Genomic DNA, 113,385 nt, shown 5'->3' on the forward strand with positions numbered 1-113,385 from the left:
TCGACGAACGTCACATCCCGGCCGACGGCCTGGCCGATCATCCGTACGGCGTCGACGCGCCTGACCGGTTCCGGGCCGGTGGGCAGGTAGGTCCTGCCCGGGCAGTCCGGCGGCGGCAGCGCTGACGTGGGCTTTCCCCCTCGGACCCCGGCGGGCGGGGAAGATTTTCCTCGCGTGCCGCCTCGCGGGGCGGCCCGCCGCGTCCCGGGCGGAGCGGGGGGCGGGAAAACCGGGTGCGCGGGGAGGGGGCGCCAGGCAGAGTGGACGAAATGATGTCCAGTTTCGTGCCTGGTTTGGAGCTGTCGCGTGACTTCTACGCCGAGGTCGTGCGACCCGTGGTCACCGACGTACCGCACAGTGCCGCACTGATCGGCGCGGGGTCGGAGGTTCTGGCGTTCGACACCGAGCGCTCCACCGACCATGACTGGGGACCCCGGGTGGTGCTGTTCGTCGCCGGATCGGCCGAGGAGGTACGGCGGGCGGTCACCGCGGGCCTTCCCTCGTCCTTCGGCGGCTATCCGACCGTCTTCGGCGGCCGGAACGGGGTGGAGATCGTCGAGCCGGCGCGGTGGTTCACCGAGCGGCTCGGCTTCGATCCGTGCCGCGAGCCGCGAGAGCTCACCGCCCTGGACTGGTTGTCGGTCCCCTGGCAGCGGCTGGCCGAGGTCACCAGCGGGGAGGTCTTCCACGACGGACTGGGTGTGCTGGAGCGGGCGCGCGCCACGCTGCGCTGGTACCCCGGCGACCTGTGGCGCCACGTGCTGGCCGCGCAGTGGCGGCGCCTGGCGCAGGAGGAGGCGTTCCCGGGGCGGTGCGGAGAGGTCGGCGACGGCCTGGGGTCGGCGGTGGTGACCGCCCGGCTGGCGCGTGAGGTGATGCGGCTGGTGCTGTTGATGCGCCGCCGCTACCCGCCCTACGCGAAATGGCTCGGCAGCGCCTTCGCCCGCCTGTCCGGCTCGGCGGAGCTCGGCGATTCGTTGTCGGCGGCGACGGCCGCCACGGACTGGCGGGAACGGGAACGGCACCTGGGCCGCGCGTACGAGCGGCTGGCGGCCCTGCACAACCGGCTGGGACTGACCGGGCCGCTGGAGACCTCCGTGCGCTCCTACCACGCCCGGCCCTTCCAGGTCATCGGCGCCCAGCGGTTCGCCGACGCGCTGACGGCCTCGATCGCCGACCCGGCCGTGGCGGCGCTGCCGCCGGTCGGCGCGGTCGACCAGTTCGCCGACTCCACCGACCTGCTCACCCATCCGGGCCGGTGCCGCGCCGTGACGCGCGCCCTCCTGGACCTGTGATCCGTTCCGGCCGGTGTTTACCGCCGGGCGCCCCGGATAGGTGATCGGCCCGGCGAAGGGCGCCGGCGTGAGGAAAGGGGGCGATCATGGGGACCGACGACAAGATCGCGAACAAGGCCGAAGAGCTCAAGGGCCGGGCCAAGGAGAACGTCGGGGATCTCACCGACGACGAGGACCTCCGGGCCGAGGGCCGGGCCGACCAGGCCGAGGGCAACCTCAAGCAGGCGGGCGAGAAGGTGAAGGACGCCGGAAAGAAGGTCAAGGACGCTTTCAGCTGATCCTTGCGATCCCGCCGGCGGGAGAATCCCGCGGCGCCCGCGGGCCCGGACTCAGAGTGCGGCCCGCGGGCGCGGCCGGGCCGGCGACGCGTCGCGGCTACACGGCGACGGACTCGCGGTAGCGGGCGATCGCGCGCCGCTCGAACCACAACGAGGTGAACGGGGGAACCGCGCACGCCAGGCCGAGCACGACGGTGCCCAGGCCCCAGCGGGCCACGCGGGCCGCGGCGAGCACCCCGGCGACGTAGAGAACGAACAGCGCGCCGTGGATCGGGCCGAAGATCTTCACTCCCAGATCGCCGGTGGCGGCGACGTACTTGAAGTACATGCCGACGAGCAACCCCGCCCACGAGCACGCCTCGGCGATCGCCACGTAACGGAACAGACGTAGTACGGTGGGCACGGGGAGCCACCCTTTCCTTCGATGACCTCGGAGAACGGCTCTCCAGCCTAAGGGCCGCCCGCCGTGCTCCCGGCCGGGAGGCCGGGCGGCCGCGGCGGGAGGTGGATCCTTGACGGAGCGCAAACCGCTCGGCATGGGCTTCGAGACGTGGATCGACCGGCAGATCCGCGAGGCCGCCGAGCGCGGGGAGTTCGACGACCTCCCCGGGGCCGGCAAGCCCATCCCCGGCGAGGGCAAGCCGGACGACGAGATGTGGTGGATCAAGCAGAAGCTGCAGGCGGAGAACCTGTCGTTCCCGCTGCCGGGAACGCTCGCGCTGCGCAAGGAGGCGGAGGATGCCCGGGCCGCGGCGGTGGCCGCGCGGACGGAGGCCGGGGCCCGCGAGATCATCGAGAGGATCAACGCCAAGATCCGCGAGAGCTACGGGAAGACGCTGTCCGGCCCGCCGATCGTCCAGCCGCTCTTCGACGCCGAAGAGGTCGTCGGGGACTGGCGGGCCCGCCACGCCGCCCAGGATCCGCCCGTCCCCGGCGGGAACACCGGCTCCGCGGCGCCCGCCAGGAGGCGCTCCTTCCTGCGGTGGCTTCACCGGCGGCTGATCCGCCGGTGAAGCCCGTGACGGAGGTCCGTGACGGAAGGCGGTCACCGGAGGCGGTCATGGGGCAGCCCCTCACCAACTGCCGGGAGAGGCCGTCCGCGACCCGTGAAAGGCGACGTCGCCTCCCCGTCACGCCCCGGCGCGGCCGGCGTTGGCGTGGATCGCGTCGCGGATGTACCGGGCCAGGCCGGGCGCGAGCGGCTCGTAGTTGGCCGCGAAGCGCGGGTCCGCCACGTACGTGTCGCCCAGCCCGCGGTGGATCTCATAGGAGCAGTCGTAGCACCAGCGGGTGATGTGCGCCCGGTGCTCCTCGGCCAGGTCCATGGCGACCTCGTCGTCGGCGGGCACCCCCTCGGTGAACGCCTTGGCGAAAGCCTCGGCCGTCTGGGCGGCCTCGGCCTTGAACCGCGTCCAGTCGTCCTTGGTCATCTTCGCCATGCGCCGCCGTGACTGCTCGAACGCCTCGGTGCCGCCCCAGCGTTCTCGCGCCTCCTCCTCGTACTCCTCCGGGCGGAAGTCGCCGAAGACCTCGAAACGCTCCTCCGGCGTCAGCGGAATTCCCATCGTGCTCGCCTCCATCGCGCGTTCAACCGCCGAGGCCATCTCCCGCAACCGGTCGATGCGCCGGCTGAGCAGCTCGTGCTGACGCCTGAGGTGCGTCAGCGCGTCGACGCCCGGGTCGTCGAGGATGACCGCGATCTCTTCGAGGGGGAAGCCGAGCTCCCGGTAGAACAGCACGTGCTGCAGCCGCTCCAGGTCGGAGTCGGTGTAGCGGCGGTAGCCCGACGCCGTCCGCTGCCCGGGCGAGAGCAGGCCGAGCTCGTCGTAGTGGTGCAGCGTGCGCACCGTCACCCCGGCGAGCCGGGCCACCTGCCCGACCGAATGACCCATGGCCGTTCCCCCTTTCCTCACGCGCTCCAGGATGCGGCCTCCCGTTACGTGAGGGTCAAGCCGATCGTGCGGGCGTCGCCGTCGCGGGTGGGGGCGGTGCGGAGAGCGGCGCGTCAGGCCGGCTGCATCGTGGGCGTGGTCACGGCCGGCAGCGCCGTGCGCGGCGTGCGCTCGCGCACGTCCTCGGCGCGGATCGCCAGGACCGCCGGCGGGCTGCCCAGATCACCGTAGGCGGCGGCGACCGCGGCGGCGACCGCCGCCCGGGCGGCGGTGAGCACCTGCCTGGCCACCGGCTCCGGCGCGTCCACCGCCAGCATTCCCAGCACGGCCGCGAAGCGCAGCTCCTCGGCCGTCGACGCCGATGACCCGGGCTCGGCCGGGGCGACCAGCGGGGCCTCCAGCCAGAACACCCTGCCGTCCAGCCGTCCGGCGAACGACGCGCCGCCGGGGGCGGGCAGCACCGCGACCGCGTCGGCGATCTGCCGCCCGAACGCCGCGAGGTCCGCATCCGGCGGCAGATCGGTCGTGACCAGCACCGGGATGATCATCGTGGGGGTCACGGCGGCCTCCTTCTCATCAGCGCCGATGCTACCGGGCGCGGACTCGGGCGCGCGGGCGTATGTAACCTCGGAGACGTGCCGGACTGGACCTATCACCCTTTGCGACCTCTCGCGGCGGCTGTGCTGGGCCGGCGGCGGTCGCAGCGGGCGGCGTTGCGGGCCCTGGCCACGCTGACCTCCCTGCCCGGCGGGGCCGGATTCGTCGCGGGGATGTTCGACCACTCCCGCCCGCCGGCGGATCTGGCGGCGCGGCTCGGCGCGGTCGTCCCGGTGGCGTTCGCCCGCGACGCGATCCGGGCGCTGCCGGTTCAGGGCGCCGGTGTCATCGAGATCGGGCCGGTCGCCCCGGCCGACGTGCCGCTGGTACGGCGGGCCGTCGCCGGCCGCCGATGCCTGGTGATCGTGCGAGCGTCCACACCGGAGGTGGCGGCGCGGCTCGCTCCGCACGCCGACCGGGTGGTCGTCGGAGACGCCCCGGATCTCGTCCACCTCGCCGATCCCGCCGTCGCGCGCGCCGTGGAGGCGCTGGCCGACCCGGACGTGACGGTGCTGGCCACACCCGCGGCGCTGGTGGCCGCCGGGCCCGGCTGGTTCCAGCGGGTCATCGAGGCGGTGACCCCGACCGAACCGCCGGCCGGGCTGCGGGAGATCGCTCCGGATCCGCGGCGCTGGCCGGGGTGGTGGTGGGGCCTGCTCGTCGGGCTCGGCATGATCGTCGCCGGACTGGGCGCCGCCCTGATCACGATCGGGCCGCTGCTGCTCTGGTACGACGAGGCCTATCTCGGCATGGACCGCCACCGTCTCGATGTCGTCAACCACCGCCTGGCGCCGTTCCTCCAGCACGACAGGATAACGATGGCCGGCACCATGGTGGCGATCGGCGTGCTGTACGCCGGGCTGGCGTGGGGCGGCCTCCGGCAGGGGTGGGGATGGTCCCGCAGGGCGTATCTCGCCTCCGGGCTGGTCGCCTTCTCCACTCTGTTCTCCTTCCTGGGCACCGGCTTCGTGGAGCCCCTGCACACCGCGGTCACGGTCGTGCTGTTCCCGATGTTCCTGCTGGCCGCCCTGCGGTCTCCGGAACGCCCCCGGTGGACGGCGCGGCCGGAGGGACCGGAGCGGCTGCGGCGGCGCGCCCTCACCGGCCAGCTGCTGATGATCATGGTTGGTCTCGGGCTGTTCGCCGGGGGAGCCGTCATCTCCGTCGTGGGCCTCACCGAGGTCTTCGTCTCCACCGACCTGGCGTTCCTGGGCACCGACCCCGGCCGTCTGGACGCGGCCAGCCCCCGGCTGGTGCCGTTCATCGCCCACGATCGAGCCGGCTTCGGCGGCGCTCTCATGGCCGCCGCACTGGCGGTCATCCTGATCAGCATGTGGGGCTGGCGGCGCGGCGAGTCGTGGGTCTGGTGGTCCTCGGCCCTGGCGGCGGCCGCCGGCTTCCTGCCCGCCGTCGTCGTACACATGATCATCGGCTACACGAGCTTCGTCCACCTGGCCCCCGTGTACGCCGGCATCGGCCTCACCGCTCTCGCCCTGTCCCTGGCCCGGCCGTACCTGTGCGCCGGCCGAGGCCGTGTGCGAGGCGATCGCCGAACCGGCCCGGTCGAACGTGAACACGCGTGAGCCCGGTGGAAGCGGACGCGCCCGCCGGCGGGGAGTCTGGAGTGGCGGCGTGGCGGATCAGGTTCAGGAGGTCGCGGGGCTGGTCCGCGAGGTGCTGGGCCCCGAGGTCGTGGGGGCCTATCTCCACGGATCCTCCGTACTCGGCGGCCTCAGGCCCGCCAGCGACCTGGACGTCCTCGTCGTCTCCCGGCGGCGCATGGACGATCGGGAGCGGCGGGCGCTTCTCGCGGGACTGCTCGGGATCTCCGGTTCCGCGGCCGGGGCCCGCCCGGTCGAGCTCGTCGTCGTCGTCCAGTCCGAGGTCCGCCCGTGGCGGTTCCCGCCGATCGGTGACTTCCTGTACGGCGAGTGGCTGCGCGAGGCGTTCGAAGCCGGTGAGGTCCCGCAACCGGAGCCGATGCCGGACCTGGCCCTGCTGATCACGATGGTGCGGGCCGGCGACCGTCCCCTCGCCGGTCCGCCGCCGGCGCGGGTCCTGGACCCCGTCCCGCGCGCGGACGCGGTCCGGGCGAGTGCGGCGGGCATCCCCGCCCTGCTCGGCGACCTGGACGGAGACACCCGCAACGTCGTGCTGACCCTCGCTCGCGTCTGGACCACGCTCGCCACCGGTGAGATCAGGTCGAAGGACGCCGCCGCCGACTGGGCCCTCGCCCGGCTCCCGGCGGAACACCGCCCCGTGCTGGAGCATGCCAGGGAGCTGTATCTCAGCCGCCGCTACTCGGAGGAGAGCTGGAGCGACGAGCTGAGGGCGCGGGTGGGACCGCACGTGGAGGCGGTGCTCGCCGAGATCGACCGGCTGGCGCGCCCCGCACCCGATTGATCCGTCGCCCGTCAGCCGGGAGGGGCGAAAGTTTCAGGCGATCGAGGTTCCGCCGCCTCTCTGTTTCCAGCTCAGGAGGGTCCCGCAGGGAAGGCCGGATGTCCGATCTTGCCTCTCGAAAATTTCGCTGATAGTCCGAATATTTCAGAAGCCGAAGGCGTCGCGTCGCAGGGCGCGGCCGGAGAGCCGGGAAGCGGGCAGCGGATGGGAATCAGAAGCAGAGTCATGGCCGCCGTGGCCACCGTCGCGGGGCTGGTGACGGCGGGGCTGATCGCGGCCTCCCCGGCGTCGTCGGCGACCCTCACCGAGGTGACCGGTTTCGGCGCCAACCCCACCAACCTGAGGATGCACCTGTACGTGCCCGACCGCGTCGCGGCCAGGCCCGCGGTCCTGGTGGCCGTGCACTACTGCACCGGGTCCGGCCCGGCCTTCCACTCCGGTACGGAGTTCGCCTCCCTGGCGGACCGGTACGGGTTCATCGTCGTCTACCCGTCCGCCACGCGGAGCGGCTCCTGCTTCGACGTCTCCTCCCCGCAGGCGCTCAGGCGCGACGGCGGCAGCGACCCGGTGGGGATCATGTCCATGGTCAGGTACGTCCAGCAGCGGTACAACCCCGATCCCGGCCGGATCTACGTCACCGGCGCCTCCTCCGGCGCCATGATGACCAACGTCCTGCTGGGGGACTATCCCGACGTCTTCGCGGCGGGAGCGGCGTTCATGGGCGTGCCGTTCGGCTGCTTCGCCACCGCCGACGGCTCGTCCTGGAACAGCGCCTGCGCCAACGGGCAGGTCGTCAAGACGCCGCGGCAGTGGGGCGACCTGGTGCGGGGGGCCCATCCCGGCCACAGCGGCCCGCGCCCCCGGATGCAGGTGTGGCACGGCACCGAGGACACCATCCTGCGCCACCCGAACCTGCAGGAGGAGGTCAAGCAGTGGACCGACGTCCACGGGCTCGGCCAGACCCCCTCGCTCACCGACCGGCCGCGCCCGAACTGGATCCGGACCCGCTACGGGAGCACCGGCGAGAACGCCCCCGTGGAGGCGATCAGCGTCCAGGGAGGCGGGCACGACCTGCCCATGAGCGGGATGGCGGAGGCGGCGCTGCGCTTCTTCGGCCTCACCGGCGGGCCCACGCCCACCCTCACACCGACTCCGACCCCGACCGGGGGTGCCGGAGCCTGCCGCGTCTCCTACGCCATGAACGCCTGGAACACCGGGTTCACCGGTGCGGTCAAGGTCACCAACACCGGGACCGCCACGCTCGACGGCTGGTCCCTGACGTTCACCCTCCCGGCCGGCCAGACGGTCACCTCGGCCTGGAACGCCGTCGTCTCGCCGCCCGCCGGCCGGGTGACCGCCGGGAACGTCTCCTACAACAGGATCCTCGCGCCGGGCGCGTCGGCCGACTTCGGGTTCCAGGCCACGCACACCGGTGACACGGCCAGGCCCCCGGCCTTCGCCCTCAACGGCGTCGCCTGCGCCGCCGGCTGATTCCGGCGGCCCCGGCCCGCGAGACGGGGCCGGGGCCGCCGGATGGACTCCCCCTCCGGGGGAGGCCCCATGCTGGGGGTGTGAACGAGGATCTGGAACGGGGGCCCGGCGGGGACCTGATGGCGATCGGGCGCTTCGCGCGGCTGTGCCGGCTCAGCGTCAAGCAGCTGCGCAACTACGCCGACCTGGGGCTGCTGGCGCCGGCGTGGGTGGATCCGGACACCGGCTACCGCTACTACCGGGCCGGCCAGGCGCGCGAGGCGCTCTCGATCGGGCTGCTGCGCTCCCTGGACGTGCCGCTGGCCGTGATCGGCGAGGTGCTGTCCGGCGCGGCCGCCGCCCAGGCGCTCGGCCGGGTCCGCGACGACCTGGAGGCCGAGCTGGCGCGACGGCGCCGTACCCTCGCGACCCTGGAACGGGTCCTGGACGGAGGAATCCCCGGCGCCCCGGTCGACGTCGTCAGCGAACCGGCCCGCCGGGTGGTCCTGGCCCGGGACGTGGCGATCGGCGCGAAGGACATCGGCCGGGCCGTGTCCGCCTGCGTGGCGCGGCTGACGGCGGCCCTCCACGACGGCGGCGGCGACCCCGGCACCGCGGCGCCGATCGGTCCCGGGGCCGGGAGTGCCTCATCCGCCGCCGTGGGGTCGGCCGGTCCCGGGGCCGGGAGCGCTCCGGGGGGACCGTCCGGCCCGGCCCGGTTGATCGGCCTGTTCCCCGCCGAGCCGGACGAGCCCCTGCCCGTCACGGTCGCCCTGGACCTGGGCGCCGCCGGTGACGCGCCCGGACCGCCGGCGGCGCCGTGGCTGCGCCCGCCGCCCGGGACCTCGGCCGACCTGCTGCCCGGCGGGGACTTCGCCCGCGTCACGCACGTCGGGCCGTACGACCAGATCACCCTGGCCTATCACGCGATCTTCACCTGGTGCGCCGAGCGCGGGCATCCCGTGCGCGGACCCGTCCGCGAGGTCTACCTGTCCGACCCGGCGACCACGCCGCCCGAGCGGCTGGTCACCGACCTGATGATCCGGCTGGAGGAGCATCCGTGACCCGGCGGTCGCGCCGCCGACTTCGCCCGCGGGAACCACGAGTCACTCGCGGTTGAATAAATATATAGATCGGTCTATTTTTATCGCCATGGGACGCAAGGGCGCCGAGACGCGGGATCGACTGCTGGACGCGACGCAGGAGCTGGTGGAGGCGGGGGGATACTTCGGCGCCGGGCTCAACCAGGTGATCGCGGTCAGCGGCGCGCCCCGCGGCTCGCTCTATTTCCACTTCCCCGAGGGCAAGGACCAGCTGGTCGGCGAGTCCGTACGGCGCGCCGGGCACGCCGTCGGCGCCGCCATGGAAGACCTGGCCGCCTCCGGCGCCTCCGCGGCGGAGTTCGCCGAAGGGGTGCTGCGGCGGCTGGGCGACCGGCTGGAGGAGTCCGGCTGGCGCAAGGGGTGCCCGGTGGCCACCGTGGCGCTCGAGATGGCCGCCACCAGCGACGCGCTGCAGCGCGCCTGCCATGAGGTCTACACCTCGTGGCAGGCGGCCCTGCGGGCGCGGCTGGACGACCGCGAGGACGCCGACGATCTCGCGGTCACGGTCCTGGCCATGATCGAGGGGGCGCTCCTGCTGGCCAAGGCGCACCGCAGCAGGGAGCCGCTGGACCGCGTCGCCCGCCAGATCGCCACTCTTCTCCGCTGACACGGGCCCGCTCCGGGGCGGGCTCTTTCGTGGCCAAAAAATATGTAGACCGATCTATTTAGGAGTCTCATGGACGCGATCGTCTTCGGCGCGGCCGGATTCATCGGCCGCTCCCTCGTCGCCGAACTGCTCGGCCGGGGACAGCGGGTGGCGGCGGCCGTACGGAACGACACCCTCACCCCCTGGCTGACCTCCCAGGGCGTCGACACCAGCGGGCTGAGCGTCGTCACCGCCGACATCACCCGGCCGCCGGCCGGGCTGCCCCCGGCGCGCGACGTCTACAACACCGCCGCGCGCTTCGCGTTCGGCCTCGGCGTGGAGGAGGCGCGGGCGGTCAACGTGACCGGGGCGCTCAACGTGCTCGAATGGGCCGCCACGCTGCCGGGACTGCGGCGGTTCGTGCACGTCAGCGGGTACCGGGTGAGCGGCGCCCAGCCCGACTACGCCAGGCTGGGCCCGTACGAGGCCTCGAAGGCGGAGGCCGACCTCGCGGTGCGCGCCAGGGCCCGCGAGCTGGAGGTCCCGCTGACCATCGTCAACCCCAGTTCGGTGATCGGCCCCGGCCAGTACATCGGCCTGGCCTCTCTCGTCGGGGACCTGTGGAACGGGCGGCTGCCCGCGCTCCCCGGCGGCCCCGGCGTCTTCCTGCCGATCGTCACGATCGACTACTTCGCGCGCTTCCTGGCCGAGGTCCCCGCATCGCCCGCGGGGGAGGCCCACTGGGTGCTCGACGACACGACGCCGCTCCTGCCCGAGCTGGTCGGCACGATCGCCGGTCACATGGGGGTGCGGGCGCCGCGCCGTACCGTTCCGGTGGGCCTCGTGCGCCGCCTGCCGCGCAGGATCACCGGGGCCGACCCCGAGACGCTGTCGTTCATCTCGGCCGACCGCTACCCGACGGCCTCCGCCCGCGCCTTCGCCGCGGCGGTCGGCCTGGAGATGCCCCCGGCCGCCGACGCCCTGCGCGCGTGGGCCGACGACCTGGTGGCCGCCCGCTTCGGCGCCGCCGTTCCGTGGCTGAGGCCGTACGGCTTCCGCGACCGTACCTGGGTGATGGGAGAGCGGCACCGCCCCGCCCACGTCCTGCTGCACGGGCTGCCGATGAACGCCGACCTGTGGGCACCGCTCGCCGCCCGCCTGCCCGGCCCGATCCTGGCCCCCGACCTGCCCGGCCTGGGACGCTCGGCCCCCGCCGACCGGCCGATGGAGGCCTGGCTCGCCGATCTGATGGGCCCGGTGCGGACCCGCCCCGTGCTGGTCGCGCACTCGCTGGCCTGCGACCCGGCCCTCCGGTTCGCCGCCGAGCATCCCGGACGCGTCAGCGGGCTCGTCCTGATCTCCCCCGCGTTCCTGCAGGCCCCCGGCGCGCGGCTCACCCGTTCAGCCCTGGCCGTGCCGCTGCTGCGCCGTATGTCCGCCGCCCGCCTGGCCCGCACGCTCGGCCTCCCCGAGGGGCCGGAGGTGGCGAGCGCCGCGGCGGACCTGCGCCGTCCGGGGGTCGCGCGCCGCGTGATCGCGGCGATGCGCACGGCCTCCGCCGCGAGAGAGGCGTCGCGCTCACTGCTGGAGCGGGTGAAGGTGCCGGTCGAGATCATCGTGGGTTCGGCCGACCCGCTGGTCGTGGACGCCGGCCACCCGGTGACCGAGATCGCGGGGGCCGGGCACTATCCGCAGCTCACCCATCCGGTCCAGGTCGCCCGCCACCTCGGCGCGGGTTCCGGCGCCGTCCGCGGCTGACTCATGCCGGCGAAGGCGCTTTCGCGCAAGGCCGAGGCGGAGTTCACGCGGTGGGCGCAGGTGCGAGCGGCGCTCGGGGCGCGTGCCGCTCAGTTGCGGCGGCGCTGGGTGATCTCCCAGGCCAGCAGGTAACGGCGGATCATCTGCGCGACCGGCTCGCTGGGAGTGGAGAAGCTCACCACCACATGGCGGCCGGGCCCGTCGGGATCGTCACGCACGGTGGTGACCGTGCCGGTCTGATCCAGCCGTCCGGGCCCGAGCGTTCCTTCGATCCGCAGCTCGGCCCCCGGCTCCAGTTCGCACTCGCGCACCGCGCAGCGCAGTGCGCGTTCGCTGATGTCGACCAGCGTGCTGGCGATCCGCATCGTCGTGCCGGTGCTCACGAGTGACAGACGCAGATGTTCGCCGCCGCCGCCGCGGAAGAACTGCCGGCGGGTGAGACGCCGGGGTGCGCCGGTCGCCCGGACCTGCCAGCGGGCCGGGGCTTGGCGGACGATGTCGATCAGCTGCACCGGCAGCACGCCGCGGGTGCGTCCGCCGGTCCAGAACAGGATGAACTGCGCTCCGATCGAGGGCGGTTCGGTGTCCCCGGCGCCGATCGGGGCGGCGATGGTCAGCACCCGATCCTCGACGGCCTCCACCCGGGAGCGGTAGCTGCGCTGTTCGTCCAGGCCGATGTACAGCAGGCTGTTGACCGCCGGAAACGCCGTCATGAGGACGTCGCCTGGCCGGGCGCGGCCACCAGGGCACCCATCCTGGTGCTTTGGAGGCCGCGGGGCGCCGGCTGCCGGCGGCGGCTCTCCCCGGCGAACGGGTAGCGGCGGATGAGCTGCACCGTCGGCGCGGCCGGCGGATGGAAAGTCACCGCGATGTGCGGGCCGGTGTCGTCATCGACGCAGACATGCAGGGCGCTTCTCAGCGGGGGCGGCTGGCTCATGGGACCACATCCTTGTGATCATGAAGGATCCGGGGAAGAGCATCACCACCTGCGGGTGGCATGGTGGCGGCGTTGTCGGCGCGTCTGCTATCGCGCTCTGGCCGGGCTCATCTGCTGATGCACCCCTGCAGAGTAGGCGAGCGCAACGCGTGCTCTGTCCATCACTTCCCGTAGCTGTCGGCGAGGTTCTCCTCCCGGCGCCCGTGCCGCCCGCCCCGGGCGCGCCCGCCACCGGCTCGCCCCGGAAACGATCTCGTGTTCGACGACCTGCCGGCGCTTTCGTGCCTTGGTCAGGAATGAATGCGATTTGTCTCAAGCGCGGCGCGTCCACGTCGTCCACGCATGATCGTTAATGAGGATCGGTGACAGGGCCTCGCGGGTGAGCGCTCCCTGCCGCCGCCTGGTCGCGAGACCGCACGATCAAGCGCTCACCGGCCGGGAGGCTCACCTGTGCCCGGGGCGGGATGGAGCGGAGGAGCGGCGCGGTGACAACGCAGAAGGCCGAGGCTGCGGACGAATCCGCAGACGACGACGCGCGCGCCGGAGTGGTGCGGTCGGAGGAGGCGCTGCCGGACGGGGAGCTGTTGCGGGCGGTGTTCGCCGATCTGGGCGCGGGCCTGTATCTGACCGACCACACCGGACGCATCAGCGCGGTCAACCCGTGCGCCGCGCTGCTGCTGGAGCGCCCGGCGGCCGCGCTGGTGGGCGCCGACGCCCACGATCTGCTGCACCGCGACGCGCACGGCGCGCCGCGCCCGCGCTCGGCGTGTGAGCCGCTGGCGGTGCTGCAGCACGGTCGCGCCGTCCGCGGGGACGACGAATGCGGCACCTTCCTGCGCGGCAGCGGCCGGCTGCTGCCGATCGCCTGGACGGCCTCACCGATCCGGCGGAACGGGCGGCTGTGCGGTACGGCGGTGCTGTTCGTCGACGCCGGCGAGCGCCGGGCGGCCGCCCGGCGTCAGACCGACCACCTGGCCGCGCTGGAGCACCTCGCCGGACGGCTGGCGACCGTCACCGAGATCAGCACCATGCTGAGCCGGACCCTGGAGATCGACGAGGCGCTGACCCGGCTGGGGTGCCTGCTCGTGCCCCGCCTGGCCGACTGGGCCGCCGTCGAACTGCGCACCGGACCCGAGGAGGTTCGCCGGGTGGCGGTCATCCCCCCGGGCGGTCCGCCGGCAGGCCGTACCGCGGCGGAGGGCCGCGCCGGGGCGGAGGATCACACCGCGGCAGCGGGTCACACCGGGGCGGAGGACCGCGCCGGAGCAAAGGATCACACCGCGGCGGAGGGCCATGCCGACGCCTCCGACGATCAAGGCCAGACGGTCTGGCAGGGCCCGCTGCCGCCGCTCACCGACTCCTCCCGGGCGCCGCTGGCCCGGGTGCTGCGCGGCAGCGACGCCTTGCTGCTGGGCCCGGACGACATCACCGCGGCGGCCGACGCGCCGCTGGCCGCGGCCCACGGGGAGCTGTTCTCCGCCTACGGCGCCGCCTCGGCGATCGTCGCGCCGCTGCGCACCGCCCGCCAGGTTCTGGGCGCCCTGACGGTGACGCGCCTCGATCCGGCTCGTCCCTTCGACGCCGCCGACCTGGCGCTGATCGCCGACATCGGACGGCGGGCCGCCCTGGCGGTGGACAACGCCCACCTGTCCGCCCGGCAGCGCGACACGGCCGAGACCATGCAGCGCCACCTGCTGGACCCCCTGCCCCGGGTGGGCCGCCTGCGCCTGGCCGCCCGCTACCGCCCGGCCCCGCAGGGCTCCCCGATCGGCGGCGACTGGTATGACGCCCTGGTGCTGCCCGACGGCGTCACCGCGGCCATCATCGGGGACGTGGCCGGGCGCGACATGACCGTCGCCGCGCACATGGCCCAGCTGCGCCACATGCTGCGCTCGCTGTGCTGGGACCGCCAGGAGCCGCCCAGCCTCATCATCGACCGCCTGGACGACGCGGTGATCAACATCACCGACATCGCCACCGCCACCGTGATCATGGCGCGCTTCGAGGGGCCCGACGCGGGGCCCTGGCAGCTGCACTGGGTCAGCGCCGGCCACCCGCCGCCGCTGCTGGTCACCGACGACGGCTACAGCCGCTACCTGGACAGCGGGCAGAATCTGCTGCTCGGCCTCGGCCTGGCCCGGGACGAGTCACGCTACGACGCCATCGAACCGCTGCCGGCGGGCAGCACGGTGCTGCTGTACACCGACGGGCTCGTCAAAGCGCCCGACGGCGACCTGGACGGCGGCATGGACCGGCTGCGCCGTCACGCTGCCGCGCTGGCCCGCCGGCCGATCGACGATTTCTGCGACCAGCTGCTGGAACGCATGGCCGGCCCCGGCACCGACGACATCGCCGTGCTGGCGGCGCGCGTCCCCGACGCCGGCGAGAGGGGCGGGAACGCCGCGCCCGGCCGGACCGGCGCTCCCGTCCGCGCCGCGGAAGGCCGGGCGTAGTGACCGCGTCCCCGATGCCGGGCGACGAGAACGAACGGCTACGCGAGCTGGCGGAGCTGGAGGCCACCGAGGAACTGCCCGAACCGCGTTTCTCGGCCGTCGCCGCCGCGGCCGCCCGCATCTGCGCCACCCCGATCGCCCTGGTCAACCTGGTCGGCGCCGAGAGCCAGTACTTCAAAGGCCGCACCGGCGTCACCGCCACCGGCATGGCCCGCGCCGCCTCGTCGTTCTGCTCCCACACCATCGCCACCCGCGAGCTGCTGGAGGTTCCCGACGCGTCCGCCGATCCGCGTTTCCACGCCGACCCCATCGTGGTCGGCGAGCAGCGGGTGCGCTTCTACGCCGGCGCACCGATGATCAGCAGCCGCGGTCACGCCCTGGGCACGGTGTGCGTGATGGACCGCCGGCCGCGCCGCCTCTCGGCCGAACAACACCAGATGCTGGCCGTACTGGCCGAGAACGCCACCTTGCTGCTGGAGTCCCGCCACGCCGATCAGATCATCCACGGCCTGCAGGACGTGCAGGAGCTCAAGGACCAGTTCCTGCGCAACATCAACCACGAGCTGCGCACCCCGCTGACCTCGATCCGGTCCTACCTGGAACTCATCCAGGACGGTGATCTCGACCCCGCCACCGAACAGCGGTTCCTCGAGGTCATCGAGCACAACAGCGACCGCCTGCTGGAGCTGATCGACGAGTTGCTGCTGATGGCCAGCCTCAACGCCGAGACTCTCGTCTTCCAGCCCGAGCGGGTCGACCTGATCGTGCTGGTCCACCGCGCCCTGGAGGTCGTCACCGAGCGCATCCAGTGCAAAGGCCACACTCTGGCCCTGCACGCCCCCGCCCGGGTCACGGCGTGGGCCGACGCCCGCAGGTTCCAGCACGTGCTGGTGCACCTGCTGGACAACGCGATCAAGTTCACCCCGGACGGCGGCACGATCGAGGTGCGGCTGAGCGCCGACCCCGCGCCCCGGCTGGCCGTCTGCGACACCGGCATCGGCATCGGCGCCGAGCATCTCGACCGGGTCTTCGACGACTTCTACCGAGCGCCCGATGCCGAGGACCAGGCGATCGCCGGTACCGGGATGGGCCTGGCCATCGTCGACAAGATCGTCCGTTTGCACGGGGGCAGCATCCGAATCGACAGCACCCCGGGCAAGGGCACCTGCGTGCGCGTCACCCTGCCGGTGCCGCCCGCGCCGCCGCCGTCCCTGCCGCCCGCCCCCTGACGCGCTCAGGCGGCCGCCGGAGCGCGGCGCCCGGCCGCCCGGGCCGCCTCCGGCTCACCCGGTCCCGGTCCGGTGCGTCCGCCGCGACCCGAAGTCGTAGCGGCGCGGCTTGACCCGCGCCGGCGCGGGCGGTTGCGGTTGCGGCTGAGGCTCCTCCTTGACCTCGGGGATCGCCGGCGCGGTGATGACCTCCGTGCGCGGCTGCCCGACGGGCCGGCGCGTGGCCAGGTCGATGACCACGCCGTGCCGGCCGGTCGCGGCGTGCGAGGCCGCGAACAGGATGAACACGTTGAGCAGCTTCAGGAACAGCAGCATGCCGACCGCGCCCGCCACGACGTGGTACGCCGGGTTGGCCGAGCTGACGTTGAGGTAGACCTGCCCGATCGTCTTCAGCAGCTCCAGCCCGATCGTGATGATCAACGCTGGTCCGGCGACCCGCCGCAGCGGCAGGCGCAGACGGGGGGTCAGCGTCAGCAACGCCGTCGCCAGCAGGAGGTTCACGCAGAGGCCGAGCCCGAAGGCGGCCGCCGACAGCGTCCACTGCGCGGGCACCGCCTCGGTCCCGACCGTCTGCCGGATCAGCCAGGCCAGCGCGGTCTGGGTGCCGAAGGACAGCGTCAGCGAGACCGAGAGCAGCAGCCCCAGGGCGGCCAGCACGCCCAGATCGATCAGCCATCGCAGGAAGAAGTTGCCGGGATACTGCTCCAGCCCCCAGACCGCCCGGATGGAGGAGCGCATGGAGTCGATCCAGAACAGGCCGGTCAGCGGGAGGCCGACGGAGGCGATGACTCCCGCGGTGTCCCGGGCGTCCCGCAGCGCCTGCACGTCCAGGCGCGGGAAGGTGTCGCTGAGGTAGCGCTCCACCTGCCCGAGCGCGGCGGGCGTGTCGAGCACGTGACCTATGATCACGAATCCCAGCAGGGCCAGGGCGAAGGTGGCGTAGAAGGCGTAGTAGGTCATCCCCGCGGAGAGGCGACCGGCGTCGACGCGGTCGTAGTGGATGCCGGCCCGGACGAGGTGATCGAGCCGGCCGTACCGGCGCCGCGCGTCGGCCCATCTCCTGGCGAGCCCGCCGGTCGGTCGGCTCTGGTTTTCGGCGGACGTCATGCTGGCGCACTCTACCCACGGAAACGCGTTTCAGCTGTGACGGGCCGATGACGTCACGACAGACCGACGACGGCGTGCCGCCCCTCAGCGGTGGGTGAGCACCCGCGGGCCGTCCTCGGTGATCGCGACCGTGTGCTCGACGTGGACGGCGCGGCTGCCGTCGGCGCTGGACATGGTCCAGCCGTCGTCGGCGATCACGTAGTCGTCGCCGCCCCCGGCGGTGAACATCGGCTCGATCGCCAGCACCAGGCCCGGCCGGAGCGTCATCCCCCGTCCCGGGCGGCCGCGGTTGGGCACGCTCGGGTCCTCGTGCATGGCCCGGCCGATGCCGTGCCCGCCGAAGTCCTCCGGGATGCCGTATCCGGCGGCCCGGCCGATCCGGGTGATGGCGTGGCCGATGTCGCCCAGCCGTCCGCCCGGCACGCAGGCGGCGATCGCCGCCTCCAGCGCGGCCTCGGCGGTCCGGATGAGCTCCGTGTCCTCCTCTCGGGGCGTGCCGACGACGAGGCTGGTCGCCGCGTCGGCGGCCCAGCCGTCCAGGTAGACGCCGAAGTCGACGCTCAGCAGGTCCCCGTCGCGCAGCCGGTAGCCGCTCGGGACGCCGTGCACGATCACCTCGTTGACCGACGCGCAGAGCACCGCCGGGAACGGGGTGGGGGCGAAGGAGGGGTGGTAGCCCAGGAAGGCCGAGCGGGCGCCGGACTCGTCCATCACCGTCCGGGCGACCTGGTCCAGCTCCAGCAGGCTCACCCCGGCACGGGCGTGCGCGGCGACCGCGGTCAGCGCCGCCGCCACGACCTTCCCGGCCTCGGCCATGGCCTCCGTCTCCGCCGCTGTCTTGATCTCCACCATGCTTCACGCTCCCTGTGAACCAATACCTATACCGGTATTACTATCACGGTTCCGGTATTGTTATCACGGTTGCTATGATCCGATGCATGGTCCGACCGCCGCTGACTGAACTCGACCGCGAACGCGGGCACCGCCTGGGCGCCGTCCTGCGCCAGGCGCGCGGCGCCCGGAGCATGGCCGAGGTGGCCGCCGCCGCCGGGCTGTCCGCCGAGACCCTCCGCAAGATCGAGACCGGTAGGGTCCCCACCCCCGCGTTCTTCACCATCGCGGCCCTCGCCCAGGCGCTGGGCGTCTCCCTGGACGTCCTGGCCGAGATCAGCGCCGCCGACCGCGCCGCCTGAGCCCGGTCACGCCGCCTGAGCCCGACCGCGCCGCGTGCGCTCCGTGCCGGGCGGTCAGGTCCTGCCGTTGCGGCGGAGCACGTCGAGCGCCCGGACGGTGGCGTGACCGCGCCAGTCCAGCGAGCCCGCCGGGGAGATCCTGGCGTAGTCGACCACCCAGCCGCCGTCGTCCTGCTGCAGGGCGGCCAGGCGGTCGAGGTCGGCGGAGACCGCCTCCGGGGCGAACAGCGCCCGCGCCGGCCGGCCGGGCTCGGGGGCGAAGTCGAGCGGGCGCAGCATCTCCTCCTCGGTGCCGCCCTCGACCCGCACCAGGCCGTCGGCGGGCAGGTGCTCGCCGAGGCGTCGCAGGAGCTCGGCGGCCTCGGGACGGCTGTCGTGCACGGCGTCCAGGAAGCGCACGCAGAAGGCCAGCACGTAGGCGTGGGGCGCCCGGTCGAGCGCGTCGATCGCGCGCAGGCAGTAGGAGGTGGCCCGCTCCAGCCAGGGATGCGCGGCCACCGCCGGGTCGTGGACCGCGACGCGCCGGGCGGCCGCCGCCGTCACGGCGGTGATCTGCAGCGACGACTCCGCCGGATCGGCGCCCCGCCACCATGGGGCCGTGCCCGCGGAAACGGTCAGGGGCAGGGCGAACGGCAGGCCGCCGTCGGGCAGGGACGCCGACTCCAGCCAGTCGCACAGCGCCGCGGCCTGCGGAGCGGTGGCCGGGGCGATGTCCTCGAACACCTCGAAAGCGTGCAGCGCGGCTCCGGGCTGGCTCTCCGGGGAGCGCAGATCGGGCTCCAGGCCCCAGCCGTAGCCGCCGTCGGGGTTGCGGTAGCCGTCCAGGGCGGCCAGCGCGGCGGTGGGATCGGGAGATCCCGTCAGCAACTCGAAGCGGCGGCGGTCCAGCACGCGCGCGTGCGCGGCCAGGAAAGCGGCCGCCGCGGAAACGTCGATGTTCACATGCCCATCCTGCGCCGGTCGGGGGCCGCCGTCTTGCAGGAACCGGTCATCACCCGGAACGGTCGCCGCCCAGCCGGGGCCGCCGTCGCCCGCCTGTCCTGACCGCCGTCCGCCGGGACGTCATCCGCCGGCTCGCCTCCCGGCGGCGTGGCCCGCTCGTTCAGGCCGCCGGACCGCCGTCCGCCGGGTCGTCGTCCGCCGGCGCGGCGCGCCCGCGCAGCAGCGGGTGGGCGCGCATCGCGACCTCGAGCTCTCCGGGGAGCTCGTCGCGGTAGCGGCCCAGGGTCGCCAGATCGCTGTGGCCCAGCACCCGCCGTACGGCGTCCATGTCCACCGCGTCGGCCAGCAGGTGGGTCGCCGTCGTGTGCCGCAGCCCGTGCGGGGTCACCGAGCGCCGCCGCTCCGGATCGACCTGCCGCTGCACCCGGTCGATGACCGCCTGCACGTCGCCCCGGGCCAGCCGCCGGCCCCGCCACGACAGCAGCAGCGCCTTGTCCGCGGACTCCTGCCGTCCCCTGGTCAGGTAGACCTCCAGCATCCGGGCGACGTCACCGGGGAGCGGGACGTCGCGCGTCCTGCCGCCCTTGCCGAAGATCCGCCAGTAACGCACCCCGTCGTTGGTGAAGAAGTCCTCCACGTTGGCCCGGACCAGCTCCGAGACCCGCGGCCCGACCGTCGACAGCAGCAGCACGATCAGCGCGTCCCGCAGCTCGGTGCGCTGGTCGCGGCGCTTGCGCCCCCGCTCGCCGGGGGCCGGCGGCGGCGCGCCGCCGGCCTCGCCCAGGGCCCGCGCGGCGCCGATCAGCCCCTGGGCCTGCTCGCGTGTGAGCGCGCGCCGCTCCGGGCGCAGCCCGCCGCGCTCCCTGGCCGTCACCGTCGCCGCCGTCATCGGGTTGAGCTGCACCCAGCCCGCCAGCGCCGCGTGTTTGAACAGCGCCGACACCGACCGCCGGAACCGCGCCTGGGAGGACGGCGACTGCCCCGGCTGCGCCGCCGGGGCCGGGGGCCGGGCCGGGCCGCCGGGCTCCGGCCTGGCGCGCCGCCCGTCGGGTTTGCGCGCGAACGCCAGCAGGATCGCGTCCACATCCTCGCCGGACAGGTCGTCCAGCACCCGGCCGGGCCCGGCCAGCTCCGCGAACGTCGCCACGTCCCTGGCGTAGAGCTCGGCGGTGGCCGGTGACAGCGCGCCCGTCGAGGTCCTGGCCCGGACCAGCTCCACGTAGCGGTCGGCCGACTCCTGGACGGTCAGGCGATTCAGATCCGCAGGCCGCATGATTCGGGGGCATCCTTTCTCGGTGCCGAACGACCGTACCGCGCGGCACCGACAGCACCGTCGGCAACGGCGGTGTCAGCCGCCGTGCCCGCTGTGTCCGTCGCGCCCGCCGTGTCCGTCGTTCCCGTGTCCGCCGTGCCCGTGCCCCCCGCCGCCGAGTGCCGCGAGGGCGCGGGCCAGCCCGGTCAGGCCGAGGACCAGCCCCTCGCGTTCGGCCGGGGTGAGCGCGCCGAGCAGGGCGGCGTGCGTGGCGCGGAACTCCCGGCCGATCCGTTCGACGGCGGCCCGCCCCTCGGGCGTCAGGCTCAGGCGGTAGAAGCGCCGGTTGGCCGGGTCGCGCTCGCGCGCCAGCCAGCCCCGGCGCTCCAGGCCCCCGGCGAGCCTGCTGACCGTGCTCTTCTCCAGGCCCAGCCGGGCGGCCAGTTCCTGCTGCGACAACGTGCCGGAGTCTCCCAGCTCGCCGAGCGCGAACACCTCCGACAGGGAGATTCGCAGGCCGCCGTGCTCCTGCGGCTCCAGCAGCCCGCCCGCGCGGACGATGAGCCGCATCAGGCGCCGCAGATCGTCGTCGGGGAATCCGGTCTCGTGAGTTGTGTCGTACAACTATTCGTCCTAAGCTCGGCGAGAAGAGAGTTGTGTCACGCAACTATAGGGGAGGCGGCCATGAGCGCCCACGCCACCATGTTCGGATTCTTCAACCACGCCGGGCTCTACGATCGGATGACTCGGGTGTTCGGGTTCCGGTTCGTCTACACGCGCGCCATCACCGACGTCGCGCGGGCGGGCCTGCCCGCCGGCTCCCGCGTGCTGGACGCGGGGACCGGCCCGGGCCGGGTTCCGATCGCCATCGCGCGCGCCTGCCCCGAGCTCCACGTCGAGGGCCTCGACCTGTCCGCCGACATGATCGCCCACGCGCGGCGCGCCGCGGCCGGGAACGACCGGGTGAGCTTCACCGTCGGCGACGTCGCCGACCTGCCCCACCCCGACGGCACGTTCGACCTCGCCGTGTCCACCATGAGCCAGCACCACTGGGACGACCCCGGGACGGGCGTGCGCGAGCTGCGTCGCGTGCTGCGCCCCGGCGGCCAGCTGTGGATCTACGATTTCCGGCCCGCGCTGCGCCGGGCCGAGATCGCCGCGCGCGCCGCCTTCCCCGGGTACACCGTACGGCGGGAGCGCGTCAACGCCCTGGTCGGCCGGCTCGTGGTGCGGCCCGCGTGAAGCCCCCGTCCCCGGCGGACGCGGTGCGGCCGGGGCGCCGGGCGGTCAGGCGCGCGGGCGTGCCGCGGTGAGCAGCGTCTCACCCGCCTCGCTCCGGGCGTACAGGACATACCTGCCGCTCCGGTGCGCGCTGACCAGGCCGGCGTCGCGCAGCGCCGTCAGATGTTGCGACACCCCGCCCATCGACATCCCGGTACGGCCGCTCAACTGGGTGGTGGAGGCGGGGACCTCCAGCTCGGCCAGGAGCAGGGCGCGCGAGCGGCCGAGCACGGCGGCCAGCGGCTCGGGCACCTCGGTGGCGCGCCTCTCCCACAGGGTGGCGATGCCGCGCGGCGAGTAGCGCAGCGTGGGCTGCCACGGGGGCGTGGTCACCGAGAACAGGCGCGGCCAGACGAACGCCGACGGCACCAGCAGCAGGCCGCGCCCGCCCAGTTCGCGGATCGCCGACACGTACAGGTGCGCCACGAACAGGGTGTCGTCCTCCCACCGGACGGCCGGGTCCAGGTCGTTGAGCAGCCTGTCCGCGCCGCCCTCGGCGAGCTGGCGGGCGCGGTGCAGCACGTCGCCCTCCAGTAGGGCGCGGATCCGGGGCCAGTACGGCGCCAGCGTGATCGCCCAGTATCCCCGGATGACGTCGGCCAGCCGTTCCAGCCCCGCCTCGGGGTTCTCACGCAGCACGGCCAGGCGCGGGCTGTCGCCGCGGACCTCCACGTCGCCCGGCGGGGTCGAGCGCATCGTGGCGAGCTCCACCTCCAGATCGGGGGAGGTGGTGACGGGCGGCGGGCAGACGAACGCCGGGATGGCCCGGGTCGGCACCGGCACCAGGTCGGCCAGCATGCCCCAGTCCAGGCCGGAGGCGTCCAGGCGGGGCCGTACCTCGGCCACCCAGGGGCGGTGCAGGGGATGCTCGCCCGGGCTCTTGAGCACCCGGACGCTGGCGATCACCTCCCACAGGGGGGAGAACGCGAATCTGGTGCACGCCAGATCCGCCAGTCCGAATCCGAGCTTCAGCACGGCGCTCTCATCTCCCGCCCGCCCTCCTCTTACATCTCCCCGTCCGCCGCCGGCAGTCCGTGCCGCCGCCGGCGCTTCGTCTCCCGCGTCGGCGCTTCATCCCCGGTGCCGGTGCTCCATCTCCGGCGCAGGCGGCCCGTTCCTCGCGGAGGTCGCCGTTGGATTCGCTCCTGCCTAAATTAATGGAGGCCCCCCGGGCAAGGGCGACAGGGTCGCCCCATGAGAACGACACCGCAGACACCGCCGTCCGGGAAGGCGGCGCCCGGTCGGTCGGTTTTCGCCGACCCCGACTTCCGCAGGCTGTTCGCCGCGGCCACCGCGAGCAGGCTGGGCACCTCGATCGGGCACCTGGCCGTCCCGCTGGTCGCCGTGACCGCGCTGGCGGCCACCCCCGGCGAGCTGGGCGTGCTGGCCATGCTGAGCACGCTGGCGTTCCTGCTGATCGGCCTGCCCGCGGGGGCGTGGGTCGACCGGATGCGGCGGCGGCCGGTGATGGTCGTCGCGGACCTGGTGCGGGCCGCGCTCCTGGTGTCGGTGCCGCTGGCCTGGTGGCTGGAGGCGCTGACCTTCGCCCACCTGTGCGCGGTGGTGCTGGCCTGCGGGTTCGCCACCGTGTTCTTCGAGATCGCCGACCAGAGCTACCTGCCGCATCTGATCGGCCCGGACCGGCTCACGGCCGCCAACACCGCGCTGGTCAGCATGGACGCCGCCAACCAGCTGGCCGGGCGGGGGATCGGCGGCCTGCTGATCCAGCTGCTGTCGGCGCCGGTGGCGATCCTGGTGGACGCGCTGAGTTTCCTGTGGTCGGCGCTGTGCCTGCGCGGGATCACCCGGCCGGAGTCCCCGGTCGCCCGCGGGGAGCGCACGAGCCTGTGGCGCGAGGTCGGACAGGGGCTGGGCATGGTGGCGGGACACCCGATCCTGCGGGCCATCGCCCTGGAAGGGGCGCTGACGAACCTGGCGATCCAGATCATCCAGACGATGCTGCCCCTGCTGTTCGTGCGGGAGCTCGGCCTGTCGCCGCTGTGGTTCGGGGTGTTCCTGTCCATCGGAGGGGCCGGGTTCTTCCTCGGCTCGGCCAGCGCCTCCCGGCTCGGGCGGCGCCTCGGGGAGAGCCGCGCGATCTGGCTGACGAGTGTGGGGATCGTGCCGTTCACCCTGCTGATCCCCCTGCTCGACGCCGGGGCGGGGCTGTGGCTGGCCGGAGCCGGATGGATGACGGTCACCTACAAGGTCGGCGTCGCCAACGTGATCAAGGTGAGCTTCCGGCAGCGGGTCACCCCCGCTCACCTGCTGGGCCGGGTCACCGCGACGCTGCGGTTCATGTTCACCGGGGCGCTGGCGATCGGGGCCGGGCTGGCCGGGTTGATCGGCGAGTTGGCCGGCACGCGGGCCGCGTTGTGGGCGGGCGCGGCGGTGCTCGCGGCGAGCTTCCTTCCGATCATGTTCTCGCCCCTGCGGACGTTGCGCGACCTTCCGGAGGACGCGGACGGCGCACCGGAGGGAGACGTGCCGGAGGGGAACGCGCCGGGGACGCGGGCGGGTTGAGGTCGCCGCCGGTGGGGGCGATCCGGCGCCGGCCCGCGCTTCCCGAGCCTCCCGCGCCCCCTTGTGCTTCTATTTCCGAAGCGTTATGGTCTGATTCGGAAATAGAAGCAGCCGGAGGCGGAGGAGGAGCCGGGATGCGTATCGCGCCGCTGAGGGAACCGCTGGACGAGGAGGTGGCGCCGGTGCTGCGGTCGATGATGCCCGCCGGGGCGCCGCCGATCGCGCTGTTCCGCACGTTCGGCAAGAATCCGGAGATGACCGCCGCCATGCGGGACTGGGGCGGATACTGTCTGAGCCGCAGGCTCTCGATCGACATGCGGACCCGTGAGATCGTCATCGACAGGGTCACCGCCCGCTGCGGCTGCGAGTACGAATTCGGCGTCCACCTGGCCTTCTTCGCCGACCGGGTCGGCCTCTCCGCCGACCAGCGGCGTTCCCTGGCCTTCGGCGGCGCGGACGACCCGTGCTGGACCGAGCCGCGGGAGCGGCTGGCCATCCGCATGGTGGACGAACTGCACGACACGGCGACCGTGGCACAGCCGCTGTGGGAGGAGCTGTCGGCGCTGTTCACCGAGCCGCAGCTGCTGGACCTGCTCATGCTCACCGGCTGGTACCACGCGATCAGCTTCGTCGCCCGGGCGGCCCAGGTCCCGCTGGAAGAAGGGTCGCCGACGTTCGCGTCGCTGCGGTGACGCGCCGGGGACGCCGTATCGTGTCGGTACCCGAAGCACCGGCGGACGAAGCGGGGGAGTCGACGATGGCCGCGCCGAAGCCAGGACACCCGGTGCGCGGCTCCACCACCGGACGGCCGCTCATGGCCGCGCTCGACCTGTTCGGCCGGCGCTGGAGCCTGCGCGTCGTCTGGGAGCTGCGCGAGCAGCCGCTCGGCTTCCGCGCCCTCCAGCAACGTTGTGAGAACATGTCCTCCAGCGTGCTGCGGCAACGCCTGAACGAGCTGACCGAGGCCCGCATCGTCGAGCAGCGGCCCGACGCCGGCTACGCCCTGACCGCGCTGGGCCGGGACGCCTGCGCCGCGCTGCTCCCCCTGGCCCGGTGGGCCGACAGGTGGGCCGAGGGCGGCTGAACCCCTTTCGCATGGGTCGTGACCCGATCCGCTCAGGACAATATGGTCAAACCATGCCGAACATCGGACCAGTGGAGCTGTTCATCATCGGAGTGGCCATCCTGGTCACGCTCCTGGTGGTGACCGTGGCGGTCCTCGGGGTACGGGGCGCCATGAACCTTCCCGGGCGCCCGTCGGGACGCCCCGTGAGCCCCGCCGACCTGGACGCCCGGGCACGGATGCTGATCGCGCGGGGCAGGCCGGTCCACGCGATCAGGCTCGTCCGCCGGCAGACCGGCCTCAGCGTCACCGAGTCCAAGCGGTACGTCGACGACCTCATCGCGGGCGGCGTCCCCCCGTGGCCCGGAAACCTCCCGCTGCCCGGGAACGCGGCCCCGCCCCGCGGCGACCTGGCCGGGCGGGTCCGCGAGCTCAAGGCGGCCGGCCGGGCCGAGCAGGCCGTCCTGCTGGTCCGCGGGGAGACCGGGATGGACGAGGACGAGGCCCGGCGCTTCGTCGAGGCGATCGGCTGATCAGAGCGCCGGGACGCGCGAGGCGTGGGCGACGGCGGCCGAGGCGAACGCGGTGATGATCGGGTGCGGGCGGGTGCCGTCCCCGGCGAGCTCCGGCTGGAAGAGCGTGGCCAGGAAGAACGGGTGGTCCGGCAGCTCCAGCACCCGTACGGCCCCCGCCTCGTCACGGCCGCTGAAGCGCAGCCCGCCCGCCTCCAGCAGCGGCAGGTAGGCGGCGTTGATCCCGAAGTTGCAGGAGTAGCGCTCCAGGGTCCGCTCGGCCCCGATGATCCGCTCGGCCAGGGAGCCGGGCGCCAGCCGCACCTCGTCCTCGTGCCCGGCCAGCGAGCACTCCAGCGGCAACAGCAGGAACTCCTCGGCGTCCGGGTCGTTCTCGGCGTGCGCCACGGCCAGGCCGAGGACGTTGCGGGCGTACTCCAGGACGGCGTGCTGGAATCCGCCGCAGGTGCCCAGGAACGGGATGCCGTGCTCGCGGGCGGTGCGGGCGGCGTTCACGGCCCCCGCCTCGCTGCGGTACGGGCTGCCGGGCAGCATCCAGATCGCGTCGAACCCGGCGAGGTCGTCGGCCTCGGCGGTGGGGATCCAGTAGGCGTCCAGGGCCAGCCCGTCACGCTCCTGCAGCGCCGACAGCAGGGCGGGGACGCGGGTGTGGGCCTGGACGCTGGGAGAGCGGTCGCCGACCAGGGCGACGGTAGCGGTGGTCATGTCCCTCATCCTGGCGGCCGCTCCCAGGTAAGCGCCAACGATGATTATTGCTGGTTCGATAAGAGATACTGATGCACCGTGGACCCGCATCTGCTGCGCACGTTCGTCACCGTCACCCGCCTCGGTTCGTTCTCCGCGGCGGCCGACGAGCTCGGCTACACCCAGTCGGCGGTGTCGCAGCAGGTCGCGGCGTTGGAAACAGACCTGGGAACGCCGCTGCTGAACCGCCGCCCGGTGATGCCCACCCCGGCCGGGCAGCGCCTGCTGGAGCACGCCGAACCGCTGCTGCTGCGCCACCGCGCCGCCCGCGCCGACGTGCTGCGCGCCGCGGCGGGACCGCCGCGCCGGGTGGTCGTGGCCGCCTCCCCGCTGGCCTGCCCTCCCTGGCTCGCCCGCCGCCTGCGCGGGCCGCGCCTGGAGACGACGCTGCGCACCGTCAGCCGCCGGGACGTCGCCGAGCAGGTCGCCTCCGGCGCGGCCGAGGTCGGGCTGCTCGACGGGATCGCCGCGCCCAGCGACCCGCTGCGCCTGCCCGACGTCGGCCCGCTGACCGCGGTCGGCATGGCCGAGGAACGCCTGATGGTGGTCCTGCCCGCCGGACACCCGCTGGCGCGCAGGCGGGGCCTGGCCCTGGCCGACCTGGCCGGCGCGCTGTGGTTGCAGGCCCCGGCCGCGGCGGCGGTGGAGCGGCTGCGCGCGGTGGCGGGCCTGCCCGCCGGACAGGAGGGCTTCCGGATCGGCTTCCGCTACGAGGGCCACGACCTGCGCACGGTGGTGTCCCTGGTCGCCGCGGGACACGGCCTGACCCTGCTGCCCGCCTCCGCGCTGGAGGCGGGGCAGACGGCGGGGCAGATGTCGGGACAGATGTCGGGACAGGTGATGGGGCAGGCGACGGCCGGGCCCGGCGCCGTCGGCGTCCCGCTGACCGAGCCGCGCGTGGTGCACCGCGTGGAGGTGCTGCACGGCCCCCTGCGAGGCCCGCTGGCCGCCCTGGTGAGCGAACTGACCGCCTCCCCGGCCGCCGCGGACCCGCCCACCTGACCACGCCCGGATCTTCCGGGCGGGTTCCCGGCGGGGCGCCGGAGGGCGACCGGACCCGCCGCTCAGCTCCGCCAGCCGTCCGGGTCGACGCCCCCGGGCACCTCGGCCGCCGGATCATAGGGGGTGCGGGTGAAGACGAACGTGTTGAGGTCCAGGTGGCTGAGCGTGCCGTCGGGGCGGCGCACCGGGCGCAGCGTCTCCCCGGCGTAGTAGCCGTCCATCCCCAGCCAGGCGCCGTCGGCCCGGGCGGTGAACCGGGAGGCGCGGCCCACGGCGTTCAGCGGGGTCAGCGACAGGTTCCGGCCGCCGGTCAGCCGCAGCGCGTAGGGGGCCGGCCCCCAGTACCAGGGCCCGGCCAGCTCCAGCAGCTCCGGGTCGACCTCGGCGGGCGCCCACTCGGCCGGCAGCCGCGGCTCGTGCTCGTCCAGCACGGCCAGCAGGTCGGTCAGCAGCGTCCGGCTCACCCCGGCGGTGGAGTTGGCCAGGAACAGCACGCCCGTCCGGTCGGCCGGGTCGGCCCAGACCGTGGCCAGGAAACCCGGCATGGACCCGGTGTGCCCGGCCAGGCGGCGGCCGCCCACGCGGGCCAGCTGCAGGCCCAGGCCGTACCCGCCGGTCCAGGCGTCGCCGTCGTCGACCGCCGCGGGCTCGCGCATCTCCGCCAGCGTCGCCTCCGCCAGCACGTCACCGGTGTCGCCCGCCACGAACGCCGCCCACCGGGCCAGGTCGGCCGGGGTGGACCAGATCTGCCCGGCCGGGGCCATGGCGGCGGCGTCGTGCTCGGGCTCGGGCAGCAGCACGTCCGCCCAGGGGTGCACGGCGTAACCGGTGGCGTGCGGGGCGCGCGGCCGGGTGGTGGTGTCGCGCATGCCCAGCGGCTGGAGGATCTCCTGCCGTACGGCCCGCGCCCAGTCGGCCCCCCGGTGCCGGGCCACCAGCTCGCCCAGCAGGCCGAAGCCGAGGTTGGAGTAGTGGTAGCGGCGGCCGGGCCGGTGCCGGGCGATCTCCGGGCCCAGCAGCGCCAGCAGCTCCTCGAACGGCATGCCCGGCGTGCGCTCCCACCACTGGCCCGGCGGCTCGGCGGTCAGCCCGGAGGTGTGCGACAGCAGCTGGGCGATCGTCACCTCGCCCACGGGCGTGCCGGGGATGTGCTTGCCGACCGGGTCGAGCAGGTCCAGGCGGCCCTCGTCGCGCAGCCGCATGACCACGACGGCGACCATGCTCTTGGTGATCGACCCGATCCGGTACTGGGTGGCCTCGGTGGGCTCGGCGTCCCCGGCCCGGCCGCGCGCGCCGAACCAGGCGATCCGCCCGTCCCGCACCACGGCCGCGGCCAGCGACGGCAGCCGCGAGCCGGCCTGCTCCACCGCGATCCTGCGCAGCAGCGCGCGGGCCGTACTCTCCAGAACCGGCGACATCGACGAGATCCCTCCCAAGGACGACTGGATCGCCCCAGGTTAGAGCATGCCCCCCGGCCCGCCGCGCCGTCCGGGGCCGCCTGTGGAAAACCGTGCTAGCGGTACTCCAGCCGGGACAACATCTCCGGCAGAGGACCTTCGTGCGCCACGGTCAGCCGCCGGGTGGCGCGGGTGACGGCGACGTAGAGATCGTGACCGCCCATGGGCTCCCGGCCGAGGATCTCGGCGGGCTCGACGACCACGACCGCGTCGAACTCCAGCCCCTTGGCGCCGGTGGGCGTCAGCACGGCGACCGGGCGGTCGAGCACGTCCTCGGCGTCGTAGGGGAACATCGCGGCCACCTCGGCGTACCGGGCATCGGGGACGATCACCGCCAGCCGTCCCTCGACTGATCCGGCCGAGCCCGGTCCGGCGGGGTCCGCTCCGGCCGGGTCCGGTTCGCTGGGGGCCGGTCCGGTGGCCGCAGCCTCTGCTCCGGCGGGGTCCGGTCCCGCCGGGTCTGCTCCGGCCGGGCCCGGTCCGGCGGCCGCGGCCTCCGGGACGGCGGAGGCGTCGCCCGCCGCCGGGTCCCGCGGCTCCGCCGGTCCCTCCCTGACCGCCGCCAGCTCCGCCGCCACCAGGGCGGGCAGGCCCGCGATCCCGCCCGCGGCCTCCAGCCGCACCGCCCGCGGCGGCTCCCCGTCCTCACGGACCGGTTCGGGCGCCTCCTGGCCGGGATCGATCGCGGCCAGCACGTCGGCGGCGACCGCCATGATCCGTGCCGGAGTGCGGTAGTTGACCGTCAGCCGCTCCTCGCGCCAGCGGCCCTCGAGGTAGGGGTCGAGCATCTCGCCCCACGAGCGGGCCCCGGCCGCCGAGCCGGTCTGCGACAGGTCGCCGACGACCGTCAGCGAGCGGGCCGGGACCCGTCGCATCACCGTCCGCCAGGCCATCGCCGACAGCTCCTGCGCCTCGTCCACGATGACGTGCCCGTAGGCCCAGGTGCGGTCGGCCGCGGCCCGCTGGGCAGTGGTCCCCGCCAGGCCGGGATCCTCGTGGCGCTCGGCCAGCGTCCCGGCCTCCACCAGCCCGGTCTCCACCAGGCCGGTGAGCTCCAGCACGCCCAGGGCGTAGGCCTCCTCCTGCCTGCGCCGCTCCGCCTCGGCCTCGCGCCCGGCCCGCCGCTCGACCTCGTCGACGCCGAGCAGCTCGGCCGCCTCGTCCAGCAGCGGGACGTCGCCGGGCGTCCACGGCGCGCCGTACGGCCGCAGCAGGGCCTCGCGCTCGGCGGGAGACAGGTGCGGCGCGGCGGAGGCGATCGCGGCCGGGTCGGCCAGGAACTCACCGATCAGGCGCTCCGGGGTGAGGTACGGCCACAGCGCCTCCACCGCCTCGCGCACCGCCGGATACGTCCACAGCACCTTGCGCGCGTAACGCAGGTCCTCTTCCTCCTCGGCGGTGCGGGCGTCCCGTCCGGTCTCCTCGCCGGCGGCCTTTCCCACGCCGGTGACGGGCATGTACGGCTCGCCGCCGTCCTCGTCGGAGACGAGTCCGGCGGCCTCCTCGGGGCCGAGCGCGGCGAGGGCGTCCAGACGCGCGGCCTCCCGGGCCTCGGCGTCGGCGAGGAGGGCGTCCAGTTCGGCGGTCTCCTCGGGGCTGAGCGTGCCGACGGCGTCCAGCCGCGCGGCCTGGTCGAGGGCGAGCGCGGTGAGCACGTCCAGCACGAACAGCCTCCGCGCCGTGTTGTGCGGCAGGCCCGAGTTCCCGGCCCGGTCCCGGGCGGCGGCGCAGGCGGCGTGCGACGCGCTGATCGTCATCTCCTCCACCACGACCTCCACCCCGTCGCGGAGCGAGGTCCGCACCGGGATCGCCACCTCCAGGTCGCCGCGGGGCAGGCGCCGGCGGTCGCGCATCGCGGCGGCGACGACACCGGCCATCCGGGCGTCTCCCTTGACGAGCGCGGCGGCGGGGGAGTCGGCGGCGGTGGCGCGCACCCCCGGGTACAGCTCGCCGAGCGTGGCCACCACCACGTCGGTCTCGCCCAGGGAGGGCAGCACCTGGCCGATGTAGCGGGAGAACAGGGTGTTGGGCCCGATGATGAGCACCCCGCGCCGCTCCAGCACGTCGCGGTGGGCGTACAGCAGGTAGGCGGCCCGGTGCAGCGCCGCGACGGTCTTGCCGGTTCCGGGACCGCCGTGCACGACCAGCGCCCCCGCCAGACCGGAGCGGATCACCCGGTCCTGCTCGGTCTGGATGGTGGCGACCACCTGGTCCATCCGGCCGGTGCGGCCCCGCCGCAACGTCGCCAGCAGCGCGGCCTCGCCGACCAGCGTGCGCCGGTCGCCCTCGCCCAGGCGGTCCAGGTCGAACACCTCGTCGTCGATGCCGACCACGGTCCGATCGCGGGTGTGCAGGTGCCGGCGGCGCACCAGCGGACCGGGATCGCCCGGCGTGGCGGTGTAGAAGGGACGGGCGGCCGGGGCGCGCCAGTCGGTGAGGGTGATCTCGCCGCCGGCGTCCCGCAGCCCGATCCGGCCGATGTAACGGGTCTCGCCGCCGGTCTCGTCGATCCTGCCGAAGCACAGCCCGCGCTCGACGCCGGTCAGCTGGATCAGGCGGCGGGACCGCTCGGCGGCGGAGATCTCCCGCTCGACCCTGGCCTGGCGTGAGCCGCCCGCCTCGCCCCGCGCCAGCGTGGCGGTGAACGCGGTCCTGGCCCGCTCACGGGCCGCGTCGAGGCACTCGTAGAGGTGGGTGAGGCGGCTCTGCTCGGCGCGGAGCGCCGCGGTGAGGGCGGTCTCGGGACGGCCGGTTTGACGGTGCGACATTTCTTTGGTACTCTCCTGCATAGTGGGTTATTTGTGCTCGGAGAACCTCGAAAAGTTGAGCATAGCCCTCCCCGCGTTTCATGTCACGCGCCCTGCCGTCACGCGCTCTCCGCCGCGTTTCGCCACCTTCGCGCCCGTGTCCCCCGCCGCTCCCGCACCCATCTCCTCCGTGCCCCTCCCCTCCGCGTCCGGCGCGGAACGCGCCGGGGCGACCCCGGGCGACCCGAGGTCCGGCGTCGAACGAGTCGCCGGGCCATGATCGTGGGCGCTCGTGATCACAGGTGCTCGGGATCGCGGATGCTCATGGCTACGGATTACGTGCCCATCCTGGACTTCTGCTGCGAAATCACTTGCGCGAAGCCTGGACCACTGTCGAACTGATTGCCTACACTCCTCCAACTATGGATGCCGTGTTGACGGGCGCCCGGCCGCGCCTGAGCGCCGAGGACGCGGTCGCGATCGCCGTGACGTCGTTCGGAGTGAGCGCCCACACGGCGCGTGACCTGGGCAGCGAGCGCGACCGGACGTTCCTGCTGAGCGACCGCGGCGGGGACCCGGTGGCGGTGCTGAAGGTCTCGAACTCGGCCGAGGACCCGGCGGTGCTGGACATGGAGGCCGCGGCGGCACTGCACATCGCCGCCACCGATCCGCGGTTGCGGGTCGCGCTGCCGTGGCGCCCGGCGCCCGCCGCCATGGCGGCGCGCCCCGGCGACGACCCGGCACGGCTGCGCGCGCGCTGGAGGGACGGCCGGGTCGCGCACTGGGTGCGGCTGTACGACGTCCTGCCCGGCCGCAGCCGTGTCTCCGCGGCCGATCTGCCGGACGCCGCGCTGGTCGCGTGGGGTGAGACGACGGCCCGCCTGGCGCTGGCGCTGCGCGGATTCGCCCACCCCGCCGCGCACCGGGCGATGCCGTGGGACGTGCAGAACGCTTCGGCGGCCCGGACGATGCTCGGCGACGTACGCGACCCCCGCGCCCGCGTCGCCGTCGCCCGGGTGCTGGAGGTGTTCGAGGAACGCGTCACGCCGGTGTGGGGGCGGCTGCGCGCGCAGGTCGCGCACACCGATCTGACCGTCGACAACGCCCTGACCGACGAGGCCGGCCTCGTCACCGGGATCATCGACTTCGGCGACATGAGCCACACGGCGCTCGTCGCCGACCTGGCGTCGGTGCTCGACTCCCTGTGCGGCGGGCGGGAGGGCGCCGAGATGTTCCGCGCGGCGCGGCTGGTCCTGGACGGCTACCAGCGCCACATCGAGCTGGAGGACCTGGAGCTGGAGGCGCTGGGACCGGCGTGGGCGGCCCGCAGCGCGCTGACGGTCGCCATCAGCTCCTGGCGCGTGGCGCGGGGACTGGAGGAGCGGGAGTTCGCCGAGCGCTACAACGCGGCGTGCCTGCGGATGCTGGAGACGATGGAGGCCGCCGGATGGGACGGGGTGGCCCGGCAGCTGGGCGCCGCGGCCGCCCCGCGACCGGACGCGTCGCTGGCGGCCCGGCGGGCGACGGCCTTCGGCCCGATCGCCGACCCGCTGTTCTACGACGAGCCCGTCGAGGTGGCCGAGGCCCGGGGCGTGTGGATCACGGACCCCGCCGGGCGCGCCTACCTGGACGCCTACAACAACGTGCCGTGCGTCGGGCACGCCCATCCCCGCGTCAACGCCGCGATCGCCCGGCAGAGCCGGCGGATCAACACCCACACCCGGTACCTGCACCCCGCGGCCATCGAGCTGGCCGAGCGCCTGACGGCCACGTGCCCGCCGGAGCTGGACACCGTGCTGCTGGTCAACTCCGGCTCGGAGGCCAACGACCTGGCCTGGCGCATGGCGACCGCGGTCACCGGCCGCCGGGGCGGGCTGTGCACGGCGTTCGCCTACCACGGCATCACCGAGGCCACGGCCGCGCTCTCCCCGGAGGGCTGGCTCGACGGGCGCGGGCCCGGGCACGTCGAGACCTGGGAGGCGCCCGACGCCTACCGCGGACGGCATCTGGACGCCACGGCGTTCGCCGCGGCGCTGGCGCGGTTGCGCGAGCGCGGGCTGGAGCCCGCCGCGGCGATCCTCGACGGCGTCGTCACCAGCGACGGGATCGCCGACCTCGACCCCGGCTACGTGCGGGAACTCGTCCGCCTGACGCGCCGGGCGGGCGGGCTGTGGATCGCCGACGAGGTGCAGTCCGGCCACGCCCGCACCGGGGAGACCCTGTGGGCGTTCGACCGCTTCGGGATCGTCCCGGACTTCGTCACGCTCGGCAAGCCGATGGGCAACGGCCATCCGGTCGCCGCCGTGATCACCCGGCGGGACATCGTCGCCGAGCTGAAGGGCCGCACGACGCTGTTCAGCACCTTCGGCGGCAATCCCGTCAGCGCCGCCGCCGCGCTCGCCGTCCTGGACGTCATCGCCGACGAGCGCGTGCTCGACCGCGTACGGCGCACGGGCCGGGCGCTGCGGGCGGCCCTCACCGAGGTGGCGGCGGCCCATCCGGAGATCGGGCACGTGCGGGGCATCGGGCTGGCCTGCGGCGTGGAGCTCGTCGCCGATCCGGTCACGCGCGAGCCGGACGGCCCGCGCGCCGGGCGGGTCCGCGACCGGATGCGCCATCTCGGCGTCCTGATCGGGACGACCGGCCGGCACGGCAACGTCCTGAAGATCCGCCCGCCGCTGGCGCTGGACGACAGCCACGTGCCGATCCTGGCCGGCGCGCTCGACGCCGCGCTGAGCCAGACGCGCTGAGTTCCGCACTGCGCCCTTCGGAGGTCATGCCACGGTCAAACTTGCCGGGGAATGTGTACATCCGTACACATAATATGTACGGTTGTACATATGCCCTCTGATCCGAACGATCGCTCCATGCCGGGGTGGACGCCGCCCGGTCATCCGTACACCGCCGGTGGCCCGGACCCGGCCGGGCGCGACCCGCGGCCCGCGGCGTGAGCGGCCCCGCCGCCCCGCGACGGCCCCGCCGCCACGATCCCGGACGGCGGGACCGGCTGATCGACGCCGCGCTCACCGTCATCGCCGAGCGCGGCGTGGCCGGCACCACGCACCGGGAGATCGCCCGGGTCGCCGATGTGCCGCTGGGCTCGGTGACCTACCACTTCGCCTCCCTGGAGGAGGTCCTCCGCGAGGCGTTCACCCGGCACGCCGAGGCGGCCGCCCAGGTCTTCGACCGGCGGCTGAGCGCCGTCCGCGACCGCGACGCCGCCGTCGAAGCGGTGATCTCGCTGGTGGCGGAGGATCTGCTCGGCTCGCAAGACGACCTGGTCCTGGCCGTGGAACTGTATGTGGCCGCCGCCCGCAACCCGGTCCTGCGGGCTGTCACCCAGGCCTGGATGCAGCGCAGCCGCCGGGCGCTGGAACGCCACTTCGACCCCACGACCGCCCGCCAGCTCGACGCGCTCATCGAAGGCCTGGTGCTGCACAGCGCCCTGTCGACCGACCCGATGACACCGGGGCAGATCCGCCAGGCCATCGAGCGCTACCTGCGCTGACCCGGCCGATCCATCGGCGCCTGCGCTCCTTGCGCCCGGTCTCCCCTCCCCGTCCCGTCTCTCCTTCCGTCCTTCCTTCCCGCCCGCACGCGCCCGGAGATCTCCTTGCCCGCCTCCACCGTCACCGCCGTCCCCACCCGGCAGGCCCGCCGGGCCCGCGCCGCCGTCGCCGCGCTGTTCCTCACCAACGGGGCCGTGTTCTTCAATCTCGTCCCGCGCTATCCGCAGATCAAGGCCGATCTCGAGATCAGCAACGTCGTCTTGGGAACGGCGCTGGCCGGTTACCCGATCGGCGCGTTGCTGGCCGGGCTGCTGGCCGGCGCCGCCGTCCGCCGCTTCGGCTCCGCGCGCGTGGCGGCGTTCGGGATCCTCCTGACCACGATCGCGATACTGGCCGTCCCCGTGGCGCCGAACTGGATCGCGCTGGGCGGCGCGCTGTGCGTGGCGGGCGCTCTGGACGCGGTGGTCGACGTCGCGCAGAACGCCCACGGCCTGCGGGTCCAGCGTCTCTACCGGCGCTCCATCGTCAACTCGCTGCACGGCTTGTGGAGCGTCGGCGCGGTCCTGGGCGGCCTGATGGGCTCGGCCGCCGCCGGCCTGGACGTTCCCCTGGCGGTCCACCTGAGCGTCTCCGCGGTGCTGTTCAGCGCCGTCGCCCTGCTCGCCCGCCGGTTCCTGCTGCCCGGCCCCGAAGACGCCGAGCGCGTCGCCGACGCCCGGGATCTGGCCGCCGCCGACGGCCACCCGGCCGCCCCGCCGGCCCACCACGACGCTCCCGGAGGCAGGCGCCCCCTCGCCGGCTCCGCCGTGCGGATGCTGGCCGTGCTCGGCGTGCTGGCCGCCTGCGGCGCGCTCGTCGAGGACGCCGGCGCCTCCTGGGGCGCGCTCTACCTCAGCGGTGACCTGCACACCAGCGCCGCCACCGCCGGTCTGGCCGTCGTGGCGCTCCAGGCCGCCATGACCGTCGGACGGCTGACCGGTGATCGCGTCGTGGACCGTTTCGGCCAGCGCACCGTCGTGCGCGCCGGCGCGGCCCTGACCGCCGTCGGCATGGGCGCGGCCCTGGCCGTGCCGTCCACGCCGGCCGCGCTGGCCGGGTTCGCCCTGGCCGGACTGGGCGCGGCCACTCTCGTGCCCGCCGCCATGCACACCGCCGACGAACTGCCCGGGCTGCCTCCCGGCACCGGGCTGACCGTCGTCAGCTGGCTGCTGCGCGGCGGGTTCCTGCTGTCGCCCCCGGTGGTCGGCCTCATCGCCGACCTCGCCGGTCTGCGCGTCGGCCTGCTCTCCGTCGTCGTGGCGGGGGCCGTCACCTTCGTCCTGGCCCGCGTCCTGGTCGATCAGCCGGGGCGCTCCGGACCGTCAAACGATCACACGGAGTGATATCGGACGTGAGCTGGGGGAATGCTGGGGAACATGGGGGAGTACCGGGAGGACGCGTGCCGCGGTCGTGCCCGGGCGGACGCCGGCGCCAGACGACGGCGCCGGGGGACGGGCAGCGGCGTGAACAGTGTGTTACGGCCCGTCCCCACCCCTACCGCCCGGCGGCGCCGGGCGCGAAGCTGGCCTTGTCGCAACCACCAGGGAGGACCACCGTCCATGCTCAGGCGCACTCCGCTGTTCGGCGGTAAGACCCGAGTCACCTTCACCCTGCCCGCCGACGAGCCCGCCGGTCCCGTCAGCGTGGTGGGGGACTTCAACGGCTGGGAACCCGGCACGCACGAGCTGCTCCGCCGCCGCGGCGGTGTCCGGACCGTCTCCGTGGTCCTGCCGCCGGGCGCCCACCGCTTCCGCTACCTGGCCACCGGCGGCCGGTGGTTCGACGACGAGACCGCCGACGACGTCGACGACCGCGGCAGCGTCGTGCGTCTGTGACGGTCCCGCCCGCCGGGCGCCGTCAGCTGGAGGAGGAAGGACGGCGCGCCGGAGACCCGGACCCGCTGCAGGTGCGCGGGCTCGAGGCCCGAGCCGGGCCCGGCGGGCAGGTGACCGGGATCGGGCAGCAGGACCACGGCCGTCCCTCCGGGGGCCAGAACCCGGCCCAGCTCCGCCCACCAGCGCGCGAAGGAGGCGGCGAGCAGGCCGCGGGCGGACACCTGGCCGCCCCAGGGCGGATTGCTCAGCACCCGGTCGACGCCGCCGTCGGGCAGCGGCAGGCGTCCGGCGTCGGCCCGGGCCAGGGCGACGGGCAGACCGGCCGCGTTCTCCGCGGCCGCGTGCACGGCCCGCGGGTCCAGGTCGAAGCCGTGCAGGCGGGCCTGCGGCTGCTGCGCCCCCGCCTCGATCAGCAGCGTCCCGGCCCCGCAGCAGGGGTCCAGAACCGTGTGCCCGGGACGGATGCCGGCCATCTGCGCCATGGCGGCGGCCAGCGGAGGATGCAGGGTCCCCGGGACGGACCGCCGTTTGTAGTCACGCCGGTGCAGGGGCCGCTCGGCGATCCGCAGCAGGAGCGTGGCGTGCTCGCCGTCGAGGGTCACCCGCCACCCGCTGTGGCCGGGCGGGGGCGCGGTCCCCGTCCTGCGGGAGTGGTAGCCGGTCCCCAGCCGTCGTGCCAGGGCGTGCCCGACGGCGTCCTCGACGTCGTAGCGGGTGAAGTTCCGCCTGCCCAGGAACGACGCCGACACCTCCACCCCGGTGAGCGCGCCGGGGCCGCCGTGGTCGCGGCGGAGCCGTGCCAGCGGACCCGGATCGGCCAGGTCGGCCAGGAGCGCGAGGGCGGCGGCGTCCCTCCTGGCCGTGCCGGTCTCGGCGCACCGCGCGGCCAGGAGGAAGACGTCGTCGGCGGTGCGCAGGGTGACGGCGGCCCCCACGCCGGAGCGTGGGGCGCGGAAGTGGACCTCGCGATGCCCGAGACGGGTGACCACGCCGAGGCCGCGCTGGAGTATCTCGGCGGCGACCGTCGGCTCCAGCCCGTGAACGCACCGCGCCACCAGGCTCGCCGCGGTCATGGCGCGGCGAGGACGCTGGGACGCGGAGGGGCGAGAAAAATCGCGCGAGCGCGCATGATGATCGTTCTTCTCCCACGTCGGCCCGGGACGGCACGGCGCCGCCCCGCCTCGTCGGCGACGGGTCGTTCCTCGTTCCGCCGACGGAACTCAGCTGAGGTGGAAGAACACGGTCATAGTCGGGGAGCTTAGAGTCCGCCGGGCCGCGCGCTCAACCGGATAATCCCGGTCCGAGGTCCGGGGGGTCGCGGCCGGCCCGGCGGGTGCTCTCAGCGAGCCGGGATCAGCGGACCGGGATCAGCGGACCGGGATCAGGTCGGGACCGACGACGTGGCCCTGGTGGGGGTGGGGGGCGTTCTGGTCGTGCCGGAAGTGCCCGGCGTACCAGACGACGACGTTGGTGCTGCTGACGCTCTCGCCGTTGACGAACCGGTCGAGCGCCGCCCGGTTGTCGCCGCCGGGGTTGCCGCCGTCGTACAGCTCGCTCGCCCGGCGGCGCAGGAACCACAGGTCGGCGATGCCGTAGGGGTCGGCGGTGTTGTCGTGCGGGCCGGGCACGATCCGGTAGCCGCGGCCGCTGGACTTGTCGGTGACCTGCCAGAACCGGGCCGGCGGGCGGCGCTTGCGGGTGGTCTCGCGCACGATCTGGGTGGCGACTGGGGCCTCGGCGGTGCCGTCGAACTGCTCGATCACGTCGTTGTCGGAGCCCTCGACGTCGAAGTCGAAGCGCCAGTAGACGTGGTGCCGGTGGCGCATGCAGGTGCGCGGGTTGCGCACCCCGGCGAAGCCGAAGCGCGGGCGGATCACGCCGTCGTCGGCCAGGCGCCACTCCGACACGTACCGGTACCAGCCCGCGGCGATCTCGCTGATGATCCGCACCTCGCCGCCGGCGTCGTGGAAGGCCACGCCCTGGAAATTGCCGGCGTCGTTGTCGGGCCGCTCCAGGATGGTCTTCGGCGCGCGCTCGCAGATCCGCCAGCCCCAGCCGACGGGGTCGGCGCCGGTGGCCGAGAAGCGGGTCTCCTCGTTCTGCCAGTCGCGGTAGGTGACGCCGTCCTCCTCGTACTGGACGTTGAGGATCGGCACGTGCGCCTGGCGGAAGACCAGTCTGCCCCGGTAGCGGACCTCGCGCAGCTCCACTCCGGAGCCGTCGCCGGGGTTCTGCGGCGCCGAGGCGCGGGGCCGTACCACGATCAGGTTCCACAGCTCGGCGCCGCCGTCGAGCACGCGCAGGCGCACCGCGTCCGGCCCGCCCCGGTCGCGCAGGCTGCCCACCGGCGTGGGCAGGCGCGACTCGCAGTCGTCGGGGTGGTCGGGGTGCATGGCGACGCTGACCCCGGCCGGGGACCAGTCGACGGTGCGCGCGCCCACGTCCACCGCGACGATGCGGTGCTTGACGGGCCCGCCGGGGGTGTAGAGGCCCAGGGTGGGGCGGCGCGTGGTGGTGCCGTCGGGGTTCTCCAGGTCGGCCAGGGGCGGCATGGGCCGGTAGACGATGACGTCCTCACCGGCGGGGAAGCGCTCGTCGGCGCGCAGGATCTCCGCGGCGGCCTGCAGTTCCCCGGGGCCCGGGGTGGGCCGGTAGGCGCTGGGCACGACCTCGGCGTGCTCGGGGCGGCCGACGGCGCCGCGCAGTTCCACCGCCCGGTTGGAGACCGGGTCGAAGACGCTCGCCCGGAACGGCGCCCGCCCGTCCGGCTCGCGGCCCACGGTGACGGCCTCGCCCAGGATGAGGCGGTCGGCGTCGGCGGTCTCCAGATGCGCCAGTACGGCGGGGTGCGCCGCCGCCACCTGCCGTACCTGCTCGGCGGTCAGTCCCTGTTGCTCGACCGCCTCGATGATCACCTGTCTGGTCATGTCAGAACTCCCCGTTGTGCGTGTCGACGGCGCGCCGCTGCGGGATCTCCGGCGCATCCCGTTCCTATCCCGCCGTGATGATGTTGGGAAGATACGGAAATAACCGACTTTTCCGGCCTGAGGTGCTCGCGGGTTGCCCGCCGGGTGTGATCAGTGGGACGCAAGACGGTTCCAAGCGATCTCCTCTATCACTGGTGGCGAGACCAGCCGAGAGGGGATTTCGAATGCGTACGGTTACCCGCAGGCCGCTGCCGGCCGGGATGCTCGTGACGGCCCTGGCCGCCCTGCTCGTCGCGTTGTCCGCCGCGCCGGCCGTCGCCGGCCCGCTGACCGGCGCCGCGGCGGGGACGGCGCAGGACGGGCGGGCCGAGCGGGACAAGGAGTACGACTGGGGGACGATCAGGTCCGCCCGCGACCACTCCGGCCACGCCAAGGCCAGGGTGTGGGTGACCGGCTTCGGCGAGAGGCGTTTCCAGGTCTACGGCAGGCTCTACGACCTCGACCGCCACCCGGACCACTGCGCCTCCATCCGGGCCAGGTTCCACTACGTCAAGGGCGGGACCGGCTGGTCCCCGTACCGCCGGTACTGCGCCTCCTCCCGCTCGGACTACGCCGGCTACCTTCTGGAGTCCAGGGGCCTGATCACGCGGGTCGATCTCAGGATCTGCCTGTCCGACGGACTCAAGGGCCGGACGTCGTACTGTCGCACCGAGACCGTCCGGAACGAGGACTTCGCCTGGTGACAGGGTTTTCGGAGCGGCAGGACCTCGGAGCGGTGGGGCCCCGGGGTGACGGGCCGCCGGGGGCCGGGCTCGCGCGGCCCCCGGGTTCACGCGGCTGGCAGGAACTCCAGGTCGCGGACGCCGGCGAAGTCCATCAGGCGGCCCGCCTCCTCGGTCAGCTCGGTCCTGGCCCGTGCGGTGAGGGGGAGGAACGGCTGGACGGTCAGGCGGCCGGCGGCGAGCTTCCAGGTGCCGTGGACGGCGCCGTCGACGAGGATGGTCGCGGCGACCATCGCGCCGACGCACACGCGTCCGCGGTGCTCGTCGGTCATGATCCTGGTGCGGTCGGCGTAGGCGACCATCAGGTTGTCGAACTCGGGCAGGAAGCGCGCGGGGGCCGGTTCCCGCGGATCGGGTGGGGGCGGGGCGTCGGGCAGGTCGAACAGCTCCCGGCCGTGTTCGTCGCGGAAGGTCCGCAGGTCCATGCGGGCCACCACCTCGCGCAGCCGGGTCAGCCCCGACCAGGCCTGCACGTCCATGACTCCGGCGGGGCCGAAGGCCGCCAGGTAGCGGCGGATCATCCGCTCCAGCGCGGGTTGGTCCCCCGGTTCGCCCGGGCGCGGGGCGTCGTGCGGGGCGCCCTGAGCAGCGACGGCCGGGGACGCGGCCGCGGCGGGCCGGGCGTCGCCGGGGGAGGGGGCCTCCAGCGGCGCCCGCAGCCACTCTTCGGCCAGGGCGAAGGGGGTGGCGCCGCCCCTGCCCCAGGTTCCCTGCGGCGGGACGTGCACCAGCGGCAGCAGTGCCTGCGCCGACCAGCCCAGCGCCTCGGGGGGAACGCCGGGCCAGCGCTCGGCCAGCATCCGGCCCAGCTGCGGGCGGGTCAGGGTGCGCCCGGCCAGCAGCCCGCGGGCGGTGTCGGCGAGTTCGGCCAGGTCCACCCCGGCGGTGACCCGGCCGAAGGCGGCCTGCCGTCCGCGGTTCAGGACGGGCTGCATCAGGGGGCGCAGCCACCGGTAGTCGGCCGCGGTGACCAGGTGCAGGGTTCCGCGCAGCACCGAGGCGCGTACGGCCTGCCTGCCGTACAGCAGGCCGGTCAGGTCGTCCTGGGTGAAGCGGGAGAGCCGGGCCGCGAGCCCGAGGTAGGGGGCGTTCGCCGCCTGGGCCTGCAGGGCGGTCAGGTGCTCGACGGCGGCCAGGGGGGAGAGGTCGCTGCGGCGCAGCAGCAGCTGGCGCTGGAGGGTGATCCGGTTGAGGGCCGCGGGGGAGAGCGTGGGCGAGGTGGGCATGCCTTCACGGTGTCACCCAATGCGGAAGATTCTCTTCCGCATTCGCGGGCTTTCCTGGGGAGCTATTAATCTACAATGTAAAGGCGGCGGTTCTGTACAAAATCCATCCAGCACAGCAGAAAAAGCACCGAGGTGGGAAGGCGGCCTCCCGCAGGGTGCGGCGGTCGGAGCGCGGGCGGGGAGGTTGTCGGGGATCTGCGGCACAATACCCGCCATGACGACTCCGGAGGCGCAGCGTCCCCCTGGCACCGTGCTGGAAGCGGTGCTCGAACGCATCACCTACGCCAATGAGGAGACCGGTTACACCATCGCCCGGGTCGCCACGGAGCGGTCGGGGAGTGATTTGCTGACGGTGGTGGGGCCGCTGCTGGGGGCGCAGGTCGGTGAGTCGTTGCGGCTGACGGGGCGGTGGGGTTCGCATCCGCGGTACGGCAGGCAGTTCGAGGTGTGGTCGTACACCACCGTGCTGCCGGCGACGGTTCAGGGCATCCAGCGGTATCTGGGTTCGGGGTTGATCAAGGGGATCGGGCCGAAGATGGCCGAGCGGATCGTGGATCATTTCGGGACCGACACGTTGGAGATCATCGAGACCGCTCCGGAGCGGTTGGTGGAGGTGCCGGGGCTGGGGCCGAAGCGGACGAAGATGATCGGGGTGGCGTGGGAGGAACAGAAGATCATCAAGGAGGTGATGATCTTTTTGCAGGGGGTGGGGGTGTCCACCTCGATCGCGGTGCGGATTTTCAAGCAGTACGGCGACGCCTCGATCTCGGTGGTGAAGAACGAGCCGTACCGGCTGGCCGACGACGTGTGGGGCATCGGGTTCAAGACCGCCGACACCATCGCGCAGGCGGTGGGCATTCCGCATGACAGTCCGGAGCGGGTCAAGGCGGGGTTGCGCTACACGTTGTCGCAGGGCGCCGACGACGGTCACTGCTATCTGCCGGCGCCGAATCTGATCGCCGACGCGGTGAAGATCCTGCAGGTCCCGGCGGAGCTGGTGGCTTCGTGCCTGGAGGAGCTGGTGGCCGAGGAGGGGGTGGTGCGGGAGGATCTCCCGGCGGGTGACAACACCATTCCGGCGATCTATCTGGTGCCGTTCCACCGGGCCGAGTTGTCGCTGGCGGGTTCGCTGCGTTCGCTGCTGAGGTCCTCTCATGACCGGATGGGCGTTTTCCAGTCGGTGGACTGGGATGTGGCGCTGGAGTGGTTGCGTGGCCGTACGGGCGCCGATCTGGCGCAGGAGCAGTCGCAGGCCGTACGGCTGGCGTTGACGGAGAAGGTCGCGGTGCTGACCGGTGGGCCGGGGTGCGGCAAGAGTTTCACGGTGCGTTCGATCGTGACGCTGGCCCGTGCGAAGAAGGCGAAGGTGATTCTGGCGGCGCCGACGGGGCGGGCGGCGAAGCGGCTGGCGGAGCTGACCGGTCATGAGGCGACGACGGTGCACCGGTTGCTGCAGTTGCGTCCGGGGGGTGACGCCACCTTCGATCGGGACAATCCGCTGGAGGCGGATCTGGTGGTGGTGGACGAGGCGTCGATGCTGGATCTGTTGCTGGCCAACAAGCTGGTCAAGGCGGTCGCGCCGGGGGCGCACCTGTTGTTCGTGGGGGATGTCGACCAGTTGCCGTCGGTGGGGGCGGGGGAGGTGTTGCGGGATCTGCTGGCGGCGGAGGAGGAGATTCCGCGGGTGCGGCTGACGCACATCTTCCGGCAGGCGCAGGAGTCGGGGGTGGTCACCAACGCGCACCGGGTGAACACGGGTCTGCCGCCGGCGCTGGAGGGGATGAAGGACTTCTTCCTGTTCCCGTGCGAGGAGCCGGAGGAGATCGCGGCGCTGACGGTGGACGTGGTGGCCAACCGCATTCCCCGTAAGTTCGGTCTGGACGCCCGGCGTGATGTGCAGGTGCTGGCGCCGATGCATCGGGGCGCGGCGGGGGCGGGCAATCTGAATCTCCTGTTGCAGGAGGCGTTGACGCCTTCCCGGGAGGGGTTGCCGGAGCGGCGTTACGGCGGGCGGGTCTTCCGGATCGGTGACAAGGTGACTCAGTTGCGCAACAACTATGACAAGGGTGCGGCGGGGGTGTTCAACGGGACGGTGGGCGTGGTGGTCGACGTCCGGCCTGATGATCACAAGTTGGTGGTGCGCACCGATGAGGACGAGGACGTCGACTACTCCTTCGACGAGTTGGATGAGCTGGCGCACGCGTACGCGGTGTCGATTCACCGTTCCCAGGGCAGTGAGTATCCGGCGGTGGTGATCCCGCTGGCGACCAGCGCGTGGATGATGCTTCAGCGCAATCTGCTGTATACGGCCATCACGCGGGCGAAGAAGCTCGTGGTGATCGTGGGTTCGCGCCGGGCGCTGGGGCAGGCGGTGCGCACGCGGGGTGCGGGGCGCCGGCACACGAGTCTGACTCATCGGCTGCGGCAGGGCTGAGGCGGGGCGTCGGCCGCCTCAGTTGAGGATGTAGGTCTTCTTGCTGGAGATCTTCGGGCCGGGGGTGAGGTTCAGCTGCCCTACCGGTCCGTTCTCGGCGGGGTGGATGGTGATCCCTGGGCGCTGCACGTAGGCGTGGAACGCCTCAGCGGCGAACTCCGTTGATCCCCATGTGCCCGAGTGTCTCCTCGCGGCCCTCATCGAGGAAGGCTGTCGTCGGGTGGGTGGGGACGGTCGGCCTGCGGGGCGGTCCTGCGGGGTTTCGGTCGCTGCGGGAGGGTGTCCGCAACCCGGGGGGCTTTCGTCGCCGGGGCGGGTCGCGGCGGCCGGGTGGAGGTCTGTGCGGTACGGCGGGAGCCGTTCGGGGGCGTCATTGACACGCCACTACCAGGTTCACTCATTGTCGGCACGCGGCTGACCGGGAGGAGTTATGTAAATGTGACATAACTTGGTTGAACCCGGGGCATGGCACACGCATCTCCTATTAGTGTTTTTGGACGAGTTTGCACAGTGGGGGAGAGGTTTGTGCTGAACGTTGAGAGCCGACGACTGAGGATGCCTTTGGCCGGTCTGGCCGTGGTGACCGTCGCCATGTTGACCGCCTCTTGCTCCGACGAACCGGCAGGGACGCCCTCCGCCGCCACCGGGGACACGGCGAAGGAGGCCCAGGCGACTCCCGCCGCGCCGGTCATAAAGATCAGCCCTGCGGAGGGCAGCTCCACCGTGCGCCCCGACAAGAAGGTCGTGGTCACCGCGGCGGGCGGACCGCTGGAGCAGGTCACCGTGGAGAGTGACGGCGAGCAGGTGGAGGGGGAGTTCGACGCGGGCCGTACCAAGTGGGTCTCCAAGGCCCCGCTCAAGCCCGCCAGTGACTACACCGTCTCGGCGCGCGCTGCCGGCGGCACCACCGCCAGCAGCTCCTTCACCACGCTCAAGCCGGAGGTGGAGCTGGCCGTGGCCGACGTGACCCCGGCCCTGAAGGGGGAGAAGGTCGGCGTCGGATCGCCGATCATCGTGATCTTCAACAACCCGATCCCCTCCAAGGCGGGCAAGGCCAACGTCGAGCGGGCCCTGGAGGTCACCGCCGAGAAGCCCGCCGAGGGCGCGTGGCGGTGGATCGACGACAAGACCGTCATCTACCGGACCGCCAAGTACTGGAAGGCCCACCAGAAGGTCACCTTCACCGCCCACCTCGAAGGGGTGCAGGGCGGCAAGAACATGTACGGGGTCAAGGACTTCACCAAGACCATCAGGATCGGCGCGTCCCAGATCTCCTACATCGACACCCGCAAGCACAACATGATCGTCAAGCGCGACGGGAAGGTGGTCAAGAAGATGCTCATCAGCGCGGGCATGGCCACCACCCGCGCCTACACCACCACCAGCGGCGTCCACCTGGCGATGGGCAAGTCCAACCCCGAGCGGATGATCTCTCCGGGCTTCCCGAAGGGCCACCCGGAGTACTACGACGTCATGATCAACCACGCCGTGCGGTTCTCCAACAGCGGCGAGTACGTCCACGCCAAGAACAACGTCTGGGCCCAGGGGCGCCGCAACGTCAGCCACGGCTGCATCAACGCCCGTCCCGACCAGGCCAAGTGGTTCTACGACACCGTCCAGCGCGGCGACGTGATCATCATCAAGGGGACCGACCGCGAGGTGGAGTGGAACAACGGCTGGAGCTACTGGCAGCTGTCGTTCAACGAGTGGAAGAAGGGCAGCGCCCTGGACACGTGACCCGGCCGATCACGGGTCCGCCCCGGGGTGCGTGACCCGGTCGGAGGGGGATGGGCGTGAGGGCGCGCGACGGGAGGCGATCTCCCGCCACGCGTCCCGGCGCCCTCGCGCGGCGGACCGCCGGAGCCCAGAGCTCCACGGGCCACGGGGCGCCGGTCACGGGCTCGGCGGGTTCCGGGGCGCCGTGGGCTCCACGGGTCGCAGGGGTTCCCGCGCCGGGTTTCGCGGCGTGACCCCGGTCACACCCTCTGGATGCCCGGCCGGCCACCCGTCAGTATGTGCTGGTGAAGATCCACCATCTCAACTGCGGGACGATGCGGCCTCCGGCCGCGCCCCGCATGGTCGCCCACTGCCTGCTCCTGGAGACCGGCCGCGACCTCGTGCTGGTCGACACCGGCTTCGCCGTCGGCGAGGACAACCTGGACGCGAACTTCACGCGGCTGGTCCGCCCCGTCCTGGACCCGGCCGAGCCCGCCCTGCGCCAGATCCGGCGGCTCGGCCTCGACCCCGCCGACGTGCGCCACATCGTGCTGACGCATCTCGACCCCGACCACGCCGGCGGGCTGCGCGACTTCCCGCACGCCCGCGTCCACCTGCACGCCGCCGAACTGGCCGCCGCCACCGACCCGGCCGGCGCCGGCGAGCGCCGCCGCTACCGGCCCGCCCAGTGGGCCCACCGGCCCGACTGGGCCGCCTACGACGACGCCGGCGAGGATCTGCTCGGCCTGCGCGCCCGCCCTCTGGACGGGCTCGACGGCGTCGCGCTCGTCCCGCTGGCCGGCCACAGTCGCGGCCACTCCGGCGTCGCGGTGCAGACCGGAGAGGGCTGGCTGCTGCACGCCGGGGACGCCTACTACTTCCACGGTGAGCTCGCCACCCCGCCGTACTGCCCCATGCTGCTGCGCGCCGCCCAGCGCGCCGTCGCCGTCGACCACGCCCGGCGCCTGGCCAATCTGGCCCGGCTGCGGGAGCTGGCCGGCCAGATCGAGATCTTCAGCGCGCACGACGCCCTGGAACTGTCCCGCTACGAGCCCTCGACCGCCTGACGGCCGCGCCCGGCCGCTCCGCCGGTCCTCAGCCCGCCCGGCCGCTCGCCCGCAGGCCGAGCCGTACGGCCCGCTCCACCGGCGAGTAGTCGCCGTCGGGGCGGTCGAGCGCCAGCGGCTCCTTCAGCGGCAGCGCGGGCTGCGACATGAACCGCGGCCGCGTGCCGGTGTGCTCCCGGGCGGCGTGCACCAGGAACGGGTGGCACAGGAACACCTCGCCCGCCCGTCCCGTCGCGTGCGCCACCGGGCGGTGCGCGCTGGCGGCGTCCACCAGTGGGCCCAGTGTGAAGAACTCCGCGCCCTCCTCGCCGAACGGCTCCAGCACCCCGGGCACGTCCAGGTGCGAGCCGACCCGGATGCGGGTCGGCGCGTCGTCCGGCCCGACGTCGGAGAACAGGAACAGCATCAGCAGCGCCCGTCCCTGCGAGCGCAGATTGACGGCGTAGGTGCCGTCACCGCGGTCGATGCTGCCGTCGATGTGCCAGCCCCGGTCGTCGTCCGGCGGGTCGACGGGGAAGCGGATGGGGAACATGCCCACCTCGCGGCGGGGCGCCCACCGCCCGGGTCCCACCAGCGCGTCGAACGCCTCGTGCAGCCGGGGGGTGTTGGCCGCCCGGTCGAAGACCGGGTCGAAGCTCTCGTCGTAGGCCCACACCACCTGCTTGGTCCATCCCGACGGGTCGTCGGGGCTCAGCCCGATCTGCCGCCACAGGATCTCCCGGCCCCGCTCGGCCAGCTCGGACGGGAACGCGCCCTCGATCTTGACGAAGCCGTCGGAGACGAACCGTTCGACCATCTCGTGGTTGCCGACCTGATTCATAGGCCGCACGCTAGGCGGCAGTCGATCATCCTGTCGACCGGTTTTCTCCCGGACCGGCGGGGGCCGGGCGCCGATGCGGCGGAGAACGCTGAAAGAAGGACCCCGGGGCCCTACCGCGGCGCTCTCACAGCAGGGACAGCTGCCGGGAGGCCGCCGTGGCGGGGGCGGCGGAGGGCGGGCCGCAGTGCAGGCCATACCGGGCGGCCAGGGCCCGCACCTGCTCGGTGACGCGGGTCACGTAGCCGGGGTCGGCGTCGGGGCCCTTGCCGTACAGCTCTCCGTAGCGCGTGACCAGGCCGGGGTGGCGCTCGGCGAGCCAGGACATGTACCACTCCCGCGCGCCGGGCGGCAGGCGCAGCACCCGCGGGAGGAGGCCGGTCGCGCCCGCCCCGGCGATGCGGCGCACGGTGGCGGTCAGCTGGTCGGGGGAGTCGGTGAGCAGCGGCAGGATCGGCGCCATCGCCACCCCGCACGCCACCCCGCGTTCGGCCAGCGCGGCCACCAGCTCCAGGCGTTTCTGCGCGCTCGGCGCCCCCGGCTCGACCATGCGGCGGACCTGGTCGTCGACGAACGCCACCGACACCATCACGCTCGCCCCGCCCGTGGCGGCCAGCAGTTCGGCGTCGCGCAGCACCAGGGGGCTCTTGGTGTGCACGGTGAAGGCCGCCCCGGCCTCGCCCAGCGCGGTCACCAGGGGCGGCATCAGCCGGTAGATCTCCTCGGCGTGCTGGTAGCAGTCACCGGTCAGGCCCACCGCCACCGGCCCGCCGTCCCACTTGCGGCCCAGCTCGGCGCGGAGCCGCCGGACGATGTCGGTGCGGACGACGATCCGCGAGTCGAAGTCGGACCCGGAGTCCAGGCCCAGGTAGCGATGACCGCGCCGGGCGGTGCAGTAGCGGCACGCGTGGGCGCAGCCGCGGTACGGGCTCACCGCCCAGCCGCCGGGCACCGCCTCCAGTGCCGTGCGGGCCCGCACTTCGTAGCAGGTCAGCGCGCCGTGCACCCGGGTCACCGCGGTGCGCTCGATCCGCGGCCGGGCGTCGGGGACCTCGGGCAGCAACGCGGGGGAGTGCCATCCCATGCCGATCAGTGGAACACGCTTTCGACTCCGCCCGCAAGGGCTTCCCTGTTTTCCGGGCCGTCCCGGTCGTGCCGGGTGCCGGACCGCCACCCGTCAGGGTACCGACCCCCGCGGGTTCCCGGGCGCCGATCGCGCCGTCCGGGGGCGTGTCCGGGCCGGGGACCGCGCCTGCGTCGTGGAATGTCCGGCCTTCTACACTGGGAGCCGATACGAGAACTTTCGGGGGAGAACTCCATATATGGCCTGGTTGATGTTGGCAGGTGCGATCGTCGCGGAGATCATGGCCACCACCGCGCTCAAACTCAGCGACGGGTTCTCCCACAAGGGCTGGTCGCTGCTCGTGCTGGCGGGCTACGGCACCGCGTTCTTCCTGCTCGCCCAAGCCCTGAAACTCCACATGGAGGTCGGCACCGCCTACGCCGTCTGGTCCGGCGTGGGAACCGCCGCCATCGCCGCGATCGGCGTGCTGTTCCTCGGCGAGAGCGTCACCCCCGCCAAGATCGCCGGTATCGCCCTCATCATCGGCGGCGTGCTCGTGCTCAACCTCGCCGGAGGGGCCCACTGACCCGGCCGACGCCCGCCCGCCGCACCGTCCGCCGGCCACCGGCCGGTCCCGGCTCCGCCGCCCGGCCCGGGTTTATTCGATCGCCCGCCGCCTGCACGCTGTCCTAGGCTGGCCGGGTGCTGAAACCCTCCTACCCGATCCGGACCGAACGGCTCATCCTGCGGCCCTTCACCCCCGGTGACCTGGACGCCCTGCACGCCGTGCAATCCCTGCCCGAGGTCGCCCGCTACCTGTACTGGGAACCCCGCGACCGCGAGCAGGCCCGCGAGGCCCTGGAGACCAAGATCGCTCAGACCGCGCTGCTGGACGAGGGACAGACCCTGTCCCTGGCGGTGGAGGTCGCAGCCACCGGCGAGGTCATCGGCGACGGCCTGCTGTTCTGGCACAGCCGCACCCACCGCGCCGGGGAGATCGGCTACGTCCTGCACCCCGCCCACCACGGCAGGGGCTACGCCACCGAGACCGGCCGCGCCCTGCTCGAACTCGGCTTCGGCGGCCTGGACCTGCACCGCATCACCGGCCGCCTCGACGCCCGCAACACCGCCTCGGCCCGGGTGCTGGAACGCCTGGGCATGCGGCGCGAGGCCCACCTGGTGGAGAACGAGTGGGTCAAGGGCGAGTGGGCCGACGAAGTGGTCTACGCGATCCTGCAGCGCGAGTGGCGCAACCGCCGCTGATCCCCGCCGGGCGGCCCCGGGCGGCGCAGCCGTACAAAACGGGCACACTGGAGCGCATGACCATCCTGCACCTGGCCCTGACCGCCGACTGGGAGGCCGCCCGCGCGGCGGGGGAGTACCGCGTCTCCACACGGGGCCGCACCCTGGAGGAAGAGGGCTTCATCCACACCTGCGCCGACCGCGCCCAGCTCGACGGAGTCGTGCGCCGCTACTACCGCGGCGTCGCCGACCCGCTCACCCTGCTGACCGTCGACCCCGCCGGCCTGGACGTCCGCTTCGAGGCGCCCGCCGCGCCCTCCGCGTCCGCGGCCTCCGGCGGAGCCCCGGACGGCCAGGCGGGCCGGGAGACCTTCCCGCACGTGTACGGGCCCATCCCCGTCTCCGCCGTGATCTCCGCGGTCCCGTTCACCCTGCCGTGAACGCCCCCGACGCCCCGCCACGGACACCGCCCGGCGGCGTCCTGCTCTTCACCGGCTCTCTTCCCGGGCCCTTCACCGTATGATCCCGCACGACCCCGTGTGAGGCCGTCCCGGCCGGTCAGCCGGTGACCTCCTCGGCGGGCGGCGCGGTGATCGTGTGCGCGCCGCCCCACTCCCGGAAGCGGATGTCGAGCTCCATGACCAGGGCGTCCCCTCCCTCCGGCACGGCGATGACCATCGGGCCCGACGCCCGCACGCGGCGCGGCAGCCCGTCAGCCCCCATCCACAACGACCACGCGGTTTTTCCGTCGTAGGTCAGAGTGGCCGGGGCGACGTGCATGGGCAGGATGACGGGCATCCCGCACCGTCGAGCGCCGCGCGAACTCGCGCTGAAGCGCCGCGGCAGGACCGGAGGGAGTCGCGTCCGGCGCGTCGCCGCCCCGCACGGCGACGCGATCCGGGCCCCGCCTCAGACGCACAGCGTGCGCTGGATCCGCCGGGCCGCGAACGCCAGCCCCGCCACGGCCATCACCACCAGATACGCCGCGTGCCCCAGCAGCCCCCAGGACAGCTCGCCGATGGCCAGCCCCCGCACCAGCTCCACCGCGTGGAACAACGGCGTCACCGCGACCGCCACCTCGAACGCGGCCGGGTAGTCCTGCACCGGCGAGAACGTCCCGGAGAACAGGAACAGCGCGAACTGCCCGGTGGTGAGCATGTCGAAGTCCTGCCAGCCGCGCATCAGCGTGCTGATCGCCATGCCCACCGCGCCGAACGCCAGCCCCACCAGCAGCGTCGCCGGCAGAGCCGCCAGCGCCCACCCCGGAGAGGTCAGCCCCATCACCACCATCACCACCAGGAACGCCCCGGTGTAGACGGTGCTGCGCACCAGCGCCCACGCCAGCTCGCCCACCGCGATCTCGAACGGCTTCACCGGCGTCGCCAGGATCGCCTCGAAGGTCTTGGAGTACTTCATCTTGAAGAAGAAGTTGAAGGTGGTCTCCGCCAGCGCCCCCGACATCGCCGAGACCGCCAGCATCGCCGGGGCCACGAACACGGCGTACTCCACCGTCCGGCCGCCGGGCAGCACCAGGTCGCCGACCAGCGCCCCCACCCCGACGCCGATGGAGAACAGGTACAGCACCGGCTCGAAGAACCCCGACAGCAGGACCAGCCAGTAGGACGGGCCGCTGCGCAACGCCCCCACATTGCGGTTGATCACCGCGCCCACCCGGGAGGGGGAGATGCGGGCCACCGCCAGCATCGTGGTAACCATGCTCGCCGCCCTCTAGTCCTGAAGTCGCTTACGGAAGGCGAAGACCGCCCAGGCCAGCCCCGCCGCGGCGAACAGCAACAGGAACCCCGCGTGCACCGCGACCGGCCACGGGGGAGCGCCCCCCAGCGTCGCCGCCCGGCTCAGCTCCACCCCGTGCCACAACGGCGAGAGGTAGGCCAGCGGGCGGATCTGCCCGGGCAACTCCTCGACGGGGAAGAACACCCCCGCGAACAGCGTCGAGGGGATCATCACGAACCGGAACAGCAGCGCGAAGTAGCTGTCGTTGTCGATGCTCGCCGCGAACGCCGTCACCGGCGCCGCGGCGGCGACCGCCACCAGCGCCGCCACCAGCGGGGTCACCACCGCCCACGGGGACAGCAACGCCCCGAACAGGCCGGTGACCCCCAGGAACACCACCGCGGCGATCACCACGCGGAGCAGGACGTACAGCATCCAGCCGGCCACCATGTCGCGGATCCCGACCGGCGTGGCGCGCATCGCGTGATAGGCCCGCACCCACTTGAAGTCGCCCAGCACCGAGTAGGTCGACTCGCCGACCGCCATCTGGAACGCGGTGGAGGCCATCACGCCCGGCACGATCCACGCCAGGTAGGTCACACCGCCGATCTCGCCGACGTAGTTGCCGACCCCGATGCCGATGCTCACCAGGAACAGCACCGGCAGGATGAAGGAGGAGAACACCGAGGCCCGCCAGAGCCGCCGGTACAGGTGGAGGTGCCGCTCCAGAACGGCCACCGTCGGATGCGCCATCGTCAGTCCACCAGCGTCCGTCCGGTCAGGTGCAGGAACACATCCTCCAGGGAGGACCTGCGCACCAGCACGCTCGAGGGCGTCAGCCCGCGCCGGTGCACCTCGGCCACCGCCGCGTCACCGTCGTCGGCGTACAGCAGGATGCGGTCCGGCAGCGGGTCGACCCGCCCGATCCCCTCGAGCTTGCCCGCGTAGTCGGCCTCGTCGGGGAAACGCAGCTCCACCACCTCGGGCGTGGAGTAGGTCTCGATCAGCGAACGAGGCGACCCCTCGGCCGCGATCCGCCCGCCGTCCATCACCACCAGGCGATCGCACAGCTGCTCGGCCTCGTCCATGTAGTGCGTCGTCAGCACCAGCGTCGTACCCTGCTGCTTGAGCCGGAACAGCCGCTCCCACAGCAGGTGCCGCGCCTGCGGGTCCAGCCCCGTCGTCGGCTCGTCCAGCAGAACCAGCTCGGGCTCGTTCACCAGCGCCCGCGCGATCGTCAGCCGCCGCTTCATCCCGCCGGACAGCGGCTCCACCTGGCTGGCGGCCCTGTCCCGCAGCTGCACGAAGTCCAGCAGCTCCTCGGCCCGGCGCCGGGCCTCCGCCCGCGACAGCCCGAAATAGCGGGCGTAGGTCGTCAGGTTCTCCCGCACGTTGAGGTCGGGATCCAGGTTGTCCAGCTGCGGGCACACCCCCAGCCGCGCCCGGATGCGCGAGCCGTCGCGCACCGGGTCCATGCCCAGGATCCTCAGCTCACCGGCCGTCGGCATGGACACACAACCGATCATGCGCATCGTCGAGGACTTCCCGGCGCCGTTCGGCCCCAGGAACCCGAACGCCTCACCGGGCGCCACATCCAGGTCGATGCCGTCGACCGCGGTGAAGTCGCCGAAGCGTTTGACCAGGCCGCGCGCGTGGATAAGAGATTGGAGGGGTTGCTTGGACACGCCCGCGACCGTAACAGACGCCTCCGACAGTTCCGCAAACGGTTTTGCCCGCGCCGGATCTAACGCGCTCCCGCCCGGGGCCGGACCCTCAGGCGGGCCCTGCGCCGGCGGTCACCGTCGGCCGGCCCGGCCGTGGAGACGCCCGCCTGCGCGCGCCGCTTCCTGCGCCGCCCGAACCACCAGCCGATGCCCAGCAGGACCAGGCCCAGGGGAGTGCGCGACAACCACCGCACCACTACGACCTTGAAGAAGTTCCTCATGGCGTCTCCCCTGCCCGGTGAGGAGGTTCTCATGTCGGCCCGGCGCCCCGGAGCAGCCGGGGGACGCGTGAGGGCGGGGACGCCGCCCGGGAGGCGGGTGACCGAAGCGATCACGAATCGAGAAGCGCCGGGCACGGGACCGTTCATAGCGTGACCTCATGTGCACCATCCCTCGAGCACAAAGGAGACAGGACATGAAAGCGCACGTCAGCTCGATCCTTCTCGGCGTCCGGGACCTGGACAGGGCCAAGCGGTTCTACACCGAGGGACTCGGCTGGAAGGTCAAGGACGACTACGGCGTCTCGGTGTTCTTCGAATCGGACGGCGCCTCGCCCGTCGGCTTCTACGGCCGCGAAGGCCTGGCCGAGCAGGTGGGCACGAGTCCGGAAGGCAGCGGCTTCAGCGGGCTGGTCCTCACCTACGTCGTCCGCAGCGAGGCGCGGGTCGAGGAGATCATCGCGGAGGCCGGGAAGGCGGGCGCCACGATCCTCAAGCCCGCCGGCGCCCTGCCGTGGGGCGGGTACGGCGGCTCCTTCGCCGACCCGGACGGCTACATCTGGAGTCTCGGCTACAGCGCCCAGGGAACGGACCAGCCCTACGCGGAGTAGCCTCCGGCGAGGGCTCCTGCGGGGGAGTGATCCCTCCGGGGAAACGGGGGAGCGGCATCGGGCAGCGGGTCCGGCGCCGGCACGGGAGATCGCGCCGGCGCCGGACCCCCTTGGCGGCAGGCGGGGTGTCGTCCATGGTGGGGTCATGGGAGAGGAGTCGCGATGACCCTGGTGATGAGCGTGGCCGAACGGGAGGCCTTCCTGGCAGGCGTCCATGTGGGCGTCCTGAGCGTCGCCGACGAGGCAGGCCGGGCGCCGCTGGCGGTACCGGTCTGGTACCTGTACGAGCCCGGCGGTGACATCGCCTTCATCACCGCCCGCGACAGCCGCAAGCTGGAGCTGGTCCGCAAGGCGGGCCGGGTGAGCCTGGTGGCGCAGGACGAGGGGCTGCCCTACCGGTACGTCTCGGTGGAGGGCCCGGTCGTGGCGGTCCAGGACCCGGCGCCGCCGGAAGAGGGCAGAACGATGGCCGAGCGTTACCTGGGCCCCGAACTCGCCGTACGGTACCTGAAGGCCACGAAGGACGAGCGCGGCACCATGGTCCTGGTCCGCGTGCGCCCGGAGCGCTGGTACACCCGGGACTACACCGAGCGGTGAGCGGCCCGTACCCGGCTGGCACGGACGCCCCAGAAACGGCAATTTTAATCTACGTTGTAAAGGGCACGACTTATTTCAAAAACCCCAAAACGGACAAAAGACTCAGCGATGGGAGGAGCCGCAACCCATCGGCGGCGCACCACCGCCCACCGCCCCGGCGCAACCCCGAACAGCGCACAGACACCCGCCACACGAGAACCCGGCCACCGGGGGAGCGGCCCCCCCCGAAACGGCCGCCGACGACAACACCGCAGTTTTGACTCATGGCCGATCGGGCCCACCCGATAGAACCACCGTGAACCTCAGCCGCCCGCGTACCAACCTCCCCCTGGTGGGACTGGTGGTCCTCCTCGCCGTAGCGCTCGGCTCCCTGGCCCGGCAGCAGATCGCCGCCGCCGAGCCCGGGGGCGCGATCGCGCTGGGAGCGGTGCTCCTGCTCGCGGCGGCGCTACCGCTGGAACGCCGGGCAGCCCTCCGGCGAATCACGGATCTGCTGCGCACCACCGAGACCGTCATCGCCTCCGGCGACCGCACCTCGCGCCTGCGATCCGACGGCCCCGGCGACATCGGCGCCCTGGCCCGCGCCGTCAACACCCTGCTCGACACGATCGCCGCCCAGGACGCCGACCTGGACCGCGCCGCCGCCTCCAAGGAGGAACAGCTGCGCACCACGTACGCCGAACGGCGGCTCAACGAGCAGCAGGCCCGCCAGCGCGCCCAGGCAATGATCAACGACAGCATCGCGATCATCATGGGCGAACTCCGCATGGTGGCCGACAAAACCGACGAACTCCGTACCACCGCCGACACCATCGACGAGCGGGTCGGCGCCACCGACACCGTCGCCAACCGCCTCGCCGAACAGGCACGCAGAGCCAACGACGCCATCGAACAGCTCGAAGCGAGCCTGAGCAAAGTGGACGGGATCGCCCGCCTCATCTCGAACGTGGCCGCCCAGACCCACCTGCTCGCCCTCAACGCCACCATCGAGGCCGTCCGCGCGGGCGAAGCCGGCCAGGGCTTCAGCGTCGTCGCCGACGAAGTCAAAGACCTCGCCACCGCCACGACCCAGTCGACCGACGAGATCACCTCCATCGTCCGCTCCCTGGAGGAGAACACCCACGCCATGACCGGCGCCCTCAGCGAGATGACCGGCGGCGTCGGCAACCTCGGCGAGGCGACCGCCCAGGTCGGCGTCATGACCCGCCGGCAGCACTCCAGCGTCGACCTGCTCAAGGAGTACCTGGACCGGGCGATCCAGCGGATCTCGACCATGGTGCATCTGACCGAGCAGCTCGAACGGCGCAACGCCCCCCGCGCCCCCATCGGCGGAAGCACCCGCATCCACTCGGCCGGCCACGGGCACCCCGCCCAGATGCTCGACCTGAGCGAGTCCGGAGCCCACTTCTCCACCGACCGCGACGCACCCCTCAAGCAGGGCGACACCGTCACGGTCGACATCCCGCTGAACGGCGAGAGCCCCCTGACCCTGAACGCCGACATCGTCCACCGCAAGGTGCACGACGACACCGCCGAGATCGGCCTGCGCTTCCGGGACGTCGCCCCGGCCACGGCCGACCGCATCCACCGGCACGTCATGGCGGCGCTCACCCGGCAGAACGACCCCGCGGGACGACACGACGCACCGGGGGACACGCCCTGACCCGCGGGGCGGGGGAGCGGCTTCGCAGCGCACGATTCATCCGGTGGGCGCCCCACCCGGCGGCACGTCCCCGGCATCCCCGTCCCGCGCCAATTCCGCCAGCACGCCATAGGCGGGATTGCCCCGCGCGGCCCGCCGTACCTCCCGTGCCGTCGAAGCCACATACGCCTGCCCCGTGACGATCGAGGAGTGCCCCAGCAGCTCCATCAACTCGTGCGCCGACGCACCGCGCTCAGCCAGCCGCGTCGCGAACTCATGCCGCAACGCGTGCACCAGCGTCCCCCGCTGCACACGATCGTGGACCCCCGCGTACCGGTAACACTGACGCACCAGATACTGCAACCCGCCCCGCTGCAACGGCTCGTTGCGCGTATCCACCAGCAACGCCGCCGAACGGGGGAGCTCCGCCACCCCGAACCGGTCACAACGGCTGCGCAGATAACGCTCCACCAGCGCCTCCACCGGAGGCTCGATCGGCAACGACCGCGTCTTGCCCCCCTTGCCTACCACCTGGACCCGGCGGTCACCGGGGGAGCCGCCGATCGACCCGACCGTCAGGCCCAGCAGCTCCGCCGAACGCATCCCCGTCACCAGCGCCAGCGCCAGCACCGCCAGATCCCGCTCCACCCACGGGTCCCGCGCCTCACGCGCGCCCGCCGCGATCCGCTCCAGCAACGTCAGCGAGGCGCTCCCGTCCCCGAGGAACGGCTTGGGCGCCTTGGGAGGCTGCCGGGGCCGGGGGACCGCCGCCATCGGATTGCCCTCCAGCATCCCCTCGGCGACGCAGAAGGTGAGGAACTGATTCCAGGCGCTCCAGGCGCGGTTGACGCTGGCCGCCGAGCGCGGGCCGGAGAACTCGGCGAACGCCGTACGGATGGTCCGCCCGGTGAGCCGGCGCACCTCGAGCTCGGCGGGCGCGACGCCCGAGGCCGCGGCGGCGATCTCGGCGACGGCCCGCAGATCGCGTTCGTACCCGGCGACGGTGTGCGCGGAGAGTTTCTTGGTCCGCAGGGAGGACAGGAACTCGGCCGTGGCCTCGGGGACGCGCATCAGCACCAGCGGGTCACGCTCCACGGGGGCCTCCCGGGCGGGCGGGGAGGGCGGAATCTGAATGATGCATAAGTGCGATTATGCATCAAACATGGCGGAGAGCCCCTGAGAAGGGGACGCGCCACGCCGGACGACTCCGCCCACGCGCACCGTCCACACCGCAGATGCCACAGATATCGCCACAGATGTCACTGACGTCACCACAGATCCCACCGGACGGGCCCGTGCGACTGCAGACACCGGACGATCGACGGGGCTATCCTCAAGGCATGTCAGACACGATCAGGATCGTCATCGTGACCGCAGTCGTCCTCATCCTGATCATCGGCCTGATCTGGCTCGCGGTGCGGCTGGCCCACCGGCCCCGCAACAGCCTTCTCGGCGGCGCCCTGGGGCCCGAGCTGGTCAACCAGGCGCGGGAGTTGAAGATCTCCGGTCAGTTCGACGATGCGGTGTTCCTGATCCGGGGTGAGACCGGGATGAGCCAGCGGGCCGCTTCCCGTCTCGTTCGCAGACTCTGACAAAAGCGACAATGACGCCATACCAGACAGAAGGTAGATTCTGTCTGGTATGGCGTCATAAGTAATATTTCCCGTGCTTTCGTGACTTTTCATTCTGTATCGAGGGTTGTGGGCCTCATCTCCCCCGCGAACGCCCTGCTGAGACGGGAAGGCTGTGCCGGGGCCCGTGAACGGATCGATGGGCTCGCGGCTCTCGGCTCGCGGATCGGATCTCCGGCCGCGTCGACGGCGCGACCTCTCCCCCGGGCGGGGCGGGCGTCGCCGCCTCCAGGTCGTTGTCACGGTCTGTAACGGTCGCCGGCCTTCGGAGATCCCGCTTCCCGTGGCGGGTCCTCACCTCGCACGCACTCCCCTGCTCCCCGTGCGAACTCCCGGGCTGAGGGGGGCCGGTGCCCTGCGGAGGATTTGCGTCGGCAGGCGGCGGCGCGGGAGCAGCTGGAGCGTCTGAGGGTTGACGGCGATGGCATCGACGCCCGGCGGCGGTTCTTCCTGCCCGCTTTCGGATATGCCGACCTCGGCAGCATCGTGGAGGTCGGGCTCCAGGGCGTGCTGTCGGGGCACTACCGCGCCGGGCGCGAGCTGACCGAGGCCGGGGTCGCCGCCGATCAGTGCCACGCTGCCGTGGCCGTCCGTGGCGGCCGCGTGCAGGCGTGTCAGTTCGGCCAGCTCGCGGCGGCGTCCGACGAAAATCTCCGCCACGATCCCCGTCTGCCCGCATCCGTCGTCCCGGAGCCAACCCGGACCTCTCAACGCCTTGCCGGGCGAGTCCCGGGGTCAGCGGGTCACCGGGGTTTCCCGCTCCATATGTGACAGCTTCTCGGGGTTGCGCACGGCGTAGAGTCCGGCGATGAGGCCGTTGTCGATGCGCATCGTCATGACGGTCTCGATGCCGCCGTCGGTCCGGACGATGAGTGCCGGGTGGCCGTTGACCTGTGCCGGCTGCAGTGAAAGCGTCGCCGTGGTGGTGATCCTGCCCAGCACGCGGGCCACCTGTTCGGCGCCCACGACGGGTTCCGGTGCGGCTGGTTTGAGTCCTCCGCCGTCCGCCAGGAGGACGACGTCCGGTGCGAGGATGTCGAGCAGGCTCTGCAGGTCGCCTGTTTCGACCGCGCTCTGGAAGGCTTTGAGCGCGTCGTGGGCCTCGGCCGGGGAGACGACGCCGCGGGGTCGGCGCGCCGCGACGTGCGTCCGTGCCCGGTGGGCGATCTGGCGGACCGCGGGCAGGTTCTTGCCGACGGCGTCGGCGATCTCGTCGTAGGGCAGGTCGAACACCTCGCGCAGCACGAAGACCGCCCGCTCGGTCGGGGTGAGGGTCTCCAGCACCAGCAGCATCGCCGTCGAGACGCTGTCGGCCAGCTCGACGTCCTCGGCGACGTCGGGTGCGGTCAGCAGCGGTTCGGGCAGCCAGGGGCCGATGTAGGACTCCTTGCGGCGGCCGAGTGTGCGCAGCCGTTTCAGTGCCTGGCGGGTGGTGATCCGTACCAGGTAGGCGCGGCGGTCCCGTACCGTGCCGAGATCGACGCCCGCCCACAGCAGCCAGGTCTCCTGCAGGACGTCTTCGGCGTCGGCGGCCGAGCCGAGCATCTCGTAGGCGACGGTGAACAGCAGGTTGCGGTGGGTGAGGAAAGCTCCGGTGGCGGGGTCGGTGCCGGTGTCCGTACGGCCGTCCGGGGCGAGGGGCCCGGCTGTGTCCGTCGCTGGCCCGCCGTGTTCGCTCATCGCTGGTTCCCGCCTGTTCGTTCTTGACTGTTCCACGCCTGACTCGGCCGCTCCACGCATAAGACCCCGGTTCTCGCGGCTTTGTGACATCCGTGGCGGGTGACGCACGTCACACGGCTCCGGGTGTCACAGGGGTCGGCTCGCCGGGATCTCTTGCTCGTCGGGAGGCCGCGCCGGTGGTCCACGTGGCGCCCGGCGCCGTGACTTCGGCTGACGAAGGTTCTTTTCGTGTGGACAAGGAGTGTGGAGTGTCATGGGTTCAGCGCTTGAAACCCTCCGTCGTGACTTCGGCGGCGACATCGTCGAACCGGGAGCGGCGCAGTACGCGTCGGTCAGCCGCTCGGTGCTGGCTTCGGGGAGTCCGGCCTACGTCCTGCGGCCCGGCAGCGTCGGGGACGTGCGGGCGGGTGTCAGGTTCGCCGCCGCCGCGGGGCTGGTGCTGTCCGTGCGGGGCGGCGGTCACGCCTTCGCGGGCTTCGGCACCAACGACGGCGGCGTCGTGATCGATCTCAGCGGGCTCGCGAGCGTCGAGGTCGTCGACAAGGAGCGTCACCTCGTGCGGGTCGGCGGCGGCGCCACCTGGGGGCAGGTCGCGGCCGCCCTGGCCCCGCACGGGCTGGCGATCTCCTCGGGTGACACCAGGGATGTCGGCGTCGGCGGGCTGACGTTGAGCGGCGGCATCGGCTGGAAGGTCCGCAAGTACGGCCTCGCGCTGGACAGCCTGGTCGCCGCCGAGGTGGTCACCGCCGGCGGGCAGGTCGTGCGTGCGAGCGCGCGGGACAACCCGGAGCTGTTCTGGGCGATCCGCGGTGGCGGTGGGAATTTCGGGATCGTGACCGTCTTCGAGTTCTCGGCGCATCCGACGACGGACGTCTTCCACGGCAGGATCGCCTTTCCGGCGTCGGAGGCGGCCGTCGTGCTCCGGGGCTGGGCGGGGCGCATGCGCGCGGCTCCCGTAGAGCTCACCTCCGTGGTGAACGTCGCCAATCCCCTCGCCGGCGGGCCCGAAGCGCCGGTCGAGATCCACCTCGCCTTCGACGGCGACGATCCGGAGGCGGCCGCCCGGGCCGTCGATCCGATCCGTCGGCTCGGCACGGTGATCGATGACGATGTCGCGCTGAAATCCTACGCCGACACGCTCGTGGACGGCCTCACTCCTCCCCCGGGCGTTCGGCTGCTCACCCGCAGCGCGTTCGTCGACGGGGAGTCGGTGCCGGAGGTCCTCGGGATCCTCGCCGACGTCGGGGCGTCGGAGCGGCCTCCGTTCATCGCCGTTCGCAGCGTCGGCGGCGCGGTGTCCCGCGTCGCCGCCGACGCCACCGCCTACCCGCATCGCCGGGCGGAGCTGATGTTCGTGACCACCGTCGCGGGTCCGCAGCCGGTCGTCGAGGCCGCGCGTCCCGCTCTGGAGGCGATCTGGGCGAGACTCGCGCCTCACGTCGGCGGCGCCTACGCCAACTTCCTGTCTTCGGCCACCGAGGAGGATGTCGCGGCGATCTATCCGGCGCGGACCCGCGAGCGGCTCGCGGCGGTCAAGGGCCGGTACGACCCCGGCAATCTGTTCGCCCGCAACCACAACATCCGGCCCCGGTAGCCTCCGCGGAAGGCCGCCCCGGCTCACGGGCCCGAACCGCCGCACACCCTCTCCAGGGTGAAGAATCGTGAAAAGTCGTATTTGCCGAGCTCAAAAGGGGTTCCTCCGCATTCGGCAGGAGGGGACGCTGGAGGTGAGGGGGTGTTCGTGATGCAGACCAAGCAGTGGAATGTGGAGATATCCATCACCGAGGACGACGCCGACGACCTCACCACGGCCAGGGCCGTCCTGCTCGCCGGCGACGGCACCCGCCACGAGAGCGTGGCGCACGCCCGCCGCAGCCCCGGTGACCAGGCCGTCCCGGACATCGGTGACGAGCTGGCGGCGGGGCGGGCGCTGTCCGACCTGTCGGCCAAGCTCCTGGAGGACGGCGCCGAGGACGTGGCACGGCTGGCGAACGCCACGCGGATCTCGCGCTGAGCCTCCCCTCACGCCAGCAGATCGGCGAGCGCCTTCTGCAGGCGGGCCGCGCGCCCGGCCGGGGTCCTGGCCTTCAGCAGCGACAGGATCACCAGGTAACGATCGGTCTTGCCGAGCGCGTCGAAGCGGGCGGCGGCCTCCGGGCGGGCCGCCAGCGCCTCGGCCAGGTCGGGCGGGACGGTGGCGTCGCGCTGGGCGACGTAGGCCGCCTCCCACCGCCCGTCCGCCTGGGCGGCGGCGACCTCCGCCAGCCCGGGCGGGCGCATGCGCCCGGCGGCGGTCAGCGCCTCCACGCGCTCGACGTTCTCCCGCGACCAGGGACTGCCCTTGCGGCGGCGTGAGTACCGCTGCAGGAAGCAGTGCTCGTCGTGGGCCTTGCGCTGGCTGTCGATCCAGCCGTAGCACAGCGCGACGTCCAGCGCCTGCCCGATCGTGACCGCGGCGACGGGCGACCCCTTCTTGGCGATCTTCAGCCAGACGCCGCCCTCGTCGCCGTGGTGCTCGGCCAGCCACGCCTCCCACCGGGCGGCGTCCGCGAAGTGCATCATCGGTCCAGGATCTCCAGGTAGTGCTGGTTGTACATGACGCCCAGCACGTTGCCGAACGGGTCGATCACCGATGCGGTGACGAAGCCGGGCCCGTGCTCGGTGAGCGGCATGTACGGCGTGGCCCCCATGGCCAGCAGCCGCTCCAGGGCGGCCCGAACGTCGTCGACGTGCCAGTGGAGGACCACGCCCCCGGGGGTGGCCGACGCCCCCTGCGGGGCGTAACGCCGGTCGATGAGGCCGAGTTCGGCCTGGTAGTCGCCGATCCTGAACTCGTAGTAGGCGGCCGGCTGCCCGTCGCCCGGCCGCTCGAAGTACGGCTCGACGCCCAGCAGCTCGGCGTACCACTTCTTGGCCGCCTCCAGGTCGTCGGCCCAGAAGTTGACGGTGGCAGGTCCTCGCAACATGTGTCGCTCCTTCTCTGTGCTGTCTTCTCCAACATAGAAGGCGTTGAGGAACCTGCGTTTCCTCAACGCCTGGCAGACTGACGAAAATGACGGAAACCTCGGTCCGGCTCCTGCGCCTGCTGTCCCTGCTGCAGTCGCGTCCCGACTGGCCCGGCCGCGAGCTGGCCGACCGGCTCGGGGTGACCACCAGGACCGTGCGCAACGACATCGAGCGGCTGCGCATCCTCGGCTACCAGATCCACTCCACCACCGGCACGGCCGGCGGCTACCGGCTCGGCGCGGGGGCGGCCCTGCCCCCGCTGCTGCTGGACGACGAGGAGGCGGTCGCGGTGGCGGTGAGCCTGCACGCGGCGGCCGGCGGGACGGTGACCGGCATCGAGGAGACCTCGCTGCGCGCCCTCACCAAGCTCCAGCAGATGCTCCCCTCGCGGTTGCGGCACCGCACCGCCGCCGTGGGGGCGGCCACCGTGTCGGTCGCCGGCCGCGGCCCCACGGTCGACGCCGAGACGCTCACCGGCATCGCCGCCGCCATCCGCGACCGCGAGCAGCTGCGCTTCGACTACCGGGGGCGCGACGGCGCCGACGGCTCCCGCGTGGCGGAGCCTCATCGCCTCGTCTACACCGGCCGCCGCTGGTACCTGCTGGCCTGGGACACCGCCCGTGCCGACTGGCGCACCTTCCGTGCCGACCGCATCCGCCTGCGCACGCCGAACGGTCCGCGCTTCGTCCCCCGCGACCCTCCGGCCGATGCCGCCACCCATGTCGTGCGCGGCGTCACCTCGACGGCCTGGAGGCACCCGGCCCGTGTGCGCCTGCACGCTCCGATGGAACGGCTCACGGAACTCCTGCCGCCCGCCGCGGGCCTCCTGCACGACGACGGGGTGCTGGAGACGGGCGGCGACTCCCTGAGCGACCTGGCCGCGTTCCTGGGCGCGCTCGGCGTGCCCTTCACGGTCCTGGACCCGCCGGAACTGCGTGAGTTCCTGCACGACCTGGCCGACCGCTACCGGAACGCGTGAGCGCGCGGCCGGGCCGCACGCTCTACACCGCCGCGGGGGACGCCGGCCGGCCCGAGCCCAGCCCGTGCCGCCGCCCCCAGGCGGTGATCGCCGCGGCGATGGCCTCGGGCCGGTCCTCCGGCGCGTGGTGCCCGGCCGGGCCGCAGTGCTCGATCTCCAGGGCGGCGATGTTGGCCGCGCACCAGTCGGCCGTCTCCTGCCCGATGAGCAGGGTGGGCGAGGAGTCGAAGGTGAGCAGCAGCTTGGGGACACCGGCGCTGCCCGCCAGCCACGCGCCGTACCGCTCGACCCGCCCGGTCACGTCGGCGGGCTCGCCGTCGAGCGGCAGCGAGCGTGCCCACTCCAGCAGCGGGCGGCGGCTCTCACGGGTGGGGTAGGGCGCCAGGTACGGTTCCATCTCCTCCGCGCTCAGGGGCGTCAGCACCCCTCCGGTGAAGGCCGTGCGCACCAGGAAGTCCTGGTCGAGGACCAGTGACTCGCCCTGCGGGCCCCGGATGGCCTCGGCCCGGGCGCGCGGGGCCTCGCCCAGGTCGTCCCAGGACATCGGCCGGACGAAGGTCTCCAGGAAGGCCACCCCGCGGACGCGGCCGGGATGGCGGGCCGCCCAGTCGAAGGCCAGCGCCCCGCCCCAGTCGTGGCCGACGAGCACCGCCTCCTCCAGCCCCAGCCGGTCGAACCAGGCGTCGAGGTAGCGGGCGTGGTCGGCGAAGCGGTACGGCACCGCGGGTTTGCCCGAGCGGCCCATCCCGATGAGGTCGGGGGCGAGCAGGCGTGCGGGCCCGCCGATCCCGGGCAGCACCTTCCGCCACAGGCGGGAGGAGGCGGGGTTGCCGTGCAGGAAGACGAAGGGGAGGCCGCTGCCCGTCCCCTCGGGGTCCCCCGTCTCCTCGTAGTACATCGCCGAGTCGAGCACGTCGATCGAGGGCATGGACGCCTCCCAGTTAGTTAGTCAAACGAACGTTTGTCGCACGAACGAATCTATATCGTTAGGGCGACTAACACAAGAAGGTAGGATCGCCGCCATGAGCAGCAGCGCCTCCGACATGACAGGCCCCGGGGACGGGGAGGCCACCCCGGCACGATTGCGCAACCGGCCGACCCGCCTCCTGGCCCTGGTCGCCCTGCACTCCGACCGCCTGGTGACGGAAGGACTGGCCGGCCTGGAGGCGCGCCGGTGGCATTACGCCGCGCTCGCCTCGCTGCAGGAGTTCGGCCCGGCGAGCCAGACGGAGCTGAGCCGCCGCACCCGCATCCACCGCAGCGACCTGGTCGCCGTCATCAACGAGCTGGCCGAGCGCGGCTTCGTGGAGCGCGCGCCGGATCCCGCCGACCGCCGCCGCAACGTCATCACCATGACCCCGCAGGGCCGCGGTCACCTGCACCGGCTCGACGACCTGCTCGCCACCATCGAGGACGACGTGCTCGCCCCGCTGGCCCCGGCCGAACGTCTCCAGTTCACCGAGCTCCTCACCCGCCTGCTGGACCACCACGGCAGGTCCTGCTTCCGGGACGCCTGAACGGCCCAGGGACCGCGGCCGACGCGCGGCGACGACCGGGTCACATCTCCGGGCCACGCCTTCGAATCACGTCCTCGGGTCATGTCCGGGGCAGGGGCCGGACGCGGGCCGTCAGGAGATCAGACGGCCCGCGTCACCGCGTCCGCCGCGGCCTCCCCGGACCGCACCGCGCCGTCGATGTAGCCGTACCAGCGCGAGGAGACCTCCGATCCCGCCCAGTGGACGCGGCCCGCCGGGACACGCATCGCCGCACCGAGGCGGGTCCACGCACCCGGCGGGAACACCGCCGCGTAGGCGCCGCGGGTGAACGCCTCCTCGTTCCAGTTCCGCTCGGCGAAGCTCACCGGCGTGGCGGCCCGCGGACCGAACAGGCGGCCGAGGGCGCCGAGGAGGACCGTCCGGCGCTCCTCGGCCGGGCGGGCGGCGAGCTCCCGGGCGGGCGCGCCGTTGACGAAGGCGATCAGCACCCCGCGGCGGCCGGACGGAGGGCCGCTGTCTGCGGTCATGGTGATCGGGCCGCGCAGGCTGAGGGACACGCCGCTCAGGCCGGCCCGCCGCCAGAACGGTTCGGGATAGCCGACGACGTATTTGATCACGCTGCCCATGGGGAGCCGTTGCAGCAGGTTGTCACGCGCCGCCGGCAGCGGCGGCCGGTAGGTGACCCGGGCCGCGAGCGCGGGGGGAACCGCCACCACCGCATGCCGCGCCCGCCATGCGGTCCCGTCCTCGGCGGTGACCGTGACACCGGAGTCGTCCTGCTCGATCCGGCGGACCGGCGTGTTCAGCCGGATCGCGCCCTCCAGCCGTTCGGCGATCCTGACGGCCAGGCCGTACGCCCCGCCGGCCAGCCGGTCCTGCTGCGCGCCTCCTTCGAAGTCGGTCACCGCCGCCAGGCCGCCGGCGGCCTTCACGTAGAACAGCGCGTGCAGCAGCGACAGCTCGCTCGGCTCGCAGGCCCAGATCGCCCGGCAGGCCAGGACGAGGAACCGGCGCCCGTCGCGGGTCCTGACCGTGCGGTCGATCCAGGACCGCATGGTCTGCCCGTCGAGCGCGGCCGCGTCCGGGCTGCGCCAGGGGGCGTCGGCGTCGACGGCGCGGGCGAGCCGGTCGAGGCGGAACCGGGCCTGCGCCACGTCCGCCAGAGCCGCCGGCCCGAGCCTGGGCACCGTGCCGCGAAACCGGCGCAGCCGCCCGGTCGCGGTCTCCAGCACACTCGCGCCCCCGGTGTGCGTCGGGACGGTGCCCACGCCGAACTCGGCCGCCAGCGCGTACACGCGGTCCTGGCCCGGTCCGATGAACTGGCCGCCGAGATCGACGATCTCGCCGTCGGCCTCGATGCCGGCCGTGCGGCCGCCGACCCGGTCGCGGGCCTCGAGGAGAAGGACTGCGGCCCCGTGATGACGGAGGCGGTTGGCGCACGAGAGGCCGGCCATGCCGGCGCCGACCACGATGACGTCGACGTCGGGGCGTTGGTGGGACATGTGGTCTCCTGGGGGTGTCGGTCGTCTTCGCGACATGCGCGAACACGCCAGCGCACCCACCTGCCACCACGGCGCTGACTTCTCGGGTTCACTTGTGTGCGCAGATCATTTCCGGCGCTCGGCCGGGGTGTCAACCGTACGGGCCCGATCCACGCGTCCGTCGCATCAGACGCCCCTCCCCCGCGGCCGTCCCGTCGCCGGCCGAGCCGGCGGTGCGGTGAAGCCCGGCCGCGGACGGCAGGCACCCCGGGCGGCGAACTCCTGGATCGCGTCGGCGGCCGAGCCGCCGATCACGCACCCGCCTCCCGGGCGTCGCCGCTCCCCCCCGCCCGCGGCCGGCGTCGCGGCGGTTCGGCGGCTCGCAGCTCCGCCGCGACCGCCCGCTCACGGAGCCCGGCGGACTCCTGGCGGAGCGTCTCGAGCTGATCGCGCAGATCGGCCATGCGGGCGCGCTCCAGAGCCAGATCCATCCTCGCCTGGTCCCGTTCCGCCTGCGCCTGGTCCAGCTGTTCCTGGAAGCGCCCGGCGCGTTGCTCGGCCTCCCGGACCTGCCGCGCCGCCCGTTCCTGCTCGGCCTCGACGCGCGCGGCCGCCGCCTGCTCGGCCTCGGCGGCGTGGCTGCCGGCGCGCGCGGCCGCCGCGCGGGCCTGGGCGGCCTCCGCCACCGCCCGGTCACGCGCCTGGGCGTCGGCCTCGGCGCGGGCCACGGCCCTGTCCCGCTCGGCGGCCGCGGCCTCGGCCCGTGCGGCCGCCGCCGCGGCCGCCTGCTCGGCCTTGGCCTTGCCCTTGCGGGCCAGGTCCGCCTCGTGCCGTGCGGTGTCCCGCTCGGCCCGGGCCCGCTCCGCGTCTTCCCTGTCCTGTACGGCCTGCGCCTGCGCCTGCCGCGCCTGCGCCTGGGCGGCCTCCACCCGCTCGGCCAGTTCCCGCACCGCCGCATCGCGTGCCGCCTCGGCCTGATCGGCCCGGTGCCGGGCCTCGGCCTCGGCGTTCCTGGCCTGCCGCTCGGTGCTGGCCGCCTCCCGGAGCGCCGCCAGGGCCTGCTCGCGCGCGGTCTCGGCGTCGGCCAGCGCGGTGTCGCGCTCGGCGTCGGCCTCCTGGACCTGCCGCGCCATCGCGTCGCGCTCCCTGCGGGCGTGCTCGGTGGCCTCGCGTGCCAGCCGTACCTGCTCGAAGGCCTGCTCCCGCTCGGTGCGCGCGATCGCCACCCGGGTGTGGGCCTCGGCCTGCACCGCGCTCAGCTTCGCCTCCACCCCGGCGGGACTCAGCTCGTCGGCCAGCACCTGCGCCAGCGGGGCGATGGCCGCGGCCATCCCCTTCTCCATGCGCTCGTAGAGATCCTCCGCCCGGGCCAGGGCCCCCTCCAGCCCCGGTGTCGCCCGCCGGAGCTCGCGCTCCCGTTTCGCCGCGGCCTGGCAGTCGCCCTGAGGACAGTAGGCCCGCGGCCGTCCCCGCCCGGGCCGCTGCTCGATCGGCGTCCCGCAGTGCTTGCAGGGCGTCACCACACCCGCTGCTTCTCCCACAGGAGCAGCCTAGCATTTCTATTTTCCAGAAATTCTAATTCAAAAAAAGAGATCCGTTGCGGCCTCCCAGCTGTGAAGCAACTACCGAGAATGACAATTCCCGCAAGTTGAGAGTCGGTCGAGGTTTCGCAACAGGCCGCCCATCTAGATGCGAATGGTCATTTCGTTGACCTGGAGTTTCGTCACTGCTGTCAGTGACTTGGTCATGACATGTCAGTCGTGACCTCGTAGCGTCTGAGCCGACTACGGGGAGCGCAGGTACGGAGGCTCTTGCCTTCGGCCCGGGACGGCCTACCGCAGGGGTGTCCCTGCCGCGTCAGGATACCGAGCCGGCCTTGAGCCCGACCAAGTCACGAGCACCTCATGGCCGATGGTGCCGCTCCTGCCCCCAGCAGCAAGCCCCTGACCTGGGGAGTCGATTCAACTCAGCCAGGCGGGTGAGGGCGTGGCCAGCAGCGAGACTTCCGGTTGGAGCATCGCATCTTGGTCGACCGCTGTCTTCCCGAGGGCCTCATCTCACCCCAACCCGGCCTTCTGTACCTATGCTGACCAGCTCCATCAGGTTGAAAAGTCTCACTGAGCTGGTGTGAGAGAGGCTAAGGATCAAGGTTGGCGGAATTATGTGGTATGGGATTTGCAACCCAGTTTAGTGTTTCGAGTAAAGCTATATATTTCCGCGTATCGCTTTATCGGCCGTGCTGGTTTGAGGGGCATGCCTGAAGATCGCGACGATGCCTCCGTCGATGGCACCCCCGCCGCTGCAGCGGACGAGCCGATCGGGACCTGCCAGCTACAGGGCTGCGACAACCCGCTGCCCGCACCGCGCCGCGACGAGAACGGCCGACGGATCGGCGGCCGCCCGGCCAAATACTGCAGCCCCGCCCACAAAGACGCCGCCGCCCGCACCCGCCGAGAACAGCAAGACGCGGCCGTGGCCGAGCCCTTGGCCGCCGCCCGCACCCTGGCCGAGACCGTGTTACCGGCCGCCGACCGGCTCACCGGCGTGCTGGCCGAACTGACCACCCGCCTGCAGGCCGCCGAGACCGGTGCCCTGGCCCGTATCCAGGCCGCCGACGCCGAGGCCATAGCCGCCCGCCGCGAGGCAGATGAGGCCGAGACCCGCGCCGACAACGCCGAACAGCGCCGCCGCGAGGCGCTGGCCGCCGTCCGCGACGCCGAGGCGTCCCGCGCGGAAAGCGAGCGCCAGATGGCACGCGTTCGGGCTGAGACCGAGGCCGTCCGCCAGCAGGCGTGGGAAGAAGTCGCCCGCCACGAGCGGGCCCGCGGTCAAGCCGAAGCCGCTCGCGACGCGGCGCAAGCCGCCCAGGGAGTACTGGAGGATCGGCTGCGGACCCTCCAGGAGGAACTGCAGACGTCACGCGCCGCCCACCAGCAAAGAAGCGAACAGCTCGAAGCAGCTGACCGTGCTCTGGCCCGGGTGCGGGACGACAACGCAGATCTACGCGAGCAACTGGCCATGCTCAACGAACGTCTGCAGGCCACCGAAGCCGCCTACGCTCAAGCCCGCACCGACACGGACGCCGCGCGGGCCGCAGCGGAAGCGGCTCGGCAGGAGAGCGCCCAGGTACGAACCGTACTGGAACAGCGTGACCAGAATCTCGCCCAGGCGCACCAAAAGATCACCGATGCGCAGATCCGTGCCGCCGAAGCCGACGTCGTCCGGCACGCCGCCCAGATTCGCGCCGATGAACTACGCACCGCCCTGACGGCCGCCGAAGCGCGCAGCACCCGCCTGGAAGAGCTGCTCAGCGCATTGACCGCGCCACCAAGCGACTATGCCCGCCCCCACTCCAGCGCAGAGTCCCAGCAGGCCAGCGAACGGTAGCTGGGGAAGCTGCACCGCGACGCGGCACCAGGCCCACTGCCGCGCCTTCGTCTCCGATGCTCGGCCTGCTTTTACGGTCAGCACGGCTGGCGCGCCGTCATGCCGACCCGCTCGACACGTACCTTGATGCTCTTGAGCGTCTTGCGCTCCAGGGCAGAGGGGCCGGGGCCGGCGATGAGTGCCCAAACTCCCCCGGCGGTCATGGCCGTCACGCTCGGCGTGATCGCTGCGAGTGTCCTCCTCACCGTCGGGAAGATGTCCGGGCCCGAGTCGGGCGAGCCCGCCAGCATCAAACTCGACGACCTCAACATCATCTGCGCTGTCCTCGGCTGCGGCGGCGAGGAGCTTCTCATCCCCGAACCCGACAAGGTTGGTTACGTAGGCGAGTAGCGACAGCGTCTGTCGGTCAGTTGTGACAGCGATCGTTTCGGTCGCTGAGAAGTAGAAGCGCCCTTGGGCTTGTGGTGAGACGATGAATGTGCCCCGCAAGATGGGAGGCGCTGGTGCAGCCGAAGTCCAAGGTCGAGTTGTTCGCGGGATTCGACCGCACTGATGAACCGCATCGCCGACCTCCAGGGCGGCGCGCCTCTACGAGCTCGCCGCCCTCCCGGCGGGCCGCCCGCACCTAGCTCGGGCCCGCCGGATGCTCGAGAAGTGCCGCGTGAGTCCGTAGCCCGTCCTACTCAGCGTCCTGTGCCTCGATCAGGTCGAGATCGCGGACGCAGAAGCCGTGGTGCTCGAAGGTCTCGTTGAGCACCGCGCCGAGGCACTGCCGCACCGAGCGGCCCCGGGCGTACGGCGGCCAGACATCGTCGTCGGGCACCGGCGCTCGCCCGGCGAGCTGCTCAGCGGTGACCTTGTCGAGCCAGGCCTCCAGCTCGGCGGCCTGTGCGTCACGCACGCTCACGATCTCGTCGAGGGACGGATCGAGCGAGAGGTCAAGCCCGTGCGCTCCACGGTAGGGCTCGACGGTCGTCCCGATGCCCATCGGCGTGAACAGCTCCGTCGAGCCCAGGCAGCAGCGGCGGAACCACGAGTCGTGGACGAAGACCAGGTGGCGCATCGTCTGCACGGCCGACCACTCGTCGTTCACGCTGCGGCGCTCGATGCCGGGCCTACGACGGATTCGCTCGATCGTGGCGGCCCAGCCGGCATGGAGCTGACGCGCTGCCTCGCGCAGCTCGGCAGGGTCCTCGGAGCGGATCAGCAGCCGCACCGGATTACGCCGGTCGAGCTCTGCCTGGACGTACTCGGTGACCTCGACCCCGTTCACCACGAGGTTGGTGATAAGCCCGTCGATCACGGCGTCCTGCATGACGACGCCGATCAGGCGTGCCCCGGTCAGATCGCACTCGCGGAACTCTGCACCGTGCAGGTCCTCGTCGACATATCGTTTCATGCTCCGCAGGCTAGGGCCGAGTACTGACAAACTGGCCTCCCTGACCCCGCGACCTCCATCCCATGGTCGGTCGGCTCTCCCGAACATTGATCATGGTTCCAGCCCTCAAGTACGGTCAGAACTCACGAACAAATGCGGTCACTTCTCACGAACGAAACCACCCGCGCCCGACCAATGGTTAGGACAGGGGTTCCGGTGCCGATGTCGACGTGGTTCAGGCTCTTGGCGGGCATCATGCACGAGAGCACCGACAATTTTGGGAGACGCCGATGCCGGACAGCCCCGACGTGCCGGACGACGTCCTCGACCGCCTCCGCGCGCTGTGCCTGGCACTCCCCGGCGTCTACGAGGAACAGGCCTGGGTCGGCACCCGCTGGCTGGTCCGCAAGAAGACCTTCGCCCACGTCCTCGGCATCAGCGACGAGTACCCGCCCGCCGACACCCGCGACGCGCCGTTCGTCGGGGATGCCACCGTCCTGACCGTCCGCTCCGCCGGTGCCGAGCTCGCCGCGCTCGTCGGCACCGGCCACCCGTTCTACAAACCGAGGTGGCACCCGCAGGTCGTGGGCATGGTGATCGAACCGGACGCGGACTGGGACGAGATCGCCGAGCTGCTCATCGAGAGCTACTGCCTGCGGGCGCCGAAGAAGCTGGCGGCACAGGTTCCCCGGCCAGGTCCCGCGGCCGGCGGACCGGGCTGAACCACAGGCGTCAGCGAGCTCGTGGTGAGGGACGTGTCGACGTACTTCCTCGAATGCGTGCTGGGTACGGCAAGAGGCACAACTCTTTCCGCGCTACCGCGAAGTCGGTGGATCAGGGTGTCAACACGGGCGCGCCTGCGCAGGCAGCGGCGACTACGCGATCCACACCGACGGGTCGACATCAGTGGCTGGACTTCTGCACCCAGCACCGGGCCCCGTCACGGAGCCGACACAGGCAGACCTGGCCCTCAGCGCTGTCCAAACTGACCCGCAAACGCTGTTGCTAGTCACCGACGAAATCACAAGGTCAAGCGTGCCGACGAATCAGCTGAGCAGCAGCCCGCGGCGGCCTCATCCGAAGGTGACGGCGACGGCGAAATCCACGCCGAGACGGACAGCCGCCCTTTCGCAAGTCTCAAAAGCGCGGATCACGCGCGCTTTGTCCGAGAGCACCGCAGGGACGGGCCCACGTGTCAGCTGGGACGGCTCTCCTCAGGCGCCGTCCCGGTCTGCGGCGAGCGTCCAGACCGCGTCCTCGCCCCGGCCCTGCGCGACACCGCGCCCGAACTCGGCCACCGCTGCGTCGAACAGCGGGGCCCGCGTGCCGGAGGAGGACAGCGCGTGTTGGAACGTGCGGGCTGCCTTCTCATAGGTTGCAAGGGTCGCCTGGTCGGTGGTGAAGTCCTCGTCGGCGAGCCGCTGGACTATCTCCTCCTGTTGGAACTCGAACACGCTGGCCACACGCACCGCCAGCGGCAGGAACTCCTTCGGAGAGATCCCTTGGGACTTCGCGTAGCGGGCGGCCTCGGCGAACGCGGCGAGGATGGTCATGTGGAAGGCGCCGACCGTGGCGGCCTCCAAGACGTTCGCACCCTCCGGAGACTCGGATACATGGCGAGAGATGCCGCCGAGCAGCGCCAGGGCCGGCCGAGCGGTCTCCCACTCCGGTTCGTGGCCGGAGACCAGGAGCAGGAAATCCTCTCGCCCGACTTGTTCCGGATAACCGACGATTACGGCGTCGAGGTAGCCGCCCCCCTGCTCGGCGACCCGGTCCCGCATCGGCCGCGCCTGATCCGGGCTGCCCGTGGTCACATTGACGACGACGCGGCCGGCCAGTGTCCCGGCGTCACCGAGAACGACCTCGACGCTTTCGTAGGTGCTAAGGCAGATCACAACGATCCGCGCGCGCCTCACGGCCTCCTGCACAGTCGCAACGGCGGAGCATCCCGAGGCTGTCAGAGCCTGTGCGCGCTCCGGAGTCCTGTTCCACACCGTGACGTTGGCTCCTCCGCCTGCGAACGTCCTGGCTAGAGCAGAGCCCATGTATCCGCAGCCGAGCACGGCCACATCGAGCTGAGCAGACATCCGCGCGTCCTTTCGTGTCGAGTGCTCGACCAGTCGCCGTGCACGAGCGAGGACAGCGGTCATGGGCTCATCAAGCCGACCGCGTCTGTTCATGCGAATCTGCACCCGGTGAACCAGGCCGTGATTGAACCCACGTGCCACACGATCCGACGGGAACGTCACCGGCCACGGTCAAGCGATAGCGGCCCGGGGCGAATACCGAGGGAGGCCGTGCCTCAGCCGTTTCCCCGGGGATGGGGGTGAGCCGGGCTCAGGGTCGATCGATCACCGGTTCCGGGAGGTCACCGCCGGACCGGCGACCCGGCTCCATACACCGTCAGCGCTTGGTCGGCTTGCCCTGGAGCAACCCGGCTACCTCACGGCGACGGACCTGCCCGCCCCAGAACGGTGGGCCGGCGAGCACTGCCCCCCGTTTCGTGTCCCGGCGATTCGAGGGAGAACAACCGGGGAGGGGCCCTACCGGTCATCGCGGCATGATCGCCGCTACTAACCCAGTACCCGGCGCAGGATCTCGGGCACCGGACACTTGCCCGAACCGTCCCCGGCGATCGAGACATAGACGATGCGCGCCTCGCACACGGCCTCAGCATCCCGCAGGACGGTGAAGGACACCTCGAAGCTCGTGTTCCCGATCCGCACCGGCTCGACCAGAATCGACACGTCGTCGCCGAAACGGACACCTGAGCGCCAATTCAGCTCGGCTCGGACGAGCTGGAAATCGACACCCTGTTCCTGCAACCCGAGGACAGGCAAACCCTTGTGCTGAAAGAAGCCCGAAATGGCCTCGTCGAACCATGCCAGATACCAGGCGTTGAAGACCACCCCCTGCTGGTCGACCTCGTAATAACGCACGTGCCACGGGTGGACGTATCCCATGTCTCTTCCTTCACATCGCGTTCCGATTCTGCTGTTCCGAAGATTCTCCGCCGTCTCGCGGTGAAGGTAACAACAGACATGGCTCTGCGAATCGGACCGAACTGCCAGATGGCGGCAAATCCGTGCCAGCAAAGCCGGACATGCTGGCGGAAGCGAGCACGGTGAGGGATCATCGTCCAGATTTGGGAAATCCCGCTCCGAAGCGTCGATCCAGGGAGTCGTTTTCGAGCAGATCAGCACGTCGCCCTCCTATCGGAAGCCCCGGCCCATCACGGTCGCGACGCTTGCTCTTGAACCGCCCTGTCCCAGCGAGGTCCTCGTCCGGATCGAGGCGGCCGGGTCGTACCATTCGGATCTCTCGGTCGTCAGCGGGAACCGACGCAGACCCCGTACCGCTTCAAAATCCATCGCAAAGGCTTGAGTTGGAAGTCCTGCGAAGTGACAAGGAGTCGACGGCCGGCAAACCTCGTGCTTGAGCGCGCAGGAACGTTCGCCAGGAGGCGTCACCTCTCGGGACTCCGGTCGGTGCGCCGACACCGGAGGATCCGCCCTGGGGTCGCCTCGCTGACCTGGTAGCCGAGCCGCACCAGTTCACCGGTACGGGGGTATCCGTGTTGATAGCACTGGAGGCAACGGACCTGACTGACTCGACGATCAACGGGGACCCAGTTTCCGATGGATGGCCATGAAGACCACCTACCTACTGGATCTCCGTTCCCCTGCCCCGGGAACTCACATGCTTGACAGTGCCACGGCCGACTTAACCACCTGACCTCAGGAAAACGCCCAGGCGGCCGCATGACGAACATGGCAGCGCGAGCCCATCGATTGGCGCGGTACTTCAATTAGCAAGCCGCTTCTCGCAGGGAGATTGAACCCTTACCGGATGTCCTGCACTGGACAGATGCTCATGTCGAATCCAGTTCAGCGGCTCCCGTGAACCCGATCCAACACCGGACCGATCCCAAGATCACGGCAAAGGGGCAGTTCCTTGCGATCCCTCTGGAGCCGATCCGAGGCTCCTTACGAGAGCCCTCATCACGTCGTCAGCGGTGGCGACACCCCGTCAGTACACGCCTCCATGCTTCCACATCCTGTGCACCGCAGGTCCGGCAAGGGCGCACGGCTCGTCGACGTAGAAGGCGACAACCCGGCCGCGACGGTAGCCGGATCCGCTGCAGCGGGCTGGCATCACCGCCGCGAACTGGTCCTTGCCGGACCGCTGGAACGCGGCATCTGCGCGGCGGCCTGGGGCCGGCTCCTTCTCCCCACCGTCCACTCCGCGGATCAGACCGCCGGGACCGTCGAGGCATTCGTCGACGCCCTCGGCCTGATCCGCCCTCCCGAAATACAGGCCGGCGCGATCTGAGCGCCTGCTGCACCAACGCTTACGGACCATGCCGGGGGCGAGGCACCCCCCTTCCTCGCCTACATCATCCCCGCTCCCCATCCTCACCACAGGAGGTCCGATGGATTATTCCAAAATCAACCCGCTTGATCATTCAGACGCAGAGGACGGCGTCACGTTCGAGGCCTCTCGGAGTGAGCCCGTACCCGCGCAGGATGACATGGCACCGGTAGGCAAGAGGTTCATCAGTCTCTACACCTTGGCTTCGCTCGCCACAGCGACCGCGATCAACACACCGCTCTTCGTCACTCTCGCCCTACGCGTCTCCGAAATCGATCCCGACGGCAAGACCACCTCTTTTGCTCTCCTCTCCGGAATGGGCATGCTGATCGCGACGATCAGCGCGCCCGTCTTCGGCACCTTGAGCGACAGGACGCGGAGCCGATTCGGTATGCGCCGCCCATGGATCGTCTTGGGCCTCATCGGCACGGTCTTCGGCGGATTCCTCATGGGCATCGCGCACGACCTGGTCACGCTGGCCGCCGGCTGGATGCTGATGTCGGCCTTCGGTACGGCCGTGGCCTCCCTGCTGCTGACGGCCATCTCCGACCGGGTACCCGGAAACCAGCAGGGCCTGCTGGGCGGACTCGTCGGCGCGAGCAACCTCATCGCCGTGATGGTGGGCAGCCTGATCATCGCCTTCGTCCCGCACAGCTCATTCCTTCAAGTGAACCTCCCGGTGGCCATGGCGGTCATCGCGGTCCTCGCCTTCATTCTGTCTTTCCCCGATCGCCTCCCGCAGGAGCGGGAGGACACGGGCGACGATTCGCCGGCCGCCGGCGGGAGGTTGCGCAATCTGCTCGCGGGCATGCGCTTCGACCCGCGGCAGGCGCCCGACTTCGCACGTCTTCTCCTTTCCCTGTTCCTGATCTCCCTAGGCGGAGCACTCGGAACGACATATGCGGTGTATTTCATCGAGGATCATCTGAGAGTGGGTTCTGAGGAGCTCGCCACGGTCATCGCCTACAGCAACGCGGCCTCATGTCTCCCCGCGCTCCTCGGCAGCCCGCTCGCGGGGTGGCTCGCCGACAGGTTCGGCCGACGGCGGCCGATCCTGCTTTTCGGCACGGTGTGCAGCGTGATCGGGCTCCTGATCACCGCGTTCAGCAATGATCTTCCCACGTTCTACCTGGGAGCACTGGTGGGCGGCATCGGACTGGCCGCCTATTCGGGGGTCTATCTCGGGTACGCGATCGCCACCATGACCGACACGGAGAACAGCGCAAGGAATCTCGGTCTCACGAACGTCGCGATCTCGATTCCTCTGACTCTGGCCCCTTTCCTGACGCCGTTCTTTCTGTCCCTGGGGTCCGGCGAGCACAACTACATCAGTCTCTATATCACCGGAGCGGTGATCAGCATCACGGCGATCCCGGTGATGTACACCGTCCGCAACGCCCGGTAACGCTTCCGACATCCTCGGGCCCGGCAGTCGACCGCAGGAGAGGGCGTCCCTTCCCACCATCAGGAGACGACACCCTCTTCTCCGTCACCCCGGACTCACCGACGATACAACCGAGTTCGCCCCCGTCCTTCGGGCGGCGCATCGTTCACGAGACGGCACTGGCCGGTAACGGCAGGGGGCCGAAGCCGTCATGGCCGCTGCACAGCGGGACGTCCCAACTGACGCCCTGGCTCAAGGCGATGGCGCTCGGGCTCGATGTCGCAGGACCCGCCGAATGCCAGACTCTGGCCAGAGAACGCGGCGTCGCGCTTCTTTCCGGCCCGTCCAGAGCGTCAACCGGCTGCTTCTCTTCAATCCAACGATTCCGACGGTAACCCGGAGGCTCCATGGACATCGGTCTGTTCTACGCCCATCAGTTGCCCTCGACGCCTCCTTCCGTGGGGTTCGAGTGGGACCTCCAGACGGCCCGCTGGGCTGAGGAGTACGGCCTTGCGGAAGCCTGGTTCTCGGAGCACTTCACGGAGGGCTACGAGCGCTGGAACTCGCCGGAGCTCCACATCGCGGCACTTTCCCGTGAGACGTCCCGGATCAAACTCGGTACGGCGGCCAACCTGCTGCCGTACCACAATCCGGTAGCCCTGGCCTACCGCCTGATGGCGCTCGACCACATAACCAAGGGCCGCCTCATGGTCGGCTTCGGCGCCGGCGCCTACCCGACCGACGCCCAGCTGTTCGGCACCTCGATGCCCGAGCAGAACCACGAAATGCTGGAGGAGGCCCAGGACCTCATCCGACGCATCTGGGCCAACAAGGGCGAGAGCCTCAAGATCCAGGGTAAGCACTTCGGTGTCGACGTGCCGCCCAACGACAACCCCCTTCTGCTCGGCAACCACTGGCGGCCCTACCAGGAGAACGGCCCCCGCGTGGCCATGGCCGCGTTCTCACCGCGCTCCTCCACCCTGTTCAGGGCGGGGGCCCGAGGGGACATCCCGCTCACCATCGCGATGACCGACGAGTTCCTCGCAGGACACTGGGAGGTCTACGCGGAAGGCGCCGCGAGCACCGGCCGCACCCCGGACCGCCGGGACTGGCGGGTGGTGCGTGATGTGATCGTCGCCGACACCGACGAGGAGGCCTTCGCGCTGGCCTGTTCCACGCCACTGCGGCGGACTCAGGAAGAGTGGGTCCTTCCCTACAACATGGACAACATCGCGAAGATGCTCCCCGAGGGGGTGAGCCCCGAGGACCTCAACATCGAGGCGCTCGCCTACTTCCAGTGGATCGTCGGTTCCGTGGACACGGTCGTCGACCGGTTGGCGGCCGAGTACGAGCAGTGCGGTGGCTTCGGATCTCTCCTGGTCTACAACTACGACTGCCACGAGGAGCCGGAGGCCTTCCGCCGGCACCTCGAGCTGCTGGGCACCGAGGTGGCGCCGCGGCTGACCGAGCGGGTCGGAAAGCTGACTTCTGGGCACTGATCTGCGACGACAAAAGGCGATGGCAGCGGTGTATCGCTGCCATCGCCTTTTGCGTGGCTGTGAGCCACCTGGTGGTGCCAAGCAGGGGCCGGTTCGGGCGGCTCCGGGCACAGCAGAGTTCCCGCAGCCTGATAGAGCACCGTCTTTCGACTCCTGTGCGACGGCGATCGCATCGCACGCGCATGTGAGGAAGCCGTTGGCAGGATGCCTGCCAACGGCTTCGTAGCGCAGGTCCCGGGAGAGCCGCGGCCTGGAGGGGCCCAGACCCCGCGGGGACTGTGTCCCGTCAGGCTCGCGCCGCGCTCTGCTCGCCGTGGTCGTAGGCGGCCGGGTCGAAGGGGGCGCACTCGTCTCGGAAACGGTGGGCGAAGTCCGGCCAGGACAGCGTCGCTCGCCCGTTGCGGGGGTCGAGGTACCAGCTGCTGCATCCGCCCCGAATGATCACTGTTTCGGCGGCCCCCTCGTCCAGACGCTTCGCGAAGGCGTTCTCGATCTCAGAAGAGACTTCCAGGACCCGCCCATCGTGTGCCGAGCGCCAGTCCAGCGCCGCGAGAAGGTGGTCGATCTGGGCTTCGATCATGTAGATGACCGAGTTGTGGCCCAGGCTCGTCCCTGGCCCGTTGAGCAGGAAGAGATTGGGGAATCCTGCCGTGGCGATCGACTTGTAGGCCTGCATTCCGTTCGACCAGTGGTCGGCGAGAGCGTTCCCCCCACGCCCGAAGATCCGGTACGACGACGGGAGGTCGTAGGTCTCGAAGCCGGTCGCGACGACCAGGACATCGAGCTCGAACGCCTCTCCCGCGGCGCTGAACGCCGTCGAGCCTTCCACCCGTTCCAGGGCCGCCGCTTCGAGGTGCACGTTGGGCCGCTGGATGGCCGGGTAGTAGTCGTCGGACAGCAGGATCCGCTTGCAACCGATCGTGTAGTCGGGGGTGAGCTTCGCGCGCAGCTCAGGGTCGGATACCTGCTTATCGAGGTGGCTCAACGCCTGCCAGCTGGCCTCTGCGAGGTAGTCGTCGATGAGACGGCGGGCGGCGAAGCGGGAGTCGTTGTACCAGAACAACATCTCCCGCATCTCCTCGACCGTGCGCTGATCGCGGCGGAAGAGATTCTTCTCCGCTTCGGAGAAGACACGGTCCCGGCGGGGCTGGATGTAGGGCGCCGAACGCTGGAACACGACGAGCTGATCGGCGATCTCTGCGAGCTGTGGAACGATCTGGATCGCCGAGGCTCCGGTTCCCACCACGCCGATGCGCTTTCCAGCCAGCGGGAAATCGTGGTTCCATCGGGCGGAGTGGAACAGCTCGCCGGTGAAGGTCTCCAGGCCTGGCACCTCGGGCAATTTGATGTCCGTCAGGTGTCCGGTCGCGGCGACCAGGACGTCACCGTAGAACTCGCCTTGCGGCGTCCGGACCGTCCAGCGGTGGTCGTTCTCATTCCAGCGGGCCTCGAGCATCTCGGCGCCGAAGCGCAGGTGTGGTCCCAGGCCTTCTTCTCGGGCCGCCGCCCGCAGGTAATCCCAGATCTCCTGACCGGGTGAGAACATTCGCGACCAGTCGGGGTTCGTCCGGAAGGAGTAGGAGTACAGCGGCGAGGGAACGTCACATGCCACACCTGGGTAGGTGTTGTCCCGCCACGATCCGCCGACATCATCGGCTCGTTCCAGGATGACGAACGAGGTCTCGCCGCGCCGGCGGAGCTGGATGCCGAGGCCGAGGCCGGAGAATCCGGCGCCGACGATGATCACTGAAACGTCGCGCAACGCGTCTGGGGTGGAGGTGGGCACATCAAGCTCCTTCGGATGGAGGTACGGGGGTGCGGGTCAGGGTCGGCGGGCCGGCAGAATCGCGCCCGCGGGGTACTGGTTCGGGTTGGCGTTGAACGCTGCGATCAGGTGCACCAGTTCGGCGGGCCGCTCGACGACCATCGCGTGGCCGGAGGTGACTTCGGTGTATCGGGCGTCCGCGATGGCGCCGAAGAGCCGCTTGGACTGCCTGAACGGCGTCATCAAGTCGTCCGTGCCGGCGACGATGAGGGTCGGGCAGGCGATCTTCGGTGCGACATCGGTGAGGTCCACGTGTCGGTTGATCTCCATCTGGGCTGCCATGACGTCGTCGGTCCGGAAACTCGACACGAGCGCTTCGATCTCACCGTCGCTCAACATCGCCAGGAGAGGCGCGCTGAAGGCGCAGAAAGCCTGGTAGCGCCGGAGCGCTTCGACGTCCGACTGCCGCAGGGCCCGCCAGACATCGTTGCGCAGCTTCTGCTGCGCGTCGGTCTTCAGCCAGCCGGCCATCAGGATCAGTCCCCCCACCAGGTCCGGTCGGGTGCCGGCGGCGGTGGCGGCGACCACCGCGCCGAGCGAGTAGCCGGCGAGGGTCACGGGCCGGTCGGGAAGGACCTTCTCGATCACTGCCTGGACCTGCTCCGCCATCCGGATCTGTCCTTCGTCCGGCGGGCCCTGCGGGGTGGCCAGGTCCACTGCCACTACTCTCTGCTTGGCCGCCAGCATGGGGAACAGGAAGCCGAAATGGCTGCGGGTGCTGCCGCCGGTTCCGTGGACCAGCACGATGGGCGGAAGACCGCTGTGCTCGTCGACCGAATCGAAGAAGTTCACCTCAAGGTCACCGATGTGAAGTGAGCCGTGGTTCTCTTTGACGTCTCCGGCAGTTGCCGGAACCGTGCTAGCCGTTGACATAGCTCTCCTTGCCAAGGTTTATGATCATGTGCTGTTACGGTCCGCCGGTCCTCACCGCCTTGCGGACGGGGTGGGCCTCAACCGGTGACGGTCAGCGCACGGAATCGGCTGCCGTGGAAGACGAGCGGCGGTCGAGCGGGATCGCCGAGCAGGGACACCCGCTGGGAGAGCAGCTCTTCCACTGCCACGCCGGCGGCGAAGAGGTGAAACCACCCTCCGCCTCGTCATCCACCCCCGGACCTGCTGATCCGCGAGCGGGTTTATGACTGCTCCGACTATCGGCCAGTGCCGGCGCTGCTCATTGAGCAGGCGCGCCAGGGCATAGGACGGCTCTGTCATCCGGCCGGACGAGGCCTGCCGCTTCGCGTTTCGGCCGCGATCATGGCGGTCTGCTTTTCATGGTGCTTCTCCGTGGCGGTGCGGTCGGGCGCAGATCGTGCCCGCTTTTTCCGCCCCGTGCCGATGTGGCATCGGGTGGGAGGCCAACGGATCTCACTGAGGTCGATCGGAATGCGGCCAATGATTTATCTGCCGTCCCGGAGACGTGGCGTCTTGACGAGTGCGGCCGCCACGGCGGCCCCGACGAAGAAGACGGCCCCGAGCAGGAAGATCTTGTTGTAGACGTCCTCGGTCGGCAATTCGATCGGTCCTGTCCCGGTGACGACCATCTTGACGTCGCTCACCAGCAGAGCCCCCACCACTGCTGCGCCGACGGCCCCGCCGATGGTGCGCGTGATCGAGTTGATCGAGTTAGCGACCCCGGTCTCTTCCGGCCGCACGTGCGCGACCAACAACACCGGCATCGAGGCATAGGCAGCGGCGATGGCGAGGTCACCGACCATGATGGCGATCACGACCTCGGCGGTCGTGGCATGCCGGAGCGTGAACATGAGCATCGCCCCGAGACCGACGAGGCTGCCCAACACCAGAATGATCTTGGGGCCGAATCGCTGAACCAACGATCCGAGGATGGGACCGGCCAGAATGGCGGCGATAGCACCCGGCAACATGTAGACGAACGCCGTGCGGAGACCGTCTGCGGCGAAGCCGTATCCAGAACCGGTCGGCGCCTGAACGAAGTAGGTGGCCCCCATGTAGAGCACCAGCATGGCGAGACCGACACAGAAGCCGGCGATGTTCGCCGCCAGCACGGGGCCGTTCTTGAGCATGCCGACGGCGACCAGTGGTTGCGACGATCGAGCCTGAGACCAGACGAAGGCACAGAGTGCGAACGCCGCGATGCCGAAGAGCCCGAGTACGGGAGCCGAGGCCCACCCCCAGCGTTCACCTTGGGAGATCGGCAGCAGCAGCGCCAGGAGGCCCGAGGCCAGCAGCGCGGCGCCCGCATAGTCCACCCGTCCGCCCGGCCCGCGCCGTCGTGGAAGCCGCGTCGCGAGCAGCAGGACGAGACAGCACAGCACCACGCTGAGCCAGAAGATGCGGCGATAGTCCGCGCCGTTCAGTGTCAGCAGCCCTCCCGCGACGAGGGCGAGACATCCGCCGACGCTCATCGCGGACGCGGTGATGGCCATGGAGCCGGCCAGCCGGTGTGAGGGCATCTCCCGGTGGAGGACGCTCATGGCGAGCGGGAAGAGACCCAGGCTCACGCCTTGGAGCGCTCGCGCCAGGATCAGCAGTCCCACGCTGTGGGTGAGAGCCCCGAGAAGGCTGCCTGCCAGAGCCACGGTCAGCACGCCGATGAATGCCACTTTGTGGCCGTGGACGTCTCCCAGCCTTCCCATCAAAGGCGTCATGGCGGAAGCACTCAGCAGAACGACGGTGGTCGCCCATGCCACTGTGGTGAGCGAGGTATTCAACTGGCTGGCCATCAACGGCAAAGCCGGCACCACAGTGCTCTGGATCATCGACAAGAGGAATCCGGCGCTCGCCATCGTCAGCAGTACCAGCCGAGGAGATCCCTCCTCGGTGCCCTCCCGGCAGCGCTCCCGGCGCTGCCTGCCGCCTTTGGGCGCGGCATCGCCCAGGACGGGCTCCTTGGCATCTGCTTGTGTGGCGCCGCTGTCGTCAAGCACTTTCGGTCCCCCTCCGCAACCGGTCGGCGTGTGCGAACCTCGGCGCCGCCCGGCATACGCCGAAAGTCTGGCCGTTGTGCCGATCTACGCATTGCGTCTGCGTGCCACGGTGTCGGCGCAGTGCGCCGCTGCGCACCGGTCTGCCTGCACGTCGGCCTTTCGGGACTTCGATGAAGCCGCTCCCAATCCCTGGCCTGATCCGCATGGACAGGTTGCTCCGGACGGCCGCTCTTTTGCGGGTACTCAGGCCAGCGCCTCCGCGATCACCTCTCCGACCAGCACGGCCGAGTTCGCCGGGCCGCGTAGGGGGGCGGCCGGCAGGATCGACGTGTCCGCGACGGTCAGATCGGCCACTCCATGGACCGCGCCGCTCCCGTCCACGGCCGCCGCCGGGTCACCGGAGCGGCCCATCGGGACGGTCCCGCAGGTGTGCTGCGACGTGCCGAGCCGGGTGGCGATCCACTCGTCGAGCCCCGTGTCGTCCAGATCGACGACCTCGGCCCGCTCGGCGGTCAGCTCGGCGAACGCGGCCGATCCCAAGATCGCCGCTGTCGCCCTGACCGCTTGGCGCAGCCGTCGGCGATCTTCCGGTTCGGCCAGATAGCCGTAGCAGATGCGGGGTGGAGTGTCCAGGTCGGGCGAGAGCGCGCGCAACCGGCCGAGCGGCCGGGGAGTCTGCACCGAGACGAGGAACGCATGCGGCGCCCCCGGCGCCGTGGTCTGGCCCCTGACGAGTCCCGCCATAGGCACGAGCGACTGAAGGATCTCCAGGTCGCCAGGCTCGCCTCCCCCCGAGCCCAGGTGGAGCGCCCCGCCCAGCCAGCTGTCCTCGGGCTCCGGCAGCGTACGGTTGGGCACCCACTCGACGACGACCTGTGGATGGTCGCTGAACGCGGCGCCGATGGCCGGAAGGTCGTGGACGACCTGGATTCCGGCGGCGGTCAGCACCTCGGCCGGGCCGATCCCCGACACCTGCAGCAGGTGCGCCGAGCCGAACGCCCCGGCGCACACAATGACCCGGCCTGCCTCGATCACCTCGGCATGACCGTCCCGGACCGCCAGGACACCCGTCGCGCGCAGGCCACCCGGTCCCCGTCGCAGCACGATGGAACGCACGGTGCAGTCGCCGTGTACGGCGAGGTTCGGCCGGGAGATGATGCCCAACAGGTAGGCGGCCCCGGTGTTGATCCGCACGCCGCAGGCCACATTGGTGGGAACCGGCCCGAACCCCGGGGGACCTTGGGCGTTCTTGTCGGCTTCTGCGGTATGACCCAGTTCCCGTGCGGCCTCCGCGAAGGCGTGCGCAGCGGGGTGGGTGAGCGAAGTCCGCCGGACCTTGATCGGCCCGGTCCCGCCGTGCAGGTCCGACTCCCCCATGTCGAGATCGTTCTCCAGCCGCCGCAGCAAAGGAAGCGCCGCCTCGTAGGACCAGCGGGCATCTCCGGACGCCGCCGCCCAGCGGGCGAAGTCAGACTCCCGTGCCCGGATGAAGTAGCCGCCGTTGACCGTCGTCGAGCCGCCGAGCACCTTCCCGCGAACCGCCATATAGGGCCGCCCCGGCGCGAGCTCTGCCGGATAAGCGTTCGTGGTGGTCAGACGGGGCCGTGCACCTGGCACCAGCCGCGCGTCGAGAAGGTCGGCGGAGAATCCGCCGACCGGGACCGGCCCTGCTTCGAGGACCAGCACCGACCGGCTCCGATCGGCGCTGAGCCTCGCCCCGAGCACCGCACCCGCTCCCCCGGCCCCGACGATCAGCACGTCGGGGCGGCCGTCGACCGCCGGGACCGAACGGAGGCCCATTGACCCCACCCCATTTCTCTCGCGCTTGATGCCTTTCACATCCCGGCAGGAGTCGCGGGAGCGGTGTGAGGACCGGATAGACGAAAGGCGGTTCCGGGGAGACCGGGGTGAAGGAACCGACCGCCGTTCCATCCGGGATACCGCTGTCGCCCCACTTGGCGATACAAGCTCCGCACGCCATGGACGGTGTTCCGACTATCGGTCGCAGCGTCCACAACTCATTGAGCGAACGCGCCAAAACGTTGGACGGGGCTGCCGCCCTGCATGCTCTGTCCTGCGTGACGGCCGCACCTCAGGTGACGCGACCTTCCGATCCGGCCGACTGGTCGACCATGGACTTCCTTGCCCTGCCGTCCAGCCGAAACCCCGTCCGTAGCGACGGACGCCTTGCTTCTACAAGCTGGCACTCGTCGTCAATGATCCCGCGGCCGCCGATGCCAGAGTCGGATCAGGACGCGGCGTTCCGCACGATCGGATCGCGGACGCGGACGCGGTCCGAGAACTCTGGTCTCGCGCAGGAGGAAGTGGCATGGTGTCGCAGTGGAGCGCGTCGAAGACGGCGCTGGACCGGGCGCAGCGAAGCATCGGTGGAGGCGTGACGTCGAGCGTGCGCAGCTCGGTCAAGCCCCACCAGATCTACTTCGCTTCGGGTAACGGACCGCGCATCGTCGACATCGAGGACAACAGCTATATCGACTACGTCCTGGGCTGGGGGCCGCTCCTGCTGGGACATGCGCACCCGCAGGTCGGCGCGGCGGTCAAAGCGCAACTCGATCGGGGAACCCTGTTCGGCGGCGGGAACCTCACCGAGATCGTCGCGGCCGAGAAGTTCCTCGCCGCGCTGGGATGGGCCGAGCGGCTGCTGTGGTCCAATACCGGCACCGAGGCCGTGCAGATCGCACTGCGCCTGGCGCGTTCCCACACCGGCCGCGATGTCGTCATCAAGCTCGGCGGCGGGTACCACGGCTGGCATGACACCGTCTTCGCCAGCGTCGTCGTCTACGGTGGCGGGGGAAGCGCCATCCCGCATTCTGCGGGGCAGCCCGCGTCCTCGCTGGCCGACCTGCGAGTCGGCCTCTACAACGACCTCGACGCCTGTGCGGCGCTCTTCGCCGCCGAACCCGGCCGGGTCGCCGCGGTCCTGGTGGACCCGACCTCGTCCAACACCGGAAGCGTGGTTCCCGCTCCGGGCTTCCTCGAGGGCCTGCGCCGCCTGTGCGACGAGCACGGAGCCCTACTGATCTTTGACGAGGTCGTCTCCGGGCTGCGGCTCGGCCTCGCCGGCGCGACCGGACGATTCGGGGTCACCCCCGACCTGGCGACCTTCGGCAAGGCCATCGGCGGCGGGTTGGGGGCCTCCGCGGTGGCGGGACGCGCCGACATCATCGACCTCGTCACCCGGGACACCGTGCACTCGGGCACCTTCAACGGCAACCCGCTGGCCATGGCGGCGGTCGACGCCACGATGGACGTGCTCAGCGCGGACGGGGTGTACCCGCAGATCGAGAACACCAGCCGGACCCTCGTGGAAGGCATCCGGGCTGCCGCGGCCAAGACCGGGCATACCATCGCCGTCCACGGCATCGGCGCGACCGCGCTCGTCGCGCCCGGCCTGCCGGAGATCACCGGCCCGGACGACTTCATCACCGCCGACTGGCACTGGTGGGACGACCTCCTCGTTCCGGAGATGCTGGCCCGCGGCGTCTATCTGCTTCCCCATGGAAGGCTCTTCCTGTCCACCGAACACGGCCCGGCCGAGGTCGCCGAGACCGTCGCCGCCTTCGCCGAGGTCTTCGCCATGCTGCCGCCCCCGCGCGTCACCTCCTGATCCGGCGCCTTAGAGGATGTCCTACGGGGTGAGCCGGGCGTCAGTCAGGCACGGGTAAGAGTGTGTGGCGGTGAATCGCTTCCGGGTGGATCCGGGGAGATCACCCGGCCGTCGCTGTCGTCGGCGCAGCTGCGCCCGCGGGGAGGGCGGGACGCAGAATGCGCCTGATGAAGCGGTGTTCGAGGCCATCATCTACCTGTTGATAGAGCGGGTGTGCGTGACAGGCTCTGCCGTCGCATTTCGGGACCTGAAAAGTCCGCCGCGCATCACCGGGGCCGTTCTCGAGACGGCCTGAAGCACGTTGACGAGATCCCGTCCGACCACCTCGATCGGACGGGATCTTACTGCGCTCCCGGATGGCGTGGCCGTTGACGGGCTCTTCCGAGCATGGATGACGGTCATGGAGAAGGGCACTGACGGTGTGCGGCCATGCGGGCGCACCACAGACCGGCCGGTCGGCATGTTGTGGAGGCGGTGATCCCGCCGGCAGCTCGACAGTCGGTCGCAGGAGGTCACCCCGACTCGGGCGGGCCGTCGCCTCGCCCCGGGAAGTGATCAACCGTTCCTTGGCCCGCCGACAGGTTGACACCGCTCGTGAGCACCCCTCACCGCTTCCTCATCCGGTCGCGAGCCCCGGGGGGGGAGCAGGCTGCGCCGAGCGGTGCTCGGCAAACTTGCCGCTCCTGAGCCGCTCGGCCTTGCCCGCATCGTGCCGGACTCGACCCGCCTGCGGGCGAAAAGGGGCGAACAGCCATGAGAGCGCCTATGAACTCAGCAGCGTTCTGGTAGTCGCAGATCGCGGCGATCCCTGAATCGCCCGGTTCAGCGCACACGAGCTTGCCCGGCGTCGGGGACCGGCTCAGCCGACGACCGACGCGGCCCATTTGTAGTCGGGCTTGCCGACGGCCGTGCGCTTCACCTCAGTGACGACCTTGATCTTGCGAGGCAGCTTGAAGCCGGCGATCCGGTCGGCCAGGAACGTGTTGAGCTCCTCCAGGGAGACCTCCTTGCCCGGGTGAGCGCAGACCACCGCCGCGACCTTCTGGCCGAACCTCTCGTCGGGCACGCCGACGACGATCGCGTCGGAGATATCGGGATGCTCCTTGATGGACGCCTCCACTTCCTCCGGGAAGATCTTTTCGCCACCGCTGTTGATTACCAAGGAGCCACGGCCGAGCAACACGATCGTTCCGTCAGGCTCAAGAGTGGCGAAATCTCCGGGAATCGACCAGCGGGTGCCCTGGCTGTCGGTGAAAAAGGTGGCCGCGGTCTTGGCCGGGTCGTTGTAGTAGCCGATGGGAATGTGCCCGCTGCGGGCCAGCTTGCCGATCTCGCCGGGTGCGACGACCCGCAGCTCGTCATCGAGCACGGTGCAGTCGGGCCCCATCCTGAACTTGGCGGTCCCGCTGCTCCTGCCATCGGCGGAGGTGCCGCCGACACCGGTCTCCGAGGCGCCGTAGTTATCGACGAAGCGGACGTCAGGGAGATGGCCGCGGAGCGCATCGCGGACGGCGGGGGTCAGCGGTGCTCCACCGGACGAGAGCGCGTACAGCGAACCGGTGTCATACCGGCCTTTGGCCAGCTGCTCAGCGATCGGGCGGCCCATGGCGTCGCCCACGATCATCAACACGTTCGCGCCCTCCGCGGACAGCAGGGCCAGCGCCTCCTTGGGGTTGAACGCACGCTCGGTGTAGAGCACGACTTTGGCCCCGACGAACAGGCCCATGAGCGTCATCCACTGGCCGGCCCCGTGCATCACCGGCGCGCAGTTCAAAATGACGGCGCCGGGCTTGTTGGCGGCCTCCGCGAGCTGAGCGGGGTGCGATATCGGGGTGTTCAGGGAGCTGCCGCCCCCGAGCGCGCCGAAGAAGATGTCCTCACAACGCCACTCCACCCCTTTCGGGTAACCCGTCGTACCGCCTGTGTACATGATGTAACGGTCGTCACTGGAGCGTGACGGGAAATCGTCATGGGGTGAGGCCGCCGCGAGCGCCTCCTCATAGGGCACTGCGCCGGGGATCGTCTCGTCGCCGCCGTCCTCGATGACCATGACGTGGCTCAGCTTCGGCAGCTCGTTGCGGACCTCCTCGACCCGGGCGAGCAGGGAGCGTTCCCCGATGATCGCGACGGAATCGGAATCGGCGAGGACGTGCCGGAGCTCACCTGCGACATAGCGGTAGTTGACCGGGATCGGCACCGCCCTGATCTTGTGTATCCCGAACATCGACTCCAGCCACTCGGCCCGGTTGTAGGCCAGGATCGCCACATGATCGCCCGGCCTGATACCCGCCTGCGCCAGGTGGTGGCCGACCCTGCTCGCCCGCGCGCTCAATCCCCCGTAGGACAGCCGCACATCGCCGGCGACCAGCGCCGGCCTGTCCGGGCCCGCTGTCGCGACGATCTCCAAGAGATCGGCCAGGTTATAGGTGCGCTCGGTCACGGAAGACTCCTCATCTTCGTTCCGGGTGGGGGGAAGGGGGTGGGCCGGGGCAGAGGTGTCGAACAGGAGTCTTTTCTTCGGCTCGGCGGCCTCAAGCTCAGAACGGCCGGGCATCTACCTGGCGAAAAGAACGGGCCGCCACCCCCGTCGTCCGGCTGATCGATCACCCGGCCGAGGATGGCGGCAGATCTCCTGGTGGGGTGCGTTCAGGCACGCAGCCGTCTTCAGGGGACACGAGGAGCCGTTGATCTGTCGGCCGGTCCGCCGAGCCGTGCCCACCGGCTCGAAGGAATCCGCTCTCGTGTTCAGGGGCCGAAGCAGCGGGATGCCGGCGCAGGTCCGAGCCTGAGGCATCCCATCCGCTCGGTGCGCGTCAGAAAAAGCCGAGCCGCTGCGGAGCGTAGCTGACCAGCAGGTTCTTGGTCTGCTGGTAGTGGTCGAGCATTGCTCGGTGGTTCTCGCGCCCGATGCCGGACTGCTTGTAGCCGCCGAACGCGGCGTGGGCCGGGTAGGCGTGGTAGCAGTTCGTCCAGACGCGGCCGGCCTTGATCGAACGGCCCAGCCGGTACGCCGCGGAACCGTCCCGGGTCCAGACTCCGGCGCCCAGGCCGTACAGCGTCTCGTTGGCGATCTTCAGAGCCTCATCGGTGGAGTCGAAGGTGGTGACCGACACGACGGGACCGAAGATCTCCTCCTGGAAGATCCGCATGTCATTGGTGCCCTTGAAGACCGTTGGCTCGATGTAGAACCCGCCCTCCAGGCCCTCCACGGTCCGCGAGCCTCCACCGGTCAGCACCTGGGCGCCCTCGGCGCGGCCGATGTCGAGGTAGGACAGGATCTTCTCGTACTGGTCCCGGGATGCCTGCGCGCCGATCATGGTGGCCGGATCCAGCGGATTCCCCCTGACGATGGCCTTGGTGCGCGCGAGGCAGCGCTCCATGAACTCGTCGTAGATGGATGAGGCGATCAGCGCGCGGGAGGGGCAGGTGCACACCTCCCCCTGGTTCAGGGCGAACATCACGAACCCCTCGACCGCCTTGTCGAGGAAGTCGTCGTCGGCGGCCATGACATCGGGCAGGAAGATGTTCGGGCTCTTGCCCCCCAGCTCCAATGTCACCGGGATGATGTTCTGTGATGCGTACTGCATGATCAGGCGGCCGGTGGTGGTCTCGCCGGTGAAGGCGACCTTGGCGACCCGCGGGCTGGACGCCAGCGGCTTGCCCGCCTCGACGCCGAACCCGTTGACCACGTTGAGCACACCGGGCGGCAGCAGGTCGGCGATCAGCTCGACCAGCAGCAGGATGCTGGCGGGGGTCTGTTCGGCGGGTTTGAGGATCACGCAGTTGCCCGCGGCCAGCGCGGGAGCGAGCTTCCAGGTGGCCATGAGCAGCGGGAAGTTCCACGGGATGATCTGGGCGACCACCCCCAGCGGCTCGTGGAAGTGGTAGGCGACGGTGTCCTCGTCGAGCTGGCTGATACCGCCTTCCTGGGCGCGGATCACGCCGGCGAAGTAGCGGAAGTGATCGACGACCAGAGGCAGATCGGCGGCCAGCGTCTCGCGGACCGGCTTGCCGTTCTCCCAGGTCTCGGCGACGGCGAGCTTCTCGAGGTTCTCCTCCACCCGGTCGGCGATCCGGTGCAGGATCAGGGCGCGCTCAGCGACAGAGGTGGCAGCCCACTTGTCGGCGGCGGCGTGCGCGGCGTCCAGTGCGAGTTCGACGTCGGCGGCTCCGGATCGGGCCACCCGGGTGAAGACCTGTCCGTCCACCGGGGACAGGTCTTCGAAGTAGCGGCCATCCGCCGGGGGCACGAAAGTGCCGCCGATGAAGTTGTCGTAGCTCTTGGCATAGGAGACGATGCTGCCTCCGCTGCCCGGCTTGGCGTAGACCATGGACTTCCTCCTCATTCACAAGCCCGGATGCGGGCTTGCGGTGCGAACACTTTGCGGTGCGCAGGCCGCCGAAACGTTCTCGTCGAGCGCGTAGGTCGTTCAGGGCTGCGTTGATCCGCGCGGCGGCGGGCGAGCGCTCCCGACGGAGCGGTGCGCGGGTGCCAGACCTGCGCCTTTCGCCCCTTGCGGATGGGCACCGGTGGGCGCCGATGGGCCTCAATCTGCCTGAGCAGGACGGTCTGCTCGTTGAAGTAGCGCGCCAGCCGGTAGTTCCGGGATGCCATTCCCCCACCTCCCCCAGAAGGGCCGGCGCGGTGACGGCGACGGAAGGTGGACGACGCCCCGCTGGGGATGCCGGGTCATCTGGTCGATAGGCGGTTACAGCTGTCTGGAACTTGTCGCATGCGTGCGATTTGACGGCGCTGTGGGCCAATAGACGTCACTTTGCTTTCACGCAGAATCGACTACGGACCGAGCCGGAAGCAGCCCGTCAGCGCTCTGATGCTCCTTCAAGAAAACGACGGCAGGGCATGGGCCGTCTCCAGAGATGGAGATGTGCGCTGACAGGAGCTTCATCCCCCCGGTGGCGTGCCGCCTGGATCGCAATGACGGGGCATGGCTCGCCGCCATCGACGTCGACCTGGCCGAGACCCGGCGGACGTGCAAAGCGGCGCCCGGCGATGCCCGAAGCGGGCAACGGCGGCTCCACGGTAATTCGAACCCGCCATCGAGACAGCCGTGTCGAGGCACGAACGCGACTGCCACGATGGTCCTACCTCAAAGGTGAGAACATGCAAACTCGGGCAGCGGTCTTGTGGGAACAGAACAAGCCCTGGCACGTTGAGGACATCGAGCTGGACGACCCGAAGGCCGGCGAGGTCAAGGTCAAACTCGCGGCCTCCGGGCTGTGCCACTCTGACGAGCACATCCTCACAGGCGACATGGTGCTCAACCCGGAAACCTCAGCGCTGATGGGCGTCGAGCAGTTCCCCATCATCGGAGGCCACGAGGGCGCGGGGAAGGTCGTCGAGGTGGGCCCCGGGGTGACGACCCTGAAGGAGGGCGACCATGTCGTCCTGTCCTTCATCCCGGCATGCGGACGCTGCCCGTCTTGTGCGCGCGGCTATCAGCATCTGTGCGACCTCGGCGCGTTCCTGCTGGCCGGACGTCAGATCACCGACATGACGGCCCGGCATCACACGGCGGACGGCGTCGACCTCGGCATCATGGCCTGTGCGGGGACGTTCGCCCCGTACACGGTTGTGGCCGAGAGCTCCTGCGTCAAGATCGATGACTGGATTCCGCTGGACAAGGCCGCACTCATCGGGTGCGGCGTCACGACAGGTTGGGGTTCAGCGGTCAACGCAGCCGATGTACGCGCTGGGGAGACCGTGGTCGTCATCGGGCTGGGCGGGATCGGCATGGGTGCGGTGCAGGGTGCCGCACTCGCCGGCGCGCGTCACGTGCTGGCCGTCGACCTGGTCGAATGGAAGCGGGACAAGGCCATCGAGTTCGGCGCCACCCACACGGCGGCCTCCGTGGAGGAGGCTGTGGCCAAGGTCGGCGAGCTGACCTGGGGCGCGATGGCCGACAAGGCGATCCTGTGCACCGGCGTCGCGACCGGCGACCTCATCCACCCGATGATGACCATGATCACCAAGGGCGGCCGGGGCGTCGTCACCGCGATCGGCCCGATCCACCAGGAGGACGTCAAGCTCAACCTGTTCGACCTGTCGATGCAGCGCAAGGAGCTCGTCGGCTGCATCTTCGGCAACGCCAATCCCCGTCGTGACATCCCCCGCCTGCTGCGCCTCTACGAGGAAGGCCGGCTCAAGCTCGACGAGATGATCACCACGACCTACACGCTGGATGAGGTCAACCAGGGTTATCAGGACATGCGAGACGGCAAGAACATCCGCGGTCTCATCACCTTCTGACCGTCCCGGTGCCGCCTGTCTGCCTCGTCCAACCGGCCGACGCGTCCGTCCTATGGCGAACCGGGCGCTGGCCGACAGGGTCTTTTCAGGGGTGGGGGCGGTTTTTCCGGTGACCGACGGACGCTTCGGCGAGCATCGGCTTGTGCGCGTCCACGCCCTCCGAAGGAACCAGAAGGCAACACGGTGAGTCCTCATGCGGGGTCCAGGCCCTGCAGGGGGTGAACCGAAGGAGGCTGTACATGTCGAACCAGGCGCGCCGCCGGGCCCTCGTCGTAGGACTGGGCATCGCCGGAATCGCCACCGCCGTGCGGTTGCACCAGATCGGCTGGTCGCCGGTACTGCTGGAAAGGGCCCCTGCACGTCGCTCCAGTGGCTACTTCATCGCATTGTTCGGCGCCGGCACCGCTTCCGCCCGGCGCCTGGGTGTGCTGGAGGCCATCGGGGACCGCACCCACCGCGATTTCGTCGCCTACGAGGTGAACCGAGCGGGACGCCGCCGCCCAGGGGTCGGGTTCGCCGACCTGCCCGGCCGGCCACGGACCCTGTTGCGCGGCGATGTGGAGCGAGGACTGTTCTCGGCGCTGCCCGACGATGTGGAGATCCGCTATTCCACTGTGCCGACGCAGTTCGTCCAGGACGACCAGGGTGTCGATGTCACCCTGCTCAACACTGCCACCGCCACCACGACCGCTGACCGATTCGATCTGGTCGTCGGTGCGGACGGGATGCGCTCCACCGTCCGCGAACTGGTCTTCGGCTCCCACTCGGAGTACCTGCACCCGCTGAACTACATGATCGGTGCCACCACGCTGGACGAACCGGTCGACGGCTTCTCCCCGAACGAAGGGCTGGTGCTGGCCGAGCCCGGACGCTCGGTATGGACCTTCCCCTTCGACGACCGTCCCCCAGGCCTGCTCTTCTCCTATCGCACCGACGATGTCGATCGCGAGTTCTCCCGGCCGCCGAGCGAGTCCGTCCGCGCAGCCTTCGGCCCCGAACCTGCGGGTGCTCTGCTGGAGCACCTGCTGGCCAAGTTCGAAGGGGCCACGGAGGTCCTGTTCGACTCGGTGAATCAGGTCAAGATGCCGCGCTGGCATCACGGCCGGATCGTCCTGGTCGGCGACGCCGCCTGGTGCCTGTCCCTCTACTCGGGCATGGGAGCTTCCAGCGGCATCGCCGGGGGCGAACTGCTCGGCACCATGCTGGACCGTCACCCGGGCAACATGGCCGAAGCCCTGCGGAAATGGGAGGCTCGCATGCGGCCATTCGTCCTCCAGGAGCAGAAAGGTGCTCTGGAACTGCGCACGCTCTTCACTCCCCATGACCGCAAGGAACACCTTCACCGCAGCATCTGGCTGCGCCTGATACACACCCCGGTGATCGGCCCCCTCATGGGCAGGATCATCGAAGACGGTGGAGAGATGGCGAACAAGAATTTCGACATCGCTGCGGCCTGACCAGCACGATGCCATGCTCACGTGGCCTGGCACTCGCGCACATCGAGACGGCACTCGGACTCAATGCCCGCCGGGCCGATCCGGGTGACCCTGGGACAACGAACACTTTCGGATGCCACCTGCGGTGATTACGGCTGAGGAGTCGACCGATGACGCACAACAATGCTGAGGTCCCCCTGGACGGACGTCTTCTTCGGACCGCGTTCGGAAAATTTCCCACGGGCGTGGTCGCGGTTTGCGCGATGCATGGGACGGAGCCGGTGGGCATGGCCGTCTCGGCGTTCATGCCGGTGTCGCTCGATCCGCCCCTGCTCAGCGTGTGCATCCAGTTGTCGTCGACGACCTGGCCGCGACTGCGGGAGGCGGGCGTGGTGGGCGTGAGCGTGCTGAGCCGAGCGCAGCAGGCCCACGCTCAACGACTCGCCTCTAAAGAGGCCGATCGATTCGCCGGCCTGGAGGTCACCCGGTTGCCCTCCGAGGCCGTCGTCATCGGCGGCACTCACGCGTGGTTCGAGTGCGCGATTCGCGAGTCGCACCAGGCAGGCGACCACGAGATCGTCGTTCTGGAGATCCTCCGGCTCCAGGTTGAATCACATGCGGACGACCCCATGGTCTTCTTTGCCAGCGGCTTCCGCGGTCTCCGGCACGTGCAGGGCGTGAGTGCCGACAGTCTCGCCGGCCTCGAAGCCGCGCACTGGTGACCGACGCCGTACGTCGAGGCTGATGCTCGAAGGCGTACCGCGGTCATGTGAGAGCGCGGGCGGGTCACGCCAACCGTTCCGGCGCCCCTGGCGCTCGGCTACCCGTCCGTAGGTGTCGACGTGAGGTTCTGAAGCCTCCCATCCAGCGTTCGATCGATCCCGTGGAGGGTCAAGAGTGAAATTTTCGATCTTGTGCGTTCCGTACGCGTTGGATTACGCGGCCGGTACGGACAGCGTCTCCGACGTCATCGCCTGGGACCTCCAAGTCGCTTCATGGGCCGATCAGTACGGTCTCGACGAAGTCTTCTTCGCCGAGCACCACACCCTTGGCCACGAGCCGAGTCCCGCGCCCGAACTGATGATCGCTGCGGCTTCGCAGACCACGACTCGCGTTCGGCTCGGAGCCCTTGGACATCTCATCCCGTATCACAACCCTGTGGCGCTGGCTCACAGGATGATGTGGATGGATCATCTGACTGGCGGGCGATACGTCGCCGGTGTCGCTCCAGGCGCCTTTCCGACGGATGCGCAGCTGTTCGGGACGGGCGGGGAGAACGCGCGCATGCTCGCCGAGGGTCTCGACATCATCCATGCGATCTTCACCAAGCCTGGGCCTTGGCGTATCGACGGGCGGTACTGGACCGCCGACATGCCCCAGTTCTCCTCCAGCGTGAACGGTCCGCATCTCAAGCCCTTCCAGAGGCCCCATCCCGAGATCCTGATGACCGGCATGCAATCCAGGTCACCGACTCTCGCCGAGGCGGGCAGGCGTGGTTACAGCCCGGTCAGCCAGGAAGTCTCGAGTGAGACGCTGATCCAGCACTGGGAGACTTATGCCGAGGCGGCCAAGAGCGCCGGGCACGTCCCAGACCGATCGAACTGGCGCGTCACGAGGGACCTCTGGCTCGCCGACACCGATGAAGAGGCCCGACAGCAGGCTCTGAGTGGCCCTCTGGGTGAGGTCTGGTCCGAGGTCAACCTCCCATTGTTCAAAGACCTCGGACTGGGCTCGCTTCTGGCGGGAACAGCCGTGCCCGAGCAGGACCTCTCCCTGGAATGGCTCGTGGACAACTTCTTCCTCGTCGGCTCGCCGGAGACGGTCGTCAAGAAGATCGAGAAACTCCATGCCGAGGTAGGCGGCTTCGGCACGCTCCTCATGGGTGCCCCGGGCCGCGGCCAGGAGCCGGAGAGATACCGGCGTAGCCTCGAACTCCTCGGATCAGAGGTGGTTCCCCGGCTGTCCCACTTGGCGGTGGGCTCTTAGGGCCTGTACGGAGTCGAGATCAGAGGAATTCGTCTGCGCTCTGGCCTCCGCTCCTGGTAGGCCATGGCGTGTGGCGACCTCACCAATGAGGAATGATCCTTGATCGAACCGCATCTGCCCCTGGGTGAGCGGAACTCGGTCCCGGACCTGCAGCAGCAGTTCAACGCGGTGATGCGGCGGTTTCACACCGGCAGTCCGTGGCGAGATCTGCCTGCCGAGTACGGACCCGTGGTCCACCGTCTACGATCGGTTTCGCTTCTGGGCCACGGTTGGCGTCTTCGAGCACCTGATGGAGAGGCCACCCCACCCGCCGGGCTGATTCAGACGCGGAAGTGCGCGATCGACCGGTCCAGGCCACGGGCCAGGTCGGCCAGCTGCTGCGCTGCCCCGGCCGCCTGCACTGCACCGGCGTTGGACTCCCCCGCCGCGTGCGAGACGTCGGTGACGCTGCGCGCGATGTGGTCCATGCCGGTGGCCGCCTGGTCGACGCTGCGGGTGATCTCCTGCGGAGTCGCGGTCTGCTCCTCAACGGCCGAGGCCACCGTCATCTGGTGCTCGTTGATCTGCTCGACGATCCCGGTGATCTCCGACAGCGCCTGTGCCGCCTCGCCGCTGCTGGCCTGGATCGCGGCGATCTTGCGGCTGATCTCCTCGGTGGCCTTGGCGGTCTCCTGAGCCAGGTCCTTGACCTCGGTCGCCACGACCGCAAATCCCTTGCCCGCCTCCCCGGCGCGCGCCGCCTCGATGGTGGCGTTCAGCGCCAGCAGGTTGGTCTGCTCGGCGATGCTGCTGATGTCGGCATCCAGGCCCTTATCCGTCATGAAGCACTGTGCCGTACCCGCCACCTCGTCGGCGAACGATTATCCGATCTTGGGGTCATGCCATGGTCATTCTCGGCGCCAACGGTTTCCGCGTGCCGACTCGGCGCTCCGAGAGGATCAGCCCTGAGCGGCCGGACCGCCGCCTGAAGCTCCAGGCCACCGCCAATCAAGATCGCTGTGGCCGCTTCCCGAAGTATCTCGGCCGCCCTCGCCAGGCTCCTTAACGTCACTGGCCGTTCGGTTGCGGGAGTGTAAGAACACACCACCACCTGGACAGCCTCCCCTTCATAACTATACTGACGAGTCAGACTAGTTTGGAGTGTGTATGGCATTCGAGACGGTGGGGCCCGTTCACCGACGGGCTCTGGTGGTGGGCTGCGGGATGGCCGGGTGCGCCGCGGCGTGGTGGTTGGAACACGAGGGGTGGGAGGTCGTGCTCGTAGACAAGGAGGCCGAGCCGTACCCGAGCAGCTACCTCCTGCAGCTGGACGCTCAAGCGGTGCGGGTCCTGCGACTCATGGGCGGCCAGGAGATCATCGACCAGGTGACCTTCGCGGCGCCGGCGATGTCGGTGCGGTGGGGCACCCGCAGGGTCCGCGAGCTCACGATCGACGGTGACGGCGAGTGGCGCCTTGCTCGCCGTTCGGTTCTGCTGTCGAGACTGTTTGCGCACCTGCCCGCCACGGTACAGACGCGGCTGGGCGTCGGGCTCGAGGCGCTGGAGCACCGTAGCCACGACGTCCTGGCCCGGTTCAGCGACGGTTCGACCGAGTCATTCGACATGGTGGTCGGGGCGGACGGGCTGCACTCGACGGTGCGCCGGCTGACGTTGGCCTCCCAAGCGCACAGCGTGTACCTCAATGGCCTGTCCCACGTGTGGATCAACGCCGATGCGCCCCTGCCCGACGGGCGTGCGGTGATCGCGTCCCGTGAAGGGATGCTGTCGCTGATCTACCCGTTCCTGGACACCGACCAGACGTCGGTCATGGCGGTTGTTCCCGTGCCGAGCGCGACCACGCCGGACGAGCCGATGCTGGTCGAGCGGGTCTGTGACATGGTCGAGCGCCTGGGCCCGGACATGCGCGCAGTCGCGGTGGCGGCACGGAAGTCTCGAGACACCAAGCTGACCCGGTTCTCGCAGGTGCGGCTGCCACGCTGGTACACCCGCCGGGTCGTGCTCCTGGGCGACTCCGCGCACTGCATCGACCCGGTGTCCGGGATGGGGGCGCACGCGTCGTTGCAGGGCGCCAAGACGCTGGCCGAGTCCCTGCGGGACACCGATGACGTCACGGCCGCCTTCGCGCGGCTCGAGGCCGAGGTCCGCCCCTTCGCCAAGACGGCGCAGAGCATCACGGCGCGGGCCGTGGAGTTCAGCACCGGGGTGCAGGGACGCAGCCGGGTGGCCACCCTCGCCGGAGGGGCCGGCGACCTGTTGGCCACCATCCCGGCGGCACTGACGAGGTTCAACAGCCGCAGGCGGGCCGTTCACCGGGCATGAGCCCCCGCCTGCGGGTCACCGACTGTCATGAGGTCGCCTGGTGGTCGGGCACACTGATCGCCGAGAGATATCGCTACGGCACGTGAGAGAGACTGATGGGACGCACAGCAGGACGAGGGCCCCAGGACACCAAGCGGTTGATCCTGGACGCCGCGAGGGGCGTCGTCGTGTCGCAGGGGGCCAAGGCGACCCTTGAGGACGTGGCGGTCGCGGCCGGCCTGACTCGCGGGGCCGTGATCTACCACTACAGCTCGAAGAACGCGCTGTGGATCGCGCTGGTCCGCGACGTGCTTGCCCGGTTCCACCAGGCGGTGCAGGATCGCATCGAGGACGGCCGGGCGCCTGGCCGCCTGGCGCGCGCCTTCATCCGCGCGTCACTGGAGGGCGACGGGATCGGCGCTGTCGGCGAGCGGCTGTTCCTCCTGGCCGCCCTCGCCGCCACCCCTGGGGTCCCCGAGATCGTCGCCGAGGACGGGGCCCGCTGGAAGGCGGAGATGGCCGAAGACGGACTCTCCGTGGGAGCACGCACCGTCATCCTCAACGCCGTCGACGGCGCCGGTCTGATGACCGGATGGGGGCTCAAGCCCGACCGTGCCGAGCTCGTCGCCCTGCGCATCGAGCTGGAGAACCTCACCACTGCCGGCTCTTAGCACCGCCTCGGGCGCACCGACGATCTCAGTTCGGCGTCGCCCGGTATCCGAGGACCGGCCTGTCCGCTCGTCGAGCGACGATCCCGTGCGCGGCGGGCCTTGACCGGGCGATGCCGGCGCACAAGAGCCGGTGTTCGGGCGCCGTGCCAGGCCGTCCGCGCCGTGCAGTCGACGGCCTCGGCGGTCTCGGTGAACACCACCGTCGATGACGCCGCACCAAGACGGTGCAACCAGCATCATCCCTTCGCACCCCAGCGGTCGGCATCGCGGCCAAGGACACGGGCGATCCGGCCAGGACGAGGGAGCGCACGTCCACGATCCGCAGCCGCTGGTCCGATGCCGAGTGCGGCTCGACCGCCACGTCCGGCAGCGCGTTGTCCAGGACCGGCATGCCCATCGTGAGCGTGAGCAGGCTCACGCTCAACACGGCGACGGCGCCCACCGTCGGCTGGGCGACATGTCTGCGCTGTGGAGGGGCTGGTGACCGGGCCGCTCTTCATCATGGGTTGTCCGCATCATCCGTACCGATGAATGACCTCATCGATTTGGAACTGTACTGACGCGTCAGTACAGTTATTGGCAGATGAGGCAGAGGCCGGCAGGCCACACACGAACGGAGTGATCATGAACAGTGCCAGCACCCGATCCGCCGACGTCGTCGTCGTCGGTGCCGGGCTCGCAGGGCTCACGGCAGCGGATCAGCTCACCCGGGCGGGGTATGACGTCGTCGTCGTCGAGGGCCGCGATCGCGTCGGTGGACGCATCCGCAAGGCCGAGATCGCGGGTGTCTCCGTCGATGCTGGAGCGACCTGGGTGGCGCCGGGTCACACAGCGGTACGCGATCTCGCGAGCCGGCTCGGCTGCGAGTTCGTGCCCCAGTTCCGCCCGGGCAAAGGGGTCATCTCCTTCGGGGGCAGGCGAAAGACCGACGGCATCACCGCCCTGGCGCCCTGGGTGATGCTCGACCTCTGGCGCATCATGAGCGGGCTGCAGAAGATGGCCGACGGTCTTCCCGTCTCATCACCTTGGGAGCACCCCCATGCCGCGCGGCATGATTCGATGTCGCTCGGCGAGTGGCTGACCGCGGAGCACGCCCTGAAGGACACCCGGAAGTTCTTGAACGTCTTCAGCCTGGTGCACTGGGGTGCACCCGTCGGCGAGGTGTCACTGTTCAACGTGATGCGCTACATCAAGAACCTGGGCGGCATCGAGCACATGCTCGCCGTCGAGGGCGGCGACCAGCAGGACCGAGTGCTGGGAACGACTTACACGCTGGTCAGCAAGCTCGCCGACACGCTGGGGTCCCGTGTGCTCGTCGACTCCCCGGTAGAGCGCATCACCACAGTCGGTGAACGCGTCACGGTCGAGACCGGCAAGCACACGATCGAAGCCCGGTACGTCATCGTGACGGCGTCGCCGGCACACCGCTCGACCATCGAGTTCACACCCGCCCTCCCGGAGCGCCACTACGGGCTCTCCCGCAGCTGGCGGCTGGGAGCGCTCAGCAAGGCCTTCGTCGCCTACGACCGCCCCTTCTGGCGGGACGAGGGCCTGTCGGGAGAAGGAGTGTCCGACGACGAGACCGTCTTCCTCACCTTCGACGTCAGCCCCGCCGCCGACGGCCCCGGCATCCTCATGGTCTTCTGCGACGGACGCGGGTTCGACGCCTACGACAAGGACGAGCGCCGCCGCCGCGTCGTGAGGCACCTCGTCCACCTGTACGGTGAACCCGCGCGCCACACCATCGACTACACCGACTTCTCCTGGGGCAACGACGTGTTCGCGCCCGGCGGGCCGAATCCGGCAGTCGGGACGAAGGCATGGACCACATTCGGACCGTTCCTGCGTGAGCCGGTCGGACTCGTGCACTGGGCCGGCACCGAGACAGCCGATGAGACGTCCGGCACCATGAACGGCGCGATCCTGTCGGGCCAGCGAGCGGCAACCGAGGTGGCCGCCCGTCTCGCCTCGACCTCTCATGATCTTTCTGTGGTCGGCTGAGCCGTTCGCTACGGCGTGTTTTCGCGACCTGGCCAGCGCGTCCGCCTTGCTGTCGCGCCGGGCGGACAGGGTTCCACTGACCCGTTGGATTCATTGTGCTGGTCGTGGACAGGGACTTTCGCTGGTCAGGTCGGCACAGGTAAGGCCTGCAGGCGGGTGACGGCGTGGTGATCTGCATCACCCGGGGACAGCGTGCGGCGATGCGCAGCCACGGCGACACCCTCCACCTATCGAGTGGCGTTTCAGATCAATCCGCCGATCCGGGGCGGCTCCATAGTGGGCAGACATACACCAAGTCGTCCAGCCAGTCTTCGCGCTTCTCAGGATCGGAATGCCGCCATGGTGAGTGCACGTTTCAAGCCGACCGAGGTACCTATGGGCACCTATCCGGTCGCCCCTGGGCGATTGACGCCTGGAACCCAGATCACGGTTGCTGTGCTCTGGGTGCGAGAGGACAAAAGCGAGGTCGGCGCGGTGTGGGAGATGACACCCGGAGTCCTCGACGAGACCCAAGGCAACGAGTCGTTCGTCATCCTCAGCGGCCGGTCGCGGGTGGATTTCCCGGACGGACGGGTGCTCGAATTCGGACCCGGAGACGTCGGTGTGCTGGCGCCTGGAGACACCTGTCGTTGGACGACGCTGGAGACGGTGCGCAAAGTCGTCGTCTTCCGCATCACGTAAATCACCGTATTCGGTTCTCAACCGGGCCGATCCAGAAGGTCAGTGCATGCTACTCGAAGGCAAGATCGCCATAACGGGGCCGGCAGTTCGTTCCAAGCGGGTGGCGCTCGGGCTCAATGCCTCGGGCGGCCGAACTGGCAGGGTCGATTCCTGACGCTCTGTCGTGACCCTCCTCAGGAGGCCCCGCCGATAGTCGCTCCCGGAGACAGCCCTCTCGACACCCGCTGCCCCATCACCTGAAACGACCACCCGGCAAGGCCGAAATGCCACGGCGCCGCAACGCCATTCACCGAGGAGGAGCCATGAACGACTCGATCATCGCAAACGACCGCCCCGAGCAGACCACCCAGGAGTCCGAAGTGCCCTCAAAGGACAGGCTGCTCGAAGGTAAGGTCGCCATCGTCACAGGAGCCGCTCGTGGACAGGGCGCCTCCCACGCGAAACACCTCGCGCGAGAGGGAGCATACGTGCTCCTCACCGACATCCTGGACGACCTGGGAAAGACGGTTGCGCAAGAGCTGCGGGACCAGGGCCACCAGGCCGGTTACGCGCGATTGGACGTGCGGGACAGCGCACAGTGGAATGAGGTCGTCGCGGAGCTCGTCAAAACCAAGGGTTCGCTCGACATCCTGGTCAACAACGCCGGCGTCTGCGAGGTGTCGGCGGTGGAGGAGTGCTCCGACACCGAGTGGGAATTGGTCATGGAGACCAATGCGGGGGGCGTCCTGCGAGGTTGCCGCTCAGCGATTCCCGCGATGAAGGCGACGGGCGGTGGTGTGATCGTCAACACCGCCTCGGTGCAGGCGGTCAAGGGAACGTGGGGGTATGCCGCCTACCAGGCGAGCAAGGCCGCTGTTGTGGCGCTGACACGATCGATGGCCATCACCTACGCGAAGGAGAACATCCGGGTCAACGCCATCGCCCCGTCAGCGGTGAACACAGAGATGCTGAAGCACGAAATGGAGCACTTCGCCACGAACGAGTACTTCGACTTCGACACATGGCTGTGGTCCCAGCCGATCAGCCGCGTCGCCGAGCCGGAAGAGGTGTCGAAGCTCGTGGTGTTCCTCGTCTCCGATCTTTCCGCCTATTCCACCGGCGGGGTGTTCCCCGTCGATGGCGGACTCCTCGCCGGATGAAAGGCGAGCACACCATCACGCGTGTCCGCACTGTCTGGTGATCAGTGCATTCACGCCATATCTCAACGGGGCTGAGCTTGTTCCGCTTCGACGGACACCACCGTCGTGGTGGTCAGATCGCGCAGGCGGTCCCATAGCCGGCCGGGCTACGGCAGCCCAGGCTGCTGTGCGGGCACTGCACGTTCTTGAACTCACGGGTAACCGAGCGGCGAGGACGCGGTTTCTTCCCTCCCCTGCCATGTGCTCCATCATGGACATCCTTTGGGGGACGAGCCCCTGATCTCGGATGTCCGTCAAACCGGATCACCCCCAGGCTGGCAGCTCGTTCCAAGCGGGTGGCGCTCGGGCTCAATGCCTCGGGCGGCCGAGCTGGCAGGGTCGATTCCTGACGCTCTGTCGTGACCCTCCTCAGGAGGCCCCGCCGATAGTCGCTCCCGGAGACAGCCCTCTCGCCCCCACCCTGCCCCATCACCTGAAACGACCATCCGGCAATGCCGAAATGCCACGGCGCCGCAACGTCATTCACCGAGGAGGAGTCATGAACGACTCGATCAGCGCAAACGACCACCCCGAGCAGACCACTCAGGAGTCTGAAGTGCTCACAGAGGACATGCTGCTCGAAGATGTGTCGATCGATGGCATGTGCGGCGTTTACTAGCCAGGATCGGACTACGCGATGACAAATTTGTTGAATGACGCCTGGGAGCTGTCTCCCAGCGTGGCATTGCGGCCGGAGCCGTTCGGAGCACTGGCTTACCACTTCGGCAACCGGCGTTTGTCCTTCATCAAACGCCCGGAGCTGGTATCCGTCGTCACTGCACTCGCCGATCAGCCCGACGCTCGTGCCGCACTGGTCCTGGCGGGGGTATCCCCGGAGCAGTGGCCCGCTTATTCCTCTGCGCTGCGCGGCCTGGCCGCCGCCGACATGATCAGACGCCGTACGTCCGGCACCCCACGCACACAGTCGAACACGAGCCCGGACGCGCAGCCGGCAGCAGGCAGGACCGGTACGGCCAGCGGAGGGCTCGTCAAGCGGTTCGAATACGGCCTTGCCGCCCCGATCTGCCTGACCTGGGAACTCACCTACGCCTGCAATCTGTCGTGCGTGCACTGTCTTTCCTCGTCGGGACGGCGAGACCCCCGCGAGCTGAGCACACGACAGTGCGAGGCGGTGATCGACGAGCTGCAGGCCATGCAGGTTTTCTACGTCAACATCGGCGGCGGGGAACCGACGATCCGGCCGGACTTCTGGCACCTGCTGGACTACGCGGTGAGCCGCCGGGTCGGGGTGAAGTTCTCGACCAACGGAGTGCGCCTCACGCCCGAGCGGGCCCGACACCTGGCGGCCACCGACTATGTCGACGTGCAGGTGTCCCTGGATGGCGCCACGGCCGAGGTGAACGACCGGGTGCGGGGCCCTGGTTCGTACGCGACGGCGATGCGGGCACTGGACAGCCTGGCCGCCGCCGGATTCGAGGACGCGAAGCTGTCGGTGGTCGTCACCCGTGAGAACGCAAGCCAGCTCGATGACTTCAAGGCGATCGCGGATGAGCACGGAGCGACGCTCCGGCTCACCCGGTTGCGCCCCTCCGGGCGCGGCGCGGATGTGTGGGACGATCTGCACCCGACGGCTGAACAGCAGCGTGATCTGTACGAATGGCTGCTGAGGTCGGGTGAGGACGTGCTGACCGGCGACTCGTTCTTCCATCTGGCCGGCTATGGCGAGTCGCTGCCCGGGCTGAACCTGTGCGGCGCGGGCCGGGTGGTGTGCCTGATCGATCCGATCGGAGACGTGTACGCGTGCCCGTTCGCGATTCACGACCGCTTCCACGCAGGCAATCTGCTGTCGGCGGGAGGGTTCGCCCAGGTGTGGCGCGAGTCAGAGCTGTTCACGGAGCTGCGTTCGCCGCAGACCTCCGGCGCCTGTACGGGATGCGCCTTCTTCGACTCCTGCCGGGGCGGGTGCATGGCGGCGAAGTTCTTCACCGGCCTGCCGCTGGACGGGCCCGATCCCGAATGCGTGCAGGGGCACGCGGCCGACGCGCTGGCCGCGGCCGGGCGGACGGTGCCCCGTCCCAGCCAGGACCACTCCCGCCGTGTCCCGGTACAGATCGGCCCACGCCCCGCCGCTCCGCCGGTGCGCGCCTGCGCGGAGAGTCCTCTGGCCGGGTTGGTCGTCTCTTCGGAACGAGGTTTGTGATGGCTGCTTGGTTCGAAACGGTGGCCGCCGCGCAGAGCAGGGCCCGGCGCCGCCTGCCCAGGTCGGTGTATTCGGCGCTGTTGGCCGGCTCGGAGAAAGGCGTGACCTATCGCGACAACGTGGGCGCCTTCGCCGAGCTCGGTTTCGTGCCCCATGTCGCGGACCTGCCCGCCAAGCGTGACCTGTCCACCACCGTGATGGGCCAGCCCGTGTCGCTGCCGGTGCTCATCTCGCCCACCGGCGTGCAGGCCGTGCATCCGGACGCCGAGGTGGCGGTCGCGCGCGCGGCCGCCGCCCGCGGGACGATCATGGGGCTGAGCAACTTCGCCAGCAAGCCGGTCGAGGAGGTCGTCGCGGCCAACCCCCAGACCTTCTTCCAGATGTACTGGATGGGCACCAAGGAGTCCATGACGGCGGAGATGGAGCGTGCCCGGGCCGCCGGCGTCAAAGGCCTGATCGTGACACTGGACTGGACGTTCTCCCACGGCCGCGACTGGGGCAGCCCGTGGATTCCCGACCGGCTGGACCTCAAGGCGATGGTCAAGCTGGCACCTCAGGCGCTGGCCCGGCCAGGTTGGCTCCTTGACTTCGTCAGATCCGGCCGCCTGCCCGACCTGGCGGTGCCCAACGTGGTCCCGGCCGGGCAAACGCCCCCGACGTTCTTCGGCGCCTATGGCACATGGATGCAGACACCGCCCCCCACCTGGGAAGACGTCGAATGGATGCGGGAACGGTGGGACGGCCCGTTCATGATCAAAGGCATCGGCCGCCTGGATGACGCCCGCCGGGCCGTGGATGCCGGAGCCACCGCGATCTCGGTGTCCAATCACGGGGGCAACAACCTGGATGGCATCCCGGCCAGCATCCGGCTGCTGCCGGCCATCGCCGAGGCGGTCGGCTCACAGGTCGAGGTGCTGCTGGACGGAGGCGTCCGGCGTGGTAGCGATGTGGTCAAGGCATTGGCGCTCGGTGCGCGGGCGGTCATGATCGGGCGGGCCTACCTGTGGGGGCTGGCCGCCAACGGCCAGGCCGGGGTGGAGAACGTGCTCGACGTCCTGCGCAACGGGATCGACTCGGCGCTGCTGGGCCTCGGCCACGCATCCGTCCGCGACCTGCGGCCGTCCGACGTGGTGATCCCGCCCGGCTTCACCCGGGAGATCGGCAGCTGAGGTGTCAGCAGACCTGCCCTGGCCCGCGCTGCCGTCATCGCCCACCGTCCTGGTCCCCCTCGGATCGACCGAGCAGCACGGCCCGCATCTGCCGCTCCACACCGACACCACGATCGCTGCCGCGGTCGCACAGGCCTGCGCGGCTCGCCTGGCCGCTCCGGTGATGATCGCCCCCGCTCTCGCCTACGGCGCCAGCGGCGAGCACCAGGGCTTCCCTGGCACCATGTCGCTCGGTACGGAGGCTCTGCGGTTCCTGTTGATCGAGCTCGTCCGGTCCATGTCGCTGTGGGCCGGACGCATCGTGATCGTCAACGGGCACGGCGGAAACGTGCGCGGCCTGGTCGCCGCCGTCACACAGCTACGGTCCGAACGTCATCATGTGGCGTGGGTTCCGTGCGCCGCCGACGGCGCCGACGCACACGCGGGACGCAGCGAGACCTCGCTCATGCTGCACCTGGCCCCCCACCTTGTGGACCTGACATGCGCGAAGCCCGGCAACCTCACCCCCCTCCCCCGCCTCATGCCGGACATCATCGCCCGGGGCATCGCCGGCGTGTCGCCCTCGGGAGTGCTCGGGGATCCCACCGCCGCCTCGGCGCAGGAAGGGCAGCGCCTGTTCGATCGAATGGCCGAGGACGTGGCCGCCAGGATCAGCGACGGTCACGTAGATCAAAACGGCTGCCTGATGCACCTCCGCGCGGTGCCATGTCAGACGTGAGCACGACCAGGACCGCCCCGTGACCGGCATCGCAGCCGTCCGCGCCCTGTGCCTGCAGGGCTACCACTCGGCCGATGGAGGAGTCCTCCCATGACCAGCATCCGTGACGCCGGCCTGCTGCCGATCGGCTTCACCGTCCGGCTGAACCGGCACGTGCGCGTCCGCGACCAGGGACGCACGCTGGTCGGCGGAGCTCCGACCCGCATGATCCGCCTGTCCCCGGCCGCCGGCGATTACCTCCACGAGCGCACCATCCGCGTCCGTGACCGCTCCTCCGCCCTGCTCGCCGACCGGTTGATCGAAGGCGGTCTGGCCGATCCCATCGTGGCCGACCTGCCCGACCTCGACCCGGCACAGGTGACGGTCGTGATTCCCGTCCGCGACCGGCCCGCCGCCCTGGACAGACTGCTCACCTGCATCGGTGACCGGCACCACGTGATCGTCGTGGATGACGCATCACTCGCTCCTGCCGCCATCGCCGACGTCGTGGCCCGCCACCGCGCCGAACTCGTCGCCCTGAAACGGAACGTGGGTCCCGCCACCGCCCGTAACGAGGGATTGAAACGGGTCACCACTCCTTATGTCGCCTTCGCCGATGACGACGTGGTCCTCGAGCCCGACGCTCTGCCACTCCTGCTGCGGCACTTCCATGACCCGCGCGTGGCCATGGTCGCCCCGCGCGTGCTGGGACTGCGCCTGCCCGGCCGGGACCGGTGGGTCGGACGCTACGAGGACGCCCGCTCCTCCCTCGACCTCGGCGTGCATCCGGGCATCGTCCGTCCCCGTGCGCCCGTCTCCTGGGTGCCCAGTGCCTGCCTGCTCGCCAGAGTCGACGCTCTCGGATCCGGCTTCAGCGCCGGCATGCGCGTCGGCGAGGACGTCGACCTCGCCTGGCGACTGGCCGGTGAAGGCCACCGGGTCCGCTACGAACCGGCCGCGATCGTCCATCACGAACACCGCACCGCCATCCCCGACTGGCTCAGGCGCAAGGCCTTCTACGGCACCGGAGCCGACCTGCTCGCCCAGCGGCACGGCCGTGATGTCGCCCCCGCCATCGTCACCCCGTGGAGTGCCGCCTTCGCCGCGGCTCTTCTCCTGCAACGCCGATGGTCCCTGCCAGCCGCCGCGCTCATCTTCGCCGCGGCCACCTTGCGCCTGTCGAGCAAGGTCCGCAACACCGAGCGCCCTGTCCGGCTCGGCGCCGTCCTCACCTTCGACCGCGCCCTCGCGGCGACCTGGCAGCTCAAGGCTCTGCTCCTGCGCCACTGGTGGCCGCTGGCCGCGATCGGCTGCCTGTTGTCCCGTCGCATGCGCCGGGCCGTGGCCGCCGCCGCCCTTTTCGATACGGTCGTCGACTTTCGCCGTACCAAGGCCCACCTCGACCCGTTCCGTTTCGCCATCGCCCGCCGTCTGGACGACGTCGCCTACGGGTGCGGTGTCTGGTACGGCGCGTTCAAGGGCCGCTCACTGCGAGCCCTCCTGCCCGACATCCGCTGGAAGGGAACTCACAGTCACCACGAGCGGTCAACCGACGTCCGGCGAGCGGAGATCAGGTAGGTGGCGACCATGGCCCGGCAGTTGCGACCCGACGTCGTGTTGATGGACGTGCGGATGCCGCGGCTTGATGGAATCTCCGCCACCAATGACGTGACCACGGTCTGCACCGTGCTGATCCTGACGACGTTCGCCATCTATGAGAATGCAGCGTTCGTATCGAAGTGTGGCCGCATCCGAGGTCTGTCGTCGTTTCTACGGCTGAGGATCCCGACGACGAGGATGGGGATTCGGTGCCGGTGTTCATCCCTAGCAGACATTCGGCCTGTCCGAGGGCGTTCGGGAAACGCTCTGCGGTGGGGACCTAAGCCCACCTTCCCGCCGCCGGGCATGATTCCCCGCTCCAGCTGAAGACAACTGCGCGGATGCAGCCTGCCGCACACGTTGAAGGTCACATCATCATCAATGCCTTGGCGCGCCACGCGCGCTCCCACAATGCCGTCGAACTGCTTCACCGTGACTCCATCGACTGCCCGTGTCACGCCCCGGCGTCGCGGTCAGGTACCTTCTGCCACACCTTCCGGTAGGAAGCCGGGGTGCTGCCGTACACCCGTTTGAAGTCATTGATGAAGTGGCTCGCATCGGCGTAGCCCCAGCGCATGGCGATGGTCTGGACCATGTCGCCGGTGTGCAGCAGGTCACGGTAGGCACGCTCCAACCGGCGCCGGCGCACCAGGGAGCCGAAGCTCTCGTCCGAGTCGGCGAACAGGCGATGCAGCGAGCGTACGGAGATTCCGTGCTGCTCGGCGGCCCGGGCCGGCAGGACGTGACCGAGATGGAGGTGGTCGTCGATCCACCGGCTCACCGACAGGCGCATGCTCTCGCTGACTGCCGCTTTTGACGGCTGGCGATACTCCTGCACCGCGCTGAGCAGGAGTTCGACGACGACGTTGCGCGCTGCACTGATGGCGGTGGGGCTGAGCCGGTCGGCCTCGGCCGCGATGGTGAGGAGCACCCCGCGCAGGAGACGCAGTGTGGCTTGGTCCCCCTCGATCACCGCCTCGTCCAGGATCAGGGAGTTTCTTCTCGACATGTGCAGTGCCGGCTTCGGAACGAGTACCACGGTCTGCGACATCGGGCCGAGGATCTCGGACTCCACCAACGTCGTGGCGTCCCAGACCTCGACCGGTGCCGACACCACGTACTCCCGGTGGTCACCGAACACGACTCGCTCGCTGAACGTGCGCGTGTTCACCGACACTCCGATGTACTGGGTCACCGGCGAGTCACCCGTGAAGCGGACGCCGAAGGGATCGGCTTCGACATCGACCAGAACGAGGTCTTGCAGCGTGCGCCGCCGGAACCGTCCGCGAAACGACGTGAGCTGCTTCGGGAACCACACCGAATCGGCCATGCGACTCGACACGTAGGCGTTGTTCCACGCCCGGACACACTCGGGGGTGATCGGCCCGTCCATGTGCAGGCGCTCCCCGGTCTCCACCATCACCACAGGACCTCCGGCGTGGCAGGCCACGAGCCCGCACGGTACGGCGCGAACCGAGCGGGACGGGCATCGGATCGAATGCTCTTCACGCGTTGCTCCGGGTCGTCACGGGGCAGCGAGCCACGGGCTGACCGGTCATCGTGCTCCCACCGTAGATGCGATTTGTTCACCTGACAATGTCAGTTGAACAACTTCTTGTCATCGAGGCCCTGAGGTCTCATACGATCAGACCGTGGCACACGTGAGCGCCGCTGAGCGCCGACCGCAGCTGATCCGCGCCGCCATCGCCGTAATGAGCCGGGACGGTGTAGCCGCCGCCAGCACGCGTGCGATCGCCGCCGAACTCGGCATCGCACAGGCGACGGTGCACTACGTCTATGGAGCCAAAGACGAGCTGTACCGAGCGGTAATCGAGCAACTGACCACGGACATCGCCGAGCAGGTCCGGGGCATTGACATACCGACGGAACCGGACTTCCAAGCCACCATCGGCGCGTACGCCCGGCAGCTATGGCGTACCGTCGTCGAGCAGCCCCACGTCCACCGATTGATCACCGAGCTCTTCGTGATGGGCCTCCGCTCCCCGTCACTGCGCCCCACCGTCACCGACTATCAGCGGCAGCTCGACATCGTCTTCGAGGACGCGTTCCGGGAGGCGGCGGCATACACGGGCACGACATTGGCCCGTCCGGTCGAGGAGGTGGCCCGTTTCTTCTTCGCCGGGTTCGACGGACTGATCCTGCATCGGCTCGCCCGCCCCGACGACATGGCCGACGAGCGCTCGCTCGAGCAGATCGTGGCGGCCACGGCAGCTTTGGCCGAGGGGCACTTGCCCCTCTCGGTCGTGTGACGCAGGCAACCGCAGGTCTCCGGCTCCCCGGCGTCAGACGCCGGGATGTCCTCAGGTCTCGGCGTCAGCTGCGAAGTGAGATCCCTCGGCGGCCGCGATCGCCGAAGGACGCTCAAGCGGGCCAGGACGCCGCTCTCCTCCTGATCCCCGTCCTGTCTAGCCTGACTTCGGGCCAGCGGGCGCAGGAGGCGCGCTGAGCGCGGCTCACCGCTGAGGCGGGAAGTCGGCCGGCAGCACTGTCCTGCGACCTTTGTTCCCGGGTCGTCTTACCGGCGGACGCAGCGCTCAAAGCTCTGCCACGTGGCAGAGCTCAAGCCGGTGGCCGACGGCTGGCGCGTACCTGCTTGCGCTGTTGTGCCTGGTCGCCTCCTTCGCCACCGCGGCGCAGCAGCGCGCGGAGATACAGGCCAGCGAGCAGGAACGGCGTGACAAGACCATGGCCGATGTGGTCGCGGCGATCTCGGCCACGGTGTTGCGTCACACCTGTCAACACCGACTTCATCGCGACCCTGCACGCCACCGTGGTGACCCGGCCGGACATGACCAACCGGCAGTTCGCCGAGTGGATCACCGAGTCGGAGGTCTTCGAGCGCTACCCCGGCGGAGCCGGTTACGGCTACATCCAGATCGTGCCGGCCGCGCAACTGGACGATTGACAGACGATTTCCAGCAGGCGATCCGCACCGATCCTCCCCGCCTTCCGGCCGGGGCTCCCGCCGGGAATCTGTCCGTGGTCCCCGCCGGCTCCCGCTCGACGTACTGCCTGGCCCGCCTGAGCGCCGCCCCGGCCTCCTCTCCTTATGCCGCATATCCACCGGGTTTCGACTACTGCGCCCTCCGGCGCGGGTCGGGCCATGCGACCCCCGACGGACCGGATGACGAGACCGACGCAGCGATGGCGACCTTGGACGCGCGCACGGGACTGTTCGCGCTGCTCCGTTTCGTCTCCGCCCCCGCCGCCGCGCCGGCGGCCATCGAGGAGCGTCATGCTCCACCGCGCGGGTTCGTGATCAGTGCTTTCGACGCCAGGGCCATCATCGCCGCCGGCCTGAGCAGTCACCACGACCTGCGGGTGGAACTGCTGTACCGGCCCCGTCCTGGTACGAAGACACCCCTGAACAGCGCGGCACCCATCGTCTTGGCCGCCGGCGGCTCCACACCGCAATCTGCGGTGACGCGGGAGCTTCCCATCGGCGCCGACAGCACATGGAGCGTCCGCGTCACCAGCGGTTCCGCTGACGCAGACCGCCATGCCGATATGGCGTTCTAGGCCACGCTGGGCAGCGGCCTG

Annotated in this window: 106 protein-coding genes (1 of these 106 running past the window's edge); 61 read left to right on the plus strand and 45 right to left on the minus strand. The window is 70.9% G+C overall.

Annotation, left to right across the window (positions count from 1 at the left end; all coding sequences use genetic code 11):
• Window positions 1–41, minus strand: partial view of a hypothetical protein gene (locus tag Plo01_RS22355; RefSeq protein ID WP_203892623.1) — the beginning only. It extends 247 nt beyond the left edge of the window; 41 of the gene's 288 nt are visible here — the first part of the coding sequence; the start codon lies at window positions 39–41; its stop codon lies beyond the left edge, outside the window.
• A 243-nt stretch (window positions 42–284) separates the two neighbouring features.
• Between Plo01_RS22355 and Plo01_RS22360 the strand changes: the two genes are divergently transcribed.
• Both Plo01_RS22360 and Plo01_RS22365 read left to right on the plus strand, forming a co-directional pair.
• Window positions 285–1,295, plus strand: a complete 1,011-nt coding sequence (locus tag Plo01_RS22360; RefSeq protein WP_307837398.1) for a DUF4037 domain-containing protein — start codon at window positions 285–287, stop codon at window positions 1,293–1,295.
• An 86-nt stretch (window positions 1,296–1,381) separates the two neighbouring features.
• Window positions 1,382–1,573, plus strand: a complete 192-nt coding sequence (locus Plo01_RS22365) for a CsbD family protein (RefSeq protein WP_203892625.1) — start codon at window positions 1,382–1,384, stop codon at window positions 1,571–1,573.
• A 97-nt stretch (window positions 1,574–1,670) separates the two neighbouring features.
• On the opposite strand, the gene Plo01_RS22370 is transcribed toward Plo01_RS22365, so the two are convergent.
• A complete protein-coding gene (locus tag Plo01_RS22370; protein WP_239316840.1) occupies window positions 1,671–1,976 on the minus strand; it encodes a DUF3817 domain-containing protein in 306 nt (101 codons plus the stop codon).
• Between the two features lie 109 nt (window positions 1,977–2,085).
• Between Plo01_RS22370 and Plo01_RS22375 the strand changes: the two genes are divergently transcribed.
• Window positions 2,086–2,586: a DnaJ family domain-containing protein gene (locus tag Plo01_RS22375; RefSeq protein WP_203892627.1), complete on the plus strand. Its 501-nt coding sequence runs from the start codon at window positions 2,086–2,088 to the stop codon at window positions 2,584–2,586.
• Window positions 2,587–2,703: 117 nt separating this feature from the next.
• On the opposite strand, the gene Plo01_RS22380 is transcribed toward Plo01_RS22375, so the two are convergent.
• Both Plo01_RS22380 and Plo01_RS22385 read right to left on the minus strand, forming a co-directional pair.
• Complete coding sequence (locus tag Plo01_RS22380) at window positions 2,704–3,465, minus strand: MerR family transcriptional regulator (RefSeq protein WP_203892628.1); 762 nt, start codon at window positions 3,463–3,465, stop codon at window positions 2,704–2,706.
• A 113-nt stretch (window positions 3,466–3,578) separates the two neighbouring features.
• A complete protein-coding gene (locus tag Plo01_RS22385) occupies window positions 3,579–4,025 on the minus strand; it encodes a hypothetical protein (protein ID WP_203892629.1) in 447 nt (148 codons plus the stop codon).
• 75 nt (window positions 4,026–4,100) lie between these two features.
• Between Plo01_RS22385 and Plo01_RS22390 the strand changes: the two genes are divergently transcribed.
• The 6 genes from Plo01_RS22390 (at window position 4,101) to Plo01_RS22415 (ending at window position 11,382) form a co-directional block, all read left to right on the plus strand.
• Window positions 4,101–5,645 carry a hypothetical protein gene (locus tag Plo01_RS22390; RefSeq protein ID WP_203892630.1) on the plus strand — a complete coding sequence of 515 codons (1,545 nt, stop codon included), beginning with the start codon at window positions 4,101–4,103 and terminating at the stop codon, window positions 5,643–5,645.
• A gap of 49 nt (window positions 5,646–5,694) precedes the next feature.
• Window positions 5,695–6,465, plus strand: a complete 771-nt coding sequence (locus tag Plo01_RS22395; RefSeq protein ID WP_203892631.1) for an aminoglycoside adenylyltransferase family protein — start codon at window positions 5,695–5,697, stop codon at window positions 6,463–6,465.
• 225 nt (window positions 6,466–6,690) lie between these two features.
• Entirely contained in the window at window positions 6,691–7,956 is a 1,266-nt protein-coding gene (locus Plo01_RS22400; RefSeq protein ID WP_239316842.1) for an extracellular catalytic domain type 1 short-chain-length polyhydroxyalkanoate depolymerase, read from the plus strand.
• Between the two features lie 80 nt (window positions 7,957–8,036).
• Window positions 8,037–8,999 (plus strand): MerR family transcriptional regulator, encoded by a 963-nt coding sequence (locus Plo01_RS22405; RefSeq protein ID WP_239316844.1) that lies wholly within the window; start codon window positions 8,037–8,039, stop codon window positions 8,997–8,999.
• Between the two features lie 88 nt (window positions 9,000–9,087).
• On the plus strand, window positions 9,088–9,645 hold the full coding sequence (locus Plo01_RS22410; protein WP_203892633.1) for a TetR/AcrR family transcriptional regulator: 558 nt from the start codon (window positions 9,088–9,090) through the stop codon (window positions 9,643–9,645).
• Between the two features lie 69 nt (window positions 9,646–9,714).
• On the plus strand, window positions 9,715–11,382 hold the full coding sequence (locus Plo01_RS22415) for an alpha/beta fold hydrolase (RefSeq protein WP_203892634.1): 1,668 nt from the start codon (window positions 9,715–9,717) through the stop codon (window positions 11,380–11,382).
• Window positions 11,383–11,471: 89 nt separating this feature from the next.
• Here the strand turns inward: Plo01_RS22415 and Plo01_RS22420 are convergent, their stop codons facing one another.
• Entirely contained in the window at window positions 11,472–12,095 is a 624-nt protein-coding gene (locus tag Plo01_RS22420) for a PilZ domain-containing protein (protein WP_203892635.1), read from the minus strand.
• Window positions 12,092–12,319: a hypothetical protein gene (locus Plo01_RS22425; RefSeq protein ID WP_203892636.1), complete on the minus strand. Its 228-nt coding sequence runs from the start codon at window positions 12,317–12,319 to the stop codon at window positions 12,092–12,094. The genes Plo01_RS22420 and Plo01_RS22425 overlap by 4 nt, the downstream gene beginning before the upstream one ends.
• A gap of 485 nt (window positions 12,320–12,804) precedes the next feature.
• On the opposite strand from Plo01_RS22425, the gene Plo01_RS22430 reads away from it, so the two are divergent.
• Window positions 12,805–14,772: a SpoIIE family protein phosphatase gene (locus Plo01_RS22430; protein ID WP_203892637.1), complete on the plus strand. Its 1,968-nt coding sequence runs from the start codon at window positions 12,805–12,807 to the stop codon at window positions 14,770–14,772.
• A gap of 14 nt (window positions 14,773–14,786) precedes the next feature.
• Window positions 14,787–16,001 carry a sensor histidine kinase gene (locus Plo01_RS22435; protein ID WP_203892638.1) on the plus strand — a complete coding sequence of 405 codons (1,215 nt, stop codon included), beginning with the start codon at window positions 14,787–14,789 and terminating at the stop codon, window positions 15,999–16,001.
• A gap of 54 nt (window positions 16,002–16,055) precedes the next feature.
• On the opposite strand, the gene Plo01_RS22440 is transcribed toward Plo01_RS22435, so the two are convergent.
• Window positions 16,056–17,108: a YhjD/YihY/BrkB family envelope integrity protein gene (locus Plo01_RS22440; RefSeq protein ID WP_203892639.1), complete on the minus strand. Its 1,053-nt coding sequence runs from the start codon at window positions 17,106–17,108 to the stop codon at window positions 16,056–16,058.
• An 84-nt stretch (window positions 17,109–17,192) separates the two neighbouring features.
• Window positions 17,193–17,960 carry a type I methionyl aminopeptidase gene (map, locus tag Plo01_RS22445; protein WP_203892640.1) on the minus strand — a complete coding sequence of 256 codons (768 nt, stop codon included), beginning with the start codon at window positions 17,958–17,960 and terminating at the stop codon, window positions 17,193–17,195.
• 86 nt (window positions 17,961–18,046) lie between these two features.
• Between map and Plo01_RS22450 the strand changes: the two genes are divergently transcribed.
• Window positions 18,047–18,301: a helix-turn-helix domain-containing protein gene (locus tag Plo01_RS22450; protein WP_068923686.1), complete on the plus strand. Its 255-nt coding sequence runs from the start codon at window positions 18,047–18,049 to the stop codon at window positions 18,299–18,301.
• 54 nt (window positions 18,302–18,355) lie between these two features.
• Here the strand turns inward: Plo01_RS22450 and Plo01_RS22455 are convergent, their stop codons facing one another.
• From Plo01_RS22455 to Plo01_RS22465, 3 genes are all read right to left on the minus strand, one after another.
• Window positions 18,356–19,243, minus strand: a complete 888-nt coding sequence (locus tag Plo01_RS22455) for a hypothetical protein (protein ID WP_203892641.1) — start codon at window positions 19,241–19,243, stop codon at window positions 18,356–18,358.
• 160 nt (window positions 19,244–19,403) lie between these two features.
• The gene (locus Plo01_RS22460) at window positions 19,404–20,516 is read right to left on the minus strand and encodes a tyrosine-type recombinase/integrase (RefSeq protein WP_203892642.1); all 1,113 of its coding nucleotides are present in this window, start codon (window positions 20,514–20,516) and stop codon (window positions 19,404–19,406) included.
• A 75-nt stretch (window positions 20,517–20,591) separates the two neighbouring features.
• Entirely contained in the window at window positions 20,592–21,119 is a 528-nt protein-coding gene (locus tag Plo01_RS22465; RefSeq protein ID WP_203892643.1) for a MarR family winged helix-turn-helix transcriptional regulator, read from the minus strand.
• A 60-nt stretch (window positions 21,120–21,179) separates the two neighbouring features.
• Here Plo01_RS22465 and Plo01_RS22470 point away from each other — a divergent pair, with 60 nt between their 5' ends.
• Entirely contained in the window at window positions 21,180–21,737 is a 558-nt protein-coding gene (locus Plo01_RS22470; protein ID WP_203892644.1) for a class I SAM-dependent methyltransferase, read from the plus strand.
• A gap of 45 nt (window positions 21,738–21,782) precedes the next feature.
• Here Plo01_RS22470 and Plo01_RS22475 read toward each other — a convergent pair whose 3' ends face one another.
• Window positions 21,783–22,751 carry an ArsR/SmtB family transcription factor gene (locus Plo01_RS22475; RefSeq protein ID WP_203892645.1) on the minus strand — a complete coding sequence of 323 codons (969 nt, stop codon included), beginning with the start codon at window positions 22,749–22,751 and terminating at the stop codon, window positions 21,783–21,785.
• A 219-nt stretch (window positions 22,752–22,970) separates the two neighbouring features.
• Between Plo01_RS22475 and Plo01_RS22480 the strand changes: the two genes are divergently transcribed.
• From Plo01_RS22480 to Plo01_RS22495, 4 genes are all read left to right on the plus strand, one after another.
• On the plus strand, window positions 22,971–24,299 hold the full coding sequence (locus tag Plo01_RS22480) for an MFS transporter (protein WP_203892646.1): 1,329 nt from the start codon (window positions 22,971–22,973) through the stop codon (window positions 24,297–24,299).
• Window positions 24,300–24,433: 134 nt separating this feature from the next.
• Window positions 24,434–24,991, plus strand: coding sequence for a carboxymuconolactone decarboxylase family protein (locus tag Plo01_RS22485; RefSeq protein WP_203892647.1), 558 nt, complete (start codon window positions 24,434–24,436; stop codon window positions 24,989–24,991).
• A 65-nt stretch (window positions 24,992–25,056) separates the two neighbouring features.
• Window positions 25,057–25,383: a winged helix-turn-helix transcriptional regulator gene (locus Plo01_RS22490; RefSeq protein ID WP_203892648.1), complete on the plus strand. Its 327-nt coding sequence runs from the start codon at window positions 25,057–25,059 to the stop codon at window positions 25,381–25,383.
• Window positions 25,384–25,436: 53 nt separating this feature from the next.
• Entirely contained in the window at window positions 25,437–25,895 is a 459-nt protein-coding gene (locus Plo01_RS22495) for a hypothetical protein (RefSeq protein WP_203892649.1), read from the plus strand.
• Here the strand turns inward: Plo01_RS22495 and Plo01_RS22500 are convergent, their stop codons facing one another.
• Window positions 25,896–26,600 carry a CTP synthase C-terminal region-related (seleno)protein gene (locus tag Plo01_RS22500; protein ID WP_203892650.1) on the minus strand — a complete coding sequence of 235 codons (705 nt, stop codon included), beginning with the start codon at window positions 26,598–26,600 and terminating at the stop codon, window positions 25,896–25,898.
• Window positions 26,601–26,678: 78 nt separating this feature from the next.
• On the opposite strand from Plo01_RS22500, the gene Plo01_RS22505 reads away from it, so the two are divergent.
• Window positions 26,679–27,641, plus strand: coding sequence for a LysR family transcriptional regulator (locus Plo01_RS22505; protein WP_203892651.1), 963 nt, complete (start codon window positions 26,679–26,681; stop codon window positions 27,639–27,641).
• Between the two features lie 62 nt (window positions 27,642–27,703).
• Here the strand turns inward: Plo01_RS22505 and Plo01_RS22510 are convergent, their stop codons facing one another.
• Together Plo01_RS22510 and Plo01_RS22515 are read right to left on the minus strand one after the other, a co-directional pair.
• A complete protein-coding gene (locus tag Plo01_RS22510; protein WP_203892652.1) occupies window positions 27,704–29,059 on the minus strand; it encodes a serine hydrolase domain-containing protein in 1,356 nt (451 codons plus the stop codon).
• A gap of 95 nt (window positions 29,060–29,154) precedes the next feature.
• Window positions 29,155–31,866, minus strand: coding sequence for a HelD family protein (locus tag Plo01_RS22515; RefSeq protein WP_203892653.1), 2,712 nt, complete (start codon window positions 31,864–31,866; stop codon window positions 29,155–29,157).
• Between the two features lie 401 nt (window positions 31,867–32,267).
• On the opposite strand from Plo01_RS22515, the gene Plo01_RS22520 reads away from it, so the two are divergent.
• From Plo01_RS22520 to Plo01_RS22535, 4 genes are all read left to right on the plus strand, one after another.
• A complete protein-coding gene (locus Plo01_RS22520) occupies window positions 32,268–34,595 on the plus strand; it encodes an aminotransferase class III-fold pyridoxal phosphate-dependent enzyme (RefSeq protein WP_203892654.1) in 2,328 nt (775 codons plus the stop codon).
• 197 nt (window positions 34,596–34,792) lie between these two features.
• On the plus strand, window positions 34,793–35,353 hold the full coding sequence (locus Plo01_RS22525) for a TetR/AcrR family transcriptional regulator (protein WP_203892655.1): 561 nt from the start codon (window positions 34,793–34,795) through the stop codon (window positions 35,351–35,353).
• Between the two features lie 105 nt (window positions 35,354–35,458).
• Complete coding sequence (locus Plo01_RS22530; RefSeq protein WP_239316845.1) at window positions 35,459–36,736, plus strand: MFS transporter; 1,278 nt, start codon at window positions 35,459–35,461, stop codon at window positions 36,734–36,736.
• 216 nt (window positions 36,737–36,952) lie between these two features.
• Window positions 36,953–37,228: an isoamylase early set domain-containing protein gene (locus tag Plo01_RS22535; RefSeq protein ID WP_203892656.1), complete on the plus strand. Its 276-nt coding sequence runs from the start codon at window positions 36,953–36,955 to the stop codon at window positions 37,226–37,228.
• Here Plo01_RS22535 and Plo01_RS22540 read toward each other — a convergent pair.
• Both Plo01_RS22540 and Plo01_RS22545 read right to left on the minus strand, forming a co-directional pair.
• The gene (locus tag Plo01_RS22540; RefSeq protein ID WP_203892657.1) at window positions 37,147–38,301 is read right to left on the minus strand and encodes a methyltransferase domain-containing protein; all 1,155 of its coding nucleotides are present in this window, start codon (window positions 38,299–38,301) and stop codon (window positions 37,147–37,149) included. The genes Plo01_RS22535 and Plo01_RS22540 overlap by 82 nt on opposite strands.
• 294 nt (window positions 38,302–38,595) lie before the next feature.
• The gene (locus Plo01_RS22545) at window positions 38,596–40,155 is read right to left on the minus strand and encodes a hypothetical protein (protein ID WP_203892658.1); all 1,560 of its coding nucleotides are present in this window, start codon (window positions 40,153–40,155) and stop codon (window positions 38,596–38,598) included.
• 224 nt (window positions 40,156–40,379) lie between these two features.
• On the opposite strand from Plo01_RS22545, the gene Plo01_RS22550 reads away from it, so the two are divergent.
• On the plus strand, window positions 40,380–40,898 hold the full coding sequence (locus Plo01_RS22550; RefSeq protein ID WP_203892659.1) for a hypothetical protein: 519 nt from the start codon (window positions 40,380–40,382) through the stop codon (window positions 40,896–40,898).
• 86 nt (window positions 40,899–40,984) lie between these two features.
• Here the strand turns inward: Plo01_RS22550 and Plo01_RS22555 are convergent, their stop codons facing one another.
• On the minus strand, window positions 40,985–42,163 hold the full coding sequence (locus Plo01_RS22555) for a winged helix DNA-binding domain-containing protein (RefSeq protein WP_203892660.1): 1,179 nt from the start codon (window positions 42,161–42,163) through the stop codon (window positions 40,985–40,987).
• A 214-nt stretch (window positions 42,164–42,377) separates the two neighbouring features.
• Between Plo01_RS22555 and recD2 the strand changes: the two genes are divergently transcribed.
• Window positions 42,378–44,597, plus strand: a complete 2,220-nt coding sequence (recD2, locus tag Plo01_RS22560) for an SF1B family DNA helicase RecD2 (protein WP_203892661.1) — start codon at window positions 42,378–42,380, stop codon at window positions 44,595–44,597.
• A gap of 18 nt (window positions 44,598–44,615) precedes the next feature.
• Here recD2 and Plo01_RS22565 read toward each other — a convergent pair whose 3' ends face one another.
• A complete protein-coding gene (locus Plo01_RS22565; RefSeq protein WP_203892662.1) occupies window positions 44,616–44,798 on the minus strand; it encodes a hypothetical protein in 183 nt (60 codons plus the stop codon).
• Between the two features lie 354 nt (window positions 44,799–45,152).
• On the opposite strand from Plo01_RS22565, the gene Plo01_RS22570 reads away from it, so the two are divergent.
• Both Plo01_RS22570 and Plo01_RS22575 read left to right on the plus strand, forming a co-directional pair.
• Entirely contained in the window at window positions 45,153–46,334 is a 1,182-nt protein-coding gene (locus Plo01_RS22570) for a L,D-transpeptidase (protein WP_239316847.1), read from the plus strand.
• A 284-nt stretch (window positions 46,335–46,618) separates the two neighbouring features.
• Window positions 46,619–47,380 carry an MBL fold metallo-hydrolase gene (locus Plo01_RS22575; RefSeq protein ID WP_203892663.1) on the plus strand — a complete coding sequence of 254 codons (762 nt, stop codon included), beginning with the start codon at window positions 46,619–46,621 and terminating at the stop codon, window positions 47,378–47,380.
• 28 nt (window positions 47,381–47,408) lie between these two features.
• Here Plo01_RS22575 and Plo01_RS22580 read toward each other — a convergent pair whose 3' ends face one another.
• Both Plo01_RS22580 and Plo01_RS22585 read right to left on the minus strand, forming a co-directional pair.
• Window positions 47,409–48,200: a phytanoyl-CoA dioxygenase family protein gene (locus Plo01_RS22580; RefSeq protein ID WP_239316849.1), complete on the minus strand. Its 792-nt coding sequence runs from the start codon at window positions 48,198–48,200 to the stop codon at window positions 47,409–47,411.
• A 124-nt stretch (window positions 48,201–48,324) separates the two neighbouring features.
• On the minus strand, window positions 48,325–49,281 hold the full coding sequence (locus Plo01_RS22585) for a radical SAM protein (RefSeq protein ID WP_203892664.1): 957 nt from the start codon (window positions 49,279–49,281) through the stop codon (window positions 48,325–48,327).
• Between the two features lie 238 nt (window positions 49,282–49,519).
• Between Plo01_RS22585 and Plo01_RS22590 the strand changes: the two genes are divergently transcribed.
• The 3 genes from Plo01_RS22590 to Plo01_RS22600 all read left to right on the plus strand — a co-directional run bounded on the left by Plo01_RS22590 (window position 49,520) and on the right by Plo01_RS22600 (window position 50,942).
• On the plus strand, window positions 49,520–49,846 hold the full coding sequence (locus Plo01_RS22590) for a DMT family transporter (protein WP_203892665.1): 327 nt from the start codon (window positions 49,520–49,522) through the stop codon (window positions 49,844–49,846).
• Between the two features lie 116 nt (window positions 49,847–49,962).
• A complete protein-coding gene (locus Plo01_RS22595; protein ID WP_203892666.1) occupies window positions 49,963–50,523 on the plus strand; it encodes a GNAT family N-acetyltransferase in 561 nt (186 codons plus the stop codon).
• A gap of 56 nt (window positions 50,524–50,579) precedes the next feature.
• Entirely contained in the window at window positions 50,580–50,942 is a 363-nt protein-coding gene (locus Plo01_RS22600) for a DUF952 domain-containing protein (protein ID WP_203892667.1), read from the plus strand.
• A 118-nt stretch (window positions 50,943–51,060) separates the two neighbouring features.
• Here Plo01_RS22600 and Plo01_RS22605 read toward each other — a convergent pair whose 3' ends face one another.
• The 5 genes from Plo01_RS22605 to Plo01_RS22625 form a co-directional block, all read right to left on the minus strand.
• A complete protein-coding gene (locus Plo01_RS22605; RefSeq protein WP_203892668.1) occupies window positions 51,061–51,300 on the minus strand; it encodes a hypothetical protein in 240 nt (79 codons plus the stop codon).
• 111 nt (window positions 51,301–51,411) lie between these two features.
• On the minus strand, window positions 51,412–52,218 hold the full coding sequence (locus Plo01_RS22610) for an ABC transporter permease (protein ID WP_203892669.1): 807 nt from the start codon (window positions 52,216–52,218) through the stop codon (window positions 51,412–51,414).
• 12 nt (window positions 52,219–52,230) lie between these two features.
• Complete coding sequence (locus Plo01_RS22615; RefSeq protein WP_203892670.1) at window positions 52,231–52,989, minus strand: ABC transporter permease; 759 nt, start codon at window positions 52,987–52,989, stop codon at window positions 52,231–52,233.
• 2 nt (window positions 52,990–52,991) lie between these two features.
• Entirely contained in the window at window positions 52,992–53,921 is a 930-nt protein-coding gene (locus Plo01_RS22620) for an ABC transporter ATP-binding protein (protein ID WP_203892671.1), read from the minus strand.
• A gap of 59 nt (window positions 53,922–53,980) precedes the next feature.
• On the minus strand, window positions 53,981–54,181 hold the full coding sequence (locus Plo01_RS22625; protein ID WP_203892672.1) for a DUF6203 family protein: 201 nt from the start codon (window positions 54,179–54,181) through the stop codon (window positions 53,981–53,983).
• Window positions 54,182–54,375: 194 nt separating this feature from the next.
• Between Plo01_RS22625 and Plo01_RS22630 the strand changes: the two genes are divergently transcribed.
• The 3 genes from Plo01_RS22630 (at window position 54,376) to Plo01_RS22640 (ending at window position 57,049) form a co-directional block, all read left to right on the plus strand.
• Complete coding sequence (locus Plo01_RS22630; RefSeq protein WP_203892673.1) at window positions 54,376–54,789, plus strand: VOC family protein; 414 nt, start codon at window positions 54,376–54,378, stop codon at window positions 54,787–54,789.
• Between the two features lie 162 nt (window positions 54,790–54,951).
• A complete protein-coding gene (locus Plo01_RS22635) occupies window positions 54,952–55,386 on the plus strand; it encodes a pyridoxamine 5'-phosphate oxidase family protein (RefSeq protein ID WP_239316851.1) in 435 nt (144 codons plus the stop codon).
• Between the two features lie 295 nt (window positions 55,387–55,681).
• Window positions 55,682–57,049 carry a methyl-accepting chemotaxis protein gene (locus Plo01_RS22640; protein WP_203892674.1) on the plus strand — a complete coding sequence of 456 codons (1,368 nt, stop codon included), beginning with the start codon at window positions 55,682–55,684 and terminating at the stop codon, window positions 57,047–57,049.
• 36 nt (window positions 57,050–57,085) lie between these two features.
• Here the strand turns inward: Plo01_RS22640 and Plo01_RS22645 are convergent, their stop codons facing one another.
• Entirely contained in the window at window positions 57,086–58,099 is a 1,014-nt protein-coding gene (locus tag Plo01_RS22645; RefSeq protein ID WP_203892729.1) for a tyrosine-type recombinase/integrase, read from the minus strand.
• Window positions 58,100–58,368: 269 nt separating this feature from the next.
• On the opposite strand from Plo01_RS22645, the gene Plo01_RS22650 reads away from it, so the two are divergent.
• Window positions 58,369–58,620 carry a hypothetical protein gene (locus Plo01_RS22650; protein WP_203892675.1) on the plus strand — a complete coding sequence of 84 codons (252 nt, stop codon included), beginning with the start codon at window positions 58,369–58,371 and terminating at the stop codon, window positions 58,618–58,620.
• 333 nt (window positions 58,621–58,953) lie between these two features.
• Here Plo01_RS22650 and Plo01_RS22655 read toward each other — a convergent pair whose 3' ends face one another.
• Together Plo01_RS22655 and Plo01_RS22660 are read right to left on the minus strand one after the other, a co-directional pair.
• Window positions 58,954–59,319 carry a hypothetical protein gene (locus Plo01_RS22655; RefSeq protein WP_203892676.1) on the minus strand — a complete coding sequence of 122 codons (366 nt, stop codon included), beginning with the start codon at window positions 59,317–59,319 and terminating at the stop codon, window positions 58,954–58,956.
• A gap of 75 nt (window positions 59,320–59,394) precedes the next feature.
• On the minus strand, window positions 59,395–60,339 hold the full coding sequence (locus Plo01_RS22660; RefSeq protein WP_203892677.1) for an RNA polymerase sigma-70 factor: 945 nt from the start codon (window positions 60,337–60,339) through the stop codon (window positions 59,395–59,397).
• 253 nt (window positions 60,340–60,592) lie between these two features.
• Between Plo01_RS22660 and Plo01_RS22665 the strand changes: the two genes are divergently transcribed.
• Window positions 60,593–61,933 (plus strand): FAD-binding oxidoreductase, encoded by a 1,341-nt coding sequence (locus Plo01_RS22665; RefSeq protein ID WP_203892678.1) that lies wholly within the window; start codon window positions 60,593–60,595, stop codon window positions 61,931–61,933.
• Between the two features lie 150 nt (window positions 61,934–62,083).
• Window positions 62,084–62,353, plus strand: coding sequence for a dsRBD fold-containing protein (locus Plo01_RS22670; RefSeq protein WP_203892730.1), 270 nt, complete (start codon window positions 62,084–62,086; stop codon window positions 62,351–62,353).
• Window positions 62,354–62,361: 8 nt separating this feature from the next.
• Here Plo01_RS22670 and Plo01_RS22675 read toward each other — a convergent pair whose 3' ends face one another.
• Both Plo01_RS22675 and Plo01_RS22680 read right to left on the minus strand, forming a co-directional pair.
• Window positions 62,362–62,901 carry a YdeI/OmpD-associated family protein gene (locus Plo01_RS22675; protein ID WP_203892679.1) on the minus strand — a complete coding sequence of 180 codons (540 nt, stop codon included), beginning with the start codon at window positions 62,899–62,901 and terminating at the stop codon, window positions 62,362–62,364.
• Complete coding sequence (locus Plo01_RS22680; RefSeq protein ID WP_203892680.1) at window positions 62,898–63,305, minus strand: VOC family protein; 408 nt, start codon at window positions 63,303–63,305, stop codon at window positions 62,898–62,900. The genes Plo01_RS22675 and Plo01_RS22680 overlap by 4 nt, the downstream gene beginning before the upstream one ends.
• An 86-nt stretch (window positions 63,306–63,391) precedes the next feature.
• On the opposite strand from Plo01_RS22680, the gene Plo01_RS22685 reads away from it, so the two are divergent.
• Window positions 63,392–64,324: a helix-turn-helix transcriptional regulator gene (locus Plo01_RS22685; protein WP_203892681.1), complete on the plus strand. Its 933-nt coding sequence runs from the start codon at window positions 63,392–63,394 to the stop codon at window positions 64,322–64,324.
• A 22-nt stretch (window positions 64,325–64,346) separates the two neighbouring features.
• Here the strand turns inward: Plo01_RS22685 and Plo01_RS22690 are convergent, their stop codons facing one another.
• Window positions 64,347–65,252, minus strand: coding sequence for a haloalkane dehalogenase (locus Plo01_RS22690; protein ID WP_203892682.1), 906 nt, complete (start codon window positions 65,250–65,252; stop codon window positions 64,347–64,349).
• Between the two features lie 94 nt (window positions 65,253–65,346).
• On the opposite strand from Plo01_RS22690, the gene Plo01_RS22695 reads away from it, so the two are divergent.
• Window positions 65,347–65,841 carry a MarR family winged helix-turn-helix transcriptional regulator gene (locus tag Plo01_RS22695; RefSeq protein WP_239316853.1) on the plus strand — a complete coding sequence of 165 codons (495 nt, stop codon included), beginning with the start codon at window positions 65,347–65,349 and terminating at the stop codon, window positions 65,839–65,841.
• 119 nt (window positions 65,842–65,960) lie between these two features.
• On the opposite strand, the gene Plo01_RS22700 is transcribed toward Plo01_RS22695, so the two are convergent.
• Both Plo01_RS22700 and Plo01_RS22705 read right to left on the minus strand, forming a co-directional pair.
• Window positions 65,961–67,322, minus strand: coding sequence for a flavin monoamine oxidase family protein (locus tag Plo01_RS22700; RefSeq protein WP_203892683.1), 1,362 nt, complete (start codon window positions 67,320–67,322; stop codon window positions 65,961–65,963).
• 290 nt (window positions 67,323–67,612) lie between these two features.
• Window positions 67,613–68,842: a coiled-coil domain-containing protein gene (locus tag Plo01_RS22705; RefSeq protein WP_203892684.1), complete on the minus strand. Its 1,230-nt coding sequence runs from the start codon at window positions 68,840–68,842 to the stop codon at window positions 67,613–67,615.
• Between the two features lie 712 nt (window positions 68,843–69,554).
• Between Plo01_RS22705 and Plo01_RS22710 the strand changes: the two genes are divergently transcribed.
• Entirely contained in the window at window positions 69,555–70,688 is a 1,134-nt protein-coding gene (locus Plo01_RS22710; RefSeq protein WP_203892685.1) for a coiled-coil domain-containing protein, read from the plus strand.
• A gap of 201 nt (window positions 70,689–70,889) precedes the next feature.
• Window positions 70,890–71,078: a helix-turn-helix domain-containing protein gene (locus tag Plo01_RS22715; protein WP_203892686.1), complete on the plus strand. Its 189-nt coding sequence runs from the start codon at window positions 70,890–70,892 to the stop codon at window positions 71,076–71,078.
• A 289-nt stretch (window positions 71,079–71,367) separates the two neighbouring features.
• Here Plo01_RS22715 and Plo01_RS22720 read toward each other — a convergent pair whose 3' ends face one another.
• Window positions 71,368–72,087 (minus strand): DinB family protein, encoded by a 720-nt coding sequence (locus tag Plo01_RS22720; RefSeq protein ID WP_203892687.1) that lies wholly within the window; start codon window positions 72,085–72,087, stop codon window positions 71,368–71,370.
• A gap of 269 nt (window positions 72,088–72,356) precedes the next feature.
• Here Plo01_RS22720 and Plo01_RS22725 point away from each other — a divergent pair, with 269 nt between their 5' ends.
• Entirely contained in the window at window positions 72,357–72,788 is a 432-nt protein-coding gene (locus Plo01_RS22725; protein WP_203892688.1) for an MmcQ/YjbR family DNA-binding protein, read from the plus strand.
• A 492-nt stretch (window positions 72,789–73,280) separates the two neighbouring features.
• On the opposite strand, the gene Plo01_RS22730 is transcribed toward Plo01_RS22725, so the two are convergent.
• Together Plo01_RS22730 and Plo01_RS22735 are read right to left on the minus strand one after the other, a co-directional pair.
• The gene (locus tag Plo01_RS22730) at window positions 73,281–74,153 is read right to left on the minus strand and encodes an NAD(P)-dependent oxidoreductase (RefSeq protein ID WP_203892689.1); all 873 of its coding nucleotides are present in this window, start codon (window positions 74,151–74,153) and stop codon (window positions 73,281–73,283) included.
• Window positions 74,154–74,639: 486 nt separating this feature from the next.
• A complete protein-coding gene (locus tag Plo01_RS22735; protein ID WP_068923788.1) occupies window positions 74,640–75,029 on the minus strand; it encodes an acyl-CoA thioesterase in 390 nt (129 codons plus the stop codon).
• 1,096 nt (window positions 75,030–76,125) lie between these two features.
• On the opposite strand from Plo01_RS22735, the gene Plo01_RS22740 reads away from it, so the two are divergent.
• From Plo01_RS22740 to Plo01_RS22750, 3 genes are all read left to right on the plus strand, one after another.
• Window positions 76,126–76,398, plus strand: coding sequence for a hypothetical protein (locus Plo01_RS22740; RefSeq protein WP_203892690.1), 273 nt, complete (start codon window positions 76,126–76,128; stop codon window positions 76,396–76,398).
• Between the two features lie 100 nt (window positions 76,399–76,498).
• On the plus strand, window positions 76,499–77,842 hold the full coding sequence (locus tag Plo01_RS22745; protein ID WP_203892691.1) for an MFS transporter: 1,344 nt from the start codon (window positions 76,499–76,501) through the stop codon (window positions 77,840–77,842).
• Between the two features lie 386 nt (window positions 77,843–78,228).
• Window positions 78,229–79,320, plus strand: coding sequence for an LLM class flavin-dependent oxidoreductase (locus Plo01_RS22750; RefSeq protein WP_184946596.1), 1,092 nt, complete (start codon window positions 78,229–78,231; stop codon window positions 79,318–79,320).
• Between the two features lie 286 nt (window positions 79,321–79,606).
• Here the strand turns inward: Plo01_RS22750 and Plo01_RS22755 are convergent, their stop codons facing one another.
• The 4 genes from Plo01_RS22755 to mftG form a co-directional block, all read right to left on the minus strand.
• Complete coding sequence (locus Plo01_RS22755) at window positions 79,607–81,106, minus strand: flavin-containing monooxygenase (RefSeq protein ID WP_203892692.1); 1,500 nt, start codon at window positions 81,104–81,106, stop codon at window positions 79,607–79,609.
• A gap of 36 nt (window positions 81,107–81,142) precedes the next feature.
• Entirely contained in the window at window positions 81,143–81,937 is a 795-nt protein-coding gene (locus tag Plo01_RS22760) for an alpha/beta fold hydrolase (RefSeq protein WP_203892693.1), read from the minus strand.
• Window positions 81,938–82,542: 605 nt separating this feature from the next.
• A complete protein-coding gene (locus Plo01_RS22765) occupies window positions 82,543–84,051 on the minus strand; it encodes an MFS transporter (protein ID WP_203892694.1) in 1,509 nt (502 codons plus the stop codon).
• 243 nt (window positions 84,052–84,294) lie between these two features.
• On the minus strand, window positions 84,295–85,851 hold the full coding sequence (gene mftG / locus Plo01_RS22770; protein ID WP_203892695.1) for a mycofactocin dehydrogenase MftG: 1,557 nt from the start codon (window positions 85,849–85,851) through the stop codon (window positions 84,295–84,297).
• Window positions 85,852–86,380: 529 nt separating this feature from the next.
• Between mftG and Plo01_RS22775 the strand changes: the two genes are divergently transcribed.
• Window positions 86,381–87,679, plus strand: a complete 1,299-nt coding sequence (locus Plo01_RS22775; protein ID WP_203892696.1) for an aspartate aminotransferase family protein — start codon at window positions 86,381–86,383, stop codon at window positions 87,677–87,679.
• 859 nt (window positions 87,680–88,538) lie between these two features.
• Here Plo01_RS22775 and Plo01_RS22780 read toward each other — a convergent pair.
• Together Plo01_RS22780 and exaC are read right to left on the minus strand one after the other, a co-directional pair.
• Window positions 88,539–90,119: an acyl-CoA synthetase gene (locus tag Plo01_RS22780; protein WP_239316855.1), complete on the minus strand. Its 1,581-nt coding sequence runs from the start codon at window positions 90,117–90,119 to the stop codon at window positions 88,539–88,541.
• A 373-nt stretch (window positions 90,120–90,492) separates the two neighbouring features.
• The gene (exaC, locus tag Plo01_RS22785; protein WP_203892698.1) at window positions 90,493–92,010 is read right to left on the minus strand and encodes an acetaldehyde dehydrogenase ExaC; all 1,518 of its coding nucleotides are present in this window, start codon (window positions 92,008–92,010) and stop codon (window positions 90,493–90,495) included.
• 680 nt (window positions 92,011–92,690) lie between these two features.
• Here exaC and Plo01_RS22790 point away from each other — a divergent pair.
• From Plo01_RS22790 to Plo01_RS22805, 4 genes are all read left to right on the plus strand, one after another.
• Entirely contained in the window at window positions 92,691–93,947 is a 1,257-nt protein-coding gene (locus Plo01_RS22790) for an NDMA-dependent alcohol dehydrogenase (protein WP_239316857.1), read from the plus strand.
• Window positions 93,948–94,186: 239 nt separating this feature from the next.
• Window positions 94,187–95,404, plus strand: coding sequence for an FAD-dependent monooxygenase (locus tag Plo01_RS22795; protein WP_203892699.1), 1,218 nt, complete (start codon window positions 94,187–94,189; stop codon window positions 95,402–95,404).
• A gap of 149 nt (window positions 95,405–95,553) precedes the next feature.
• A complete protein-coding gene (locus tag Plo01_RS22800) occupies window positions 95,554–96,105 on the plus strand; it encodes a flavin reductase family protein (protein WP_203892700.1) in 552 nt (183 codons plus the stop codon).
• 175 nt (window positions 96,106–96,280) lie between these two features.
• Complete coding sequence (locus Plo01_RS22805) at window positions 96,281–97,369, plus strand: LLM class flavin-dependent oxidoreductase (RefSeq protein ID WP_203892701.1); 1,089 nt, start codon at window positions 96,281–96,283, stop codon at window positions 97,367–97,369.
• A 320-nt stretch (window positions 97,370–97,689) separates the two neighbouring features.
• On the opposite strand, the gene Plo01_RS22810 is transcribed toward Plo01_RS22805, so the two are convergent.
• Window positions 97,690–98,190, minus strand: a complete 501-nt coding sequence (locus tag Plo01_RS22810; protein WP_203892702.1) for a methyl-accepting chemotaxis protein — start codon at window positions 98,188–98,190, stop codon at window positions 97,690–97,692.
• 325 nt (window positions 98,191–98,515) lie between these two features.
• On the opposite strand from Plo01_RS22810, the gene Plo01_RS22815 reads away from it, so the two are divergent.
• The 10 genes from Plo01_RS22815 (at window position 98,516) to mftF (ending at window position 109,803) form a co-directional block, all read left to right on the plus strand.
• Window positions 98,516–99,688: an FAD-dependent oxidoreductase gene (locus tag Plo01_RS22815; RefSeq protein ID WP_239316864.1), complete on the plus strand. Its 1,173-nt coding sequence runs from the start codon at window positions 98,516–98,518 to the stop codon at window positions 99,686–99,688.
• A 95-nt stretch (window positions 99,689–99,783) separates the two neighbouring features.
• Window positions 99,784–100,338, plus strand: a complete 555-nt coding sequence (locus Plo01_RS22820) for a TetR/AcrR family transcriptional regulator (protein WP_203892704.1) — start codon at window positions 99,784–99,786, stop codon at window positions 100,336–100,338.
• A 624-nt stretch (window positions 100,339–100,962) separates the two neighbouring features.
• On the plus strand, window positions 100,963–102,339 hold the full coding sequence (locus Plo01_RS22825; RefSeq protein WP_203892705.1) for a flavin monoamine oxidase family protein: 1,377 nt from the start codon (window positions 100,963–100,965) through the stop codon (window positions 102,337–102,339).
• 375 nt (window positions 102,340–102,714) lie between these two features.
• A complete protein-coding gene (locus Plo01_RS22830; RefSeq protein WP_189244072.1) occupies window positions 102,715–103,020 on the plus strand; it encodes a cupin domain-containing protein in 306 nt (101 codons plus the stop codon).
• 302 nt (window positions 103,021–103,322) lie between these two features.
• Window positions 103,323–104,159 carry an SDR family NAD(P)-dependent oxidoreductase gene (locus Plo01_RS22835; RefSeq protein WP_203892706.1) on the plus strand — a complete coding sequence of 279 codons (837 nt, stop codon included), beginning with the start codon at window positions 103,323–103,325 and terminating at the stop codon, window positions 104,157–104,159.
• A gap of 538 nt (window positions 104,160–104,697) precedes the next feature.
• Window positions 104,698–104,817 carry a mycofactocin precursor MftA gene (gene mftA / locus Plo01_RS22840; protein ID WP_184946562.1) on the plus strand — a complete coding sequence of 40 codons (120 nt, stop codon included), beginning with the start codon at window positions 104,698–104,700 and terminating at the stop codon, window positions 104,815–104,817.
• 18 nt (window positions 104,818–104,835) lie between these two features.
• Complete coding sequence (mftC, locus tag Plo01_RS22850; RefSeq protein WP_239316859.1) at window positions 104,836–106,359, plus strand: mycofactocin radical SAM maturase; 1,524 nt, start codon at window positions 104,836–104,838, stop codon at window positions 106,357–106,359.
• Entirely contained in the window at window positions 106,359–107,528 is a 1,170-nt protein-coding gene (gene mftD / locus Plo01_RS22855; RefSeq protein ID WP_203892707.1) for a pre-mycofactocin synthase MftD, read from the plus strand. The genes mftC and mftD overlap by 1 nt, the downstream gene beginning before the upstream one ends.
• Before the next feature lies 1 nt (window position 107,529).
• Window positions 107,530–108,246 carry a mycofactocin biosynthesis peptidyl-dipeptidase MftE gene (gene mftE, locus Plo01_RS22860; protein ID WP_203892708.1) on the plus strand — a complete coding sequence of 239 codons (717 nt, stop codon included), beginning with the start codon at window positions 107,530–107,532 and terminating at the stop codon, window positions 108,244–108,246.
• 90 nt (window positions 108,247–108,336) lie between these two features.
• Window positions 108,337–109,803: a mycofactocin biosynthesis glycosyltransferase MftF gene (gene mftF / locus Plo01_RS22865; RefSeq protein ID WP_203892709.1), complete on the plus strand. Its 1,467-nt coding sequence runs from the start codon at window positions 108,337–108,339 to the stop codon at window positions 109,801–109,803.
• A 475-nt stretch (window positions 109,804–110,278) separates the two neighbouring features.
• Here mftF and Plo01_RS22870 read toward each other — a convergent pair whose 3' ends face one another.
• The gene (locus tag Plo01_RS22870) at window positions 110,279–111,244 is read right to left on the minus strand and encodes a helix-turn-helix domain-containing protein (protein WP_239316866.1); all 966 of its coding nucleotides are present in this window, start codon (window positions 111,242–111,244) and stop codon (window positions 110,279–110,281) included.
• 241 nt (window positions 111,245–111,485) lie between these two features.
• Between Plo01_RS22870 and Plo01_RS22875 the strand changes: the two genes are divergently transcribed.
• From Plo01_RS22875 to Plo01_RS22885, 3 genes are all read left to right on the plus strand, one after another.
• On the plus strand, window positions 111,486–112,094 hold the full coding sequence (locus tag Plo01_RS22875; RefSeq protein WP_203892711.1) for a TetR/AcrR family transcriptional regulator: 609 nt from the start codon (window positions 111,486–111,488) through the stop codon (window positions 112,092–112,094).
• Between the two features lie 425 nt (window positions 112,095–112,519).
• Window positions 112,520–112,750: a hypothetical protein gene (locus Plo01_RS22880; RefSeq protein ID WP_203892712.1), complete on the plus strand. Its 231-nt coding sequence runs from the start codon at window positions 112,520–112,522 to the stop codon at window positions 112,748–112,750.
• A gap of 239 nt (window positions 112,751–112,989) precedes the next feature.
• On the plus strand, window positions 112,990–113,364 hold the full coding sequence (locus Plo01_RS22885) for a hypothetical protein (RefSeq protein ID WP_203892713.1): 375 nt from the start codon (window positions 112,990–112,992) through the stop codon (window positions 113,362–113,364).
• Window positions 113,365–113,385 lie beyond the last annotated feature (21 nt).

The organism is Planobispora longispora, assembly GCF_016863135.1.
In the GTDB taxonomy this organism is placed as follows: domain Bacteria; phylum Actinomycetota; class Actinomycetes; order Streptosporangiales; family Streptosporangiaceae; genus Planobispora; species Planobispora longispora.

Bases quoted from the DNA above. Each gene is read 5' to 3' on its own strand.
- Plo01_RS22365 (WP_203892625.1), top strand. From the start codon at position 1,382: ATGGGGACCGACGACAAGATCGCGAACAAGGCCGAAGAGCTCAAGGGC.
- Plo01_RS22380 (WP_203892628.1), bottom strand. From the start codon at position 3,465: ATGGGTCATTCGGTCGGGCAGGTGGCCCGGCTCGCCGGGGTGACGGTG.
- Plo01_RS22400 (WP_239316842.1), top strand. From the start codon at position 6,691: ATGGCCGCCGTGGCCACCGTCGCGGGGCTGGTGACGGCGGGGCTGATC.
- Plo01_RS22410 (WP_203892633.1), top strand. From the start codon at position 9,088: ATGGGACGCAAGGGCGCCGAGACGCGGGATCGACTGCTGGACGCGACG.
- Plo01_RS22415 (WP_203892634.1), top strand. From the start codon at position 9,715: ATGGACGCGATCGTCTTCGGCGCGGCCGGATTCATCGGCCGCTCCCTC.
- Plo01_RS22420 (WP_203892635.1), bottom strand. From the start codon at position 12,095: ATGACGGCGTTTCCGGCGGTCAACAGCCTGCTGTACATCGGCCTGGAC.
- Plo01_RS22425 (WP_203892636.1), bottom strand. From the start codon at position 12,319: ATGAGCCAGCCGCCCCCGCTGAGAAGCGCCCTGCATGTCTGCGTCGAT.
- Plo01_RS22435 (WP_203892638.1), top strand. From the start codon at position 14,787: ATGCCGGGCGACGAGAACGAACGGCTACGCGAGCTGGCGGAGCTGGAG.
- Plo01_RS22440 (WP_203892639.1), bottom strand. From the start codon at position 17,108: ATGACGTCCGCCGAAAACCAGAGCCGACCGACCGGCGGGCTCGCCAGG.
- map (WP_203892640.1), bottom strand. From the start codon at position 17,960: ATGGTGGAGATCAAGACAGCGGCGGAGACGGAGGCCATGGCCGAGGCC.
- Plo01_RS22450 (WP_068923686.1), top strand. From the start codon at position 18,047: ATGGTCCGACCGCCGCTGACTGAACTCGACCGCGAACGCGGGCACCGC.
- Plo01_RS22460 (WP_203892642.1), bottom strand. From the start codon at position 20,516: ATGCGGCCTGCGGATCTGAATCGCCTGACCGTCCAGGAGTCGGCCGAC.
- Plo01_RS22470 (WP_203892644.1), top strand. From the start codon at position 21,180: ATGAGCGCCCACGCCACCATGTTCGGATTCTTCAACCACGCCGGGCTC.
- Plo01_RS22480 (WP_203892646.1), top strand. From the start codon at position 22,971: ATGAGAACGACACCGCAGACACCGCCGTCCGGGAAGGCGGCGCCCGGT.
- Plo01_RS22485 (WP_203892647.1), top strand. From the start codon at position 24,434: ATGCGTATCGCGCCGCTGAGGGAACCGCTGGACGAGGAGGTGGCGCCG.
- Plo01_RS22490 (WP_203892648.1), top strand. From the start codon at position 25,057: ATGGCCGCGCCGAAGCCAGGACACCCGGTGCGCGGCTCCACCACCGGA.
- Plo01_RS22495 (WP_203892649.1), top strand. From the start codon at position 25,437: ATGCCGAACATCGGACCAGTGGAGCTGTTCATCATCGGAGTGGCCATC.
- Plo01_RS22500 (WP_203892650.1), bottom strand. From the start codon at position 26,600: ATGACCACCGCTACCGTCGCCCTGGTCGGCGACCGCTCTCCCAGCGTC.
- Plo01_RS22510 (WP_203892652.1), bottom strand. From the start codon at position 29,059: ATGTCGCCGGTTCTGGAGAGTACGGCCCGCGCGCTGCTGCGCAGGATC.
- Plo01_RS22515 (WP_203892653.1), bottom strand. From the start codon at position 31,866: ATGTCGCACCGTCAAACCGGCCGTCCCGAGACCGCCCTCACCGCGGCG.
- Plo01_RS22520 (WP_203892654.1), top strand. From the start codon at position 32,268: ATGGATGCCGTGTTGACGGGCGCCCGGCCGCGCCTGAGCGCCGAGGAC.
- Plo01_RS22535 (WP_203892656.1), top strand. From the start codon at position 36,953: ATGCTCAGGCGCACTCCGCTGTTCGGCGGTAAGACCCGAGTCACCTTC.
- Plo01_RS22540 (WP_203892657.1), bottom strand. From the start codon at position 38,301: ATGACCGCGGCGAGCCTGGTGGCGCGGTGCGTTCACGGGCTGGAGCCG.
- Plo01_RS22545 (WP_203892658.1), bottom strand. From the start codon at position 40,155: ATGACCAGACAGGTGATCATCGAGGCGGTCGAGCAACAGGGACTGACC.
- Plo01_RS22550 (WP_203892659.1), top strand. From the start codon at position 40,380: ATGCGTACGGTTACCCGCAGGCCGCTGCCGGCCGGGATGCTCGTGACG.
- Plo01_RS22555 (WP_203892660.1), bottom strand. From the start codon at position 42,163: ATGCCCACCTCGCCCACGCTCTCCCCCGCGGCCCTCAACCGGATCACC.
- recD2 (WP_203892661.1), top strand. From the start codon at position 42,378: ATGACGACTCCGGAGGCGCAGCGTCCCCCTGGCACCGTGCTGGAAGCG.
- Plo01_RS22565 (WP_203892662.1), bottom strand. From the start codon at position 44,798: ATGAGGGCCGCGAGGAGACACTCGGGCACATGGGGATCAACGGAGTTC.
- Plo01_RS22570 (WP_239316847.1), top strand. From the start codon at position 45,153: ATGCCTTTGGCCGGTCTGGCCGTGGTGACCGTCGCCATGTTGACCGCC.
- Plo01_RS22580 (WP_239316849.1), bottom strand. From the start codon at position 48,200: ATGAATCAGGTCGGCAACCACGAGATGGTCGAACGGTTCGTCTCCGAC.
- Plo01_RS22585 (WP_203892664.1), bottom strand. From the start codon at position 49,281: ATGGGATGGCACTCCCCCGCGTTGCTGCCCGAGGTCCCCGACGCCCGG.
- Plo01_RS22590 (WP_203892665.1), top strand. From the start codon at position 49,520: ATGGCCTGGTTGATGTTGGCAGGTGCGATCGTCGCGGAGATCATGGCC.
- Plo01_RS22600 (WP_203892667.1), top strand. From the start codon at position 50,580: ATGACCATCCTGCACCTGGCCCTGACCGCCGACTGGGAGGCCGCCCGC.
- Plo01_RS22605 (WP_203892668.1), bottom strand. From the start codon at position 51,300: ATGCCCGTCATCCTGCCCATGCACGTCGCCCCGGCCACTCTGACCTAC.
- Plo01_RS22610 (WP_203892669.1), bottom strand. From the start codon at position 52,218: ATGGTTACCACGATGCTGGCGGTGGCCCGCATCTCCCCCTCCCGGGTG.
- Plo01_RS22615 (WP_203892670.1), bottom strand. From the start codon at position 52,989: ATGGCGCATCCGACGGTGGCCGTTCTGGAGCGGCACCTCCACCTGTAC.
- Plo01_RS22625 (WP_203892672.1), bottom strand. From the start codon at position 54,181: ATGAGGAACTTCTTCAAGGTCGTAGTGGTGCGGTGGTTGTCGCGCACT.
- Plo01_RS22630 (WP_203892673.1), top strand. From the start codon at position 54,376: ATGAAAGCGCACGTCAGCTCGATCCTTCTCGGCGTCCGGGACCTGGAC.
- Plo01_RS22635 (WP_239316851.1), top strand. From the start codon at position 54,952: ATGACCCTGGTGATGAGCGTGGCCGAACGGGAGGCCTTCCTGGCAGGC.
- Plo01_RS22645 (WP_203892729.1), bottom strand. From the start codon at position 58,099: ATGCGCGTCCCCGAGGCCACGGCCGAGTTCCTGTCCTCCCTGCGGACC.
- Plo01_RS22650 (WP_203892675.1), top strand. From the start codon at position 58,369: ATGTCAGACACGATCAGGATCGTCATCGTGACCGCAGTCGTCCTCATC.
- Plo01_RS22660 (WP_203892677.1), bottom strand. From the start codon at position 60,339: ATGAGCGAACACGGCGGGCCAGCGACGGACACAGCCGGGCCCCTCGCC.
- Plo01_RS22665 (WP_203892678.1), top strand. From the start codon at position 60,593: ATGGGTTCAGCGCTTGAAACCCTCCGTCGTGACTTCGGCGGCGACATC.
- Plo01_RS22670 (WP_203892730.1), top strand. From the start codon at position 62,084: ATGCAGACCAAGCAGTGGAATGTGGAGATATCCATCACCGAGGACGAC.
- Plo01_RS22675 (WP_203892679.1), bottom strand. From the start codon at position 62,901: ATGATGCACTTCGCGGACGCCGCCCGGTGGGAGGCGTGGCTGGCCGAG.
- Plo01_RS22680 (WP_203892680.1), bottom strand. From the start codon at position 63,305: ATGTTGCGAGGACCTGCCACCGTCAACTTCTGGGCCGACGACCTGGAG.
- Plo01_RS22685 (WP_203892681.1), top strand. From the start codon at position 63,392: ATGACGGAAACCTCGGTCCGGCTCCTGCGCCTGCTGTCCCTGCTGCAG.
- Plo01_RS22690 (WP_203892682.1), bottom strand. From the start codon at position 65,252: ATGCCCTCGATCGACGTGCTCGACTCGGCGATGTACTACGAGGAGACG.
- Plo01_RS22695 (WP_239316853.1), top strand. From the start codon at position 65,347: ATGAGCAGCAGCGCCTCCGACATGACAGGCCCCGGGGACGGGGAGGCC.
- Plo01_RS22700 (WP_203892683.1), bottom strand. From the start codon at position 67,322: ATGTCCCACCAACGCCCCGACGTCGACGTCATCGTGGTCGGCGCCGGC.
- Plo01_RS22710 (WP_203892685.1), top strand. From the start codon at position 69,555: ATGCCTGAAGATCGCGACGATGCCTCCGTCGATGGCACCCCCGCCGCT.
- Plo01_RS22715 (WP_203892686.1), top strand. From the start codon at position 70,890: ATGGCCGTCACGCTCGGCGTGATCGCTGCGAGTGTCCTCCTCACCGTC.
- Plo01_RS22720 (WP_203892687.1), bottom strand. From the start codon at position 72,087: ATGAAACGATATGTCGACGAGGACCTGCACGGTGCAGAGTTCCGCGAG.
- Plo01_RS22725 (WP_203892688.1), top strand. From the start codon at position 72,357: ATGCCGGACAGCCCCGACGTGCCGGACGACGTCCTCGACCGCCTCCGC.
- Plo01_RS22730 (WP_203892689.1), bottom strand. From the start codon at position 74,153: ATGTCTGCTCAGCTCGATGTGGCCGTGCTCGGCTGCGGATACATGGGC.
- Plo01_RS22735 (WP_068923788.1), bottom strand. From the start codon at position 75,029: ATGGGATACGTCCACCCGTGGCACGTGCGTTATTACGAGGTCGACCAG.
- Plo01_RS22745 (WP_203892691.1), top strand. From the start codon at position 76,499: ATGGATTATTCCAAAATCAACCCGCTTGATCATTCAGACGCAGAGGAC.
- Plo01_RS22750 (WP_184946596.1), top strand. From the start codon at position 78,229: ATGGACATCGGTCTGTTCTACGCCCATCAGTTGCCCTCGACGCCTCCT.
- mftG (WP_203892695.1), bottom strand. From the start codon at position 85,851: ATGGGCCTCCGTTCGGTCCCGGCGGTCGACGGCCGCCCCGACGTGCTG.
- Plo01_RS22775 (WP_203892696.1), top strand. From the start codon at position 86,381: ATGGTGTCGCAGTGGAGCGCGTCGAAGACGGCGCTGGACCGGGCGCAG.
- exaC (WP_203892698.1), bottom strand. From the start codon at position 92,010: ATGGTCTACGCCAAGCCGGGCAGCGGAGGCAGCATCGTCTCCTATGCC.
- Plo01_RS22790 (WP_239316857.1), top strand. From the start codon at position 92,691: ATGCCCGAAGCGGGCAACGGCGGCTCCACGGTAATTCGAACCCGCCAT.
- Plo01_RS22795 (WP_203892699.1), top strand. From the start codon at position 94,187: ATGTCGAACCAGGCGCGCCGCCGGGCCCTCGTCGTAGGACTGGGCATC.
- Plo01_RS22800 (WP_203892700.1), top strand. From the start codon at position 95,554: ATGACGCACAACAATGCTGAGGTCCCCCTGGACGGACGTCTTCTTCGG.
- Plo01_RS22810 (WP_203892702.1), bottom strand. From the start codon at position 98,190: ATGACGGATAAGGGCCTGGATGCCGACATCAGCAGCATCGCCGAGCAG.
- Plo01_RS22815 (WP_239316864.1), top strand. From the start codon at position 98,516: ATGGCATTCGAGACGGTGGGGCCCGTTCACCGACGGGCTCTGGTGGTG.
- Plo01_RS22820 (WP_203892704.1), top strand. From the start codon at position 99,784: ATGGGACGCACAGCAGGACGAGGGCCCCAGGACACCAAGCGGTTGATC.
- Plo01_RS22825 (WP_203892705.1), top strand. From the start codon at position 100,963: ATGAACAGTGCCAGCACCCGATCCGCCGACGTCGTCGTCGTCGGTGCC.
- Plo01_RS22830 (WP_189244072.1), top strand. From the start codon at position 102,715: ATGGGCACCTATCCGGTCGCCCCTGGGCGATTGACGCCTGGAACCCAG.
- Plo01_RS22835 (WP_203892706.1), top strand. From the start codon at position 103,323: ATGAACGACTCGATCATCGCAAACGACCGCCCCGAGCAGACCACCCAG.
- mftA (WP_184946562.1), top strand. From the start codon at position 104,698: ATGAACGACTCGATCAGCGCAAACGACCACCCCGAGCAGACCACTCAG.
- mftC (WP_239316859.1), top strand. From the start codon at position 104,836: ATGACAAATTTGTTGAATGACGCCTGGGAGCTGTCTCCCAGCGTGGCA.
- mftD (WP_203892707.1), top strand. From the start codon at position 106,359: ATGGCTGCTTGGTTCGAAACGGTGGCCGCCGCGCAGAGCAGGGCCCGG.
- mftF (WP_203892709.1), top strand. From the start codon at position 108,337: ATGACCAGCATCCGTGACGCCGGCCTGCTGCCGATCGGCTTCACCGTC.
- Plo01_RS22870 (WP_239316866.1), bottom strand. From the start codon at position 111,244: ATGGTGGAGACCGGGGAGCGCCTGCACATGGACGGGCCGATCACCCCC.
- Plo01_RS22885 (WP_203892713.1), top strand. From the start codon at position 112,990: ATGGCGACCTTGGACGCGCGCACGGGACTGTTCGCGCTGCTCCGTTTC.